Genomic DNA, 86,149 nt, shown 5'->3' on the forward strand with positions numbered 1-86,149 from the left:
GCAGCAGCGCGAGCAGCATCCCGCCGACGCCCGCGCCGACGCCGGTCAGGATCGTGACGGCAGCCATCCGCGCGAACGGACTGGCGGACGGCGAGGAAGACACGGGAGCAGACGGGAGATCGAGGCGCATGAGGTCGGCGGACGATGATCGACAAGACGGCGCGCACCATGCACGCCGCCGTCAGGACCGCATCGTAGGCGTCGATCTCTCATGAGACAAACGTATTTTTCTGATCAACTCATGCATTCAGCGCATACAAGAAAGACGGCAGTTCCCGACGGGGCGTGCCGCCGTGCGCCGCCGTCGCCGCAGCCGCGTCACTCCGGATACGTGACGCGCTCCGGCTCGCGCCGCATGATCACCTTCCCGTGGCGCACCGACAGCGTGGCCTTCACCTGCCGGCGCACGGCTTCATAGTCGCTGTCGGCATCGAGCACGACCAGGTTCGCCGGCCGCCCGACCGCGATCCCGTAGCCGTCGCCGAGATGCATCGTCGTCGCGCTGTGATCGGTCACGAAGTCGAGGCAGCGCTGCAGGTCCTGGTAGCCCATCATGTGGCAGATGTGCAGGCCGGCGTCGAGCACGCGCAGGATGTTGCCGTTGCCGAGCGGATACCAGGGATCCTTGATCGAATCCTGTCCGAAGCACACGTTCAGGCCCGCGCGATCGAGTTCCGCTACGCGCGTGAGCCCGCGCCGCTTCGGAAACGTGTCGAAGCGCCCCTGCAGATGAATGCTCTCGGTCGGGCATGACACGAAGTTCAGGCCCGCGCGCTTCAGCAGCCGGAACAGCTTCGAGCAATACGCGTTGTCGTACGAGCCCATCGCGGTCGTGTGGCTCGCGGTCACGCGCGCGCCCATGCCGCGCACGCGCGCCTCTTCCGCGAGGACTTCCAGAAAGCGCGAATGCGGATCGTCGGTCTCGTCGCAGTGCACGTCGACGAGGCAGCCAGTGCGCTCGGCCAGCTCCATCAGGAAGCGGATCGAGCTGACGCCCTGCTCGCGCGTGTTCTCGAAATGCGGGATCCCGCCGACGACGTCCGCGCCGAGTTCGATCGCCTGCGCCATCAGCGCGCGGCCGCCGTCGAACGACTCGATGCCTTCCTGCGGAAACGCGACGATCTGCAGGTCGATCAGCCCGCGCGCCTCGTCCTTCACTTCGAGCATCGCCTTCAGCGCGGCCAGCGTCGGATCGGTGACGTCGACGTGGGTGCGCACGTGCTGGATGCCGTGATCGCGCAGCATGCCGATCGCCGCATGCGCGCGCGCCTTCGTGTCCTCGTGCGTGATCGTCGCCTTGCGCTCGGACCAGCGCTCGATGCCCTCGAACAGCGTGCCGCTCATGTTCCAGGCCGGCTCGCCGGCCGTGAGCACCGCATCGAGATGGATATGCGGTTCGACGAGCGGCGGAATTGCGAGACGGCCGCCCGCATCGACATCGCCGGCGCCAACCGATGTGACCGGCGCGGCCTGCGCGTCGATCCGCGCGATCCGGTCGCCGTCGATGCCGATCGTGAACAGCCCGTCGCGGCCGCGCAGGCGTGCATTGAAGAGGTTCATGGTGGGTCCAGGCGTCATGCGGCGTCAGCGCGCCGCGTGGTGGGGAAAAACCGGCTCCTGCGATGCGTGCCGCGCTTATTTGAAAGCCTCGATCGCCAGGCCGGTCGCCGCGCTCATCTCGTCGTTCGTCACGTCGCGCACGTGCTTGCCGAACGTCCACACGTGCCGGCCGGGATCGCGCGCGCGATACATGCGATCGCCGTAGAACTGGTCGGCCGGCGCCTGCAGGATCTCCGCGCCGGCCGCACGTGCGCGTTCGCAGTGCGCGTCGATGTCGGCGTCGTCGGGAAGATGCACGTGGACGTGCTGCGTGTTCCGGTCGCCCGTGTCCTGCGGCGACGCGATGAAGTCGGCCCACGCGCCGCCGATCATGACGAGACCGTCGCCGAATCTCATTTCGGCGTGCGCGATGTCGCCTTCCGGCGTGGTGACGACCAGCGCGCGCTCGAAGCCGAATGCGCGTTCGAGCCATGCGAGCGCGGCATTCGGGTCGCGGTAGCACAGCGCGGCACTCAAGGAAGGACGGCGCGGCGTGGTCATCGGGGGCTCCGGATCTCGGCAATGGTCTGCCCATTCTCCACGCGCGCGGCGCGGCGATCAACTCCCGCGCCGGCGACGCGCGTGTTGTCAATGCGCGACACGGCATGCGCGGCCGCCCGACCGCTCGCGTCGCGCCATCGGCGAAAACGCACGCCGTCCGGCCTCCGGACCGATTTGTGAACGCCGTGTGACGCACTCTTGCGCAGCTCGCAACGGTGTACTCGCGCGCCTGCGGCCGGAATCGCGCGACCCCGCCACTACACTTGCGCCGAACTTTGGTCACCCGTCCCACACAGCAGGAGCTGTTACATGCACAAAACGAACAAAACCCTGATTGCCGCCGCATCGGCCGCCGCACTCTTCGCCCCGCTCGCGCACGCCCAGAGCTCGGTCACGCTGTACGGCCTGATCGACGCCGGCATCGCGTACACCAACAACGCCGGCGGCGCATCGCTGTGGCGCATGACCTCCGGCACGGTCAACGGCAGCCGCTTCGGCCTGCGCGGCACGGAAGATCTCGGCGGCGGCCTGAAGGCGCTGTTCGTCCTGGAGAACGGCTTCAACGTGAACAACGGCGCGCTCGGGCAGGACGGCAAGCTGTTCGGCCGCCACGCGTATGTCGGCCTGACCAGCAGCGGCTACGGCACGCTGACGCTCGGCCGCCAGTACGACACGATGGTCGACTTCGTCGCGCCGCTGTCCGCGACGGCCGGCGACTTCGGCGATACCGGCTTCGCGCATCCGTTCGACAACGACAACCTGAACCACTCGGTGCGCATCAACAACGCGGTGAAGTACACGAGCGACACGATCGCGGGCTTCAAGGTCGGCGCGCTGTACGGCTTCTCGAACTCCACGAACTTCGCCGGCAACCGCGCGTACAGCGTCGCGGCGAGCTACACGAACGGCCCGCTGAAGCTGGCCGGCGCGTACCTGCAGATGAACGGCACGAAGGGCTCGACGAGCGCGAGCCCGGGCGCGACCGACGTGGCCGAAGCGAAGAGCGTGAGCCAGGGCGGCTGGTCGGTGGGCGCGGACCGCATGCGCTCGTACGGCGGCGGTGTCAGCTACGTGTTCGGTCCGGCGACGGTCGGCTTCGTCTATACGCGCTCCCAGTACGACAACTCGGGCTCGTTCGGTTCCACCGGCCAGGTCGCGTTCAACAACTACGACGTGAACGTGCGCTATGCGGTGACGCCGGCCGTCAGCCTCGGCGCGGCCTACGTGTACACGGACGCCAGCGTGTCGAACCCGGACAGCAAGCACGGCACCGATCCGAAGTGGCACCAGGTCGACCTGCAGGCCGTGTACAAGCTGTCGCGCCGCACCGACCTGTACGCGGAAGCGATGTACCAGCACGCGTCAGGCCGCGGCTACCACGCCTTCATCAACACGTCGGGCGGCGCCTCGAGCACCGCGAACCAGATCGTCGGCACGATCGGCATGCGCACGCGGTTCTGAGTTCCGCGCCGCGTGAGCGCCCGTCGCCCGTCCGCCGGGACCCTGTCCTGGCGGACGGGCGACGGGCGCTGTGGGCGACCTGCACCAATGTTGTTCCATCTGGAAAGCTGCCTGCCCGGAATCGGGGTTTTTGTGCGCGCGTGTGCTGCATAGACTGGCATCGACGGTTCGGATCGCGCGTCGATCACCGGACCGGCCGCACACCCCGTCTACTGGAGAACATCGTGAAATCGCTCGTCGTTACCGCCGCCGCCGCCGTCCTGCTTGCCGCACCGGCCCTGTCGTTCGCTCAGTCCGCCAAGGCGCCCGTCACGCGCGCCCAGGTGCTGCAGGAGCTCTACGACCTCGAATCGGTCGGCTACAACCCGTCGCTCGGCGACGCCGGCAACTATCCGGACGACATCATGGCCGCGCAGGAACGCCTGGCAGCAAAACGGCTCGCCGAGCACAAGGCCGCGCAACGCGCATATGGCCCGGCCGGTGCGGGCGCAACGGAATCGGGCGTGGCGGCAAAGCCCGCGCTGTGAAGACACGCAGCAACGCCGCACCCGCGTGACATGTGTCCTGCGGGCGCGGCGGAAATCGCGCGAACCGGTCCGTCACGATGGATGCGGCCGGACAGCGTGCCGTCCGGCACGCGGCCATCTCGTCTTGGATTCGCGCTCGGGCTGCCTGATCAGGCAGCCTGCGGCTCGCGGTCGATCGCGTTCAGCATCTCGACGTCGCGGGCAATCATCCCCGGCACCTGCGCACGCAGCATCTCGACCCAGGTGCGCACCTTCGCGTCGATGAAGCGGCGCGACGGATACAGCGCATACACGTTCATCTTCTGCAGGATGTGCCCGGGCAGCACCCGCACGAGCGTACCGTCCTGCAGCGCGTCGATCGCCGCATACAGCGGCAGCATGCCGATCCCGATACCGTCGCGGATCGCGAGCGCGAGCGACTCGGCCGTATTGGTCTGCACCGGCCCGGTGACATGGATCTGCTCGATGCCGTCGGCGCCTTCGAGCACCCATTCGTGGGTCGGGAACGCCGGCGTGCAAAGTGTCAGGCACGCGTGCGCGCCGAGATCCTGCGGGCGGACCGGCGCGCCGTGGCGCTTCACGTACTCGGGCGACGCGCACAGGATGCTGAAGGTCGAGCCGAGCAGGTGCGACACGAGCTCCGAGTCGGGCAGCGACGATGCGGTCACGACCGCCATGTCGCTCGTGCCGTCGAACAGGTCGGGCATGCGCTGCGACAGCGACAACTCGATCGACACGTCCGGATATTGCGTGTGGTAGCGCGTGAGCGCGGGCATCACATAGTGATGGCCGACGCTCGCGAAGCTGTGCATGCGCAGCACGCCGGACGGCCGTTCGTGCGCGCAACTCGCCTCCTCCTCGGCGCGATCGACGTCGGCAAGAATCTGGCGGCAGCGCCGCAGATAGCTTTCGCCGGCCGACGTCAGCGCGAGGCGGCGCGTCGAGCGATTCATCAGACGGGTGCGCAGGCGCGCCTCGAGTTCCGACACCGCGCGCGACATCGCGCCGGTCGTCGAATTCAGCGATTGCGCGGCCGCGGTGAAACTGCCCGTCTCGACGACGCGCGTAAACACCCGCATGTTTTGTAGGGTATCCATTCCTGTGAGCCACCTGTAGCGGAGCCGCTATTTTCCTCCAGCGGGTGCGACAGATTGTTACGCGGCCTGCAACTATCGTTTCCCCGTAGCTGCGTTAATGCCCGCGCGCCGCACTCCTACAATCGGCGCCTCACCAGTCGAACGGACCCGTCCGGACGCGCCGCGGCACCGCACGCGCCCCGCTTTTTTTCATGAAGCCACAACCTGCGATCGAGCGACCTGCCATCGAACCGGCACGATGGAGAACCTGGCTCGATCCGCTCGGCGGCACCGCGCGCGACTGGGCCGCGACCGACGGGCTGATCTGGCTGCACCTCGCCAAGACCGTGCTCGCCGCGCTGCTCGCGATGGGGATCGCGATGCGCCTCGAGATGTCGCAGCCGCGCACGGCGATGACGACCGTGTTCGTGCTGATGCAGCCGCTGTCGGGGATGGTGTTCGCGAAGAGCTTCTACCGCATGCTCGGCACGGCGGCCGGCCTCGTCGCCGCGCTCGCGCTCGGCGGGCTGTTCGCGCAGCAGCCGGAGCTGTACATGGCCGGCATCACGCTGTGGGTCGGCGGCTGCATCGCGCTCGCGGTGCGCAACCGCCATTTCCGCTGGTACGGGTTCGTGCTCGCCGGCTACACCGCCGCACTGATCGGCCTGCCCGCGGTGATGACGCCGCAGACGCTGTTCCAGTCCGCGCTCACGCGCGCCGCGGAAGTCGCGCTCGGCATCGCATGCTCCGGCGCGGTCAGCGCGCTGATCCTGCCGCTCAGTTCCGCGAAAGCGCTGATGCGCTCGCTGAGCGCGCGTCATGTGAAGTTCGCGGCATTCGCGGCCGGCGCGCTGTCGGGCGACCTCGCGCGCGGCGACTTCGAGCGGCGCTTCGCCGATTTCGTCGACGAGATCGTCGGGTTCGAGGCCAACCGCGCGTTCGCGTCTTTCGAGGATCCGCACATTCGCGCGCGCAGCCGCCGGCTCGCGCGGCTCAACAGCGAGTTCATGAATGCGTGCACGCGCCTGCATGCGCTGCACCAGCTCGTCAAACGCCTGCGCGCAAACCGGTCGGACGCGGTGCTCGACGCACTCGCGCCGCACATCGATGCGCTCGCGCAGCGGATCACCGCATTGCGCGACGAGCGGCAGCGCGGCATCGCGTCGACCACCGGCGCATTGCTCGAACTGCGCCGCTTTCACGCCGCGTTGCCGAAGGCCGCGCGCGCATCGCGTCGCGCGGTCGAGGATCACGCGGCCGGCGGCCTGCTCGACTTCGATACCGCGATCGAGCTGATGTATCGCTTCATCGGCGAGTATCTCGGCTACGCCGACACCAACGCGTCGCTCGATCGCGACGATCACGCGTTCGAACGCTCGGTCACGCACTACGCGGTGAAGACCAATTCGTTCTTCGTCGGCTTCGCGTTCCTGCGCACGCTCGTCGCCGTCGGCGCGATGAGCGCGTTCTGGCTCACGTCCGAATGGCCGAGCGGCTCACTCGCCGTGATTGCCACCGCGATCGCGTGCGCGCTGAGCTCGACGTCGCCGCGCGCACCGAAGTTCGTCGCGCAGATGGGCGTCGGCGCGGCGTTCGCGACGGCCGTCGGCTACGTGTTCCTCTGTTACGTCTATCCGAACATCGACGGTTTTCCGCTGCTGTGCGCTGCACTCGCGCCGGTGCTCGGCCTCGGCGCGTTTCTCGCGATGCGCCCGGGCCTGTCGGGCTACGGGATCGGCTTCGCGGTGTTCTTCTGCCTGCTCGCGGGCCCCGACAACGCGATCGCGTATACGCCCGAGGTGCTGATCAACAACGGCTTCGCCGTCGTCGTCGCGATGCTCGCGTGCTCGATCGTGTTCGCCGTGGTGTTTCCGACCCACATGCCGTGGCTCACGTCGCGGATCGCGCACGACCTGCGCCGCCAGGTCACGTTCGCGTGCGAAGGCGCGCGCGACGGGCTCGCCGCGCGCTTCCAGTCGAGCACGCACGACCTGATGGCGCAGCTGCGCACGCTGCTCGTCAAGCGCACGCGGCAGCATCGCGACGCGCTGCGCTGGATGCTGTCGACGCTCGAAGTCGGCCATGCGGTGATCGACCTGCGCGACGAGCTGCACGGGTTCTGCGAATCGAAACCGCCGCAGACGCTGCGCTGGACCGCCTCGGTTGACGCGGTGCTGCACGAGCTGCCGCGCTTCTTCGACGATCCGACGCCCGGCCATCATGCGCGCACGCTCAAGTCGGTGAACCTGTCGATTCGCGCCGCACAGCACACGCTGCACGCATGGTACGCGGTGCCCGACGAACGCCACCGCATGCAGCGCATCGTCGGCTGCCTGCACTTCATCCGCAGCGCGCTGCTGGACAAGGATGCGCCGTTCAACCGCCATCGTCATTGAGCGCCGACGAGGGTCGGCGGGAGATCGATGCGTACGCAACGTCACCCTTGTTCCGATTGGAAATAAGCTCTGCACCCGCGGTGATTAATTTCCAGGCAGTGCGAGCCTATAGTTTCCTCACTGCCAGCGAGACTGGCACTGACCCAGGAGAAACCGAAATGAAGCCGCTGCACCTCGCCCTCGTTGCCCTGTCGCTCACCGCCGCCGTCGCGCACGCCCAGAGCGCGCCGGCCGACGTCGCGCAACAACCGGCGAACCGCGCCGAAGCCGTCCAGGCCTCGGGCCGCGTCGATCGTGCGCAATCGAAGCAGGAAGATCCGAACGCATGCGTGGGCCCCGTCAGCTTCTGCAACGTCTACTTCGGCAGCTGAGCATGACGCCGCGTCGTCACGGCCGGGCCCGCCGCGCCCGCATCGCACGTATCGCCTGCGCGCGTGCACGACGAGCCGGCCGATCGCCGCAACGACCCTGCCCGCCACGCCGCTTCGATTGAAGCGGCGCATGCCGTTTCAGGCGCCGCGCCCCGGCCGCCACCCCACTTCGCGCAACGCATCCAGCAAGCGCGCCTGCCCCAGCCCTTCGACCCGCGCGCCGCGCGACTCGACGTCGCTCCCGGCGACCAGCGCATTCACGATCGCTTCCTCCACAGCTTCCGCCGCGGCGACGAACAGTGCGGAGATGTGGTCGTTGTTCACCATCTTCACGGCCGTCGTCGGCGCGCCCTTGCTGCCGTAGTTCGCGGCGGGCAAACCGTCGTTCCCCGTTGCGAACGCAAGGAAAATGTCGCCGCTCGAATCCTCGGTGCCGCCGCCGACGCGTGCCAGCCCGACGCTCGCACGCTGCGCGAGGCGCGTGCATTGATGCGGCAGCAGCGGCGCGTCGGTCGCGATCGTGACGACGATCGAACCCATCCCGGCCTCGCCCTGCCCGTCGGGCGCGCGAAACGGCGAAGGCACGTGCCGCAGCACGTCGCCGACCGGATAACCAGCCACGCGCAGCATCTCGCGCACGCCGTAGTTCGCCTGCACGAGCGCGCCGACGGTCCAGCCGCCCGCGTCGGCCGTCACCACCCGCGACGCGGTGCCGATGCCGCCCTTGAACTCGTGGCAGATCATGCCGGTGCCGCCGCCCACGCCGCCTTCGGCGACCGGCCCCGACTGCGCGGCGGCCAGCGCGCGCAGCACGTGCTCGGCACGCACGTGCTGCCCCCAGATGTCGTTGAGCAGGCCGTCGTAGGTTTCCATCACGACCGGCATGCACCAGTAGACGCGCCCGGCCGCCGCCTCGCGTTCGTTCGCGACCAGCGCATCGCGCACCGCGCCGACGCTGTGCGTGTTCGTATAGGCGATCGGCGTCGTCAGCAGGCCGGCTTCGCGGATCCATTCGAGCCCGGTCGCGTCGCCGTTGCCGTTCAGCACATGGACGCCCGCGAAGCACGGCGAATCGTGCGCGGCACCCGCGCGCGGTTCGATGACAGTCACGCCGGTGCGGATCGATGCATCGCCGTTCTCGACGTTCAGCGTGCAATGTCCGACCCGCACGCCCGGTACGTCAGTGATCGCGTTGAAGCGGCCCGGCGTGCCGAGTCCGATGCAGATGCCGAGATCCCTCGTGCGCATGATGCAATTCCTCCAGTCTTTCAATGGTTCGGTGTGCGAGTGGTTCAGAGCGAGCGGAACGCATCGCTGTGGCGCGCCCAGACCGCATACATCGCGAGCGCGGCCACCAGCAGAGCGCCGATGATGATCAGGTCGGTCGGCTTCGTCGCAGTCGCGAGCGTCGTATAGAGCGTGTATGCGGCACCCGCAACCGCGACGAGCGGCGTCACCGGCCACAGCGGCATCCGGTAATGATGCTCGACGTCGCGGCGCACGAGCCGGCTCGCGAGCGCGGCCAGCCCGACGACCAGGTAGATCAGCAGCAGCAGGTCGACCGTGAACGCGGTCAGCTCGTCGAGGCTCGACACGAACACCAGCCCCGACGACGGCACGGCGAGCGCGAGCGTCGCGAGCCACGGCGATTCGAAGCGCGGATGGATCGTCGAGAACGCGCGGTTGCAGGTGCGCGACCAGAGCGCATGGCGGCCGCTGCTGTACAGCAGGCGCCCCATCGTGATCACGATCGCGATGATCGCGTTGAATACCGACAGGAAGATCCCGCCGCTGACCGCGCGCGACACCGCCGGGTTGCTCAGCGAGCGCACGACATAGCCGATCGGGTCGGCGCTCTTCGTCAGTTCCGTCAGCGACGGCGCGCCGAGCACGATCGCGGTGAGCGGAATCAGTTCGACGACGAGGATCACCAGCAGCGAGTAGATCACCGCCTTCGCGACGTTGCGGTTGCCGCCGCGCAGGTCTTCCGCGAGATAGGCGGCGGAGCCGAAGCCGTTGTAGCAGAAGATCGCCGTGCCGATCGCGGGCACGATCGCCGCGAGCGTGGCCGGCACCAGCGCATTGCCGCTCGCGACGACCGGCGCGACCAGTGCGTCCGCGCCGCGATGCGGCGAGCCGAAGCCGAGCCCCGCAATCAGCATCAGCACGCCGATCTCGACGACGAGAAACGCGCCGGTGATCCATGCGTTCGTCTTGATGTTCAGCATGCCGAGCACGTAGCTGAGCAACACGATCGTCAACGCGACCGACTGGTTGCTGAAGTGCGTGCCGAGCGCGTTGTTCAGGTAGGGCGCGGCACCGCTCGCGAGCACCGCGGGAATGAACACGCTGACGGACAGCACCGTGATGAAGGTCAGATAGCCGGGCAGCGTGCCGAACACGCGTTTGGCCATCACGTATTCGCCGCCCGCGCTGCGGTGCGCGGCGCTGAGCTCCGCGTAGCAGAGCGCGAACGCGAGCGCGAGCACGCCGCCGAGCAGGAACGACAGCACCGCGCCGCTGCCGGCCTGCTGGATCGCGAACGGCGCGATCACGAAGATCGAGCTGGCGGGCGTCACACCCGACACGGTGATCATCACCGCGTCGCGCACGCTGAGCGTCTGCGACAACGCGCGCGGCGCGCCTTCCGTGGCAGGCGTCGCTTGCAGCGTGCCCGTCGATTCCGACATCATCGCCATTTCGTTCTCCTGTTGCTTCTGTCCTGCGCTTTTTTGAACACCCATACTCGGGCCCGATTGATTGCGTGGCAGTCTAGGAAGCCAATTTCAGGACCGCTATTCCCCCTTCGTGTTACACCCTTCGGTGGTGATATGGATCGACTCTTCTCCGAAATCGCGATGCACCAGGCGCTCGGCCGCGCGATCGATCATCTCGGCCAGCCGCGCTTCTGGCGTTTCCTGGTGCTGCTGCTCAACGAAATGGTGCCGTTCGACAACGCGCTCGCGACCGCGATTGGCCGCGACGGCGTGCCGCTCGTGCTCGACGAATACGACACGGGCGGCACCGACAGCGCATCGCCCGTGCCGCTTTACCTCAACGGGTTATATCTGCTCGATCCGTTCCTGCAGGCCGCGCACGACGGGCTCGCCGACGGCTGCTACCGGCTCGAGGAGGTCGCGCCCGACCTGTTCCGGCAGAGCGAGTATTTCCTGAACTACTTCCGCCACGCGGTCGGCGACGATGAAATCCAGATCCTGCTGCGGCCGAACCCCGACCTGCTGCTGTCGTTGTCGCTCGGCGCGGCCGCGCGCTTCGACGTCGAACCGCTCGGCAAGCTGACGGCCGCGATGCCGTGGGTGCTCGCGACGATCCGGCAGCACTGGCGGCTGGTGGGCGATGCCGCGCGCGTGACACCCGACGACGATCTCGGCGCGCGCGTCGAGCAGGCGCTCGCGCGCTTCGGCGCGGGCGTGCTGACCGATCGCGAGATGTCGATCGCGCGAATGGTGCTGCGCGGCAATTCGTCGAAGGCGATCGCCGAGCGGCTGGCGATTTCACCGGAAACGGTGAAGGTGCATCGGCGGCATCTTTACGCGAAGCTCGGGATCTCGTCGCAGCCGGAGCTGTTTTCGCGGTTCATTCAGGCGCTTGGAGAGGATGCGGCGGGGTAAGCGCGACACGCCGCCGCGTTACGACAATGCGACGTCCGCCGCCAGCCCGGTCGGCGCGATCGCCACGTGCAGGGCGCGCTCGGGCCGCAACGTCACGTTCAGCGCCGCGCGCGGCGCCGCCATGCCGGGCGGCACGGACAATTCATGGCGCTGCAGGATCATCGCCGCCACCACCGTCATCTCCGTCATCGCCAGATGCTGCCCGAGGCACACGCGCGGCCCCGTGCCGAACGGCATGTAAGCGCCGCGCGGAATCGCCGGTGCGTCGTCGGCGAAGCGCTCGGGCCGGAAGGCCCGCGGTTCCGGAAACCATCGTGCATCGTGATGCATCAGCTGAATCGGCAGCATGAACAGCGTCCGCGCGGGAAACCGCCATGCGCCCAGCGCGACCGGCCGCAATGCGCGACGGCTGATCAGGATCGGTGCCGCCGGATACAGGCGCATCGTTTCCTCGAGCGTCTGCGTCAGGTAGCGCAATGCGGGGCGCGTGTCGGCGGTCGGCGCACGGCCGCCCAGCACGCGCACGACCTCGTCGCGTGCGGCGGCCTGCGCGGCCGGATTCGCGGCCATGTTCCACACCCACCAGGTCAGCGTGGCCGCGGCCGTCTCGTGGCCGGCCAGGAATGCCGTCATGCACTCGTCGTGCACGGCCCGCAGCGGCCATGCGTGCCCGTCGGCGCGGTGCAGCCGCAACAGGCGCGACAGCAGGTCGTCCGGCCAGCCGTGCTCCGGCATGTCGAGACGCGCACGCAGTTGCCGGTCGATCAGTCCGTTCAGCACCGCCAGCGCCCGCGCCTTGCCGCGCTTCCACGGCATCCAGTCCGGCGCGCTGGCCGGCTGGTAGAACTCCGCGTTCGCCGCCGCGCCGACCGTGCGCACGGCCTCTTCGGCAACGCGCGCGTCCGCGCCGATCGCATCCGAGAACATCGTGCGCATGATCACGTCCATCGCCAGCGACGTCAGCGCGCTCTCGACCGGCCAGTGTGCGTCGCACGCGGGCCACTGCGCGAGCGCACGACCGGCTGTCGCGGCGATCGACGGCACGAACGCCTGCACCGGCTTCGGCGCGAAGTTCGCCTGCAGCGCGTGCCGCTTGTCGCGCCATGCGTCGCCCTCGGCGACCAGCACGCTGTGCCCGTGAACCCGCGAGAACACGCGGATGCCGCGTTCCCAGCGCACGAACGCATCGTGATGCGTGACCAGCAGCTCGCGCACGAGCGCGGGATCGGTCACGATCACCGCATGTTCGGGCCACATGCGCAGGTGCACGACGTCGCCATGCGCACGCTGCCAGCCTGCGAGCGCGCCGGTCAGGTCGCGCGACATCGCGCGCAGCAGCGGCCACCCCGTCAGGCCGGCTCGCGGCCCCGGCGGCCATACGCCGGGCGGGTGAAGCACGGGCGACGCATCAGCGGCGTCCGCATGAAACGGGCATCGGGAAGAGGATCGTGGGTTCATGCTCCGGATTGTCCGGATCGACACGCTGCCGGTCTTGAACGCAAACGACATCGACACGTGCGGCGCCGGTCCCTATACTCCGGCGTCATGCCCTCCGGTCCGTCTCCGAATCCGTCGCCGTGTCCCGATCCGTACGCGCGTGCGCCGCGCGTGCGGTGCGACGGCCGATCGCCGCCCACGCGGCTGTATCCGCCGCCGGCCGCGCTGCGAGGCGCGGTCGTCGCGATCGTCTGCCGCGACACGCGCGGCTTCACGTTGAGCGACGCGCAGCGGCTCACGCATTTCCCCGCGTCGCCGATCGTCTGCCTGTCGTGGTATCGCGGCTTCGACGTCGGGCTCGTCCGGCCCACGGGCGACGGCCCCGTATGGCGGCCGTTCGGCGCATCGGCGACGCTGTCGGGCAGCCAGTCGATGCCGGTCGCGAGCTGGGCGCCGACGGGCGGACAAGGCGGCATCGTCTGCCTGCATGCCGATGCTGCGCGCGCGCTGTTCGGCGTCGCGCTGCCGACGATCCACGACACCTTCGTCGACGCACATGCATGCCTCGACGACAGCTGGCGGCCGCTGCTCGATGCGCTCGCCGGTGCCGAGCACGACGACGACGCACTGGCCGCGCTCGACCGACACCTCGCGCCGCGCTGGCATGCGCTGCGCGGCAGCGTGTCGCCGCTGTGGTCGCTGCGCGATGCCGGGCGCAGCTGGGTCGGGCGTCTCGCGTCGATCGCGCGCGAATGGCGGCACACCCACAGCCCGCGCCAGGTGGAACGGCGCATCAAGGCGTACAGCGGGCGCTCGTTGCGCGACTGGCAAATGCTGGTGCGCACCGAAGGCGTGTTCTTCGCCGCGCGCGACCGGCAGGACGCCGGACAACCGGTCGACTGGGCCGCGCTCGCGCTGGACGAAGGGTTCGCCGACCAGGCGCACCTGAGCCGCGCGACGCGGCGCATCACGGGCTTCTCGCCAACCGAGTTCGTACGGCGCTTCGCCGAGGACGAATCGTTCTGGATGTACCGGCTCTGGGTGTGACCTGCCGCTGCACGTCGCGCGTCAACCGCCCGATTCGATGAACCCGCCATCGGGCGCCTGATGCGGCACGTACCAGCCGAAATACACCTCGGCCTCGACGATCCGGCCGTCGCGGACCCGCAACCGCTCCGCATTCCGGAACCGCCGGCCGGCGGTCGTCGCGGCTTCGTACACGACGAACACGTATTCGCCGTGCACGGCGACGTCGACGAACTCGAAACCGGCGAGCATCGCGCTGTTCGGCCAGCAGCGCGCGAGATACGCGTCGCGATCGAGCCGGTTGTCGAGCGGGCTCGTGAAATGGAAGTCCGGCGCGATCAGCGCTTCGATCGCATCGCGGTCCTTGTCGACATACGCGCGATAGCTGGCGCGCGCAACCTCACCGGGGTCCTCTGGCATCGTCGTTACCTCCGCAAAGAGTCGGGGCGACGCGACGGCACGCGTCGCCCCGAGGTATCGATGAAACGCGGGCGGGCGGCACGCGCGAGCGCGGCCCATCCTGCGTTCACAGATGAGCGCGCCGGCCCGGCGCGATGCCATTCGCGAAAACCCGCACCGGCCGGTCCGCACGCGACGCACCGCGCGTTCTGCCGCAGGCAGCCGCATTCAGCCGCATTCAGCCGTAGGCAGCCGATGCCGCGGTTGCCCGTTTCCGCACGCGCGGGCATGATGTCCGGCAGCGTGCCGGCCGCACCCGTCCGCTTCGGCGGCCGTCGGCGGCGTCGGCGGCGCAATCGGCACGTCGCCCCTGCACCGCCTCCGGCATCATCGAGCAATCCGCGTGCCGGTCCCGGCCGCCCCTCTCACCGAGCCCATGTCACTACGCGCATTCAGAACCCTGGTCGCGATCGCCCGATACCGCACCTTCGCGCGCGCCGGCGAAGCGATCGGGCTCACGCAGTCCGCCGTGAGCCTGCAGGTCAAGACGCTCGAAAGCGAATACGACGTCCGGCTGTTCGACCGCTCGCGCCGCCAGCCGGTACTCACCGAAGCCGGCAAGATCCTCGTCGCGCAGGCCGAGCAGGTGCTCGCGATGGTCGACCGGATTCCCGATGCGCTCAGCGACGAGAAGAAGCTCGTCGGCCGCCTGCGGATCGGCGCGATCCATACCGCGCTGTCCGGCCCGCTGCCCGATGCGCTGCTCGCGCTGCGCGATGCACACCCGTCGTTGCGCGTGCACGTATCGGCCGGCATGTCGGCCGAACTGGCGAACCGCGTCGCGGCCGGCGAACTCGACGCGGCGATCACGACGCGCCCGGTGCGCCCGCATCCGGCGGAACTGACGTGGACCACGCTGTACGAAGACCGCTTCTGGCTGCTCGCGCCGCCACACTACGCGGAGCGCGACGCGGGCACGCTGCTCGAGGCGCTGCCGTTCATCCGCTTCGACGCGCAGGCGTGGGCCGGCCGGATGATCGCCGCCGAGCTGCGCCGCATCGGCGTGCGCGTGCGCGAGGAGATGGTGCTCGACAGCGCGGAGACGATCGCGCGGATGGTGGCGCGCGGGCTCGGCGCGGCGATCGTCGCGCTCCCCGACGCGACGCTCGCGCGGCTGCCGCCCGTCACGCGCTTGCCGTTCGGCCAGCCGCAGATGGGCCGCGCGGTCGTGCTGCTCGAACACCAGTCGCGTCCGGCCGAGCGTTTCGCACGTGCGCTGGCCGCCGAAGTCAGCGCATCATCGATGAGAATTTCTCATTGAACACCCGATAATTCACCATTATTCCTGCTGCTTGCGCGTGTTAACTTGGCGGCATCGTCACTCTTTCGATTGCGTGCCGCCATGTTGCCCGCCGGATGGATTCCCGCTTCGTTCCGATGCGCCGCCCGCCGGCCGTCCCGCCCGCGTCGCCTGAAGGCGCGTCGATGATCGGCCCGATCGTGCTCGCGCTCGCGCCGGTCGCGCTGCTGGTCGCGCTCGGCCACGGCCTGCGGCGCACGGGCTTCATCGCCGATGCGTTCTGGCCGCACGCCGAGCGGCTTTGCTATTACGTGCTGCTGCCCGCGCTGTTCGCGCACGGTCTCGCGACTGCGCGGCTGCAAGCGCTGCCCGTCTTGCCGCTCGCGGCGGCGCTGGTCGGCTCGACCGTGCTCGTCGCGGCGCTGCTTCTGCTGATCCGCCGGTTCGTGCAGGTCGACGGCGCCGGGTTCACGTCGGTGTTCCAGGGCGCGGTGCGCTTCAACAACTATGTCGGCACCGCCCTCGCCGCCGGACTGTTCGGCGCGCACGGCATCGCGCTCGCGGCCGTGTGCGTCGCGGCGATCGTGCCGACCGTGAACCTGATGTGCGTGCTGGTGTTCGCGCGCTACGGCGACACGCGGCTCGGCGCGTGGGCGCTCGTGCGCCAGATCCTGTCGAATCCGCTCGTCGTCGGGTGCGCGCTGGGGATCGCGATGCAGGCCGCCGGCCTCGCGTTCCCGGCCGCCGTCGAACCGGCCGTGCGCGCGCTCGGCGCCGCATCGATGCCGCTCGGCCTGCTGTGCGTGGGCGCGGCACTGAAGTTCGACGCGGCGCGCGGATGGATGCAGCCGATGTGCATCGCGTCGGCGTTCAAGTTCATGGCGATGCCGCTCGCCACGCTCGCGGCCGGCCGCCTGTTCGGGCTCGGCGATGCCGCGCTGACCATCGCGCTGCTGTTCCAGGCGCTGCCGACTTCGTCCTCGTCGTACATCATGGCGCGCCAGCTCGGCGGCGACGCGCCGCTGATGGCCGGCATCACCGCGTTCCAGACGATCGCCGCCGCGCTCGCGATGCCGGCCGTGCTGACGGCGCTCGCGTCGGCGCCGGTGTTTCGCTGACGGCGTGGCACCGTTGCCGAATGCAACGAGATCGGCAATCGCGATTCAACAGCCACCGGACCGACCTGAATCCGCCCGTCGCGGAGTCGATATCGTACGCCGCGATCGCACAGGCATCGCCGTCGCGCTGCCCGGCGAGCCGTTGTCCGAGTCGATGCTCGCCGACGGCGCGCGTGATCGCGGGGCGTCGCACCGCCCCATCGCGCGCGGCGTTGATGCACGGCAGCACCTGCGGCACCACTTCGCGCCGCTGCGGGGACGGATGTCGAATACCGCTGCGCGCGCAACCCCCGCGACGTTGCGCGACGCCTACGCGCCGCCGATGCGCCCCCGGTTCTTCTCGCAGCCCCGCGAAAAACCGCCTATGGTGAATGAAGCGGGTCCGTTCCGCCGTCATTCGACTTCGCGTCGCTCGCACCGGCGGCCACGGCGCCGCGTTCCGGCACCATTCCCCGCGCTCGCGCGCACGCCCGGCCGTGCGCGCGAGCGCGCCGCCCACCGGACTACAAGGAGGTAATCATGAAAGCCGTGCTGCTCGTCAGCTCCGCCCTGCTCGCCATGGCGTCCGTTTCGGCCTCGGCGCAAGGCTCGATCACCAAGGTCGAAAACGGCGCGCTCGTCGCCGCGAACGGAATGACCGTCTACACCTTCGACCAGGACAAGCCCAACGCCGGCACCAGCGCATGCAAGGGCCAATGCGAGTCCTTCTGGCCGCCGTACAAGGCCAGCGCGACCGACGTCCCGGTCGGCCCCTACACGATCGTCAAGCGCGACGACGGCAGCCCGCAATGGGCCTACAAGGGCAAGCCGCTGTACTTCTTCGCGAAGGACATGAAACAGGGCGACCGCAACGGCGACAACTTCAAGAACATGTGGCACGTGGTCGCGCCGTAAGCGTTCTTTCCCCGTCTTCAGCGTCGGCACGACCGCCGCACATGTAAAAAGGCCCGCCCCGATCGTCGACCGGGGCGGGCTCGTGCGCTCTTGCGCGGGCCGCGTGGCGACACACGCCGAGCGGCGCGCGTCGCGTTGCGGCCCGATCGCGCGTCAGCGCGTCAGCGGTTCGACGGGAAGCTGAACACCGTCCCTTCGCGCACGCCGGCTGACGGCCAGCGCTGCGTGATCGTCTTGCGCTTCGTATAGAACCGCACCGCATCCGGGCCGTACGCGTGGAGATCACCGAACAGCGAGCGCTTCCAGCCGCCGAACGAGTGGTACGCGACCGGCACCGGCAGCGGCACGTTGATGCCCACCATGCCGATCTGGATGTTGTCGCTGAAGTAGCGCGCCGCTTCGCCGTCACGCGTGAACAGGCACGTGCCGTTGCCGTATTCGTGCGCGTCGATCAGCGCCATCGCCTCGTCGAGCGACTTCAGGCGGATCACGCCGAGCACCGGCCCGAAGATCTCGTGCTGATAGATCGGCATGCCGGGCTTCACGTTGTCGAACAGGCACGGGCCGAGGTAGTAGCCGCCGTCGTGGCCGTCGACCTTCACGCCGCGGCCGTCGACGACGAGCGTCGCGCCGGCCGCCACGCCCGCCTCGACGAAACCCGTCACCTTCTCGAAATGCTGCTGCGTGACGAGCGGCCCCATGTCGACGCCGGCCCCGTTGCCCGGGCCGACCTTCATCTTCGCGATCTCGGCCTGCAGGCCTTCGACCACCTTGTCGCCGGTTTCCTCGCCGATCGCGACGACCAGCGGAATCGCCATGCAGCGCTCGCCGCACGAGCCGTACGCGGCGCCCATCAGCGCGTTCACCGCGTTGCCGATGTCGGCGTCGGGCATCACGACCGCGAAGTTCTTCGCGCCGCCGAGCGCCTGCACGCGCTTGCCGTGCGCACAGCCGGTCGAGTAGATGTATTCGGCGATCGGCGTCGAGCCGACGAAGCTCACCGCCTTCACGCGCGGGTCGGTCAGGAGCGTGTCGACGGCTTCCTTGTCGCCGTTCACGACGTTCAGCACGCCCGGCGGCAGGCCGGCCTCGAGCGCGAGCTCGGCCATGCGCAGCGTCGACGACGGCGTGCGCTCGGACGGCTTCAGCACGAACGCGTTGCCGCACGCGACGGCCATCGGCCACATCCACAGCGGCACCATCACCGGGAAGTTGAACGGCGTGATGCCGGCGGCCACGCCGAGCGCCTGGAATTCGCTCCACGAATCGATCGCGGGGCCGACGTTCTTGCTGTGCTCGCCCTTCAGCAGCTCGGGCACGTAGGACGCGTATTCGACGTTCTCGATCCCGCGCTGCAGTTCGCCCATTGCGTCGGCGAGCACCTTGCCGTGCTCGGCGGTAATCAGCGCGCACAGTTCGTCCGCATGCTCCTCGAGCAGCGTCTTGAAGCGGCTCATCACGCGCGCGCGCTTCAGCGGCGGCGTATTGCGCCACGCCGGGAACGCGGCCTGCGCGGACGCGATCGCGGCTTCGACGGTCAGCTTGTCGGCGAGCGCAACGCTCTTGTGCGATTCGCCGGTAGCCGGGTCGAACACCGGCTGGACGCGGCTGCCGCCGTCGACGCGCTTGCCGTCGATCAGGTGGCCGAGGGTGGAGGTCACATTGCTGTCGTGTTTCATCGTTCAGGCTCTTTCGTGAATTCGGTTGTCGCGGGAAAAGGGCCGCGGCTCAGTCCACTTCGTTCAGCGCGTCGGACAGCGCGTTCACGAGGTTGTCGATCTCGCGCTTCTCGGCGATGAACGGCGGCGCGAGCTGGATCGTGTCGCCGCCGTAGCGCACGTAGAAGCCCTTCGCCCAGCAGCGCATCGCGATCTCGTACGGGCGCCGTGCCGGCTCGCCCGGCAGCGCCGCGATCGTCAGGCCGGCCGCCAGCCCGTAGTTGCGGATGTCGGTGATATGGCGCTGGCCCTTCAGCCCGTGCACGGCCGCCTCGAAATGCGGCGCGAGATCGCGCACGCGGGCCACCGCGTCTTCCTTCACGAGCAGGTCGAGCGCCGCGACGCCGGCCGCGCACGCGACCGGGTGCGCCGAATACGTGTAGCCGTGCGGGAACTCGAGCATGTACTCGGGGCCGCCCGCGGCCATGAACGTGTCGTAGATTTCCTTCGTCGCGATCACGCCGCCGAGCGGCTGCACGCCGTTCGTCACCTGTTTCGCGAAGTTCATGATGTCCGGCACCACGCCGAACGCGTCGGCGCCCGTCATCGCGCCGGCACGGCCGAAGCCCGTGATGACTTCATCGAAGATCAGCAGGATGTCGTGCGCGGTACAGATGTCGCGCAGGCGCTTCAGATAGCCCTTCGGCGGGATCACCACGCCAGCCGAGCCGGAGAACGGCTCGACGATCACGGCCGCGATGTTCGACGCGTCGTGCAGCGTGATCAGGTCGAGCAGGCGGTCGGCCAGGTCGGCGCCGTTTTCCGGCATCCCGCGCGAGAACCGGTTTTCCGCGAGCTGCGTGTGCGGCAGGAAATCGGCGTCGATGCCCTGGCCGAACAGCTTGCGGTTCGCGCCGATCCCGCCGACCGAGATGCCGCCGAAGTTCACGCCGTGATAACCCTTCTCGCGGCCAATCAGGCGCGTTTTCGTGCCCTTGCCCTTGGCGCGCCAGTACGCGCGGGCCATTTTCAGCGACGTGTCGGCCGCTTCCGAGCCCGAGCCGGTGAAGAACACGTAGTCGAGGCCGGCCGGCGTCAGGTCCTTGATCTTGTTCGCGAGCTCGAACGACTTCGGATGACCGAACTGGAACGCCGGCGCGTAGTCGAGCTGCGCGACCTGGCGGCTCACGGCTTCCGTGATTTCCGTGCGGCCGTGACCGAGGCCCGTGCACCACAGGCCCGACAGGCCGTCGAAGATCTTGCGGCCTTCGCCATCCGTGTAATACGCGTCCTTCGCCGACACGATCATGCGCGGATCGGACTTGAACTGGCGGTTCGCCGTGAACGGCATCCAGTGGGCGTCGAGCCATGCGGCGTCGGTGCGGAGGTTCGTCTCTTCCTGCTGCTTGGCGATGGTCGTATCGGTCATGTCGGTCGGCGCGGCGCGCCCCTCCTTCTTGTGTTGATGTTGCGCATTGTCGGGACGACAATTAGTCTCTTCAATATCGCAATATCAATGTTCACTTGCTCATCTATGCAAGCAAAGAAACCGAAGAGCCGCGCGCTGCTCGGGCAGCTCAGCGACATGGATCTGCGGCTGCTGCGGGTCTTCAAGGGCGTCGTGCAGTGCGGCGGGATGGCGGCGGCCGAACTCGAGCTGAATATCGGCATCTCGACGATCAGCCGGCACGTGAAGGATCTGGAAACGCGCCTCGGCCTCGTGCTGTGCCGGCGCGGCCGCGCCGGCTTCACGCTGACCGCCGAGGGGCAGACGGTGTACGAGGAAACCCTGCGCCTACTCGCGTCGATGGAGGCATTTCGCAGCAGGATCGACGGTATTCACGACAAGATGGGCGGAGAACTGCACGTCGCCGTGTTCGACAAGACCGCCACCAACCCGCAGGCGCGGCTCGGCGACGCGATCCGCCAGTTCGCGGACGAGGCGCCCGACGTCGCGCTGAACCTGCATGTCGCGTCGATCAACGAGGTCGAGCGCGGGATCATCGACGGCAGCTATCAGGTCGGGATCATCCCCGCGCACCGCAGCTCGGGCAGCCTCGTGTATTCGGAACTGTTCGACGAGCGGATGCTGCTGTACTGCGGCCGCCAGCACCCGCTGTTCGACGCGCCGCACGGCAAGCTCACGTGGACGACGATCCGCAACCATGCGTTCGCCGGGCTCGGCTTCCATTCGCCGAACATGGAACTGAGCCATCGCGCGAAGCTCACGCGCAGCGCGACGGCGTCGGACCAGGAATCGATCGCGACGCTGATCCTGTCCGGCCGCTATCTCGGCTTCCTGCCCGACCATTACGCGGAGAGCTTCGAAAACAAGGGGCTGATGCAGCCGATCGCGCCGCACCGCTTCAACTACCGGTGCCGATTCGTGAGCCTGCTGCGGCGCTCGCCGCGGCCGTCGCGGGCGGCGCTGCTGTTCCAGTCTTGCCTGGAAGCCGCGCATGCGGCGCCGCGACCGGGCGACGACAGCGCCGCCGCGTAGCCCGGTTCAGGCTTCGCCCGCGCTGGCGTCAGGCCGCGACCGTGGCAGCCGCCCGCTCGCGCTCTGCGATAATGCGCACTTCCCCGTTTCCGCTCTCCCTCCGCCATGACGCAGCCGTCCGCCCCGCTCTCCACCGACCTGCCGCCGATTTCGTGCCTGCCCGGCGACGCGCTGCCGTGGCTGCCGATGAGCGCCGACCTGCCGGGGCTCGCGATCAAGTATCTGCATATCAATGCGGCGGAAGACACGCTGACCGCGCTGCTGAAGATGCCGGCCGGCGGCACGCTGCCGCGCCATCGCCACGACGGCGAGGTGTTCGTCCATACGCTGCAGGGTGCGTGGCGCTACCGCGAGTACGAATGGGTCGCGCAGGCCGGCTCGACGGTGCTCGAACCGGCGGGGTCGGTGCACACGCCGGAAACGCTCGGCGCGCCCGGCGACGACGTGATCACGCTCAACGTGATGCGCGGCGACCTGGTGCTGCTCGACGACGACGGCCGCGAGACCGCACGCGAGAATTGCCGCGTCGCGCTGCTGCGCCAGCGCAAGCATGCGCGTACTGCGCCGCACGATGCGGCGCCGTTTGTTACGCGGTAAGTCATGCGATAAGACAGGCGATAAGACAGGCGGAATCGTCGCGTCACGATCCGCACGGTGCCGGCACGCGCCAGCGCGCGGATGGCCGCCGGCGCACTTCGCCAGCGACGCCGCCTCCCGGTGCCTTACCGAAAACGCCGGAAAAATCGGCGAATATCGCTGGCCAGCAGGTCCGGTTCTTCCATCGCGGCAAAATGCCCGCCGCTCGGCATGTCGGCCCACTGCACGACGTCGAACACCCGTTCGAGCCAGCTGCGCGGCGGGCGGCTGATTTCCTTCGGAAAGCGCGCGAACGCGACGGGCACCGCCACGCGTTCCCCGGCCGCGAAGCGCATCGGCTGCAGCCGGTTTTCCCAATACATCTGCATTGCCGAGCCGATGCTGCCGGTAAACCAGTAGAGCGAGATGCCGGTCAGCAGCGTGTCGTGCGAAAACCGCCGCGCGACGTCGCCGTCGCAATCGCTCCACGCGCGGAATTTCTCGGCGATCCACGCGGCCAGCCCGGCCGGCGAGTCGTTGAGCGCGACAGCCAGCGTCTGCGGCTTCGTCATGTGCACATGCGCGTATGCGCCCTCCAGCGCGGCCCACTCTCCGCGCTGCGTCACGAAGGCCCGTTCGTCCTCGGTGAGCGGCGAAGCCGCGTCGGCCGGAGGCTCGTAGCTGCCGGGCAGGTAGTTCAGATGAATGCCGTCCACCACGCCGGGATGTCGCGCGCCGAGCGCAATCGACACGCCTGCGCCGAGATCGCCGCCTTGCGCGCCGAAGCGGCGATATCCGAGCCCGGACATCAACGCCGCCCAACTGTCGGCGACCTGAAATGCCGACATGCCGGGCGCCGCGGGCGCGGGCGAGAACGCGAAGCCCGGAAGCGACGGCGCGACGACGTCGAACGCGTCGTGCGGATCGCCGCCGAATGCGGCCGGATCGCACAGGCGATCGATCAGCGCGTCGAACTCGAATACGGAGCCCGGCCAGCCGTGCGTGATGACGAGCGGATACGGCTTCGGCCCCGCCCCGCGCCGATGGATGAAATGCACGCGTTGCCCGCCCGCGTCCGCGACGAACTGCGGCAGCCTGTTCAGCGCGCGCTCCGCCGCACGCCAGTCGAAGCGCTCGGCCCAGTACGCGACCAGTTCGCGCAGCCACGCGCCATCCACACCCTGCTGCCACGGGTCGGCGGGCGTCAGCAGCGGTGCGCGCATGTCGCGCAGGCGCCGACGCAGGTCGTCGAGCGCGCGATCGGGAATCGCAATGTTGAACGGGGCGGCGTGCATGGTGTCTCCTCGCGAGGAATGCGGGAGATTCTGCGCGATTTCCCGGACGCGCGCTGGCGGCTCGCACCCGCGAACGTCAGGTCGATTCGCGCTCGTCCACCCGCGCGTCGCGTCGCACCGCCTGCGGCGGCACGCCGAAACCGCGCACGAACGCGTCGCGCAGGTGACGCCGGTCGCGAAAACCGTTCTCCTTCGCGATCACGTCGAGCGAGTGCCGGCTCTGCTCGATCATCAGTCGCGCGGCCTCGAGCCGCAGCCGCTCGATCGCCTTCGCCGGCGACTGCCCGGTTTCCAGCGTGAACACGCGGCTGAACTGGCGCGGACTCAGGTGGACGGCGTCGGCCAGTTCCTCGACGGTCAGCGCGCGGCCGAGGTTCTGCCGCGCATAGTTGAGCGCGTTCTGGATCCGGTCCGATTTCGGCGCGAGCTCCAGCATTTCCGAATGCTGCGACTGCCCGCCCGAGCGGCGCTGGTGCATCACGAGCTTGCGCGCGACCGAGCGCGCGGCGTCCGCGCCGAGATCCTTCTCCACCATCGCGAGCGTCAGGTCGAGGCCGGCCGTCATCCCGGCCGACGTCCAGATCGGGCCGTCGACGATGTAGATCCGGTCCTCCTCGACACGAATGTCCGGAAAGTGCTTCTGCATCTCGCGGCCGTACGCCCAGTGCGTCGTCGCGCGGCGCTGCGCGAGCAGCCCGGCCTCGGCGAGCACGAACGCGCCCGTGCAGATGCCGGCGACCCGCCGCGCGCGCGCGTTCGCGCGCCGCAGGAACGCGACGACGCCGGCCGGCGCCGGCGACGCGAGCGGATCGTTGACGCCCGCGACGATCCACGTATCGACGTCGACCCGGCCGCTGAGCGCGCGCGTCGCGACCGACAACCCGAGCGACGAGCGCACGTCGCCACCCTCGACGGAATAGTTGTCCATCACGTAGAACGGTTCGCCCGCGGCCAGGTTCGCGTACTCGAACACCGATTGCGTGGCGAGCGCCATGATCTGGAAGCCGTCGCTGATCAGAAAGCCGATGCGGTGCATGCGTGTCTCCGGTGGCGGGCGGCACGATCGGCACCCGATGTCCTGAATCATACCCATCTACGTCATTTGTGTCGCCGCGATTCGAGGCCAGAATGCCTTCACGCACTCACCCTTTCCTCGACACGGAGCGACATCATGACTGAAGCACATCGCGGTACCGCCGTCATCACCGGCGCATCGTCCGGCATCGGCGCGATCTATGCGGACCGCCTCGCGCGCCGCGGCTACGACCTGATCCTGGTCGCGCGCAACCGCGACCGGCTGGCCGCGCTCGCCGAGCGCATCACGAACGACACGCAGCGCAGCGTCGAGATCGTCGGCGCCGACCTCAACGACCGCGCGGCGCTCGCCGCCGTCGAAGCGAAGCTGAAGCAGGACGCGAGCATCACGCTGCTCGTCAACAACGCGGGCGTCGGCACGCACACGCCGCTGCTCGACAGCGACGTCGACGCGATGACGCGGCTGCTCGACCTGAACGTGACCGCGCTCACGCGCCTGACCTATGCAGCCGTGCCCGGCTTCGTCGCGCGCGGCCGCGGTGCCGTGATCAACATCTCGTCGATCGTCGCGCTGTCGCCGGAAACGCTCAATGGCGTCTACGGCGGCAGCAAGGCATTCGTGCTCGCGTTCAGCCAGTCGCTGCATCACGAACTCGCGGACCACGGCGTGCAGGTGCAGGCCGTGCTGCCCGGCGCGACGGCCACCGACTTCTGGCAGACCGGCGGCCTGCCGCTCGAACATCTGCCGAAGGAGATCGTGATGCCGGCGTCCGACCTGGTCGACGCGGCGCTGGTCGGCTTCGACCGCCGCGAGCTCGTGACGATTCCGTCGCTGCACGCGGCCGACGAATGGGATGCGTTCGAGGCCGCGCGCCGCACGATGGCGCCGCATCTGTCGACCGATTCGCCGGCGCCGCGCTATGCGGCCGCCCGCTGAGGTGCATCGTCATGAAACTCGACGGCAATACCATCCTCATCACCGGCGGCACGTCCGGGATCGGCCGTGCGCTGGCGATCGCGCTCGACGACCTGGGCAACAAGGTCGTCGTCGCCGGCCGGCGCACGAAGCTGCTCGACGAGATCGCGCGGCAGTATCCGAACATCGACACGATCGAGCTCGACGTCGGCGATGCCGCGCAGATCCGCGCGGTCGCGGCGCGGTTGATCGACCGCTACCCGGCGCTGAACGTCGTGATCAACAACGCGGGCATCATGCCGTTCGACGATGCGGCCGGGCCGCTCGACGACGAACAGGCCGTGCGCCTCGTCGAGACGAACCTGCTCGGCCCGGTGCGCGTCAGCGCGGCGTTCGTCGAACACCTGAAGCGGCAGCCGGACGCGACGATCATCAACAACAGCTCGGTGCTCGCGTACGTGCCGCTCGCGTCGGCCGCGCTGTATTCGGCGACGAAGGCTGCGATCCATTCGTACACGCTGTCGCAGCGTTTCATGCTGCGCGACACGAGCGTGCGCGTGCTGGAAATCGCGCCGCCGTGGGTCGACACCGACCTCGTGCACAAGAGCGGCGATCCGCGCGCGATGCCGGTCGATGCGTTCGTCGCCGAGACGCTGGCGCTGCTCGAGACCGCCACCACCGAAGTCGTCGTCGAAGCGGCGAAGCCGTTGCGCGACAATGCGGGGCCGAACGAGCACGCGTTCGTCGACGAGTTCAACCGCTTCGTTGTCGACAACCCGATTCCCGTCGCGTGATCTCGCGCGGCGCAATCCCGCGCACGCATTGATCTGCCGAAAGGCGCCGGCTTCCGCACGATCGGACTGCGAAGCCGGCGCTTGCCGGTTTGCCCGCGCATTCATTCAGGACCTGAAGCGGCCCTTCTCTGCGCTGCTTCTCTGCGCTGCTTCTCTGCGCAGCTTCTCTGCAACGCTTCTCCACGCTGCTTCTCCGCGCAGCTCTCTACGCTGTTTCTCTGCGACCCTTCTCCACGCCCCAAACTCGCCGCCCACCCACCCGGTTTCGCCCTTGCTTGCCACGCATTCCTCGCGACGATAAGCTCTACGATCTCAGCCTCCGAAGCAGCGCCCTCCGGCATTCGTCCGATCATCGGCGCAATCGACCGTCGCGGATTTCGACCATGCGGTTCCGTATGTTCACCACCGGGACCGGCGACACGCCCGGCTCCTGTCGCGCTCCCGCCGACGCTCGACCGGCGCTTGCGCCGTTGCCCGAACTCGACACCGTGTGCCGTCTCGCCCGCGCGCATTTCGGCACGGCCGGTGCGTTCATCGCGTCCGCCGAAGCCGGCGCGCAGCGCGTCGCGGCGTCCGACGGCACGCTGCCCGCCACGCTTCCTGCCATGCGTTTCCCGTCGCGTGCCGCGCCCGCTGCGGCGGCCGGCCGACGCTTCATCGCGCCCGCCGCGGGCGACCTCCCGAATGACGCGCCGCACGTCGTCGCGGCCTGCGAGCTGCTCGCGCCCGACGGCAGCGCGCTGGGTGCGCTATGCGTCGCCGGCAGCACCGGCCTGACGCTCGACGCCGCGCAGCGCGCTTTCCTGCACGACCTGGCGACACTGGCGGAACGCGCGATCGGCCGCGCGAACGCGCAAGCCGCGCTGCTCGAACGGCTCGGCGTCGTCGAGGAACACAGCGCGCTGACCACGCTGGCGCTGAACGAAAGCGGCACCGGCGTGTGGGATCGCAACGTCGAAACCGGCGAGATCCATTACTCGGCAGCCTGGACGGCGCTGCTCGGATATGCGCCCGATGAACTGACGAGCCGGATCGAGGATGCATACGAACGGCTGCACCCGGACGACGTCGCCGGCGTGAAAGCCGCGATGCTCGCGCACTTCGAAAGCCGGACCGACAGCTATGCGGTCGAACACCGCATCCGCTGCAAGAACGGCACGTACAAATGGATCTGCAGCCGCGGCAAGGTCATCGCCCGCGACCGCCACGGGCGCGCGCTGCGCATGGTCGGCACGACCACGGACATCACCGCGCTGCGCGAACTCGCCGGCCGCTTGAGCGACTCCGTCACGCTCGTGACGAGCCTGACCGACCAGGTGCCGGGCCTCGTGTTCCAGCTGCGGCAGACCGCCGACGGCCGCCGGTTCTTTTCGTACGCGAGCGCGGGCGCACGCGACATCTACGAACTGACGCCCGAGCAGATCGCCCGCGACGCGGATGCGGTCGAAACCCGGATTCATCCTGCCGACCTGGTTGCCTACCGTCAGTCGCTGCGGGTGTCGGCGGAGCGCCTGGCGCCGTGGCGGCTCGAATACCGCGTGCTGCTGCCGGACCAGGGAATGCGCTGGCGCGAAGGCGACGCGCGCCCGCAACGCACGCCGGACGGCGGCACGGTCTGGCACGGCTTCATCACGGATGCGACCGAGCGCAAGCACATCGAGACCGAACTGCACCGAATGGCGACGACCGATCACCTGACCCAGCTGTCCAACCGCCACGCGTTCATGCGGCAGAGCGAAGCCGCGTTGCGCGGCGTGCGCGCGACCGGTCAGGACGCCGCGGTGCTGATGCTCGACCTCGATCACTTCAAGGCGCTGAACGACCGCTGGGGCCATCCGCTCGGCGATCGCGCGCTCCGGCATTTCGCGCGGCTGCTGCTCGCGGAGATCGGGACGGACGGCATCGTCGGGCGCATCGGCGGCGAGGAATTCGCGATCGTGCTGCCGCACACGGGGATCGACGCGGCGTGCGCGCTCGCGCTGCGCGTGCAGCAGCGCGTGGCCGATTCGCGGCTCGTGCACGAGGATCAGCCGCTCGTGCTGACCGTCAGCATCGGCATCGACGCGATGCGGACGTCCGACTTCGGCGCGTACCAGGCGCTGTCGCGGGCCGACAAGGCGCTGTATGTCGCGAAGGAGCGCGGCCGCAACCGGATCGAGGTGTATCGGGCCTAGCGCGCGTTCCCGCCGACGACGGGCTCGCGCCCGTCCTGGCCGCCCACCCCGTCGTACGCGCGCCGCGCCGACGCATCACGCGATCAACGCGCCACGGGCGCCGCGTCGCGCGAGGTCGCCCGCACACCGAGCAGCATCGCGACCGCGCACGCGGCCAGCAATCCCGCGATCATCAGCATCGCCGCATCCATGCTGCCGGTACGGGTGCGGATCACCCCGACGATCCACGGCGTGATCATCCCGCTCGATACGCCGATGCTGCTGATCAGCGCGATCCCGCCCGCCGCGCCGGCGCCCGAGAAATACGCGGACGGCACGGCCCAGAACACCGGATGCGCGGCGAAGATCAGCATCGCCGCGATCGACAGCAGCGCCATCATCGCGACGATGCTCGGCAAGTGCAGCGTCAGCAACGCGAGCGCCACCGCACCGCCGAATGCGCACGCGGCGAAGTGCCGGCGACGCTCGCGCTTGCGGTCGGAGCGCCGCGCGATCGCGATCAGGCCGGCCGCGCCGATCGCGTTCGGCACGATCGACAGCAGGCTGATGTGCACGACGTCGTGAATGCCGAATTCGCGAATCATCAGCGGCATCCAGAACAGCAGCATCAACAGCGCCGTCGTCAGCGAAAAATAGATGAATGCGAACAGCCAGGTGCGCGGCGTGGCGAGCACCTGCCGCAGCGACGACGCCGCATGCGCGGGCGCCTCCGCCCAGTCGGCGGCCAGGTCGGCCGCGAGCTGCTGGCGGTCGTCGTCGGACAGCCAGCGCGCCTGTTCGGGGCGGTCGCACAGCCAGAACCACGCGATCACGCCGAGCAGGATCGCGGGCGCGCCCTCGATCGCGAACATCCACTGCCAGCCGTGCAGCCCGAGCACACCCGACATCGACCGCATCAGCCAGCCCGACAGCAGCCCGCCGACCATCCCGGCCACCGCGACGCCCGCATAGAAGATCGACAGCACCGACGCGCGCCGGCGCGCCGGATACCAGTAGGTCAGGTAGAACACGACGCCCGGGAAGAAGCCGGCCTCGAACAGCCCGAGCAGGAAGCGCAGCACGTAGAAGTGCTTCGCGCTGTCGACGGTGATCATCGCGACCGACACCGCGCCCCACAGGACCATGATCCGCGCGAACGTGCGGCGCGCGCCGAAGCGGCGCAGCAGCGCGTTGCTCGGCACCTCGAACAGCACGTAGCCGACGAAGAACAGCACCGCGCCGAGGCTGTACATCGCATCGGTCAGGCCGAGATCCTGCCGCATCTGCAACTGCGCGAAGCCGATGTTGCTGCGGTCGAGGATCGACACGATGTAGCAGATGAACAGGAACGGCACGATCCGCGCGCCAATACGGCGGTACAGCGCGTCGTTGTCCGACGCCGGCGCACGGGAACCGGACGCAACCGCCTGCGCGGCGTCCGCTTGAAGATGGGCTGACATCGATCGTCTCCTCGATGGATGCGGATACGGTGCGGACAGGAAATTCGGCGCCGGTCGCCGCCGCCCGCCGGCAGCGCCCGGCCGCGATTCAGGCGCGGCGTGCGGGTTCGCCCTTCACGCCGAGCATCAGCGCGGCGCCGCTCAGCGCGAGCAGCGCGGCCAGCAGGTACACGGCGAGATCCATGCTGCCGGTGCGCGTGCGGATCAGCCCGATCACCCACGGGCTGACGATGCCGCTCGTGATCCCGATGCTGCTGATCAGCGCGATCCCGGCCGCGGCCGCGTTGCCCGACAGATAGCGGGTCGGCACGGCCCAGAAGATCGGCAACGCGGCGAAGATCAGCGTCGCCGCGATCGACAGGCACGCGAGCATCGCCGCGAAGCTGTGCAGGTGCAGCGTCAGCGCCGCGAGTGCCAGCCCGCCGCCGATCGTGCAGCACGCGAAGTGCTTGCGGCGCTCGCCGGTGCGGTCGGAATGGCGGGCGATCAGGATCAGCCCGACCGCGCCGACCGCGTTCGGCACGACCGTGTAGAGGCTCACCGACACGACGTCGGTCACGCCGAAATCGCGGATCATCAGCGGCATCCAGAAGTTGAGCGTCAGCGATGCGCAGGTCAGCGAGAAATAGATGAACGCGAACAGGTAGACGCGCGGGTTCGCGAGCGCGGCGACCAGGCTGCGTTTGTCGTGCGCGCCATGCGCACGGCCGTCGCTGCACAGCGCGGCGACGCGCGCCTTTTCGTCGGACGTGAGCCACGCGGCGTCCTGCGGCCGGTCGACCAGGTACGTGAACGCGAAGCATGCGAGCACGATCGCCGGCGCGCCTTCGATCGCGAACATCCATTGCCAGCCGTGCAGCCCGAGCACGCCGCTCATGTCGCGCATGATCCAGCCCGACATCAGGCCGCCGAGCACGCCCGCCACCGCGACACCCGCGAAGAACACCGAGATCGCCGCCGCGCGGCGGTTCGCCGGGAACCAGTAGGTCAGGTACAGCACGATCCCGGGAAAGAAGCCGGCCTCGAACACGCCGAGCAGGAAACGCAACACGTAGAAATGCGACGGCTGCGACACGAACATCATCGCGGTCGACACGATGCCCCACAGCAGCATGATCCGCGTGAACGTGCGGCGCGCGCCGAAGCGCGCGAGCAGCAGGTTGCTCGGCACCTCGCAGAACACGTAGCCGACGTAGAACACCGCGGCGCCGAGGCCGTACATCGCATCGCTGAAGCCGAGGTCGTGCTTCATCTGCAACTGCGCGAAGCCGATGTTGATGCGGTCGAGGAACGACACGACGTAGCAGAGGAACAGGAACGGCACGATCCGCCACGCGATCTTGCGGAACAGCAGCGCGTCGCCGGCAGCCGGTGCCGACACGGATTCGTGGACGGAAGACGACGCGGCACTCGCGTGCGCGATCGTCGCTTCGGCGGGAAGCGATTGGGGCATGTCTCTCTCCAAACGGGCCGCGCGATTCGCGCGCGCAGCAGTCTCCGCGGGCGTGCATGCGCCCGGCTTTCTTGTGAGATCGGAAGTCGGCTCCCTGAACCGCCGCGCGATGCGGCCGCCGCTCAGGCGCCGTCAGGAAAACGGCGCGGCGCCCGCCCGGACGCCCCGCCGCCGTCACCCATTCAGTCCTGCAGCGCGTCCCACATTTCCTTGTCGCGCTGCGCGGTCCAGATGCGCGGATGCGTGATGCCGCTCGCCTCGTCGTATGCGCGCGACACGTCGAACGGCAGACAGTGCTCGTAGATGAACACGTGGCCGAACTTCGGATCCATCGCTTCGCGCGTGAGCGCCATCGACGCCTTCAGGTCGAGCTTGCGCTCGACGGCCTTGCGGCCCTGCGCGAGCAGCGTCGTCACGAAGTCCTTCGTGTAGTCGAGGCCCTTGTTCACTTCGGCCGGATTCAGCAGCGCGGGGCCGCGGCCCGGCACGAGCTTTTCCGCGCCGAGCGCGCGCAGCGCCTCGAGCGTGGCCGGCCACTGTTCGAGCTGCGCGTCGCCGCAATAGCAGGCCGCGTCGTACTCGACCAGGTCGCCCGAGAACAGCACCTTCTGCGACGGCAGCCAGACGATCGTGTCGCCCTTCGTGTGGCCCGAGCCGACGTGCATGATCTTCACCTCGAGCTTGCCGAGGAACAGCGTGATCTCGCGCTCGAACACGAGCGTCGGCCAGGTCAGGCCCGGCACCGTCTCGACGCCCGCGAACAGCCGCGGGAACCGCTCGATCTCCGACTTCATGTCGGCCTCGCCGCGCTCGACGATCATTTCGTAGGTGCCGCGGCTCGCGATCACGTGCTGCGCGCCTTCGTCGAAATACGCGGACGCGCCGAGCACGCGCACCGCGTGGTAATGCGACAGCACGACGTGCTTGATCGGCTTGTCGGTCACGCTGCGGATCTTCGCGATCAGGTCCTGCGCCATCGCGGGCGTCGCGGTCGTGTCGACGATCAGCACGCTGTCGTCGCCGATGATCACGCCCGAGTTCGGGTCGCCTTCGGCGGTGTATGCGTACGCGTTCTCGGACAGCTGCGTCCAGGTGACTTTCTTCTCTTCCAGATCGGCTTGGGAGGCGAATGCTTTGGCCATGTTGCGTTCCGTGGCTGCGAGCCATGTGTTGAGGGGGAATGAGCGGATCATCTTCCCGCGCCGATTATTTGTCAATGACAAAGTCACTTGCTATTGTCTAATACGGGTAAACCTGCGGGCTGGCGCGTCAAATGGCGTCGGATACCATGCGGGGTTTCGTCAACGGAAGAATCATCGCGTGCAGAACCACGAAGTCAGCGCAGACGACGCGCCGCCCAAGGCGCAGCGCGGGATCCAGAGCGTCGAGGTCGGCGGCCGGCTGCTCGACGCGCTCGCGCGCCGGCGCAAGCCGCTCGGGCTGTCGGAGCTGGCGGCCGCGGCCGACCTGTCGACCGCGCAGGCGCACACCTATCTCGTCAGCCTGACGCGGCTCGCGCTCGTGAAGCGCGACGCGCTCACCGGCAACTACGAGCCGGGGCCGCTGTCGCTGCGGCTCGGGCTGATGTCGATCGAGCGCCAGCCGGCCTATCGCGCGGCGCTGCCGCACGCGGCGCGACTCGCGGAAGCGGTCGGCCTGAGCGTCGCGCTGTCGGTGCCGGGCGCGCTCGGGCCCACGATCGTGCGCATCGAGCACGGCGGCTATCCGCTGCACGTGAACCTGCACGTCGGATCCGTCATGTCGCTCGACACGACGGCGACCGGCCGGGTGTTCCGCGCGTTCGGCGACCCCGCCCAGCTCGACGCGATGGCGGCCAGCCAGGCCGGCGCCGGCGCCACGCTCGCCGGCGCGGAAGGCGACCAGCCGCCGTCCGACGCCCGCGCGTGGCAGGCCGAACTCGACGCGATCCGCGCGCGCGGGATCGAGCGCGGCGTGGATCGGCCGAGCCCCGGCGTCAGCGCGATGTGCGTGCCGGTGCTGGACGCGGACGGCCGCCTGCAACTCGCGTTGACTGTGATCGGTTCGAGCGGCTCGATCGACGTCGGCTGGGACGGCCCGATCGCGACGGCGCTGCGCGATGCGGCACGGCAAGCCACCGCGGCGCTCGACGCGGGACGCGACGCACCGCCGGTCGCGCCGGGCATGCCGCCGGCCACGCAGCGCATGCCGCCCACGCTCGCCGACGACACGAAGGCGCAGCGCGGCATCAACGCGCTCGACAGCACGGGCGAGCTGCTGCTCGCGCTCGTCTCGGCGGGCCGTGCGCTGCCGTTGCGCGATCTCGCGGCAGCCGCCGGCATGCCGGCCGCGAAGGCGTTTCCGCACCTGGTGAGCCTGCAGAAGATCGGCCTGCTGAGCCGCGACGACGCGGGCTGCTTCGGCGGCGGGTCGCTCGCCCAGGCGCTCGGACTGATCGCGATGCAGCGCGTGTCGCCGACGCGCGATGCGGAAGCCGAAATCGTCGCGCTGGCGGCCGCGACCGACCTGAGCGTGGCCGCGGCGACGCTCGGGCCGCTCGGGCCGACCGTGATCCGTCTCGAGGAATCGGCGCGGCCGCAGCACGTGAGCCTTCAGGTCGGCACGGTGATGTCGCTCGTGAATACGGCGATCGGGCGGATGTTCGCGGCCGGCATGTCCGACGACGTGCTGGCCGGCCTGCTGGCCGACGAGCCGGTGCGCCTCGCAGGCCGCGCGACGCAGGTCGACGACGCGTTTCGCGCGCGGCTCGCGACGATCCGCGCGGACGAACTCGATTTCGCCTTCGATGCGCCGGTGCCGGGCATCGGGACGATCGCCGCGCCCGTGTTCGATCACACCGGCAGCATCCGGCTCGTGATTGCGATCATCGGCTCGTCGCGCGGCTTCCCGCGCGGGCCGCACAGCGAACTCGCGCATACGCTGCTCGCCGCGGCGCGCCGCCTGTCGTGGCGCTTCGGGTGGATCGGCGGGTAATCGCCGCCGCGCTGCCGCGCCCGTTCTCGTCGCCCTGCTTTCCGTTTTCGCCCGTCAATGCGAGGCCGCGCTCGCCGCGGTCTCGGCACGCCTGCCCGCCACGCAGAAGCGTGGTGTAGCTCATGTTGCGCGGCAGCAACATAAATTGTCAGTAATTCTCATATAACGAAATCGCATTTCACAAGACGGTGACGTTTCTTTATGATTAGGGTTATCCCTAACTCGCCACCTACATGGGGCTTCGTCATGCAAACGTCTAATGTCTCCGATCGTTCCACCCAATCCGCTGGCTGGCTCGCACGTGTCGGCGAGCTGCTTGCAGAAGCATGGGCACTGCACCTCGAGAACTGCGCAGTCATCGCTGAAGCGCACGCACGCCTGCCGCGCTAAGCGCGGCGACCGGCCGCCAGCCGGCCGCACGCCATCTCCATCCGTCTGATGCGCCTCGCCGGGACGCGCGCCGAAAGGCCGCCGCGTCCGGCATGGGGCGCCTGACGGAAGGCGCAAAAAGGGCGAATGCCCTCGATGGCATGGTGCTCACGCGCTGTGAGCACGGTCGTAGCGATGTCGATACGCGGATGCCGGTGCCGACGAACTTGTCGGCACGGTGTCGATCGCAGCTTCCCGGAATGTCCGGCCGCTGCGTAGCCGATGCATGCCCGCTGCGCACCATGCGCCGGGCCCGGCCGTCACGGAAGATTCATCCGTTTTCCCGCCGCGCGGGCACGGCCTGCCGGTATCCGGCTCCGGGCCACGCGCAACGGGCGCGACAGCCCGATTCCCGCCCTTCTCCAGCGCCGCCGCGAACCGCGTCGTCACGACGCCGCGCGACGCGTCGCCCCCGTCTTCACACCTGAATCGACGGCACGTCTTTCATGCACCGCAGCGCGAACATCGAGCGGCTGTGGCGAATGCTCGAAATCCTGTACAGCTTCTCGCGCAGGAAGCGTTCGTAGCCGGCCGTGCCGTCCACCGCGACCTTGATCCAGTAGTCGTATTCGCCCGATACGAGGTAGGCCTCGAGCACTTCGGGCAGTGCCGCGAGTTCGGCGCCGAAACGCGCGAGCGCATCGTCCTCGTGGCGATCGAGCGTGACTTCGAGGATCACGATGTCCGCGTAGCCGAGCATGCGCTGGTTGACCAGCGCGACGTAGCCGTCGATGTAACCGTCGAGTTCGAGCTGCCGCGTGCGGTTCCAGCAGGCGGTGGTCGACATGCCGATCTGTTCGGCCAGTTCGGCGTTCGACAGGCGCGCATTTTTTTGCAGTGCACCGAGGATCTTGCGGTCCTGGTTGTCGAGGGTTTTCGGCGTGCGTTCGCGGGTAGCCATGACAGGAAGAATCTTCTACTGAAAATCCGCATTCTATCTGAACAGGCTTCCGGTTTCGGGTGCGTTTTGCTGGAAAACAGGAAGCCTTTTAACCGGCCCGCTTGATACATTTTCTCCATGCCTGGTGTCCGGCACGCTCCCCGCGACAACCCCTTCGCACCGGGACGCCTGGCCGCAATCACGAGTTGCGGCGCAGGACACGCAGGCATGCAACGTCCCGCCCCCCGCGCGCCTACCCGGTCGCACGGGCCGGCGCCTGATCCTCCGTTTCCGCACTCCCGTCATGTCGTTCAGGCTTTATCTGTCGTTCCTCGCTGCGTCCGCCGTCCTCATCTACGCCCCCGGCCCCGTCAACCTCCTCACGATGAACCAGGCATTGCGCGCCGGCTGGCGCCGCGCGCTGCCGTGCGTCTGGGGCGGCACGCTCGCCGTGCTGCTGCAGCTCGCGCTGACCGCGCTGTGCCTGAATTCGCTGGTTCACCTCGACGAGCACGCGCTGACCGTGCTGCGCTGGGCCGGCGCCGCGTACCTCGTATGGCTCGGCTGCAAGCAATGGCTCGGCCGGGCGCCGGTCACCGCGCCCGCCGCGTCGACGGACGCCGGCAACACGGCATCCGACGACACCGCCACCGGACGCGCGCTGTTCTGGCGCGGCGTCGCCACCTCCGGCCTGAACCCGAAGACGCTGCTGTTCTTTCCGTCGTTCTTTCCGCAGTTCATCGTCCCGGATCCCGACTGGAGCCTGAACGCGCAATTCCTGCTGCTCGCGGCGAGCTTCGCGCTGCTGTTCGCCGGCGGCGTCGCGTCGATGGCGCTGTTCTCGCACCGGCTGAGCCGCGCGCTGCAGCGGCCGGCGCGGATGCGCGCGATGAATCGCGTGACGGGCGGGCTGCTGGTCGGGATGGGCGCGATCATGGTCGGATGGAATTGAGCGGCCGCCTGCGCGCGTGGGGTGGCGCGCTGCGGCGCGCGCCACCCCACGCCGGCCGACGCGCGGCCGGTACGACCAGTACAATCGCGCGATGCCCGAACTGCTCACTTACGGCGGCCTGTTCGCCGTGTCGATGGTCGCAGCGACCCTGTTGCCGCTCCAGTCCGAAGCCGTGCTTGCCGGCCTGCTGATCGCCGGACGCGAACCCGTGTGGGCGCTGGTGCTGGTGGCGAGCGTCGGCAACGTCGCGGGTGCGGCGATCAACTGGGCGCTCGGCCGCGGCATCGAGCACTTCCGCGACCGCCGCTGGTTTCCGGTGAAACCGGCCGCGCTCGCGCGCGCCGAGGGCTGGTATCGGCGCTATGGCCGCTGGTCGCTGCTGCTGAGCTGGGCGCCGGTGATCGGCGACCCGCTGACGATGATCGCCGGCGTGCTGCGCGAGCCGCTGCCGACCTTCGTCGCGATCGTGACGATCGCGAAGGTCGGGCGGTATCTGGCGATCGCGTGGCTCGTCGTGCCTTGACGCCTTGACGCCTTGGCGCGTTCACGCATCAAGGCGTCCGCCCGCACGATGCCCCGTCGCCGTTACTTCTTGTCTCCCGCCAGATCGATCGCCTTGTCCGATCCGACCGCGTTGCGCAGCTGGAATTTCTGGATCTTGCCGGTCGACGTCTTCGGCAGCTCGCCGAAGCGCACGACCTTCGGCACCTTGAACCCCGCGAGCAACTGCCGGCAGTGCGCGACGATCTCCGCCTCGGTCGCGCTCGCGCCTTCGCGCAACTCGACGAACGCGCACGGCACCTCGCCCCACTTCGGGTCGGGCATCGCGACCACCGCCGCGACCGCGACGGCCGGATGCCGGTACAGCGCATCCTCGACCTCGATGCTCGAGATGTTCTCGCCGCCCGAAATGATGATGTCCTTGCGGCGATCCTTGATGCGGATGTAGCCGTCCGGCGTCAGCACGCCGAGATCGCCCGTATGGAACCAGCCGCCGTGGAACGCTTCCTCCGTCGCGTGCGGGTTCTTCAGGTAGCCCTTCATGCAGATGTTGCCGCGGAACATGATCTCGCCGAGCGTCTCGCCGTCGGCCGGCACCGGCGTCATTGTGTCCGGATCGAGCACCGTCGCGCCCGCTTCCAGGTGATAGCGCACGCCCTGCCGCGCATTGAGCCGCGCGCGCTCGTCGTCGGGCAGCTCGTCCCAGTGCGCCTGCTTCGCGCAGACGGTCGCCGGGCCATAGACCTCGGTCAATCCGTACACGTGCAGCAGGTCGAAGCCGATCTCCTTCATCTTCGCGATCACGGCCGGCGCGGGCGCGGCACCGGCGACCATCGCGTGCACCGTGTGATCGATGCCGGCGCGCAACTCGGCCGGCGCATTCGCGATCGCGCTCTGTACGATCGGCGCGCCGCAGTAATGCGTGATGCGTTCGCTGCGGATCAGGTCGAACACCGTCTTCGCGTCGAATTTGCGCAGGCACACATTCACGCCCGCGCGCGCCGCGACGGCCCACGGGAAGCACCAGCCGTTGCAGTGGAACATCGGCAGCGTCCACAGATACACCGCGTGCTTCGGCATGTCCCATTCGAGGAGGTTGCTGATCGCCGCGAGATACGCGCCGCGATGGTGATACACGACGCCCTTCGGGTCGCCCGTCGTGCCGGACGTGTAGTTCAGCGCGATCGCCTCCCACTCGTCGGCGGGCGGCGTCCATGCGTAGTCGGGATCGCCGCCCGCGACGAACGCCTCGTAGTCGGTCGCGCCCGCGAAGCGCGCGGGGTCGGCCGGCATCGCATCGGCAACGCTGACGATCTTCAGGCCCGGCACTTCGAGCGCCGCGCGATGCGCGAGCTCCGCGTATTCGGTGTCGACGATCAGCACCTTCGCCTCGCCGTGACGCAGCATGAACAGCACCGATGAAATGTCGAGCCGCGTGTTGATGGTGTTGAGCACGGCGCCGGCCATCGGCACGCCGAAGTGCGCCTCGACCATCGCCGGGATGTTCGGCAGCAGCGCGGCCACCGTCTCGCCGCGCGCGACGCCGGCCCGCGCGAGCGCGCTCGCGAGCTGCTTCGCCCGCGTGTAGGTCTCGCCCCACGTGCGCCGCACGTCGCCGTGCACGATCGCGAGGCGCGCGCCGTAGACTTCGGCCGCACGGACCAGAAAGTCGATCGGCGTGAGCGGCACGTAGTTGGCATCGCGGCGGCCGAGTCCGGCCTCGAACATCTGCGTCATGATCCTGTCTCCCGTTTTCTGTCGACCGGCGCGTGCGTCGGCCTCGTATCCGGCAAGTGTGCATGCACCCCGACCGGTCTTGATGTGGTTCAATTGCCGCTAGCCTAACGGGCGCTATTGTGAGCCGTCTGTCATCGAAACGACAGAGTGCCTCACGAGCGCTGCGCGTTATCCCTATCCTCGCAAACCCGCAACCATGCACGACCACCTCGTTGCGCCGCCCGACGCGGCCGCCGCTGTCAGCCCGCCGGCCAGCCCGCCGGCCGACACGCCGCTCGAACCGGGCCCGTTGCCCGCCCTGTCCGTGCTGTTCGGCCAGTGCGCGTGGTTCCGCGCGCTCGCGCCGGAACACCAGGCGCTCGTGCTCGCGCAGTCGCGCGCCGAGCAGCACGAGGCCGGCGACGTGATCGCGCAGCGGCTCGCGCCGTCCGAATACTGGATCGGCGTGCATCGCGGGTTGCTGAAGCTCGCGATCTTCAACGCGTCGGGGCGCGGCTGCACGTTTTCCGGCGTGCCGTCGGGCGGCTGGTTCGGCGAAGGCAGCGTGATCAAGCGCGAGCTGCGCAAGTACGAAGTCGTCGCCGTCCAGCGCTCGATCGTGCTGTTCGTCCCGGTCGACACGTTCCATGCGCTGCTCGACACGAGCCTGCCGTTCACGCGCTTCGTGATCCACCAGTTGAACAACCGGATGGGCGAGTTCATTGCGTCGATCCAGAACAGCCGGCTGCTCGATGTCGACGCGCGCGTCGCACAGGCGCTCGCGCAGCTGTTCAACCCCGCGCTGTATCCGGACACCGGCCCGTCGCTCGCGATCTCGCAGGAGGAACTGGGAATGCTCGTCGGCGTGTCGCGGCAGCGGATCAACCAGGCGTTGCAGCAACTCGAGAAACTCGGCGTGCTGCGGCTCGCGTACAACCAGATCGAAGTCGTCGACCTGGCCGCGCTCGCGCGGGTCGGGATGGAACAGATCTGAGCGACGCCTGATGAACGGAAGCGTCGCTGCTGCGGCATGCGCGTGCGGTGCGGCGGCCTTTTTCGGGCATCGGCGTCCGTGCGCGTTTTCATCCGATCAATCGACCTGAAGTCGCCTCGGTCGCCGCGCGCCGAACCTGACAAATCCGCCAGTTTCGTGTCAGTGACTCGTTCAGCCCCGACGCCTATCATTCGGGTTCCCCTCACCGCCGCCTGAGCACCGCCTGTCCCGCCGCCTCCATGTGGATCGTCAATCTCGCGCTCAGGCGCCCCTACACGTTTATCGTGATGGCCATCATGATCGTGCTGGCCACCCCGCTCGCGCTGATGCGCACGCCTGTCGACGTCCTGCCGGCGGTCAACATTCCCGTCATCAGCGTGATCTGGAATTACACCGGCTTCTCCGCGAAGGAGATGACCAACCGCATCACGGCCGTCCATGAACGGATCCTGACGACGACCGTCAACAACATCCAGCACATCGAGTCGACGTCGCTGCCGGGCATCGCGGTCGTGAAGGTGTTCCTGCAGCCCGGCGCGAACGTGCAGACCGCGATCGCGCAGACGGTCTCGTCCGCGCAGGCGATCGTGCGGCAGATGCCGCAGGGCGCGACGCCGCCGCTCGTGATCACCTATTCGGCGTCGAGCATCCCGGTGATCCAGCTCGGGCTGTCGAGCAAGACGCTCAGCGAACAGTCGCTCGCCGACATCGCGCTCAACTTCCTGCGGCCGCAACTGATCACGATCCCGGGCGCGCAGATCCCGTTTCCGTACGGCGGCCGCACGCGCGTGGTCGCGATCGACCTCGATCCGCAGGCGCTGCTCGCGAAGGGCCTCACGCCCGCCGACATCGTCAACGCGGTCAACACGCAGAACCTCGTGCTGCCGACCGGCACCGCGAAGATGGGTCAGACCGAATACCGGATCGACACGAACGCGTCGGCCGACACGGTCGCGGACATCAACGGCCTGCCGGTCCAGACCGTCAACGGCGCGACGACCTACCTGCGCGAGGTCGCGTCGGTGCGCGACGGCTTCGCGCCGCAAACCAACGTCGTGCGCCAGAACGGCCAGCGCGGCGTGCTGATGTCGATCCTGAAGACCGGCGACGCGTCGACGCTGAAGGTCGTGTCGGACCTGAAGGCACTGCTGCCGAAGGTGATCCCGACGCTGCCCGAAGGACTCACGATCACGCCGCTGTTCGACCAGTCGGTGTTCGTCAACGCCGCCGTGCAGGGCGTGATCCACGAGGCACTGATAGCCGCCGTGCTGACCGCGATGATGATCCTGCTGTTCCTCGGCAACTGGCGCAGCACGCTGATCATCGCGATCTCGATTCCGCTGTCGATCTTCACGTCGCTGATCGCACTCTCCGCGCTCGGCGAGACGATCAACATCATGACGCTCGGCGGGCTCGCGCTCGCGGTCGGGATCCTGGTCGACGACGCGACCGTCACGATCGAGAACATCGAGCGGCACCTGCATCTCGGCACGAACCTGCACGACGCGATCCTCGAAGGCGCGGGCGAGATCGCGGTGCCCGCGTTCGTGTCGACGCTGTGCATCTGCATCGTGTTCGTGCCGATGTTCTTCCTGACGGGCGTCGCGCGCTTCCTGTTCGTGCCGCTCGCCGAAGCCGTGGTGTTCGCGATGCTCGCGTCCTACGTGCTGTCGCGCACGCTCGTGCCGACGCTGGCGATGCTGCTGTTCCGCCCGCAGCAGGCCACCAGCGGCCCCGATCATGCGACGTCGCGGTTCGCGCGCCTCCATCACGCGTTCAACGCCGCGTTCGAGCGGCTGCGCGCGTGGTACATCGTGCTGCTCAGCATGCTGCTGGTGCGCCGCCGCTTCTACGCGACGTGCTTCCTCGGCTTCTGCGTGCTGTCGACCGGCCTCGTGTTCGTGCTCGGCCGCGACTTCTTCCCGAACGCCGATTCCGGCAACCTGCGGCTGCACATGCGCGCGCCGACCGGCTACCGGATCGAGGAGACCGCGCGCCTTGCCGACCAGGTCGAGCGCGTGATCCGCGAAACCGTGCCGGCGGACGAGCTCGGCGCGATCGTCGACAACCTCGGGCTGCCGGTGAGCGGCATCAACCTGTCGTACAGCAACAGCGGCACGATCGGCACGCTCGACGGCGAACTGATGATCGCGTTGAAGCCGGGGCACCGCGCGACCGCGCACTACGTGCAGACGCTGCGCACGCTGCTGCCGCAGCGCTTCCCGGGCGTCGAATTCTTCTTCCAGCCGTCGGACATCATCACGCAGATCCTCAACTTCGGTCAGCCGGCCGCGATCGACGTACAGGTGCTCGGCAACGATCTCGCGAGTAACATGGCTATCGCGAGCAGCCTGATGAAGAAGATCAGGCAAATCCCCGGCACCGTCGACGTGCACGTGCTGCAGCGCAACGACGAACCGACCCTGGTGGCCGACATGGACCGTACGCGCATGCAGCAGCTCAGCCTCTCCGCGCAGAACGTCGCGCAGAACATGCTGATCTCGCTGTCCGGCAGTTCCCAGACGACCCCGTCGTTCTGGATCAATCCGCGCTCGGGCGTCCAATACCCGCTGCAGATCCAGACCCCGCAATACAACATCGCGTCGATCGACGACCTGCTCGGCACGCCGATTTCCGCGAGCGGGCGCACCGGCATGCCGCTGCAATTGCTCGGCAACCTCGTGCAGATCCATCCCGTCGCGAACCCGGCGGTGATCACGCACTACAACATCCGCCCGGCGATCGACCTGTACGTGAGCGTCGAGGGCCGCGACCTCGGCTCGGTCGCGGGCGCGATCGACCGCATCGTGTCCGACGCGCGCGCGACGCTGCCGCGCGGCACCGACCTGTCGGTGCGCGGCCAGGTCGAGACGATGCGCACGTCGTACCTCGGCCTCGGCGCGGGCGTCGCGATGGCGATCGTGCTCGTCTACCTGCTGATCGTCGTGAATTTCCAGTCGTGGCTCGATCCGCTGATCATCATCAGCGCGATGCCGGCCGCGCTCGCCGGCATCGCGTGGATGCTGTTCATCACCGGCACGCACCTGAGCGTGCCCGCGCTGACGGGCGCGATCATGACGGTGGGCGTCGCGACCGCCAACAGCATCCTGGTCGTGTCGTTCGCGCGCCAGCGCCTCGCGGCCGGCGCGCCGCCGCTCACGGCCGCGCTGGAGGCCGGCGCGACGCGAATCCGCCCGGTGCTGATGACGGCGCTCGCGATGATCATCGGGATGGTGCCGATGGCGCTCGGTCTCGGCGAAGGCGCCGAGCAGAACGCGCCGCTCGGCCGCGCGGTGATCGGCGGCCTGCTGTTCGCCACCGTTTCGACGCTGCTGTTCGTGCCGCTCGTGTTCGGCGGCGTGCATGCGCGGCTGGCCCGCCGGCGCGCGCGCCCGGCCGGACACTGACTTTCTAGCCTATCGACCCGGTCAATTCATGGAAGAGAAACATCACAGCTCCGTCGGCATCCAGGTGGACGAACACGGCATGCACCTGCCGACGCGCACGTCGGTGTCGCGGCGCGGGCGGGTCGTCCTGATCGTGATCGGCGTGCTGCTCGCCGCAGGCGCCGCGCGCACGATCGTCGTCAACGTGCTGAACCGGAATCACCTCGACGCGGTGGCCGAGCAGAACACGCGCCAGTACGTGAACGTCGTGCATCCGGTCGATGCGGCCACCGGCGGCAAGCTGGCGCTGCCCGGCACGCTGCGCGGCTTCGTCGAAGCGCCGATCTACGCGCGTGCGAGCGGCTACGTGCTGCGCTGGCAGGCCGACATCGGCGCGCACGTGAAGCAGGGGCAACTGCTCGCCGAACTCGACACGCCCGAGCTGAACCAGGAACTCGCGCAGGCCACCGCGCAGCGCCAGCAGGCGCAGGCCGCGCTCGCGCTCGCGAAGACGTCGTTCGACCGCGCGCAGCAGCTGCGCCAGCGCGATGCGGTGTCGCAGCAGGAACTCGACGACCGGCAAGGCGCGTTCAACCAGGGCACCGCGAACCTCGCGGCGGCCGATGCGAACATGCGCCGGCTCACCGAGCTGAAAGGCTTCCAGCGCATCGTCGCGCCGATCGACGGGATCGTCACGCAGCGCAACGTCGACGTCGGCGACCTCGTCAATTCCGGCAATGCGGGCCGCGCGCTGTTCACGGTCGTGCAGGCCGACCGGCTGCGCCTGTACGTGCAGGTGCCGCAGGCTTATGCGCAGCAGGTGAAGGTCGGCCAGCGCGTGAGCGTCGCGCAGGCAGAACTGCCCGGCCAGACCTTCGACGGCACCATCACGCGCACGTCCCAGGCGATCGACGTCGCGACGCGCTCGCTGCAGATCGAGATCACGCTGCCGAACCCGGACGGGCGGCTGCTGCCCGGCGCATACGTGCAGGCGACCCTGCCGATGACGCCGGTCGGCCGCCTGCAGATTCCGGCCAACACGCTGCTGTTCCGCGCCGAAGGGCCGACGGTCGCGACCGTCGACGCGAACAGCCAGGTGCGCCTGAAGGCGGTGACGGTCGCGCGCACGATCGGGCAGACGCTCGAAGTCGACGGCCCGCTGACGCCGAACGACCGCCTCGTCGCGAACCCGAGCGATGCCCTCGCGAACGGCGACACCGTGATCGTGCAGGCGCCGCCGGTCGTGAAGCCGGCCTCCGCGGCCGCGGGAGCGCAGTCGTGAGCGCGCTGCGCGCCTGCCTGCCCCCCGCAGCGGTCCTGGCCGTCGTCGCGGTCGCGACGCTCGCCGGCTGTACGGTCGGCCCCGACTACCGGCGCCCCGCCGTCGAGACGCCCTCCGCGTGGCGGCTCGACCCGGCGGATGCATACTGGCACCCGGCCGCGCCGGCCCGTGCGCCGCTCGACCCGGCGTGGTGGACCGCGTTCGGCGACGCGCAGCTCGACGCGCTCGAAACCGACGCGCTGCGCAACAACCAGAACCTGAAGGCCGTCGCCGCGCGCTACGACCAGGCGAAGGCGACGCTCGCGTCGGTCGCGTCCGCGCAGTATCCGGCCGTCGGCCTGAACGCGAGCGGCCAGCGCTTCAAGATCTCCGCCGACCGGCCGCAGACCAACTACGCGACGAAGAGCACGTCGACCGTGCAGAACGACATCCAGGTCGCCGCGAGCGTCAGCTACGAACTCGACCTGTTCGGCCGCGTGCGGCGCAGCGTCGAATCCGCGCAGGCCAGCTCCGAGCAGGCGCGCGACGATTTCGCGAACGCGCGCCTGGTGCTGAGCGCCGATCTCGCATCGAGCTACTTCGCGCTGCGCGAGCTCGACACCGAGATCGACGTCGTCAGGCGTTCGATCGACCTGCAGCAAAAGGCGCTCGACTACGTGAGCGCGCGCCACGACCTCGGCGCGGTGTCCGGCCTCGACCTGCTGCAGCAACGCGCGCAGCTCGACGCGACGCGCACGCAGGCGCAGTTGCTGATCCAGCAGCGCGCTCAGGTCGAGACGGCGATCGCGACGCTGGTCGGCACGCCGGCCCCCGCGTTTTCGCTGCCGCCGCGCGTGGCGCCGATCAACGCGCCCGCGCTGCCGACCGGGATGCCGAGCGACCTGCTGCAGCGCCGGCCCGACGTCGCATCGGCCGAGCGCGCGATGGCCGCGGCGAACGCGCAGATCGGCGTCGCGCGCGCCGCGTATTTCCCGCGCATCGCGCTGTCGCCGGACCTCGGCTGGGACGCGACGCGCTTCTCCGGCCTGTTCACCGTGCCGGCGCTGCTGTGGTCGATCGGCGCGTCGGTCAGCCAGCCGCTGTTCGAAGGCGGCAAGCTGAAGGCCGGCGTCGATTTCGCGCAGGCCGGCTACGTCGCCGCGCAGGCCAATTACCGGCAGACCGTGCTCACCGCGTTCCAGGAGGTGCAGAATGCGGTGACGGGCCTGTCGGTGCTGGCCGAAGCCGCGCAGCAGGCGTCGGCGGCCGTCGACGACGCGCGCAAGCTCGTGTCGCTCGCGCAGGACCGCTATGCGGGCGGCCTGACGCCGTTCATCGACGTGCTGACGGCCCAGCAGCAGTTGCTGACGAGCGAGCGCCAGGCCGTGCAGATCCAGGGCCAGCGCGCGGCGCTCGTGGTGTTTCTTGCGAAGGCGCTCGGCGGCGGCTGGGACGGCGGCACACCCGGCGGCGCCACGCCGACCGACGTCGCGGCGGCCGGCCCGCGCCTCGCCACGAGCGCCACCCCCTAACCCGGTTACGCGGACCCGCCCATGAAAGTCCTGATCGTCGAAGACGAACCGAAAGTCGTCGAATACCTGAAGAGCGGCCTGAGCGAGGAAGGCTGGGTCGTCGACACCGCGCTCGACGGCGAGGACGGCGCGTGGAAGGCCGTCGAATTCGACTACGACGTGGTCGTGCTCGACGTGATGCTGCCGAAGCTCGACGGCTTCGGCGTGCTGCGCGCGTTGCGCGCGCAGAAGCAGACGCCCGTGATCATGCTGACCGCGCGCGACCGCGTCGACGATCGCGTGCGGGGCTTGCGCGGCGGCGCCGACGACTACCTGACCAAGCCCTTCTCGTTCCTCGAGCTGATCGAGCGGCTGCGCGCGCTGACGCGCCGCGCGCGCGTGCAGGAATCGACGCTGATCTCGATCGGCGACCTGCGCGTCGACCTGATCGGCCGGCGCGCGACCCGCGACGGCACGCGCCTCGACCTGACCGCGCAGGAATTCCAGCTGCTCGGCGTGCTCGCGCGGCGCAGCGGCGAGGTGCTGTCGAAAACGACGATCGCCGAACTCGTGTGGGACGTGAACTTCGACAGCAACGCGAACGTCGTCGAGACGGCGATCAAGCGCCTGCGCGCGAAACTCGACGGCCCGTTCGCGGAGAAGCTGCTGCATACGATCCGCGGCATGGGCTACGTGCTCGAGGCGCGCGAGGACGGCGACGCGGAGCGGCACGCATGAAACGCTCGATCACCCTGCGCCTGTCGGCGATGTTCGGCATCGTGTCGCTGCTCGTGTTCACGCTGGTCGGCTGCGGGCTGTTCGTGATGATGGAGCGCCAGCTGCTCGCCGAACTGCGTGCGACGATCGACACGCGCGCGAAGGTCGCGCAGATGATCGTGTCGCACGCGACCACGGCCGCGCGCGGCCGCCTGATGCAGGAAAAGCTCGCCGACCTCGAACCGCCCGACGGTTCGACGCGCTACCAGGTCGACAGCCCCGACGCCGACTTCCGCTTCGGCCGTCCGGTCGACGGCGTGCCCGTCGGCGAACCGTTCGGCGCGTTCCAGCAGTACGCGCTGAACCACAGCAGCTACGACGTGATGACGAAGACCGTCCCGATCGCAGGCAGCGGCGAGCGCCCCGACCTGAAGCTGGTCGTCGCGTCGTCGTGCGAGCGCACGCAGCGCATGCTGCGTCGTTTCGCGTGGACGCTCGCCGCGCTGATCGCGATCGCCACCGTCATCACGCTGCTGCTGAGCCGCGCGGTCGCGCGCTTCGGGCTCGCGCCGCTCGAACGGATGTCGCAGGACGCCGCGGCCATCGGCGCCACCGACCGCCGCCAGCGGCTGCACACCGACGCGCTGCCCACCGAGCTGCGCGATCTCGCCGCGTCGTTCAACGGCGCGCTCGAACGAATCCAGCAGACCTACGCGCGGCTCGAGGCGTTCAATGCGGACGTCGCGCACGAGCTGCGCACGCCGATCAGCATCCTGATCGGACAGACCCAGGTCGCGCTGACGAGCCGCGACCGCTCGGTCGACCGGATGCGCCAGACGCTGCAGTCGAACCTCGAGGAATTCGAACGGTTGCGCGTGATCATCAACGACATGCTGTTCCTGTCGCGCAGCGATCGCGGCGAACGCGCGACCGACCTGAAGCACGTGTCGCTCGCCGACGAAGTGCGCCGCATGCTCGACTTCCTCGAGATTCCGCTCGACGAAGCGCAGTTGCGCGCCGAACTGCACGGCGATGCGCGCGCGGCCGTCGACCCGTCGCTGTTCCGCCGCGCGATGACCAACCTGCTGATCAACGCGATCCAGCATTCGGCGCCCGGCGCGACGCTGAACGTGACGATCACGCCGCGCGATACGCTCGTCGACGTGTCGGTCGCCAACCCCGGCGAGCCGATCGACCCGGCGCAGCGCGCGCACGTGTTCGAGCGCTTCTACCGGCTCGAGGAAGCGCGCGCGAACAGCAAGGAGAATCACGGACTCGGGCTGTCGATCGTCAAGGCCGTCGCGGAGATGCACGGCGGCAGCGTGTTCGTCGCATGCGCGGGCGGCGTCAACACGTTCGGCTTCTCGGTGTCGACGCAACCGGGAAGCGGCGGCCCGCTGCGCGCGGCCGACGCCGGCGACCCGCACGCGCTGCGGCCGGCGCACGCGCCGCGCGCAATGCATTGACGGCGGCCGCGCCGTCGAAGTCCAGCCGCTTCCGATCGCCGCGTGCCCGCCACGGACGCGCCCCGGGACGCGTCACGCGCGTGGCTTGCTGCCCTGCTCGCGCCATGCCCGCGGCGACATCGCGAACCGCTCGCGAAACACGCGACTGAAATGCGACATGTCGTTGAATCCCCAGCGCAGCGCGATGTCGGACACGCGCAGCACCGCGCATTGCGGATTCACGAGATCCTGCGCGCACCGTTCGAGCCGCAGGTTCCATACGTAACGCATCAGCGACGTGTTCTCGGCCTCGAACAGCTTGTTGATGTACCGCGACGAAATCCCGATCGACCGCTCGATCATCAGCGGGTTCAGCTCCGGGTCGTGCAGGTGCTCGAGCAGATGCCGCTTCACACGCGTCAGCGTCAACGCCTTCATCCTCGACTGCGCGAGGTCGTTGCGCTGCATGCCCCCGAGCGTCATCGCGATCAGCGAGATCGCGGTATCCGACAACTGCCGCATCTCGTCCTCGGTCACGCTACCGATCTGCGACGACATCTGCTCGAGAAATGCGCGCATGACGCTGCCGACGCCCTCGCCGGTTTGCGTCGGGCTGGCCGTGCGGTGTTCCATCCCGACGACGAGCTGGTTCAGCGTCGTGCGGGGAATGCTGACGACGATCTCGCGCCACGACTGGCCGAACTGCAGGTGGTGCGGCCGTGTCGCGTCGTAGATCGCAAAATCCCCGGGGTGCAGCGTGACGATCTTGCCGTCCTGCTCGACCGATTGGCTGCCCTCGAGCATCAACACGCCGAAATACTTGTCCTCATACTCGCTGCGCGCCTGCCGATACCGCCGGATCACGGCCTGCTCGCTCGCGTGGATTTCCGAGATTCGCATCTTTTCGCATTTGCGCTGCCGCACCTGGCCGAAGAAATCGTCTTTCTGCACGGCCGCGATCTGCACGTCCGCGAACAGGCGCAGAATCGTCTCGCGCCAGAATTCGATACGCTGGCTGAGCGAGCCTTCGGTCGCCACCTCGATGGCCGAATTCGTCCGCTCATCCGGCGGGCTGTCGGACGCCGGGCCGGGCGCGTCGCCGCTTGCGGCGCGCGCGATAGGACGCATCGTCATGGTCGTGCCCCACATGGGTTAGCAAACACGCAGCCGGTAGCGTGCCCGTTCAAAAGCGCATTGTCCAATCGATCGCCGTGTACGCCGCGTTGCCGGTCGGACCGGCACGCGGCGCGGCGGCGATGCGCTACCGCTCAGGACTTGTCATGCGAATGTCGTCTGCCGCCAGTCGGAAGACTGTTCATACGCATAGGCGCAGCGGTAAAGCGTCGCCTCGTCGAAGCGGCGCCCGACCAGTTGCAGCCCGATCGGCAGTTCGTCGGCCACCCCGCACGGCAGCGACATGGCCGGATGCCCGGACACGTCGAACGGCGCGGTATTCGCGAGCATCTCGAACGCCCGCGTCAGCGACTCGGACATCGCACAATCGGGCTCCGGCAGTTTCGACGCACGCATCGGTACGGTCGGCATCACCAATACGTCGTACGACTGCAGCGCCGCGTCGTAAGCCGATCGCAAGCGCCGCGCGAGGTTCTGGCACTTCGCGTAGTAGCGCCCGCGATACCGGCTCGTGAAATATTCGCCGAGCAGCATCGTCACCTTCACGGTATCCGGCAACTCGTCGGCGCGCTCGCGCCAGCCCGCGTGATGATCGATCATGCCGGTCACGTACAGGCCGCCCCAGTTGAAACCGTGGCTGTTGCCCTTCATCATCTGCTGCGTCGCCCCCTCGGCCGCGATCGGCAGCCAGATCGCGGTGCCGGCCGCATGCAACGGCACCGACACTTCTTCGACGCTCGCGCCCAGCTTGCGCAACCGGTGCGCGGCGACCAGCACGGCCTCGTCGACCACTTTCTCCGAATTCGCGAGCCCGAACGCCTCGCGCAGAATGCCGATCCGCAGGCCTGCGATGCCGTCGCGGATCCCGCCGAGATAGTCGGTGCGCGGCGGCAACGCCCGCTGGCGCGGATCGAGCCCGTCGTCACCCGCGATGACATCGAGCAGCAGCGCGTTGTCGAGCACGGTGCTCGTCATCGGCCCCAGATGATCGACGGTCGCCTCGATCGGCATCGCGCCGGTGTAGGGCACGAGCCCGTGCGTCGGCTTCATCCCGTAGACGCCGCAATAGGCGGACGGGATCCTGACCGAGCCGCCCTGGTCGCCGCCGAGCGCCATGTCGACCTCGCCGCTCGCGACCAGCGCGCCGCTGCCGGACGACGAGCCGCCGGACGAATGCCCGGCCTTGCGCGGATTGTGCACCGGCCCCGACGCGCTCGTGTGCGAGCCGCCGGAAAAACAGTAGTACTCGCAGGTCGCCTTGCCGGCGATCGTGCCGCCGGCGTCGAGTACGCGCGTGACGACGGTCGCATCGATATCGGGCACGTAGCCCTCGAACGTGCTCGCGCCATTGCGCATCGGCACGCCGGCGACGCAGATGTTGTCTTTCACGGCCACCGTCTTGCCGCGCAGCTTGCCGTCGGCGGCGCCGTGGATCGTGCTCTTGCGCGCCCACGCGCCGTAACGGTTCTCGTCGCCTTCCGGGCGGTAGCCGGGCGTGCGCGGATACGCGACGACGGGCAGATAGTCGGGCAGCGCGTCGATCGCGTCGTACGCGTCGAAGTTCGCCTGCAGCGCCTCGTCGTATTCGGCGAGTTGGCGGGAATCGACATGAAAGCCGAAACCGGCTGCAATGTCGGACAGTTGTTCGCGGGTCGGGCGTTTGATAGCCATCGACGTTCTCCAGTTCGGTAAGCGGCACCGCCGGCCCGGCGGTGCCGGCGGGATTCAGCGGGCGATGGCGACGGCGTCGCGCATCAGCCCGGTGCGCGGATGGCAGTTCACGTATTCGTAGACCTGATGCCTGGCGTCGAAGACGGAAACCTCGTGATACAGCCGCAGTTTCGACAGCCCGGTGACGACGCGGAAGAACGTGACGAAGATCCGCAGGTGCGTCGGATGGGATTCGGCCCAGCGCTCGAGGCGGTCGAGCGAGCGCCAGTGGCCGATGTTGTAGCTCTCGTCGAGCACGTTGCCGTCGAGATCGATCGAGCGCACGTAGCGATTGCTGTAGCAGCCGACGTCCGTGCCGTTGTCGCGCAGGAATTCCATTCCGCTGCGCAGCGTCGGCTCGATCTCCTCGAGATACAGTCGGCGCTCGTCGTGCTCGGCCGCACGCCAGTCCTGACCGGAGCGAATCAGCGCGATGTTGTCGTGGGCCAGTACGACCACGCGGCCGCCTCGGGCCGGATCGCCCTCGACGATGCGCAGCTCGCCGTCCGCGCGCATCCAGTCCGTCTGCGAGATCGGGAACCGGTCGCGCATCGATCCCCAGTAGCCGTGCTCCTCGATCTCGCCGCTGACGCCGTCCATGATCGCGCCGACGCCGGGGAAATCGCTCGTGAATGCGTACAGCGTCTCGAACTGCTCGGCGCGCGGCGCGACGATTTCCCGGAAGTAGCCGATCCCGTCCGCGAGGCGCGCGTCGGAGGCCCACCATTCGACGAGTGCCGGCGACGCGATCCAGCGCGCATACGCGGCCGGATCGCGCCAGTAGCCGACGGCAATCAGGTTCTCGTAGCCCTGGTCGTCGGTGTGTTGCGTCAGATCGAAGTTGTTCGGCCCGTCCTGCGCACCGAAATCGGCGACGATCCGGCGCAACGCGGCCAGCGCCGTGGCGCGCTTGTCGGCGCCGTGATACTGCACGCCGAAATAGCCCATCACGACCTGGCTCAGGTCTTCGGAGGCTCGGGCGACGTACATCGGGAACGGCGGCTGGTAATCGTCGGCGACGCGGCGCGACAGCGTCCGCGGGCAGATCAGGTGTTTGTCGATGGCGGATTCCATGCGTGACCTCTCTGGAAAGGGAATCGGATGTCGAGGTATCGACGTGGGGGACAAGGAGCGGCCTGCGCCGGGCGTATCCCGGCGCAGGCGGGTCGTCAGAAGATGTGCGCGTAACGCAGGCCGGCGAGCAGGCTGTTCTTCGGGCCGTTGCGCACGCTCAGGTCGGTGCCGAGCTGGATTTGCACCTGATCGGCCTTCGTCACGAATTTCGCCGCGGTGATCCGCATGCGCGTCGTGCGAAGCGCGTCGTTGTTGTCCGCGCCGCCGACGCTCGTTTCACCGCCCCAGAGCTGGGTGACGCCGATCCCGAGCGACGTGCCCGGATCGGGCATGTAACGCACCATCGCCTGTGCGCTGTAGCTCATCCGCTGATGGAGCGTCGTGCCGCTCGCGCCGTACGACGTGTTGTTGCCGTACCAGATCGCGTCGCCGACGAGATCGAGCGCCCACTGCGGCGAAAAGTGCTTGATGTAGGCCGCCTGGAAATCGAGCGACCAGCGATTGGCGCCGAGATTGAGACCGCGGTTCTGGTCGTAGCTCCCCGTCGGCGCGTAAACGTAGACCGTCGCGGCGACGACGTCCTTCGCGTCGTTCAGGCGGAATTTCAACGGCGCGGTCAGGATCACGTCGCCGACACCGTTCGTACTGCCAAGCGTGCCGGCGTTGCCGAAGCTGCTGACGTGACCGAACGGCAGCAACACCTGCGGATCGATCGTGAGCCTGTCGGTGAGCTGGAACACATGCAGCAGACGGGCGATGCCGACATTGGACTGCAGATCGAAATCCGACGTCCGGTGGCCGTTCGCATAGTACGCGTTCGTCGCCGAATAGTTGTAGTACAGCACGCCGATCGTCGCGCCGACCGGATACTGCTCGTAGTCGCCGGGATCGACCTCGACCGCGCCCGCGTAATGCGATGCGACGACCATCAGCGACAAGCCGATCCAGCGCGCGATTCGCTTCAGTTTCATTCTGTTGACGTTGTCCATCATGCTCCTCACCTGGATGCGCAGACACCGTCACGCTCGACGTACGACGAACGGAAACCGTTGCCGGACGATCAACTCGCGGAGTGCTGGCTGACTGTTGTTCCGCCGGTACTCGGGTGAGTGCCGGCGATTCGCGACATCGAACGGCCGTCGCTTGAGGGTGAGAATAGAAAGGCAAAATCCGCATTTCTGTTTTCCGGCGGAACAAGAAATTGGCTGTGGCGGACCTGTGCTGCCAGTGCCATACGGCGGTCGCAAAACGTGCGCAGGCGGCCGGTATCGCGTGCCGGGCGCCCCGTCGATGCCGCGAATCGCCGTGCATCCGATGCGCGCCGGCCCCTGCCGCGCGGCGGGGCCGTCTCAGCATAGTTTCCGATCCGTGCCGGCAAAGAACCGCGCTTTTTCTCTTCTTACCCTGCTCGTCGAGCGTGGCCGACACCACGCCTTTGCACCCCGCCACGGCAGCCGCAACGCCACGGCGGCGGTCAACCCGAACCACCATAAGGAGCCCCACGATGAGCGCGACCCCTTCCGCGGAAACAGCCTCGACGCCCGGCGAACGTGCCTGGGCGCTGTTTCGCGTGATGAAAGAAAAGAACCTGATCCCCGACGGCTATATCGAAGGCCTGACCGAGCTGATGTCCACGACGTGGGATCCGGCCAACGGCGCGCGCATCGTCGCGCGTGCGTGGGTCGACCCGGCATTTCGCGAACTGCTGCTGAAGGACGGCACGGCCGCGTGTGCGCAGTTCGGCTACACCGGCCCGCAGGGCGAATACATCGTCGCGCTCGAGGACACGCCGACGCTGAAGAACGTGATCGTCTGCAGCCTGTGCTCATGCACGAACTGGCCGGTGCTCGGGCTTCCGCCCGAGTGGTACAAGGGCTTCGAATATCGTGCGCGGCTCGTCCGCGAAGGGCGCACGGTGCTGCGGGAGCTCGGCACCGACCTGCCCGACGATGTCGTCGTGAAGGTCTGGGATACGACCGCCGAAAGCCGCTATCTCGTGCTGCCCGTGCGGCCGGCAGGCAGCGAACACATGACCGAGGAACAACTGCGCACGCTCGTCACGAAGGACGTGCTGATCGGCGTTGCGCTGCCGCGCGCGCACTGACGCGCCCCCCGTTTCGCTCTCGACCTTCATCTCGGAGATCACCTCATATGGACGGCTTTCACGACCTCGGCGGATTCCAGGGTTTCGGCCCGGTGCCGCACACGATCAACAGTCTCGGCTACAAGCCGGTCTTCAAGGAAGACTGGGAGCATCTCGCGTACAGCCTGATGTTCGTCGGCGTGGACCCACTGAAAAAATTCAGCGTCGACGAGGTACGTCACGCAGTCGAACGCATCGACGTACGCCAGCACGTCGGCACGCGCTACTACGAGCGCTACGTGATCGCGACCGCAACCTTGCTCGTCGAAACCGGCGTGCTCACGCAGGACGAACTCGACCGCGCGCTCGGTTCGCATTTCCGGCTCGCGAACCCGCCGCGATCCGGCGGCCGGGCGGCGCCACCCGACTCGACGCGGTTCGAGGTCGGCGATCGCGTCGTCGTGCGCGACGAATACGTCAGCGGACACATCCGCGCGCCGGGCTACGTGCGCGGCAAGGAAGGCATCGTGCTGCACCGGACGACCGAATCGTGGCCATTCCCGGACGCGATCGGCCACGGCGACACCGGCGCCGCGCATCAGCCGACCTATCATGTCGAGTTCCGCGTGAAGGATCTGTGGGGCGACGCCGCCGACGACGGCTACGTCGTGGTCGACCTGTTCGAAGGCTACCTGGATCGCGCGTCCGGGCAGAACGCATGACGACGCCGGAAAACCAGCGAGCGCCGGCCGCCGCGCCGCCGAGGATTCCGGTCACCGTGCTGTCCGGCTTCCTCGGCGCCGGGAAAACGACGTTGCTGAACCACATCCTGCGCAACCGCGCCGGCCTGAAGGTCGCCGTGATCGTCAACGACATGAGCGAAGTAAACGTCGACGCCGACGATGTGCGGCGCAACGTCGAGCTGCATCGCGGCGAGGACGAACTGGTCGAAATGAGCAACGGCTGCATCTGCTGCACGCTGCGTGCCGATCTGCTCGAGCAGATCAGCACGCTGGCGCGGCAGCATCGCTTCGACTATCTGCTGATCGAGTCGACCGGCATCTCGGAGCCGATGCCGGTCGCGGAGACGTTCGCGTTTCTCGACCGGGACGGTTTCAGCCTCAGCGAGCTCGCGCGGCTGGACACGCTCGTCACGGTGGTCGACGGCGAGACGTTCGAGGACATGATCGCGTCGGCCGAACCGGTCACGCGCGATGCCTCGCTCGCGGACGGCAGCGATTCCGGTCCGCCGCGCAAGCTGTCGGACCTGCTGATCGAACAAGTCGAATACGCGAACGTGATTCTCGTGAGCCGACTCGACCGGATCGGTCATGCGGGTTTCGACCGGCTGCGCGCCATTCTGGCGTCGCTGAATCCCTCTGCGCGAATCCTCCCGATGCAGCACGGCAAGGTCGATCCGTCAGACGTCCTGGATACGCGGCGCTTCGATCTCCCGGCGCTCGTCGAATCGCCGGGATGGATGCAACGCATGCAGGTCGACGAGCGCCCCTCGGAATCGGATGCGTACGGGATCGCGTCGTGGATCTATCGCGAACGTGCGCCGTTTCATCCGGCGCGCCTGCTCGCGTGGCTGCGTCGCCCCTGGACCAACGGCCGACTGCTTCGCTGCAAGGGATATGTCTGGGCTGCGCACCGATATGCGGACATCGCCATGCTCGTGCAGACGGGCGGAGCGTTCCAGTGGGGTTACGTCGGGCGATGGTGGCGATTCGTTTCTCGGTCGGACTGGCCGCACGACGACTATCGGCGCGATGGCGTGCTGCAAAAATGGCAAGAGCCGACCGGTGATTGCCGGCAGGAAATCGTGTTCATCGGGCAGTCGATCGATCACGTCCGGTTGCGTCGCGAACTCGATGCCTGTCTGCTGACGGTCGAAGAAATCGACGCAGGCCCCGAGTCGTGGCTCCAGCTTCCGGAAGCCGACGCGTTCGACGCGCTCGCGACCGCCGCCCGTCGGTGACGCGAGACTCGATGACTTTGGCTGCGCCGCCTGCGTCCAGTGGCTTTCGGTCGCCGGTGAGCGCTGCGCCCGGTTCAGCGTGACGTGAATCCCGACAGCGCCGCCGAGGGCAGTTTTCTTCAATACGGACCCGCACGGCTTCTTTAGTCTCGATGCGACTTTGACATTCGCATGGAGGCAATCAATGAGCATGCTGGTTTCGATGGCCGCGTTCGCGCTGGCGTCGTCGATCACGCCCGGTCCCGTCAACATCGTCGCGCTCAGCGCGGGCGCACGCCATGGCCTTGGCGCGAGCCTGCGCTATGCGGCCGGCGCGACGCTCGGCTTCGTCGCGCTGTTCCTGCTGATCGGCCTCGGGCTGCACGCGGCGCTCGCGCGCTGGCCGATGCTGACCACCGCCACTCAATGGTCGGGAATCGCGTTCCTGCTTTACCTCGCGCTGCGGCTCGCGCTCGACGACGGCCGGCTGTCGGCCGATCCGGACGATCCGGCTGCGCCGAACGTCGCCGGCCCGTCGGCGGCGGCCGGCGCGGCGATGCAATGGCTGAATCCGAAGGCGTGGCTCGCGTGCGTGGCTGCGATGGGCGCGTATGCGGCCGACGGCGAGCCCGCGCAGGTGTGGCAATTCGCGGCGTTGTATCTGGTGATCTGCTTTGCGTCGATCGCGTGCTGGGCGTATGCGGGTGCGTCGCTGCGGCACCGGCTCGCGAATGCGCGGCGGATGCGGCTGTTCAACCGCGCGATGGCGCTGCTGCTCGCGGGCAGCGCGCTTTATCTGCTCGACGTTTAGCGCCGTTGTTTCGGTGTGTGGTCGCGGCGCCGGCACCGCCCCACGGTTCGCCGGTCAGCTCGCGGCGCTTCGATACTGCCCCGGCGTGGCGGCCGCGATGCGCCGGAATGCGCGCTGGAAATGCGCCTGGTCCGCGAAGCCCGCATCGAGCGCGACGTCGGCGATCGGCCGGCCGCGGCGCAACTCAGCCCGCCCGTACTGCACGCGGCGGTCGATCAGGAACGCATGCGGCGTCATCCCGTAGCGGGCGTTGAACGCGCGGATCAGGTAGGACGGCGACAAGTCGGCGGCCGCGCAGATCGCATCGAGCGAGACGGCCTGACGGCAATGCGCGGCGATGTAGTCGGCCGCGCGCGCGAGCTTCGCGTTGTCGGCCCCGCGCCGGGCGGCGTCGGGCAGCTCGCGATCGAGCGCGCCGTGCAGCCGTGTGAAGAACTCGACCGCCGCGCTCTCCTTGCCGAGCGGATCGACACCGGGCGCCACGAGCGTGCGGTAAAAGCCGCCGAACCGTGCGAACAGGTCGCGCCGTTCCGTCAACTTCGGCGAAAAGCCGTGAAAATCGCGGTTCGGGTCGCGCCCGAGCGAATGCTGCAGGCGGGTGAGCCACGGAACGTCCACGTAGACCATCCGGTACGCCCATGCGTCGGGGCCGTACGGATTGCACGCATGCACCTGCTCCGGATCGATGATCACGAGCACGCCGCGCCCGACGTGCTCCTTCGTCGCGCCGTTCAGGTAGGTGCTCGTGCCGCCGACGATCGCGCCGAGCGAAAACGTGTCGTGCGTGTGCTTCGCGTAGCAGATCGTCCGACCGTCGTCGACGGTGCGCGCCTCGATGAACGGCAGCGCGGCGTCGCGCCAGAACGGCGACGGCATGGCGCAGGGGTTGGCGGAACGGCTCACGCGACGGGCTCCCGGATCGGATGGCGAACGCACACCGTACAAGACTGCGCGGCGCGATGCAACCGCGACCCGACGCTTCGCGGCCGGATCGCCTAAGCTTTGATTTCCGGCCGCCGCGGCACGCCCGGCGGGTTCCGTTCCCTCTTCCAACCGATACACTCATGCACATCGATCTGACAGGCAAGACCGCGGTCGTCACCGCTTCCACCGCCGGCATCGGGCTGGCGATCGCCGAAGGGCTCGCGCAGGCGGGCGCACGCGTCGTCGTCAACGGACGCAGCGACAAGTCGGTCGACGCCGCGCTCGCGCAGCTGCGCAGCGCCGTACCCGGCGCGGACCTCGACGGCGTCGCGGCCGACCTGTCCGACGCCGCCGGCGTCGCGCGCATCACGCAGCACACGCCGGAGGCCGACATCCTCGTCAACAACGCGGGCATCTACGGGCTGAAGGCGTTCTTCGACATCGACGACGACGAATGGGCCCACTACTTCCAGATGAACGTGATGTCGGGCGTGCGTCTCGCGCGACACTACCTGAAGGGGATGCTCGCGCGGAACACGGGCCGCATCGTGTTCATTTCGTCGGAGTCCGGGCTGAACATCCCGGTCGACATGATTCACTACGGGTTCACGAAAACCGCGCAGCTCGCGATCGCGCGCGGCCTCGCGAAACTCGCGGCCGGGACCCGCGTGACGGTCAATTCGGTGCTGCCGGGGCCGACGATGTCGGAAGGCGTGCGGGCGCTGCTGAAGGAAACGGCCGACGCCACGGGCCGCAGCATCGACGACGTCGCGGTGGATTTCGTGCGCAGCGAGCGCGCGAGCTCGATCATCCAGCGGCCGGCGACGACGGAGGAAGTCGCGAACCTGGTCGTGTACGTGTGTTCGCCGCAGGCCTCGGCGACGACGGGCGCGGCGTTGCGCGTCGATGGCGGCGTGGTCGACACGATCGCGTGACGACGGCGTGACACGCTCGCGCGGCGCATGGCGGCCGCGCTAGCGCGAGGCGGCCTTGTCCGACTGAAGCGTGCCCTTGCGATCGGCGTCCATGCAGGTATCGAAGCCGTGTTGCGTGACGGCGCCGGCCTTGTCGAACACGACGAAGAAAGCCCGGTGATCGTTGTCGTGCTCGATGAAGTAGTTGTAGCAGACGCCGCTGCCGTTGCGGACCATCCACACGCTGCGCGGGTTGCCGCCGGCGCGGACGACGTCGGCGCGCGTCGCGCCGTGCCGCGACGCGGCCCTCGCCAGCGGCGTGCGCGAATACGAGAACGGCAGCCACGAGTCGAACCACGCGCAACCGTGCAGCATCAGGCAGCTGGCGGCCAGGGACAGCGTCGCTGCGGGGCGGGACATCGGAATCAATCGCATGCTTGGTGAAATCTGCTGCGCCATGCCGGCGTGATCGAAAGCCCCATGCTACTCGACCTTTGGGTCCGGATCGAAAAGAAATGTAGAGACTTGTGTCCGATGCGCCGCCCGACGCAGTCCGGCACCGGCCCGATCGTCACGAATCGTGGCCGTGGCCGACGCGTTCGCGCGCCCACCCGCCTTCTGACGTCGATGCGTCGGAGCGGCGCGACGGGCGGCATCGTCAAGCAACCCATTCCGCCCACAGCATCGTCAGCACCGTCATCAGCGCGGGGCCGACGAACAGCCCGATCAGCCCGAACGTCTCGGCCCCGCCGAGGATGCCGAACAACACGAGCAGGAACGGCAGGCGGGTCGAGCTGCCGATCAGCACCGGCCGCACGAAATGCTCGGCGACGAACACGACCACGAAGCCGAGCACCAGCACCACGACGGCCCACGCGGTCGCGCCCTGCACGAACAGCCAGAGCGCCGCGCCGCAGAACACGATCGGCGCGCAGAACGGCAGCATCGCGGCGACGGCCGTGACGAGGCCGAGCAGCGCGGCGTGCGGAACCCCGGCGAGCGCATACGCGACGCCGAGAATGGCGCCCTCGCCCAGCCCGACGACGACCAGCCCGGTCACCGTGCCGTACACGGCCGAGACCATCCGTTCGATCAGGTCCGCGCCGCCGCGGCCGAACGCGCGCCGCGCGCCCTGCAGCAACGCGCCCGACAGCTTGTGGCCGGCCCGCATGATCACGAATAGCGTGACCAGCATGAAGCCGAACTCGAACAGCGCATGCGCGAGCTTCGTGCCGAACTGCCGGCCGAACGCGATGAACTTCTCGCCGCTCGCGCCATGCATCGCGCTGCCCGCGTGCAGCGGATGACCGAGATTGGCCTGCCACCACTCGGTGACCTGCGCGGCACCGTACGGCAACCGGCCGACGACGTCCGGAAGCGGAATGCCGTTGTCCTGGATCGAATGCAGCCAGAGGCGCAGGTCGTGCGCCTGCGAGATCGCCTGTGCGAGCGCGATCGCGACCGGCAGCACGACCAGCAGCGACACGCCCGCGGTAATCGCGGTCGCGATCAGGGTCGGCCGGTCGCGAAACCAGCGGTCGGATTCGAAGCGTTTCAGCAGCGGCCACAACGCGATCGCGATCACGCAGGCCCACGCGATGGCGGGCAGGAAATCTCGGATCACCCACAGCGCGAGCACCAGCAGCGCCGCATACAGCACGGCGCGGGCGATCTGCTGGGCACGCGGCCGCGTGGCGGAATCCTGGGAAGGCGAGACATGTGCGCGCATGGCACCTCGGTCGAAATGAAAAATGGCGGTCGTGCAGGCCGCGAGCCTGTACGAACCGCCATTCTATCCATCGACGCCGCAACGGCATGCGCACGCACTGCCAAGCATCGTCAAATGCGTGCCGCGAACGCCGCGCCGCCGCGCGGTGCAACGCGTGCTCAGGCCGCCTTGTCGGCGACGCGGTAGCGTTCGAGCCAGTGCGCGTACGGCGCGGGCAGCGTCCACGACGGCCGCTCGACCCCGAGCTGCTTGGCCGCGTAGTACGGCCAGTGCGGATCGGCAAGATGCGCGCGGCCGACCATCACGAGATCGAGCTGCTGCTCGGCGACGACGCGCTCGGCCAGTTGCGGCGTATCGATCCCCCAGGCGGACGACACCGGCAAGCCGGCCTCGCGGCGCACGCGTTCCGCGATCGGCGCGAGGAACGCCGGGCCCCACGGAATGCGCGCGTCGGGCGTCGAGAAACCGACCGACACGCTCAGCATGTCGAGGCCTTCCTGCTTCATCCGCTGCGTGAGCGCGATCGATTCGGCGAGCGTTGCTTCATCGCGCCCGTCGTATTCGATCACGCCGAGACGCGCGGTCAGCGGCAGGTGCTCCGGCCAGACCTGGCGGACGGCCTTCAGCGTGTCGACGAGGAACCGGCCGCGGTTTTCCGCCGAACCGCCGTACTCGTCGTCGCGCTGGTTCGCATGCACGGAGAAGAAGCTCTGGCCGAGGTAGCCGTGCGCGAAGTGCAGTTCGAGCCATTCGAAGCCGAGGTCGCGGGCGCGCTTCGCCGACGCGACGAAGTCGGCCTGCACGCGGGCGATGTCGTCGTGCGTCATCGCGCGCGGCGTCTTCGGCAGGTGCGCGCCGAACGGCACCGCCGACGGTGCGATGGTCTGCCAGCCGCGCGGATCGCCGTCGGCGATGTGGTCGTCGCCTTCCCACGGACGGTTCGCGCTCGCCTTGCGGCCCGCATGCGCGATCTGGATGCCGGGCACCGCGCCGGCCGCCTTGATCGCCGCGACCGACGGCGCGAACGCCGCGGCCTGCGCATCGGTCCACAGCCCGGCACAGCCCGGCGTGATGCGGCCTTCCGGCGACACGGCCGTCGCCTCCGCGATCACGAGGCCCGCGCCGCCGCGCGCGATACCGGCCAGATGCACGTGATGCCAGTCGTTGACGACGCCGTCTTCGGCGACGTACTGGCACATCGGCGGCACCGCGATGCGGTTGCGCAGCGTGACATCCTTGAGTTTGAACGGTTCGAACAGGGCAGACATCCACCACTCCTTTGCTTGGTTCTGCGAAACGACTGGATGAGCCGCCGCGCGGGGCGCACGGCGGAACGATGCGAGCCGTCGCCGGGACGGTCGCGCCCGACGACGGAAACCATCCGGCGCCGGTCATGCCGGCGCCAGGCTCGGCTTACTGACGGCCGAGCTTCGCGAGCAGCGCCTCGGCTGCCGGCTCCGACGACGCGGGGTTCTGCCCCGTGATCAGCAGCCCGTCGGTGACGACATGCGGCGCCCAGTCGGCGCTGCGCTCGAACTGCGCACCGTTGGTCTTCAGCATGTCCTCGACGAGGAACGGCACCACTTCCGTCAGCTCGACGGCCGCTTCCTCACTGTTGGTGAAGCCCGTCACACGCTTGCCGCGCACGACCGACTCGCCGGTCTTCGGGTCCTTCACGTGGCGCAGCACGCCCGGCGCGTGGCACACGGCCGCGACCGGCTTGCCGGCCGCCAGCGCGCGCTCGATCAGGCCGATCGAATGCAGGTCCTCGGCGAGATCCCACAGCGGGCCATGCCCGCCCGGATAGAACACCGCGTCGTAATCGTCGACCGACACCTCGGCCAGCTTGCGCGTGGCGGCGAGTTCGGCCTTGGCCGCCGGATCCGCGTCGAAGCGGCGCGTCGCGTCGGTCTGCGCGGACGGATCGCTGCTTTTCGGATCGAGCGGCGGCTGGCCGCCCTGCGGCGACGCGAGCGTCAACTCGACGCCCGCATCCTTGAACGTGTAATACGGCGCGGCCAGTTCCTCGAGCCAGAAGCCGGTTTTCTTGCCGGTGTCGCCGAGCGTGTCGTGCGAGGTCAGGACAACCAGAATCTTCATGATCGGACACTCCTTAGAAATGGGGGAACGGGGCCGCGTCGCGGCGGCGGCGACGGCGCGCCTGCGGGTTAGGCCGCTGGCGCGCGTCAACGTGCCGGCTCCGTACCAAAAATATTGCCAGGCCTAATAGACCAGTCGTCTAGAAATGGCTCGAAAAAAAGCGACGGCAGCACCTGCGCGCCCAGCATCGCAGCGCGATATGGCATTTTTGCGACGTCGCATTCATGAGGCTGGATGATAGCGTCGAATTAGACCGGTCGTCTAGAAACCCGGCATTCAGCCCTGCCGCCGTCATGGCTTTTGCGACGGAGCGCGTGCCGCAACGTCCGTTGCGGAGCGCGCCCCGCTCCCCGGTTCGCTCCGCGTCGGCTACCCGTGCAGCGGCCCGTCCGTATCGCCGGCGTCGATCACCGGCATCTCGAGCCGATGGCCGCGAACGCCGTCCGTGAGCAACGCCAGCATCAGGTCCGCGAGCGCACGCCCGGTCGCATGTCCGGTCGGCTGCACCACCGCCGTCACGCGATGCGGATGCGCGACGTCCGGCGGCACGCCGTCGTAGACGATCAGCGACATGTCCCGCCCAAGCTGCAAGCCGCCGTCGATCAGCGCCCGGAACGCGCCGCCGCCCACGATGTTGTTGTCGACCAGCAGCGCGGTCGGCCGTTCGGCCCGGGCGAGCAGCGCCTGCACGCCCTGCTGCCCGCCGTCGCGCGTAAACGGACACTCGACGAGCAGTGCCGGATCGGGCGCGATGCCGGCCTCGCGCAGCGCCGCAAGATACCCGGCGCGACGCTGCATCGCGAAATTGAGCGACAGCGGCGCACTGATCATCGCGATACGGCGATGACCGAAGCCGATCAGGCGCCGCACCGCATCGCGCGCGCCCGCCTCGTTGTCGAAATCGAACCACGCGTAGGGCTCGGCGGCTTGCGTGCGACCGTACGCGACATACGGAAACGCATGCGAACGCAGGTACGCGAGGCGCGGATCGTCGACCAGCGTGCGCGCGACGATCAGCCCGTCGACGAGTTTCCCGTCGACGAGCCGGCGATACGTGTCCAGTTCGGCGTTCGGCCGCGCGGCCGCGATGATGAAGTCGAGATTGCGCTCGGCGAGCCGTTCGGTGATGCCCGCGACGACCTCGCCGAAGCGCGGGTCGCCGAGATCTCCCGCGCCGAACGGGTACACGATGCCGATCGCATCGGCACGCCCCGTCGCCAGCCGCCGCGCGGTCGGATCCGCGACATAACCGAGTTCGCGCGCGGCCTTCATCACGCGCTCGCGGGTCGCCTCGCTCACGTCGTCATAGCCGTTCAGCGCCCGACTGACCGTCGTGCGCGACAGCCCGAGCGCATCCGACAGTGCCTTCAGATTCACCTTCACGTCGCTCCTCGCGTTGTGCATGCCAGTCGGCCGCGCCGCTCGCGCAGCAATTATTGCCGAATGGTAGTTATTACCGTCAAAAATTAATCTTTTGACGTCCAAACCGGTTTGAATTAGCATCCAAACCGGTTTGGATATCGATATCCCGTCAGCAGTTCCTTCTCACCGTCAACGGAAACTACGCCTACATGACTTACTTTCCTTTTTGCCGCGCGACCGCGGCCAAACGTTTGCTGTTCGCTGGCGCGGCACTGGCCGCCTTCGCGTCCGCGTCGAGCGTCGCCCATGCACAGAGCACCGGCGCCCCCGCGCCCACGCCGCATACGCAGCAGGCCTACGACCCCGAAGGCAACTTCACGATGCGCTGGACCCGCGCGGACATCCGCCAGATCGTCGCGCAGTCGCACACGGCCGGCGCCGACAAGAACTCGCTGCCGCAGGCGCTGACGATGCCGGACATCCCCCAGGATTTCCCGCTGATCAATTCGAACGTGTGGGTCTGGGATACCTGGCCGCTCGCCGACCTGCGCGCGAACCAGCTCAGCTACAAGGGCTGGGAGGTGATCTTCTCGCTCACGGCCGACCCGCATGCCGGCTACACGTTCGACGATCGTCACGTCCACGCGCGCATCGGCTTCTTCTACCGCCGCGCCGGCATTCCCGCGTCGCAGCGGCCCGCGAACGGCGGCTGGACCTGGGGCGGCCACCTGTTCCCGGACGGTGCGAGCGTCAAGGTGTTCGGCACGTCGCCGATGACCAACAACGCCGAATGGTCGGGCTCCGCGCGCCTCACGCAGGGCGACAACGTCAGCCTGTACTACACCGCGACGTCGTTCAACCGCTCGGCGCCCGGCGGCGCCGACATCACGCCGCCGCAGGCGATCATCACGCGCGCCGACGGTCATATCCATGCCGACGACAAGCACGTGTGGTTCAGCGGCTTCGACGATCACAAGGCGCTGCTGCAGCCGGACGGCAACTACTACCAGACCGGCCAGCAGAACACCTACTTCTCGTTCCGCGATCCGTTCGTGTTCACCGACCCCGCGCATCCGGGCAAGACCTACATGGTGTTCGAAGGCAACACGGGCGGCCAGCGCGGCGCCCGGACCTGCACCGAGGCCGACCTCGGCTACGCGCCGAACGATCCGTACCGCGAAGACCTCAACGCCGTGATGAACTCGGGCGCAGTGTATCAAAAGGCCAACGTCGGCCTGGCGGTCGCGACGAACCCGCAACTGACCGAATGGAAGTTCCTGCCGCCTATCCTGTCGGCGAACTGCGTCGACGACCAGACCGAGCGTCCGCAGATCTATCTGAAGGACGGCAAGTACTACCTGTTCACGATCAGCCACCGCACGACGATGGCCGCGGGCGTCGACGGGCCGGACGGCGTCTACGGCTTCGTCGGCAACGGCATCCGCAGCGACTTCCTGCCGCTGAACGGCGGCAGCGGCCTCGTGCTCGGCAACCCGACCGACTTCTCCGCACCGGCCGGCGCGCCGTATTCGCAGGACCCGAACCAGAACCCGCGCGAATTCCAGTCGTATTCGCACTTCGTGATGCCGGGCGGGCTCGTCGAGTCGTTCATCGATGCGATCGGCCCGCGTCGCGGCGGCACGCTCGCGCCGACGGTGAAGGTCAACATCAACGGCACGTCGACGGCGGTCGACCGCACGTACGGACGCGGCGGCCTCGGCGGTTACGGCGACATCCCGACGAACCTGCCGGCGACGGGCGCCGGTCACTGACGGCGACGCGGGCACCCGCCCGTGACGAGTCCGTAAAGGGCTCGCTACGGACGCGGCGGGCACCGCCCGCGTCGACGCGGCGCACGTCATGCGTGTCGCGTGCGCGCCGCCTCCCTCCTTCGCAGAAATCGCGCATGCCGCCGTCGCAAGCGGCATGCGCGTTCCTTTCCCGCTTCGCGCGCCGAAGCACGGAACCCCGCATGAAATCGACGTTTTTTCGCTTTTCCCGCCGAATCGCCCGGCTGCTGTTCGCGTGTGCGGCAAGCGCGGCCTGCACGCACGCCATCGCCGCGCCCTGCGGCACGCCGCCCGAAAACGGCACGCCGCAATGGCGACCGGCCGTGCATTACACGCCGCAACGCAACTGGATGAACGATCCGAACGGCCTCGTGTACGAGAACGGCCGCTATCACCTGTTCTACCAATACAACCCGCTCGGCCACGACTGGGGCAACATGTCGTGGGGCCATGCGACCAGCACCGACCTCGTCCACTGGCGCGAGCAGCCGGTCGCGATGCGCGCGAACGCGACGGAGGAAATCTTCTCCGGCTCGATCGTCGCCGACACGCACAATACGTCCGGCCTCGGCGCGGCGGGCGAGACGCCGCTGGTTGCGCTTTACACGAGCGTCTACAAGGACGGCTCGGGTCACGCACCCGGCACGCAGGCGCAGTCGCTCGCGTACAGCCTCGACCACGGCGCGACCTGGCGGCCCTACGCGCGCAATCCGGTGCTCACGCTCGATCCGGAATCGAAGCAGTTCCGCGACCCGAAGGTGTCGTGGTACGCGCCGGGACGCTACTGGCTGATGACGACCGTCGTCGCCGATGCGCAGGTCGTGAAGCTCTATCGTTCCGACGACCTGATTCACTGGTCGTTCCTGAGCGATTTCACGCTGCCGGACGTGCCGCATGCGGGCGCGTTGTGGGAAATGCCCGACCTCGTGCCGCTGCCCGTCGACGACGATCCGCGGCACATCAAGTGGGTCATGATCGTCAACGTCAACCCGTGGTCGATCGCCGGCGGTTCCGGCGCGATGTATTTCGTCGGCGACTTCGACGGCCGCACGTTCGTCCCCGACCGGGTCGCACCGGCCGGTTCCGATCCCGCACGATTCCGCTGGGTCGATCACGGCGCCGACTTCTATGCGGCCGGCACGTTCTCCGGCGCGCCGGGCGCGCGCCCTGTCGCGATTGCATGGATGAGCAACTGGGACTACGCGGCGAAAGCGCCGACGGCGCCCTGGCGCGGCGCGACGACGGTGCCGCGCGAACTCGCGTTGAAGACGATCGGCGGTGAACCGACGCTCATCGTGACGCCGGCAGCCGCGTTCGATGCGTGGGCCGACGGGCGGCCCGCCGTGCATGAAGGCAACCTGAGCGTCGAGTCCGCCACGCGCACGCTGTCGGACGCCACGCGCGGCACCGTCCAGCGCATCACGGTGACGATCGCGCCGCGGCGCGCGGCCCGCGCGGGTTTGATCGTGCGGGGCTCCGCGGATGGCTCGATCGGCACCCGGATCGTGTACGACACGGCGAAGCGCACGCTGACGCTCGACCGCTCGCGCTCGGGCGACACGGATTTCGCGGGCACGTTCAGCCGCGAGCACATCGTCGATCTGCCGCTCGAGCACGGGCAACTGCGGCTCGAAATCGTCGTCGATCGCGGTTCGGTCGAGGTGTTCGCGAACGGCGGCCGCGTCGCGCTGACGGACCTGATCTTCCCGCCGCCCGATGCGGACCGCGTCGCCGTGTTCGCCGAGCACGGGAGCGCGACGTTCTCGGGGTTGACGGTCACGCAGCTCCACGGACGCGATCAGGCCGGCGACGTCCGTGACGCCTGTGCATCGCGCTAGCGATGCGATTGCACGGCGGGGCTGCGGCGCCTGACCTCGCGTCAGGCCGTGCAGCCCCGCCGGTTCTACGCTCAAAGCAAGCCCATCCCGCCCGACGCAATGATTTCCGCGCCGACGATGAACGCCGACTCGGGCGCGCTCAGGTGCAGCACCGTCGACGCGATTTCGTCCGGCGTGCCGAACCGCCCGATCGGGACGAGCCCCCTGATCTTGTCGGCCGTCTCGTCGAGCGTCGCCGCATCGAGGCCGAGCTTGCCGTACAGCGGCGTCTGGACCGGCCCGGGGCTCACCACGTTCACCCGCACGCCGTGCGGCAGCAGTTCCGTCGACAGCGTCTTCGCGAACGAATTGACGGCCGCCTTGCTCGCCGCATACACGGACGAACCCGGCATCCCGATGTGCGCGTTGATCGAGCCGTTGATCACGATCGACGCGCCGCGGTTCAGCAGCGGGACGAGCGCCTGGATCTGGAAATACGCGCCCTTCACGTTCGTGTCGAACACGAGATCCCACAACGCCTCGTCGATATCCGCGAACGGTGCGAGTTTCGCGACGCCCGCGTTGATGAACACGGCGTCGAGGCGCGCACCGGCGGCCGCGATCGCGTCCGCCAGCGCCCGCGCCGACGCGACGCTGCCGGCCTCGTTGCGGATCGCGAGCGCGCCGTCGCCGAGCGACTCGCGCGCGGCGGCAAGCGTCTGCTCGTCGCGGCCGGTGATGATGACCCGCGCGCCTTCGGCCGCGAATGCCCGTGCGGCCGCCAGGCCGATGCCGCTGTTGCCGCCCGTGACGAGGACCGTTTTTCCTTCGAAGCGTTGCATGATGTTCTCCTTGAACCGGTGAGTTGACCGTGAACACAGGATGCGCGCGGCGCCCGGCCTTGCCGTACGACCGGCGCGGCAGACATGTGCGAAATCTTCGAACGTGTTTCCCCGACCGCCGGGCGCGTGCCGGCCCGGCGCGCTCAGCCCGACACGTCGATCCCGTCGAGCAGGCGCTGCGCGAGCCGCGGTTCGCGCAGTTGCTCCAGCCACCATTGCAGCGCGCGGCCGTCGCGGTCGCCGCGCCACGCGACGTACAGCACGTTCGGCTCGCGCGGATCGGCCGTTTCCTTCTCGACCAGCTCGCCGCGCGCCAGCAACGACGCGACCCGCCGGCGCGGCACCCAGCCGACGCCGAGCCCGTCGCGCTGCGCGAGGATCTTCGCGCGCATCGACGGCACCGCGAGCACCGCCTGCCCGCCGAGCAGCCCGTACGCGCGGCCGACGGCCTGCCGCGACGAGTCGGCGACGACGACCGCGCGATGCGCGCCGATCGCGTCCCGGGTCAGCCGCGCGCCCGCCGACGCCAGCGGATGGCGCGGCGCGACGGCGAACACCCACTCCATCGCGCCGAGTTCGAACCATTTGAAGCCCGGAAGCGCCGGCGGCTCGTTGGTCGCGCCGACGACCAGATCCGCGCGACCGTCGCGCAACGCTTCCCAGGTGCCGCCGAGCACTTCGTGCGTGAAACGCAGCGACACGCCCGAATCGAGCGCATCGAATGCGCGGACGACCGGCAGCAGCGTATCGAATTCCAGCACCTCGTCGCTGACGATCCATAGCCGGTCCTCCCAGCCGCTCGCGACCTGCCGCACGCGCTGCGTGAGCCGCGCGACGTCCAGCGCGAGGCGCGATGCCTCGTCGGTCAGCAGCTGGCCGGCCGGCGTGAGCTGCAGCCGGTAGCCGCGGCGGTCGAACAGCAGCGCGTCGAAGCGGGTTTCGAGCTGCCGCGCGGCGTGCGACACGGTCGACGGCGCCTTGCCGAGCCGTGCAGCCGCCCGCGACAGGCTGCCGGTGGCGCGGATCGCATCGAGCAGCGCGAGTTCGTCTTCGGACAGCATGAGCGCACTCCGGTCGGGGGTCAGGTGGATCGTAAGGCAGCGGCGGGCGCCGACGCAATCGAATGGCACTGCCGGCAGCGGGCGGATGCCGTGCCGGCCGGGGCGCCGCAGCGCGCCGTGCCATTTGCCGCATCCGGCGGACGTTGCGTGCCATGCGCCGCCATTCCCTGCCCCCTCGACGCCACGCGCGTGGCCTGGCCGAACGATGCCGCCCGCGCATGCGCGAACGCCGATCCGGCCATGAACTTCCGGTATGCTGATCGACGTCATATTTCCTCATTTGAGGTAACCACTGCGATGGACATCGCGATCCGCATCGAAGGCCGTCACGACCTGACCGGACAAATCTTCCGGCAGTTGCGCACCGCGATCGTCGACGGACGGCTCGAAGGCGGCGCCCGGCTGCCGTCGACGCGCGATCTCGCGAGGCAGCTCGGCGTGTCGCGCAAGACGACGCTCGACGCGTTCGAACGTCTCGTCGCCGAGGGTTACCTGAACACGCGCGCGGGCGACGGCACGTTCGTCGCCGGCGGCCTCGCGCGGGTGCCGCACGCGGCGGCGGCCGCAACGCCGTCGCTCGTCGAGGACGCGCCGCCCGTCCATGCCGTCGACGCACGCACGCTATGGGACGAGTTGCCCGACGCGCTCGCGATGCCCACCCCGCAGGACACGCCCGCGTTCGACTTCCGCGGCGGCGTGACCGACAAGGCACTGTTTCCGTTCGACGCATGGCGCCGCTGCCTGCATCACGCGCTGCGCCAGCAGGCGCGCGGCCCCGGCCAGTACCACGCGCCGGCCGGCGATCCGCAGCTGCGCGGCGCGATCGCGCGCTACGTCGCGTTCAGCCGCGCGGTCGCGTGCGGCTGGGACGACGTGCTCGTCACGCAAGGCGCGCAACAGGCGCTCGACCTGATCGCACGCGTGGTCGTGCGGCCCGGCGACGTCGTCGCGGTCGAGAATCCCGGTTATCCGCCGGCGCGCGCGGCGTTCGCGTCGCTCGGCGCGACGGTGATCGGCGTGCCGGTCGATGCGCACGGCCTCGTCACCGGGCGGCTGCCCGACGACGCGCGCCTCGTCTACGTGACACCGTCGCACCAGTTCCCGCTCGGGATGCCGATGACGCTGGAGCGGCGCGTCGCGCTGCTCGAATGGGCGCAGCGCCGCCGCGCGGTGATCATCGAGGACGACTACGACGGCGAGTTCCGCTTCGAAGGCCGGCCGGTGGAATCGCTGAAGAGCCTCGACCGCACGGGTCTGGTCGCGTACGTCGGCACTTTCTCGAAGACGATCTTTCCCGAACTGCGGATCGGCTACACGATTCCGCCGCGCGCGCTGCGCGGCGCGCTCGCCAAGGCAAAGCAGATCGTCGACTGGCACACCTGCACGCTGACGCAGGCGGCGCTCGCGCGCTTCATGCTCGAAGGCGATTTCGCGCGGCACCTGCGGCGCGTGCAGAAACACTACGACGCGCGCCGCAAGATGCTGCTCGCGCATCTGCGCGGCGGCCTCGCGCCGTGGTTCGACACGATCGTGCCGACCGCCGGCATCCACCTCGCCGCGCACCTCAAACCGGGGCTCGACGAAGCCGCGCTGGTCCGCGCGGCGCGTGAGCACGACCTCGGCCTGTACGGGATCACCGCGTTCCACGTCGGCTCGGCGGCCCGCGCGGGGCTGCTGTTCGGCTATGGCGGGATCGACGCGCTGCGCATCGACACCGCGCTCGCGAAGCTCGCCGCGCTGCTGGATTCAGGCCGTGTCGGCGGCCCGCCACTGGTTACCTGAATTTTCCTTGAATTGGCCATTCAAGCAGTCCAGTGGCACGCTTAAAGTGGGTCCTGTCGCGCCACCGGGCGCATCCAACCGAACAGGACCTGCCATGCAACCGCGTCTGAACTTCTATACCGCCAGCCCGAACGCCATCAAGGTGATGCGCAACGCCGAGGAATTCCTCGCGAAAAGCTCGATCGAGAAGCCGCTCGCCGAACTCGTCCGGCTGCGCGCGTCGCAGATCAACGGCTGTGCGTTCTGCGTCGACATGCACACCACCGACGCACGCAACGGCGGCGAAACCGATCGCCGCCTGGCGACGGTCGTCGTCTGGCGCGAAACGCCGTTCTTCACCGAGCGCGAACGTGCGGCGCTCGAATGGACCGAGGCGCTGACGCTCGTCGCCGACAACCACGTGCCCGATGCCGTGTGGGAAGCCGTGAAGCCCCATTTCAGCGACACGGAGTTGTTCGAGCTGTCGATGCTGATCGCGACGATCAACACGTGGAACCGCTTCGCGATCGCGTTCCGCAAGATGCCCGAGTAAGGGGAGACGGTGATGATGCGCTCCAGCTCCAGCTCCAGCTCCACGCTCCGCCGCGCAATGCTGTGCGCATCGCTCGCGCTCGGCACCGCGCTGCCGGCCGCCGCTCACGCGCACGATGCCGGCGACAACGTGCACGCGATCATGCAACAGGCCGTGCCCGAAGCGCCCGGCAAGCTCGCCGTCGTCGCGACCGTCGACTATGCGCCCGGTCAGGCATCCGAAGCGCACAAGCACCTCGGCTCGGTGTTCGCGGTCGTGTCGAAAGGCGAAGTGCTGTCGCAGGTGAACGACGGCCCGGTGCGCCGCTATCGCGCCGGCGAAGGCTGGTACGAGCCGCCCGGTTCGCGCCACCGGGTGTCGCGCAATGCGAGCGCGACCGAACCCGCGCAACTCGTCGTGTTCGGGCTGACGGGCGAGCATGTGCCGCTGAAGTCGCCGATCGATCAGTGATTTAGGAGGCCGTGCCGCGTCGGGCGCGCCGCCGTGCTGCACGGCCGGCGTCCCGCCCCGTGCCGCGCGACTTCCTCGCCGGCGTCGGGCGGCGTTTTCGCCCGCTGTTTCGCCGCTGTTTCGCCGCTGTTTCGCCGCTGTTTCGCCGCTGTTTCGCCCGCCGTTTCGCCCGCCGTTTCGCCGCCGTTTCGCCGGCCGTTTCACCCACGTTTCGATCAACGTTTCACCCGCCATTTCCCCCGTCGATCACCCGCCAGTTCCCCGCGGGTTCCCGCGTCTTCCGCATTAGCCGCTCCCTACACTCCACCGCCGGCGCACGCCCCTTCGCCACGCCGCCGCCCCGCCCGTCCGCCCCGCCATTCGCTACTCGCCTGATCGCGATCAACGCGGGCGAAAACCCTTGCTTGAAATTAACTAACTCATCAATTAGCGTCGATTTCATGAACGCGAAATCCACCGTCGCCAGGCCGCGCGGGCGCCGCCCGTCGGTGGACGACTTCGACTTGCGCGACCACATGCTCGACGTCGCGATGCAGCTGTTCGCCGAGCGCGGCATCGCCGCGACGACGGTCGCGCAGATCGCCGCGGCCGCCGGCGTCACGTCGGCGATGGTTCACTACTACTTCACGAATCGCGAGCAGCTGCTCGACGCGATCGTCGAGGAGCGGCTCGCGCAGGTCATCGCGTTCGTGTGGCGGCCGACCGCGCCGCAGATCGAAAACGATCCGTTCGCGCTCGTCGCCGAGCTCGTCGACCGCTTCTTCGACGTCACGCATCGCATGCCCTGGCTGCCGTCGATCTGGCTGCGCGAGATCGTCCACGAGGGCGGGCTGCTGCGCGAGCGGATGATCCGGCGCATTCCGCTCGAGCATGTCGGGCGGTTTGCCGAGCGCATCCGCGCCGCGCAGCAGGCCGGCACGCTGAACCCCGCGCTCGAACCCGCGTTCCTGTTCCATTCGATCATCGCGCTGGTGATGCTGCCGCTCGCCACCGCGAAGCTGTGGCAGAGCGCGCGCGGCCTGCCGCCGATCGATCGCGACGTGCTGCAGCGCCACGTCCGCGCGCTGCTCGGTTCCGGCATGCAGCCGCCCGCCGCCGCGCCGGATCCCGACGCGCATTCGCGACAGAGGCCGTCGTGAACGCGCCCCGCCCGCTGCCGCTCGCGCTGGCCGCCGCCGTCGCGCTGCTCGCCGGTTGCGGACGGCCGGCGAACGACGTCGCGACCTTCCAGGGCTATGTCGAAGGCGAGTTCGTATACCTGTCGTCGTCGCAGGCGGGCACGTTGACGCAGCTGTCGGTCGAACGCGGCCAGGCCGTCGCGGCCGGCGCGCCGGTGTTCTCGCTCGAAGCCGTCAACGAAACGGCCGCGCTGCGGCAGGCGCAACACCAGCTCGAGGCCGCGCGCGCGCAGCTTGCCGACCTGCAGACCGGCAAGCGCCCGCCGGAAGTCGCGGTCACGCGGGCCCAGCTCGCGCAGGCCGCGGCACAGGCCGCGCGGGCCGCCGCGCAATTCGCGCGCGACGAACGCCAGTACGCGGCCGGCGGCCTGTCGCGGCAGCAGCTCGACGATTCGCGCACGTCCGCGCAAACCACCGCCGCGCAGGTGCGCGAGTTGCAGAACCAGGTCGACGTTGCGCGCCTGCCGGGCCGCGCGCAGCAGGTGGCGGCCCAGGCCGCGCAGGTCGATGCCGCGCAGGCGGCCGTCACCGAAGCGCAATGGAAACTCGACCAGAAGCGCGTCGCCGCGCCCGCCGCCGGGCGCGTGTACGACACGCTGTACCGCGTCGGCGAATGGGTGCAGGCCGGCAATCCGGTCGTGCAGATGCTGCCGCCGCAGAACCTGAAAGTGCGGTTCTTCGTGCCGGAGGCCGCCGTCGCGTCGATCGCGCCGGGGCGCACGGTCGCGATCCACTGCGACGGCTGCCCGGCCGACGTCCCCGCGCGCGTCACCTACGTGTCGCGCGCGGCCGAGTACACGCCGCCCGTGATCTACAGCAACGAGAGCCGGACCAAACTCGTGTTCATGGTCGAGGCGCGCCCCGCCGTCGCCGACGCGCCGAAGCTGCACCCGGGCCAGCCCGTCGCCGTGAGGATGCGATGAACGCGCCGCCCGCCCCGTATGCGATCGACGTCGACCGCCTGAACAAGCGCTTCGGCGACAAGCACGTCGTGAAGGACGTCTCGCTGCGCGTCGCGCGCGGGGAGATCTTCGGCTTTCTCGGGCCGAACGGCAGCGGCAAGACGACGTCGATCCGCATGATGTGCGGCCTGCTCACGCCCGACTCGGGCAGCGGCACCTGCCTCGGCTACGACATCGTGCGCGACAGCGCGCAGATCAAGCGCCGCGTCGGCTACATGACGCAGCGCTTCTCGTACTGGGAAGACCTGTCGATCCGCGAGAACCTCGATTTCGTCGCACGCGTGTACGGGATGCCCGATCGTCAGGCAGCCGTCGCGCGCGCGCTCGACGGGCTCGGTCTCGCGAGCCGCGCGGACCAGCTCACGGGCGCGTTGTCGGGCGGCTGGAAGCAGCGTCTCGCGCTCGCCGCGTGCATGCTGCACGAACCGGAGCTGCTGCTGCTCGACGAACCGACCGCCGGCGTCGATCCGGCCGCGCGCCGCGACTTCTGGGAAGAACTGCACCGGCTGGCCGCGCAAGGCATCTCGGTACTCGTCAGCACGCACTACATGGACGAGGCCGAGCGCTGTCACAAGCTCGCGTACATCGCGTCCGGCGAACTGCTCGCGCAGGGCACGGCCGCGGAAATCGTCGCGTCGCAACACCTGTCGACGCGCACGGTCACTGGCGGGCACCTGGCGGAACTGTCCGCGCGCCTGCGCACGATGCCGGGCGTCGACCAGACGGTCGTGTTCGGCTCGACGCTGCACGTGAGCGGCCGCGATCGAGCGCTGCTCGACGCGACGCTCGCGCAGGTCGCGGCGCAGCCCGGCGCGCAGGAGAACGGTCACGCGCCGCTGCAGGTCGCGCCGATCGACACCGGGCTCGAAGACGTCTTCATCTATATGATGGGCCGCGCATCCGGGCCGCCCGGCGGAGCGGCGACATGAGCACGTGGACGGGCCTGCGCGACGCGTTCTCGGTCGCGCGCTGGTGGAGCATCGTGCTGAAGGAATTCCTGCAGCTGCGCCGCGACCGCGTGACGTTCGCAATGATCGTCGGCGTGCCGATCATCCAGCTCGCGCTGTTCGGCTTCGCGATCAACACCGATCCGAAGCACCTGCCGACCGCGGTGATCGTCGCCGACTCGAGCCCGTTCGCGCGCAGCTTCATCGCCGCGATGCGCAATTCCGCGTATTTCGACATCGTCGCGACGCTGCCCGACGAAGCGGCCGGCCGGCATGCGCTCGCACGCGGCGACGTGCAGTTCGTGCTGAGCGTGCCGGCCGACTTCTCGAAGCGGCTGCTGCGCGGCGAACGCCCGTCGCTGCTCGTCGAGGCGGACGCGACCGATCCCGTCGCGACCGCGTCGGCGCTCGGCGCGCTGCCGGGCCTCGTGCAGCCCGTCGCCGACAAGGACCTGACGGGCCCGCTCGCGCACCTGAACGGCCGCCCGGCCGCGTTCGACATCGTGCTGCACCGCCTGTACAACCCGGAAGGCATCACGCAGTACAACGTCGTGCCGGGCCTGATGGGCGTGATCCTGACGATGACGATGGTGATGATGACGGGCCTCGCGATCACGCGCGAACGCGAGCGCGGCACGATGGAGAACCTGCTGGCGACGCCCGTGCGGCCGCTGGAGGTGATGACGGGCAAGATCGTCCCGTACGTGTTCATCGGGCTGATCCAGGTGTCGATCATCCTCGTGGCAGCGCGCTTCGTGTTCCACGTGCCGTTCGTCGGCGGCATGGTCGCGATCTACCTGTCCGCGCTGCTCTTCATCGCCGCGAACCTGACGGTCGGCATCACACTGTCGTCGCTCGCGCAGAACCAGTTGCAGGCGATGCAGCTCGCGGTGTTCTACTTCCTGCCGAACATCCTGCTGTCGGGCTTCATGTTTCCGTTCGCCGGGATGCCGAAGTGGGCGCAGTTCATCGGCAACCTGCTGCCGCTCACCTACTTCAACCGCCTGGTGCGCGGCATCCTGCTGAAAGGCAACGGCTGGGCCGACCTGTGGCCGTCCGTGTGGCCCGTCGCGCTGTTCACGCTCGTCGTGATGGGCGTCGCGCTGCGCTTCTACCGGCGCACGCTCGACTAGGGGCCGCACGATGAAACCGGCTTCGCGTCGCGCCCGCCCCGCCGCCCGCCGCAGCGCATGGGCAGCCGTTGCGCTGCTCGTCGCCGGTTGCACGGTCGGGCCGGATTTCCGCACGCCCGACGCGCCGGCCACACGGCAATACACGCGCGATGACCCGCCGGTCACGACGGCCGCCGCCGGCGGCCCGGCCGGCGACGCGCAGACGTTCGCATCGGCCGCGCACACGCCGCAACAGTGGTGGACCGCGTTCGGCTCGGCACCGCTGAACCGGCTCGTCGATACCGCGTGGCACAACAGCCCGACGCTCGCCGAGGCCCGCGCGCGGCTCGACGAAGCGCGCCAGAACCACGCGGCCGAAGCCGGCGCGACGATGCTGCCGCGCGTCGATGCGAACCTGTCCGCCACGCGCGAGAAGGTCGACATCGCTGCCTTCGGGCTGCCCGCCAACGTGCCGAATCCCGGGCCGTTCACGCTGTACGACGCGTCGGTGAGCGTGTCGTACGCGCTCGACGTGTTCGGCGGCAACCGGCGCGCGCTCGAGGCGCTGCGCGCCCAGGTCGACTATCAGGCGTACCTGCTCGACGCCGCACGCCTGACGCTCGCGGGCAACGTCGTCGCGACTGCAATCCTGCGCGCGTCGCTCGCGCAGCAGATCGCGCTCACGCGGCAGCTCGTCGACGCGCAAGCCCGGCAGTTGCGGATCGTCGACGCACGCTTCGCGGTGGGCGGCGTATCGCAGGCCGACGTGCATGCGCAGCGCACGCTGCTCGCGCAGACGCAGGCCTCGCTGCCGCCGCTCGCAGCCCGCTACGCGCAGGCCGGTCACCGGCTCGCGATCCTGCTGGGCGCGCCGCCGTCCGGTGCCGAGCTGCCCGACCTCCCGCTCGACGCGCTCACGCTGCCGCGCACGCTGCCGGTCGCGCTGCCGTCGACGCTCGCGCGCGAACGCCCCGATATCCGCGCGGCGGAGGCCGTGTTGCACCAGGCGAGCGCGAACGTCGGCGTGGCGACCGCGAACCTGTATCCGCGTTTTTCGATTTCGGCGGGGATCGGTTCGGAACGCACGCGCATCGCGGATATCGTGAGCGGGCTGAATGTGTGGAATGTCGGCCTCGGTCTGACGCAGCCGCTCTTTCATGGCGGCGAGCTGCGCGCGAGGAAGCGCGCGGCCGAAGCCGCGTACGACGCCGCGTTCGCGAGCTATCGGGAAACCGTGCTGCTGGCGCTCCAGCAGGTCGCCGACGCGATGCGCGCGGTCGAACACGATGCGACGGCGCTGCAAGCGCGGGACACGGCCGCACGGGAAGCGGCGGCAGGCAACGCGATCGCCGGCGACCGTTACGCGGCGGGCGGGATCAGCGCGTTCGCGCTGCTCGACGCCCAGCGGCAGGCATTGCAGACCGCGCTCGACCGCACGCGCGCGCAGGCCGACCGGCTGGCCGACACGGCGGCGCTGTTCCAGGCGCTGGCGGGCAACTGGATGGATGATGCGGCGCGGTGATCGACACGACGGCGTCGGCGCCGACCGGGCATTGCCGGCCTGCACGTCATGCACCGCATGAGCGGCACACTTGTCGGGCTCGACAGCCGTCGCCGCGCGCTTCCATTCGACGACCATCCATGACCGAACCCGCAATACGCACAACGCGTGCCGCAAATGGAAAAACCGGCCCGAAGGCCGGTTTTCGTACCGCAAGCCGTGAGCGGCGCTCGCGCGCCGCGCGGCATCAGAAGCGGTGGATCAGGCCGACGCCGGCCGCGATCTGGTTCTGCTTCGAACCTGCGCCCACGCCGTCGCCGATCGACGTCGTTGCATTGACGATGCCGCCGGTCAGGCCGCTGATCGTGTTGCCGGTAGCGTGCTGATACGCTTCAACCGCGTACAGGCCCGTGCGCTTCGACAGGCTGTAGTACTGCGACAGCGTGACCTGGTGGTACTTGGCCGAGCTCGAGATGCCGTTCGACTGGGTCGCACGCGTGTACGAGTAGCCTGCCGCGAAGTCCCACTGCGGCGCTGCCTTCCAGTGCAGCACTGCGCCCGCCGTGTTGAAGATCGCCGTATTGTGGAATGCCGACAGGTTGCCCGGGATGTACTGGACGTTCGAGTACGACACCGAGATGTCCCACGCCGGCGTGAACTGGTAACCGGCCGTCACGGCGACACGTTGCTGCGACTGTGCCGTCTTGTAGCCGCCGTTGATCGACGACACGGCCTGCTCCGCACCGTTGCCGCTCGAATCCAGACCGTTTTGCGCGGTCGAATTCGCGCCCCACACGCCGCCGCCGAGCGTCGCGTTGTTGATGCGCTGATAGCCAACCGCGATGCCTGCCGGGCCGTTCAGGTACTGGACCGCCGCGCTCCAGGTCGAGCCGCGGTTGAAGCTGCCTGCCACGCCGCCGAGCGAGTACGAACCGCCGACCGTGAAGCCGTAGAACTTCGGCGACATGTAGACGAGCGAGTTGTTCGCGCGGTAGCTGGTGTCGAGCGAGTCGATATCGCCCGGGTGCGCGCCGTAGTAACCGGTCAGCCAGGTGGTCGGGCTATACGGCGACAGCAGCGTGTAGTACGCGGTGTACTGGCGGCCGGCCGTCAGCGTACCGTACGTCGCGTTGGTCAGACCAACCCACGCCTGACGCGTGAAGATGCCGTTCGTCCATTGCGACGAGCCGTTGTTCGCGTTGAAGCCGGCTTCCAACTGGAAAATCGCCTTCGTGCCGCCGCCGAGGTCTTCGCTGCCCTTCAGGCCGAAGCGGCTGCCTGCCCAAATGCCGGTGGCCATCTGTACCTTCGAGTGACCGCCCGAAACCGCGCTGGTGGCCGACGAGTTGTTCTGCCAGGCGATAGCGTTATCGACGATACCGTACAGGGTCACGCTGCTCTGGGCGTGGGCTGCGGTAGCGGCTGCGAGACCCGCTGCCGTCATGGCGAAAGCGACGCGCTTTTTCATTGATTCTCCGTCCTCAAAGAATGATTTCTTTTCTGGTGTGGTTTTATGACTGACACATGTGCGAGTACATGCCGGTGCGATTCTGACGGATTACCAATCGTTTCCCAACATGTGCGGTCGGTCATCGTATGATCGACGCAACGCGGGGGTTCACCAAACGGTTACATAACACCTGAAAACGCTTACGCGGCGGGCCTTGCCGGCATTTCCCGGTGAAAACCCTAGCTTTACATTTTTACTGGTGCATCGCGACCGCCGGATGTCGTCAGACGCCCTCGGCAACAACCTTCCTACGAATGCGTGAGCGCGGCTGACGCCGCGATTCACGCCGCCGCGCAGGATCGCTGACATTCATGACACCCACGTTTCGGGAAGCGAAATCGTGAAAACGTTTCAGTCCGCGTGCGGACAATCGGACGGGAGACGGGAGCGGCCCGGCGAACGCGGGCCGAGGGGCGATGCCGATGCAGGTCGCGTCACGCGCCGGCATCGTTCAGCGCGATTCAGCGCGCGGACGGCTGCGCGATCCGCGCGTTCACCGCGTCGACGAGCGCGGTGATCCGCGCACGGATCGCGGCGTTCGAACCGACGAGCGCGAGCGACGACGCCATGATCCGGTAGATCCGCTTGCGCGGCACCTTCGCCGGCGTCGCCGGATCGAGCCACGCATCGTGGCCGGCCAGCAGTTCGAGCGTTTCGAGGCCGATCATGATCGGCCACAGGCATGCGAGCCGCAGCCGCACGAAGCGGCGCGGAATCGCGAGCGTGTAGCGGCACGCGTCGCGATACTGGTCGAGCGTCACGCGCAGCAGGTCGACCAGCACGCCGCGCGCGCGCGCCGACGCATCGGGTGTCATCAGGTCGGCGACGCCGACGCCGTATGCGGCCAGCACGTCCTCCGGCAGATAGCAGCGGCCGATCCGCAGATCCTTCGCGCAGTCGCGCAGGATGTTGGTCATCTGCAGCGCCTTGCCGAAACGGATGCCCTTCTCGCGCATGTCCGGCACGTCCCAGCCGCGCGCGGCGCGCGTGTGCGCGCCGGTCATGTCGGTCCAGAATTCGCCGACGCAGCCGGCGACCAGGTACGTGTAGCGATCGAGCTCGGCACGGTTCGGCAGCGACGCGACGCGGCCCGACTGTTCGTCGGGGAACGTGCGCAGGTCGAATTCCATCCCCGACGTCAGCGTCGCGACGACCTTGCGGATCGATGCGCAGTCCGCATCCGGCTGCGCGCGCAGCAGCGCGAGCATCGGCTCCATCGAGCCGAGCAGCACGTGTTCGTGCGAATCCGTCTGCATCCGCGTCACGTCCTCGAGCGAGCGCGACAGCGCCGCGCCGTCGCCGAGCCGCTCGACTTCGTTCCGCAGGTCGGTCAGCAGCGCCGCGCGGCGATCGGGCGCGACCAGCGCCGTGTCGGCGATCGTGTCGGCCGCGCGCGCGAGCAGGTAGGCCAGGCCAACCGGGTCGCGCATGCCGTCGGGCAGCACGCGCAGCGTCAGGTAGAAGGAGCGGGAAACGTTCTTCAGCAGGTCGCCGAGCAGGTAGGCGGGATCGGTATGCGTCGTCATGGGTCGGTAAAAATCGGCCGGCGCGGGCCCCGGACGCACGCGGGCGCCGGGCGCCCGCGCCGGCCCGCGAGTCGCCGCATCGCCGTGCGCGGGCGGGTGTCGGCCCGGCGCGGCGATGCAAAAGTCCCGCAAGTTTAGTGCATCCGGCGACCACGCTCGCGATCCGTCCGACGAAGTGGGCGCGCAACCGCCGAACCGCGTCGGCGCGACGATCGCGGCGCCGGCTGGCGGCGACGGGCGGATCGCACCGTCTCGACCGCTACGTGTTCCCGCAATTCTCGCGCCTGACGCGACAACAAAACAGAAAGGTGCAAGTAATACATATGTAATTAATCGGTGCGACGATCGCGTCCCGTTCGCTCACGCGGCCCCGCATCGCCGGACCGCTTGCCCTTTCACCGACTTCCGTTCCGAAGGTTCATCGACATGCTCTTCCCGCGCCCGACCGCCCTGCGCTGCATCCCGTTCGCCTGTGCCGCCGCCGTCCTGCTTGCCGCCTGCGGCGGCGACGACGTCTCGGCGTCCGATTCCGCCCGGCCGATCTCCGCGAAGGTCCAGGTGGTCGGCCATCGCGGCGCGAGCGCGCTGCGCCCCGAGCACACGCTCGCGTCGTACCGCAAGGCGATCGAGGACGGCGCGGACGTGATCGAGCCCGACCTCGTCGCGACGCGCGACGGCGTGCTCGTCGCGCGCCACGAGAACGAGATCTCCGGCACGACGAACGTGTCGACGCTGCCGCAGTTCGCGAGCCGCAAGGCGACCAGGACGATCGACGGCACGCAGCTGACCGGCTGGTTCACCGAGGACTTCACGCTCGCCGAGCTCAAGACGCTGCGTGCCCGCGAGCGCATTCCGCAGGTGCGCCCGGCGAACACCGCGTACAACGACCAGTTCGAGATTCCGACCTTCGACGAGATCGTCGCGCTCGCGAAACAGATGTCCGCGCAGACCGGCCGCACGATCCACCTGTATCCGGAAACCAAGCACCCGACCTACTTCCAGTCGATCGGCCTGCCGCTCGAGGACCGTCTCGTCGACGCGCTGCTGAAGGATCCGTACACGGCGCGCACGGCGACCGTCTACATCCAGTCGTTCGAGGTCGCGAACCTGAAGGCGATCCGCAACCGGATCAAGTCGAGCCAGCCGAACTGGAAGCTCGTGCAGTTGATGGACGAAGCCGGCCAGCGTCCGTACGACTTCGTGAAGGCGAACGACAAGCGCACCTACGGCGACCTGTCGACGCGCGACGGGATGCGCGAGATTGCGTCCTATGCGAACGGCGTCGGACCGTACAAGACGTCGATCATCGCGGTGGCCGCGGACGGCACGCTGCAGCAGCCGACGTCGTACGTGCGTGACGCGCACGCAGCCGGCCTCGTCGTGCATCCGTATACGTTCCGCCCGGAGAACAACTTCCTGCCCGCGTCGCTGAAGGACGGCGGCACGCCGGCCACGCGCAACACCGCGGGCTCGGTGCGCGAGATCCAGGCCTACCTGCGCGCGGGCATCGACGGCTTCTTCACCGACGATCCGGCCGTCGGCCGCACGGCCGTCGATACGTTCAAGCGCTGAGCGCGCTGAACGTGCCGCATACGATGAGCCGCTGAACATGCGGCAACCGGGCGCCGCGCATCGCGTGCCGCACGCCGGTTGCCGCGCGGTGGTCAGATCACGCGGAAGTGATGCGTGCCGTCCCGCTTCAGCTGGTCGACCAGCCCGTATTCCCAGTCGAGATACGCCTGCATCGCGGCAGCCGCGTTGTCCGTGCCTTCGTACGGGCGCCGGTAGCGATCGGCGCGCGGCGACGCGAGGCGTGTCTCGCCGTGCTCGAGCGGCAACCCCGCGTCGATCCATGCGGCCGTGCCGCCGGTCAGCACCGAGATCGCCGCGGAAGCCGGCAGCAAGGCGCGCGCGTCGTCCGCCGCGAACCGCGCGAGCAGGCTCGATCCGCACGTGAACACATAGCGCCGCGCCGGCGGAATCGCGGCGAGCGCGTCGCGCAACTGCGCGCGCACGACGAACCACGCGCCGGGGATATGGCGCTTCACGTAGTTCGCGCTGGCCGTCACGTCGACGATCGCGAGCTCGCCCGCGGCCGCCTCCTTCAGCCAGCCCGCGAGCGTCGCGGGCGACACCTCGCTCACCTGCGGCGTCGCGGGCACGTCGCGCGGCGGCTGGCCGCGCTCGGTGAACGCCGCCGTGCCGGCCGGCTCGAGCACCCGCACGTCCCAGCCCATCTGCGCGAGCCACGACGCGGTCATGTCCGCGCGCACGCCGTCGTCGTCGGCGAGCACGATCCGCGCGCCGCGCACGGCCGCGTGATGGTCGGTCTCCTGCACGAGCTGGCCGCCCGGCGTGCCCAGGAAGCCCGGCAGATGGCCGGCCTCGTATTCCTCCGGCGTGCGCACGTCGAAGCGGTACAGCGTGCGGCCCGGTTCGTCGAGCGCGGCGAGCTCCGCGAGCGCGACGCGCGGCACGCCCGCGCGCTCGGCCACCGCACGCGCGGCGCGGCGTGCTTCCTCACGCTGCGCGGGTGCGATCTCGTCCGGAAAGCGTCGCGCGGCGCCGTGCTCGAGCGTCTGGCCGGCGAGCGTCCAGCCGATCGTGCCGTTGCGCAGTGCCGCGACCGGGTTCGGCAACCCCGCGTTGACGAGCGACTGCGTGCCGATGATGCTACGCGTGCGGCCCGCGCAGTTCACCACCACCTGCGTTGCCGGATTCGGCGCGAGCGCGCGCACGCGCAGCACGAGTTCCGCGCCCGGCACGCTCGTCGACGTCGGGATGTTCATCGTCTGGTATTCGTCGAAGCGGCGCGCGTCGACGATCACGACGTCGGCCTTTTCATCGATCAGCGCCTGCACCTCCTGCGCGGACAGCGACGGCGTATGGCGCTCGGCCTCGACCCATTCGCCGAACGACTTGCTCGGCACGTTCACGTCGATGAACAGTTCGCCGCCCGCGGCGAGCCAGCCCGCAAGGCCGCCGTCGAGCAGCCGCACGTCGGTATAGCCGAGCTGCGCGAGTTTCTCGGCCGCGCGCGGCGCGAGATCGTCGCCGCCGGCTTCGCCGAACACGACGATCGGCGTGTCGCGGCGCGGAATGCGCGTCCATGCGTCGAGTTCGAGCTTCGACAGCGGAAAGTTGGCGGCCCACAGCGGATGGCCCTGCGCGTAGGGATCTTCCTCGCGCACGTCGATCAGCGCGATTTCGTCGCGGGCCAGCAGGCGCGTGCGTACGTCATGGTACGACGCGACGGGGAAACGGGAAGTGGAATCAACGGATTGCGTCACGATGTCTCTGTCGGATTCTGTTGGAGTCGGTGAAGAAACCACACGGAAAACGGCTGCAGCTCGATGCCCGCGGGCACGCCGTCGCAACGGGGCGCCCGCGACTTGCGGCGTCATGCGTCCGGTCACGCGTTCGAATAGCCGGACACGAACGGCTTCACGGTGCCGTCGTCCAGGAACACCGCACGTTCGACCTGGCCGATGTTCGCGCCGTACACGTGGATGCTGATCGACACCTGGTCGTCGAACGCGTTGGTCACGCGATGGACGTCGCCGATGCGCGGCGACACGGCCTCGACGTCGCCCGGCTGCAGCCGTACCGCGTCGCCCGCCGGCACCGGCCTGCCGGCCGCGTCGAACCGGTACGGTTGCGAAAACTCGCCGCCGCGCAGCATCCCGATCAGCCCCCACACCGTGTGGTTGTGGATCGGCGTCGTCTGGCCGGGCCCCCACACGAAGCTGACGACGGAAAACCGCGCGTCGGGATCGAGATGCAGCAGGTACTGGCGGTAACGCTCGGGATCGGGCTGCGCGAACGCGTCGGGCAGCCAGTCGTCGTGCGCGACGAGCGCGGCCAGCAGCGCGCCGCCCTCGTCGAGGATGCGCGCCTCGTTCGCGCCGGACGCGAGCAACGCGCCCAGCCCGTCGACGAACGGACGCAGCGGCGTCTGCTGCAACGAAAGCGTACTCATCGGCTGCCTCCTCGAATATGATGCCGAATATGATGGATCGTCATGATGCACCTGAAATACCATGCAGAACAAACATGAAAATTAGCGATATCGACGCTTTTGCAGCGGTCGTTCGCGGCCAGACGCTGAGCCAGGCCGCGGCCGAGCTCAGCATGACGCAGCCCGCGATCACGCGGCGCGTGCAGAACCTCGAGGAGGCGCTCGGCGTCACGCTGCTCGACCGCAACACGAAGCCGCCGCGCCCGACCGACATCGGCCTGCAGGTGTTCGAGCAGTGCCGCGCGATCCTGCGCGAAGTCGACGCGCTGCGCGAACTGACGGCCGGCCAGCGGCCGCCCGCCGGCGAATTCCGCGTGGGCCTCACGCAAGGGCTCGGCGAGCTGATGCTGCCCGGCCTGATCGCGCAGCTCGCCGCGCAATGGCCGGCGCTCGCCACGCAGGTCACGACCGCGTGGGGCGGCATGCTCGTCGAACGCGTCGCACACCGCGAACTCGACGCCGCGCTGGTGTTTCTGGCCCGCGAGATGGTGCTGCCGCCGCAGGTCGACGGCGAGCGGCTGCTGGCCACGCGGCTCGTCGCGGTCGGCCGCAAGGGCGACTGGCCGCGCCGCAGCTACCGGCTCGCCGACTGCCAGGCGCGCGGCTGGGTGCTCAATCCCGACGGCTGCGGCTTTCGTGCGGGGCTGCGCCGCGCGCTCGACGCGCAGGGGCTGCCGATGCCGGTCACGCTCGACGCCTACGGCCGCGACCTGCAATTGCAGAGCGTCGCGAACGGCTTCGGGATCGGGCTGATGCCGCTGCCGCTCGTCGAAGGCAGCCCGCTGCGCGACGCGGTCGACATCGTCCCGCTCGCCGATTTCAAGCCGCAGATCGATCTGTGGCTGCTGCACCGGCAGGACGCCGCGCGCTTCAAGGCACCGCTCACGGCCGTGGCCGCGCATGCGCGCACCGCGTTCGCGCTGCCGGCGGATGCGGCCGGGCACGACGAAGCCGCTTGACCACGCGCGACGGCGCCTG

The 86,149-nt window shown here is 68.8% G+C and carries 73 protein-coding genes (1 of these 73 only partly in view); 40 read left to right on the top strand and 33 right to left on the bottom strand.

Annotated features, from left to right (window positions below):
* From U4Z31_RS16640 to U4Z31_RS16650, 3 genes are all read right to left on the bottom strand, one after another.
* Positions 1–130: the beginning of a chloride channel protein gene (locus U4Z31_RS16640; RefSeq protein WP_321810869.1), read on the bottom strand. 1,205 nt of this gene lie to the left of the window's left edge; the window shows 130 of its 1,335 coding nt (coding positions 1–130); it begins with the start codon at positions 128–130; its stop codon lies off the left edge, out of view.
* Positions 131–318: 188 nt separating this feature from the next.
* A complete protein-coding gene (codA, locus tag U4Z31_RS16645) occupies positions 319–1,560 on the bottom strand; it encodes a cytosine deaminase (RefSeq protein WP_321810870.1) in 1,242 nt (413 codons plus the stop codon).
* A 75-nt stretch (positions 1,561–1,635) separates the two neighbouring features.
* On the bottom strand, positions 1,636–2,100 hold the full coding sequence (locus U4Z31_RS16650; protein ID WP_321810871.1) for a VOC family protein: 465 nt from the start codon (positions 2,098–2,100) through the stop codon (positions 1,636–1,638).
* Between the two features lie 309 nt (positions 2,101–2,409).
* Here U4Z31_RS16650 and U4Z31_RS16655 point away from each other — a divergent pair, with 309 nt between their 5' ends.
* Positions 2,410–3,561, top strand: coding sequence for a porin (locus tag U4Z31_RS16655; RefSeq protein WP_321810872.1), 1,152 nt, complete (start codon positions 2,410–2,412; stop codon positions 3,559–3,561).
* Positions 3,562–3,785: 224 nt separating this feature from the next.
* Entirely contained in the window at positions 3,786–4,088 is a 303-nt protein-coding gene (locus tag U4Z31_RS16660; RefSeq protein WP_124484885.1) for a DUF4148 domain-containing protein, read from the top strand.
* A gap of 149 nt (positions 4,089–4,237) precedes the next feature.
* Here the strand turns inward: U4Z31_RS16660 and U4Z31_RS16665 are convergent, their stop codons facing one another.
* A complete protein-coding gene (locus U4Z31_RS16665; protein ID WP_321810873.1) occupies positions 4,238–5,185 on the bottom strand; it encodes a LysR family transcriptional regulator in 948 nt (315 codons plus the stop codon).
* A 191-nt stretch (positions 5,186–5,376) separates the two neighbouring features.
* Between U4Z31_RS16665 and U4Z31_RS16670 the strand changes: the two genes are divergently transcribed.
* Positions 5,377–7,560, top strand: coding sequence for an FUSC family protein (locus U4Z31_RS16670; RefSeq protein ID WP_321810874.1), 2,184 nt, complete (start codon positions 5,377–5,379; stop codon positions 7,558–7,560).
* 158 nt (positions 7,561–7,718) lie between these two features.
* Entirely contained in the window at positions 7,719–7,931 is a 213-nt protein-coding gene (locus U4Z31_RS16675; RefSeq protein ID WP_044843047.1) for a hypothetical protein, read from the top strand.
* 138 nt (positions 7,932–8,069) lie between these two features.
* Here the strand turns inward: U4Z31_RS16675 and U4Z31_RS16680 are convergent, their stop codons facing one another.
* Positions 8,070–9,179, bottom strand: coding sequence for a P1 family peptidase (locus U4Z31_RS16680; protein WP_321810875.1), 1,110 nt, complete (start codon positions 9,177–9,179; stop codon positions 8,070–8,072).
* Positions 9,180–9,223: 44 nt separating this feature from the next.
* Positions 9,224–10,630 carry an APC family permease gene (locus U4Z31_RS16685; protein ID WP_044843045.1) on the bottom strand — a complete coding sequence of 469 codons (1,407 nt, stop codon included), beginning with the start codon at positions 10,628–10,630 and terminating at the stop codon, positions 9,224–9,226.
* 132 nt (positions 10,631–10,762) lie between these two features.
* On the opposite strand from U4Z31_RS16685, the gene U4Z31_RS16690 reads away from it, so the two are divergent.
* Entirely contained in the window at positions 10,763–11,563 is an 801-nt protein-coding gene (locus U4Z31_RS16690; protein WP_044843044.1) for a helix-turn-helix transcriptional regulator, read from the top strand.
* Positions 11,564–11,581: 18 nt separating this feature from the next.
* Here U4Z31_RS16690 and U4Z31_RS16695 read toward each other — a convergent pair whose 3' ends face one another.
* Positions 11,582–12,889, bottom strand: coding sequence for a cytochrome P450 (locus tag U4Z31_RS16695; RefSeq protein WP_415750288.1), 1,308 nt, complete (start codon positions 12,887–12,889; stop codon positions 11,582–11,584).
* A 219-nt stretch (positions 12,890–13,108) separates the two neighbouring features.
* Here U4Z31_RS16695 and U4Z31_RS16700 point away from each other — a divergent pair, with 219 nt between their 5' ends.
* Positions 13,109–14,047, top strand: coding sequence for a helix-turn-helix domain-containing protein (locus tag U4Z31_RS16700; protein WP_321810877.1), 939 nt, complete (start codon positions 13,109–13,111; stop codon positions 14,045–14,047).
* A gap of 21 nt (positions 14,048–14,068) precedes the next feature.
* Here the strand turns inward: U4Z31_RS16700 and U4Z31_RS16705 are convergent, their stop codons facing one another.
* Complete coding sequence (locus U4Z31_RS16705; protein ID WP_044843042.1) at positions 14,069–14,446, bottom strand: nuclear transport factor 2 family protein; 378 nt, start codon at positions 14,444–14,446, stop codon at positions 14,069–14,071.
* A gap of 415 nt (positions 14,447–14,861) precedes the next feature.
* Here U4Z31_RS16705 and U4Z31_RS16710 point away from each other — a divergent pair, with 415 nt between their 5' ends.
* The 3 genes from U4Z31_RS16710 (at position 14,862) to U4Z31_RS16720 (ending at position 17,737) form a co-directional block, all read left to right on the top strand.
* Positions 14,862–15,746, top strand: a complete 885-nt coding sequence (locus U4Z31_RS16710) for a LysR substrate-binding domain-containing protein (protein ID WP_124484892.1) — start codon at positions 14,862–14,864, stop codon at positions 15,744–15,746.
* A 164-nt stretch (positions 15,747–15,910) separates the two neighbouring features.
* On the top strand, positions 15,911–16,843 hold the full coding sequence (locus U4Z31_RS16715) for an AEC family transporter (protein ID WP_124519507.1): 933 nt from the start codon (positions 15,911–15,913) through the stop codon (positions 16,841–16,843).
* Between the two features lie 519 nt (positions 16,844–17,362).
* Positions 17,363–17,737 (top strand): hypothetical protein, encoded by a 375-nt coding sequence (locus tag U4Z31_RS16720; protein WP_044843040.1) that lies wholly within the window; start codon positions 17,363–17,365, stop codon positions 17,735–17,737.
* A 161-nt stretch (positions 17,738–17,898) separates the two neighbouring features.
* On the opposite strand, the gene U4Z31_RS16725 is transcribed toward U4Z31_RS16720, so the two are convergent.
* Positions 17,899–19,416: a CoA-acylating methylmalonate-semialdehyde dehydrogenase gene (locus U4Z31_RS16725; RefSeq protein ID WP_321810878.1), complete on the bottom strand. Its 1,518-nt coding sequence runs from the start codon at positions 19,414–19,416 to the stop codon at positions 17,899–17,901.
* A gap of 49 nt (positions 19,417–19,465) precedes the next feature.
* A complete protein-coding gene (locus tag U4Z31_RS16730) occupies positions 19,466–20,824 on the bottom strand; it encodes an aspartate aminotransferase family protein (RefSeq protein WP_044843038.1) in 1,359 nt (452 codons plus the stop codon).
* 105 nt (positions 20,825–20,929) lie between these two features.
* On the opposite strand from U4Z31_RS16730, the gene U4Z31_RS16735 reads away from it, so the two are divergent.
* Complete coding sequence (locus U4Z31_RS16735; protein ID WP_257772540.1) at positions 20,930–21,895, top strand: LysR family transcriptional regulator; 966 nt, start codon at positions 20,930–20,932, stop codon at positions 21,893–21,895.
* A 105-nt stretch (positions 21,896–22,000) separates the two neighbouring features.
* Positions 22,001–22,492 carry a 2,4'-dihydroxyacetophenone dioxygenase family protein gene (locus U4Z31_RS16740; protein WP_044843036.1) on the top strand — a complete coding sequence of 164 codons (492 nt, stop codon included), beginning with the start codon at positions 22,001–22,003 and terminating at the stop codon, positions 22,490–22,492.
* A gap of 125 nt (positions 22,493–22,617) precedes the next feature.
* Here the strand turns inward: U4Z31_RS16740 and U4Z31_RS16745 are convergent, their stop codons facing one another.
* A complete protein-coding gene (locus tag U4Z31_RS16745) occupies positions 22,618–23,766 on the bottom strand; it encodes an epoxide hydrolase (protein ID WP_321810879.1) in 1,149 nt (382 codons plus the stop codon).
* Between the two features lie 76 nt (positions 23,767–23,842).
* A complete protein-coding gene (locus U4Z31_RS16750; RefSeq protein WP_321810880.1) occupies positions 23,843–24,802 on the bottom strand; it encodes a GlxA family transcriptional regulator in 960 nt (319 codons plus the stop codon).
* 135 nt (positions 24,803–24,937) lie between these two features.
* On the opposite strand from U4Z31_RS16750, the gene U4Z31_RS16755 reads away from it, so the two are divergent.
* From U4Z31_RS16755 to U4Z31_RS16765, 3 genes are all read left to right on the top strand, one after another.
* Positions 24,938–25,738 carry an SDR family NAD(P)-dependent oxidoreductase gene (locus U4Z31_RS16755; protein ID WP_044843034.1) on the top strand — a complete coding sequence of 267 codons (801 nt, stop codon included), beginning with the start codon at positions 24,938–24,940 and terminating at the stop codon, positions 25,736–25,738.
* Positions 25,739–25,749: 11 nt separating this feature from the next.
* Complete coding sequence (locus U4Z31_RS16760; protein WP_321795407.1) at positions 25,750–26,511, top strand: SDR family oxidoreductase; 762 nt, start codon at positions 25,750–25,752, stop codon at positions 26,509–26,511.
* 383 nt (positions 26,512–26,894) lie between these two features.
* Positions 26,895–28,685: a diguanylate cyclase gene (locus tag U4Z31_RS16765; RefSeq protein WP_321810881.1), complete on the top strand. Its 1,791-nt coding sequence runs from the start codon at positions 26,895–26,897 to the stop codon at positions 28,683–28,685.
* 83 nt (positions 28,686–28,768) lie between these two features.
* On the opposite strand, the gene U4Z31_RS16770 is transcribed toward U4Z31_RS16765, so the two are convergent.
* From U4Z31_RS16770 to U4Z31_RS16780, 3 genes are all read right to left on the bottom strand, one after another.
* Positions 28,769–30,124 carry an MFS transporter gene (locus U4Z31_RS16770; protein WP_321810882.1) on the bottom strand — a complete coding sequence of 452 codons (1,356 nt, stop codon included), beginning with the start codon at positions 30,122–30,124 and terminating at the stop codon, positions 28,769–28,771.
* A gap of 88 nt (positions 30,125–30,212) precedes the next feature.
* Positions 30,213–31,577 carry an MFS transporter gene (locus U4Z31_RS16775; protein WP_321810883.1) on the bottom strand — a complete coding sequence of 455 codons (1,365 nt, stop codon included), beginning with the start codon at positions 31,575–31,577 and terminating at the stop codon, positions 30,213–30,215.
* A 182-nt stretch (positions 31,578–31,759) separates the two neighbouring features.
* Entirely contained in the window at positions 31,760–32,719 is a 960-nt protein-coding gene (locus U4Z31_RS16780) for an MBL fold metallo-hydrolase (protein ID WP_044843030.1), read from the bottom strand.
* A 178-nt stretch (positions 32,720–32,897) separates the two neighbouring features.
* Here U4Z31_RS16780 and U4Z31_RS16785 point away from each other — a divergent pair, with 178 nt between their 5' ends.
* Entirely contained in the window at positions 32,898–34,550 is a 1,653-nt protein-coding gene (locus U4Z31_RS16785; protein WP_321810884.1) for an IclR family transcriptional regulator, read from the top strand.
* Positions 34,551–35,397: 847 nt separating this feature from the next.
* Here the strand turns inward: U4Z31_RS16785 and U4Z31_RS16790 are convergent.
* Positions 35,398–35,880, bottom strand: a complete 483-nt coding sequence (locus tag U4Z31_RS16790) for an Lrp/AsnC family transcriptional regulator (RefSeq protein WP_006755380.1) — start codon at positions 35,878–35,880, stop codon at positions 35,398–35,400.
* 283 nt (positions 35,881–36,163) lie between these two features.
* Between U4Z31_RS16790 and U4Z31_RS16795 the strand changes: the two genes are divergently transcribed.
* Positions 36,164–36,811 (top strand): LysE family translocator, encoded by a 648-nt coding sequence (locus tag U4Z31_RS16795; RefSeq protein WP_124519517.1) that lies wholly within the window; start codon positions 36,164–36,166, stop codon positions 36,809–36,811.
* 91 nt (positions 36,812–36,902) lie between these two features.
* Positions 36,903–37,334: a YqaA family protein gene (locus tag U4Z31_RS16800; RefSeq protein ID WP_044843149.1), complete on the top strand. Its 432-nt coding sequence runs from the start codon at positions 36,903–36,905 to the stop codon at positions 37,332–37,334.
* Positions 37,335–37,396: 62 nt separating this feature from the next.
* On the opposite strand, the gene U4Z31_RS16805 is transcribed toward U4Z31_RS16800, so the two are convergent.
* A complete protein-coding gene (locus U4Z31_RS16805; RefSeq protein ID WP_321810885.1) occupies positions 37,397–39,049 on the bottom strand; it encodes an acyl-CoA synthetase in 1,653 nt (550 codons plus the stop codon).
* Between the two features lie 196 nt (positions 39,050–39,245).
* On the opposite strand from U4Z31_RS16805, the gene U4Z31_RS16810 reads away from it, so the two are divergent.
* The 6 genes from U4Z31_RS16810 to U4Z31_RS16835 all read left to right on the top strand — a co-directional run bounded on the left by U4Z31_RS16810 (position 39,246) and on the right by U4Z31_RS16835 (position 48,363).
* Positions 39,246–40,022 (top strand): Crp/Fnr family transcriptional regulator, encoded by a 777-nt coding sequence (locus tag U4Z31_RS16810; RefSeq protein ID WP_124519520.1) that lies wholly within the window; start codon positions 39,246–39,248, stop codon positions 40,020–40,022.
* Between the two features lie 239 nt (positions 40,023–40,261).
* Entirely contained in the window at positions 40,262–43,429 is a 3,168-nt protein-coding gene (locus U4Z31_RS16815; protein ID WP_321810886.1) for an efflux RND transporter permease subunit, read from the top strand.
* 28 nt (positions 43,430–43,457) lie between these two features.
* Entirely contained in the window at positions 43,458–44,690 is a 1,233-nt protein-coding gene (locus tag U4Z31_RS16820) for an efflux RND transporter periplasmic adaptor subunit (RefSeq protein ID WP_321810887.1), read from the top strand.
* Positions 44,691–44,695: 5 nt separating this feature from the next.
* Positions 44,696–46,201, top strand: a complete 1,506-nt coding sequence (locus tag U4Z31_RS16825) for an efflux transporter outer membrane subunit (RefSeq protein WP_321810905.1) — start codon at positions 44,696–44,698, stop codon at positions 46,199–46,201.
* A gap of 21 nt (positions 46,202–46,222) precedes the next feature.
* Positions 46,223–46,918, top strand: a complete 696-nt coding sequence (locus tag U4Z31_RS16830; protein ID WP_044843022.1) for a heavy metal response regulator transcription factor — start codon at positions 46,223–46,225, stop codon at positions 46,916–46,918.
* Positions 46,915–48,363: a heavy metal sensor histidine kinase gene (locus U4Z31_RS16835; protein ID WP_321810888.1), complete on the top strand. Its 1,449-nt coding sequence runs from the start codon at positions 46,915–46,917 to the stop codon at positions 48,361–48,363. The genes U4Z31_RS16830 and U4Z31_RS16835 overlap by 4 nt, the downstream gene beginning before the upstream one ends.
* 72 nt (positions 48,364–48,435) lie before the next feature.
* Here the strand turns inward: U4Z31_RS16835 and U4Z31_RS16840 are convergent, their stop codons facing one another.
* The 4 genes from U4Z31_RS16840 to U4Z31_RS16855 all read right to left on the bottom strand — a co-directional run bounded on the left by U4Z31_RS16840 (position 48,436) and on the right by U4Z31_RS16855 (position 53,252).
* Positions 48,436–49,476, bottom strand: a complete 1,041-nt coding sequence (locus tag U4Z31_RS16840; RefSeq protein ID WP_044843148.1) for a helix-turn-helix domain-containing protein — start codon at positions 49,474–49,476, stop codon at positions 48,436–48,438.
* 144 nt (positions 49,477–49,620) lie between these two features.
* Complete coding sequence (locus tag U4Z31_RS16845; RefSeq protein ID WP_321810889.1) at positions 49,621–51,147, bottom strand: amidase; 1,527 nt, start codon at positions 51,145–51,147, stop codon at positions 49,621–49,623.
* A gap of 54 nt (positions 51,148–51,201) precedes the next feature.
* On the bottom strand, positions 51,202–52,260 hold the full coding sequence (locus tag U4Z31_RS16850) for a phenylacetaldoxime dehydratase family protein (protein ID WP_321810890.1): 1,059 nt from the start codon (positions 52,258–52,260) through the stop codon (positions 51,202–51,204).
* 95 nt (positions 52,261–52,355) lie between these two features.
* Complete coding sequence (locus U4Z31_RS16855; protein WP_044843018.1) at positions 52,356–53,252, bottom strand: transporter; 897 nt, start codon at positions 53,250–53,252, stop codon at positions 52,356–52,358.
* 512 nt (positions 53,253–53,764) lie between these two features.
* Here U4Z31_RS16855 and nthA point away from each other — a divergent pair.
* The 4 genes from nthA (at position 53,765) to U4Z31_RS16875 (ending at position 57,114) form a co-directional block, all read left to right on the top strand.
* Positions 53,765–54,364 (top strand): nitrile hydratase subunit alpha, encoded by a 600-nt coding sequence (gene nthA / locus U4Z31_RS16860; protein WP_124891633.1) that lies wholly within the window; start codon positions 53,765–53,767, stop codon positions 54,362–54,364.
* A gap of 47 nt (positions 54,365–54,411) precedes the next feature.
* Positions 54,412–55,065, top strand: a complete 654-nt coding sequence (gene nthB / locus U4Z31_RS16865; protein WP_321795371.1) for a nitrile hydratase subunit beta — start codon at positions 54,412–54,414, stop codon at positions 55,063–55,065.
* On the top strand, positions 55,062–56,324 hold the full coding sequence (locus U4Z31_RS16870; protein ID WP_321810891.1) for a GTP-binding protein: 1,263 nt from the start codon (positions 55,062–55,064) through the stop codon (positions 56,322–56,324). Before nthB ends, U4Z31_RS16870 begins: the two co-directional genes overlap by 4 nt.
* Positions 56,325–56,508: 184 nt before the next feature.
* Positions 56,509–57,114 carry a LysE family translocator gene (locus U4Z31_RS16875; protein WP_321795367.1) on the top strand — a complete coding sequence of 202 codons (606 nt, stop codon included), beginning with the start codon at positions 56,509–56,511 and terminating at the stop codon, positions 57,112–57,114.
* A gap of 54 nt (positions 57,115–57,168) precedes the next feature.
* On the opposite strand, the gene U4Z31_RS16880 is transcribed toward U4Z31_RS16875, so the two are convergent.
* A complete protein-coding gene (locus U4Z31_RS16880) occupies positions 57,169–58,017 on the bottom strand; it encodes an AraC family transcriptional regulator (protein ID WP_124665851.1) in 849 nt (282 codons plus the stop codon).
* 161 nt (positions 58,018–58,178) lie between these two features.
* Between U4Z31_RS16880 and U4Z31_RS16885 the strand changes: the two genes are divergently transcribed.
* Positions 58,179–58,973 carry an SDR family NAD(P)-dependent oxidoreductase gene (locus U4Z31_RS16885; protein WP_124484914.1) on the top strand — a complete coding sequence of 265 codons (795 nt, stop codon included), beginning with the start codon at positions 58,179–58,181 and terminating at the stop codon, positions 58,971–58,973.
* A 39-nt stretch (positions 58,974–59,012) separates the two neighbouring features.
* Here U4Z31_RS16885 and U4Z31_RS16890 read toward each other — a convergent pair whose 3' ends face one another.
* The 5 genes from U4Z31_RS16890 to U4Z31_RS16910 form a co-directional block, all read right to left on the bottom strand.
* The gene (locus tag U4Z31_RS16890) at positions 59,013–59,387 is read right to left on the bottom strand and encodes a hypothetical protein (RefSeq protein ID WP_044843011.1); all 375 of its coding nucleotides are present in this window, start codon (positions 59,385–59,387) and stop codon (positions 59,013–59,015) included.
* Positions 59,388–59,610: 223 nt separating this feature from the next.
* Entirely contained in the window at positions 59,611–60,681 is a 1,071-nt protein-coding gene (locus tag U4Z31_RS16895; RefSeq protein WP_321795360.1) for an AI-2E family transporter, read from the bottom strand.
* Between the two features lie 158 nt (positions 60,682–60,839).
* Positions 60,840–61,949 carry an NADH:flavin oxidoreductase/NADH oxidase gene (locus U4Z31_RS16900; RefSeq protein WP_321810892.1) on the bottom strand — a complete coding sequence of 370 codons (1,110 nt, stop codon included), beginning with the start codon at positions 61,947–61,949 and terminating at the stop codon, positions 60,840–60,842.
* A 145-nt stretch (positions 61,950–62,094) separates the two neighbouring features.
* Positions 62,095–62,781, bottom strand: a complete 687-nt coding sequence (locus U4Z31_RS16905; protein WP_044843008.1) for a type 1 glutamine amidotransferase domain-containing protein — start codon at positions 62,779–62,781, stop codon at positions 62,095–62,097.
* Positions 62,782–63,150: 369 nt separating this feature from the next.
* A complete protein-coding gene (locus U4Z31_RS16910) occupies positions 63,151–64,185 on the bottom strand; it encodes a substrate-binding domain-containing protein (protein ID WP_044843007.1) in 1,035 nt (344 codons plus the stop codon).
* Positions 64,186–64,352: 167 nt separating this feature from the next.
* Between U4Z31_RS16910 and U4Z31_RS16915 the strand changes: the two genes are divergently transcribed.
* Together U4Z31_RS16915 and U4Z31_RS16920 are read left to right on the top strand one after the other, a co-directional pair.
* Positions 64,353–65,915, top strand: a complete 1,563-nt coding sequence (locus U4Z31_RS16915; protein ID WP_321810893.1) for a glycoside hydrolase family 68 protein — start codon at positions 64,353–64,355, stop codon at positions 65,913–65,915.
* Between the two features lie 200 nt (positions 65,916–66,115).
* Complete coding sequence (locus U4Z31_RS16920; RefSeq protein ID WP_321810894.1) at positions 66,116–67,771, top strand: glycoside hydrolase family 32 protein; 1,656 nt, start codon at positions 66,116–66,118, stop codon at positions 67,769–67,771.
* Between the two features lie 71 nt (positions 67,772–67,842).
* On the opposite strand, the gene U4Z31_RS16925 is transcribed toward U4Z31_RS16920, so the two are convergent.
* Positions 67,843–68,592: an SDR family oxidoreductase gene (locus tag U4Z31_RS16925; protein WP_124484919.1), complete on the bottom strand. Its 750-nt coding sequence runs from the start codon at positions 68,590–68,592 to the stop codon at positions 67,843–67,845.
* A 143-nt stretch (positions 68,593–68,735) separates the two neighbouring features.
* Entirely contained in the window at positions 68,736–69,653 is a 918-nt protein-coding gene (locus U4Z31_RS16930; protein WP_321810895.1) for a LysR family transcriptional regulator, read from the bottom strand.
* Positions 69,654–69,950: 297 nt separating this feature from the next.
* Between U4Z31_RS16930 and U4Z31_RS16935 the strand changes: the two genes are divergently transcribed.
* The 8 genes from U4Z31_RS16935 (at position 69,951) to U4Z31_RS16970 (ending at position 78,138) form a co-directional block, all read left to right on the top strand.
* Positions 69,951–71,435: a PLP-dependent aminotransferase family protein gene (locus U4Z31_RS16935; protein WP_321810896.1), complete on the top strand. Its 1,485-nt coding sequence runs from the start codon at positions 69,951–69,953 to the stop codon at positions 71,433–71,435.
* Positions 71,436–71,529: 94 nt separating this feature from the next.
* Positions 71,530–71,967 (top strand): carboxymuconolactone decarboxylase family protein, encoded by a 438-nt coding sequence (locus tag U4Z31_RS16940; protein ID WP_044843002.1) that lies wholly within the window; start codon positions 71,530–71,532, stop codon positions 71,965–71,967.
* Between the two features lie 15 nt (positions 71,968–71,982).
* On the top strand, positions 71,983–72,417 hold the full coding sequence (locus U4Z31_RS16945) for a cupin domain-containing protein (protein WP_321810906.1): 435 nt from the start codon (positions 71,983–71,985) through the stop codon (positions 72,415–72,417).
* A gap of 440 nt (positions 72,418–72,857) precedes the next feature.
* Positions 72,858–73,556, top strand: coding sequence for a TetR/AcrR family transcriptional regulator (locus U4Z31_RS16950; protein WP_321810907.1), 699 nt, complete (start codon positions 72,858–72,860; stop codon positions 73,554–73,556).
* A complete protein-coding gene (locus tag U4Z31_RS16955) occupies positions 73,553–74,518 on the top strand; it encodes an HlyD family secretion protein (RefSeq protein WP_321810897.1) in 966 nt (321 codons plus the stop codon). The genes U4Z31_RS16950 and U4Z31_RS16955 overlap by 4 nt, the downstream gene beginning before the upstream one ends.
* Complete coding sequence (locus U4Z31_RS16960; RefSeq protein ID WP_321810898.1) at positions 74,515–75,486, top strand: ABC transporter ATP-binding protein; 972 nt, start codon at positions 74,515–74,517, stop codon at positions 75,484–75,486. The genes U4Z31_RS16955 and U4Z31_RS16960 overlap by 4 nt, the downstream gene beginning before the upstream one ends.
* The gene (locus U4Z31_RS16965; RefSeq protein ID WP_044842997.1) at positions 75,483–76,637 is read left to right on the top strand and encodes an ABC transporter permease; all 1,155 of its coding nucleotides are present in this window, start codon (positions 75,483–75,485) and stop codon (positions 76,635–76,637) included. Before U4Z31_RS16960 ends, U4Z31_RS16965 begins: the two co-directional genes overlap by 4 nt.
* Before the next feature lie 10 nt (positions 76,638–76,647).
* Entirely contained in the window at positions 76,648–78,138 is a 1,491-nt protein-coding gene (locus U4Z31_RS16970) for an efflux transporter outer membrane subunit (RefSeq protein ID WP_321810899.1), read from the top strand.
* A gap of 226 nt (positions 78,139–78,364) precedes the next feature.
* On the opposite strand, the gene U4Z31_RS16975 is transcribed toward U4Z31_RS16970, so the two are convergent.
* Both U4Z31_RS16975 and U4Z31_RS16980 read right to left on the bottom strand, forming a co-directional pair.
* On the bottom strand, positions 78,365–79,585 hold the full coding sequence (locus U4Z31_RS16975; protein ID WP_044842995.1) for a porin: 1,221 nt from the start codon (positions 79,583–79,585) through the stop codon (positions 78,365–78,367).
* A gap of 503 nt (positions 79,586–80,088) precedes the next feature.
* The gene (locus U4Z31_RS16980; protein ID WP_321810900.1) at positions 80,089–81,153 is read right to left on the bottom strand and encodes a phytoene/squalene synthase family protein; all 1,065 of its coding nucleotides are present in this window, start codon (positions 81,151–81,153) and stop codon (positions 80,089–80,091) included.
* 426 nt (positions 81,154–81,579) lie between these two features.
* Here U4Z31_RS16980 and U4Z31_RS16985 point away from each other — a divergent pair, with 426 nt between their 5' ends.
* Positions 81,580–82,725, top strand: coding sequence for a glycerophosphodiester phosphodiesterase (locus tag U4Z31_RS16985; RefSeq protein WP_124891613.1), 1,146 nt, complete (start codon positions 81,580–81,582; stop codon positions 82,723–82,725).
* Positions 82,726–82,817: 92 nt separating this feature from the next.
* Here the strand turns inward: U4Z31_RS16985 and U4Z31_RS16990 are convergent, their stop codons facing one another.
* Together U4Z31_RS16990 and U4Z31_RS16995 are read right to left on the bottom strand one after the other, a co-directional pair.
* Complete coding sequence (locus tag U4Z31_RS16990) at positions 82,818–84,443, bottom strand: rhodanese-related sulfurtransferase (RefSeq protein ID WP_321810901.1); 1,626 nt, start codon at positions 84,441–84,443, stop codon at positions 82,818–82,820.
* Between the two features lie 122 nt (positions 84,444–84,565).
* Positions 84,566–85,132 carry a cysteine dioxygenase gene (locus U4Z31_RS16995; protein WP_044842991.1) on the bottom strand — a complete coding sequence of 189 codons (567 nt, stop codon included), beginning with the start codon at positions 85,130–85,132 and terminating at the stop codon, positions 84,566–84,568.
* A gap of 74 nt (positions 85,133–85,206) precedes the next feature.
* Here U4Z31_RS16995 and U4Z31_RS17000 point away from each other — a divergent pair, with 74 nt between their 5' ends.
* Positions 85,207–86,130, top strand: coding sequence for a LysR family transcriptional regulator (locus U4Z31_RS17000; protein WP_321810902.1), 924 nt, complete (start codon positions 85,207–85,209; stop codon positions 86,128–86,130).
* Positions 86,131–86,149 lie beyond the last annotated feature (19 nt).

This window comes from Burkholderia sp. BCC1985, assembly GCF_905339915.1.
Lineage (GTDB): Bacteria > Pseudomonadota > Gammaproteobacteria > Burkholderiales > Burkholderiaceae > Burkholderia.

Bases quoted from the DNA above. Each gene is read 5' to 3' on its own strand.
- U4Z31_RS16995 (WP_044842991.1), bottom strand. From the start codon at position 85,132: ATGAGTACGCTTTCGTTGCAGCAGACGCCGCTGCGTCCGTTCGTCGAC.
- U4Z31_RS16885 (WP_124484914.1), top strand. From the start codon at position 58,179: ATGCACATCGATCTGACAGGCAAGACCGCGGTCGTCACCGCTTCCACC.
- U4Z31_RS17000 (WP_321810902.1), top strand. From the start codon at position 85,207: ATGAAAATTAGCGATATCGACGCTTTTGCAGCGGTCGTTCGCGGCCAG.
- U4Z31_RS16740 (WP_044843036.1), top strand. From the start codon at position 22,001: ATGACGCAGCCGTCCGCCCCGCTCTCCACCGACCTGCCGCCGATTTCG.
- U4Z31_RS16945 (WP_321810906.1), top strand. From the start codon at position 71,983: ATGCGCTCCAGCTCCAGCTCCAGCTCCACGCTCCGCCGCGCAATGCTG.
- nthB (WP_321795371.1), top strand. From the start codon at position 54,412: ATGGACGGCTTTCACGACCTCGGCGGATTCCAGGGTTTCGGCCCGGTG.
- U4Z31_RS16775 (WP_321810883.1), bottom strand. From the start codon at position 31,577: ATGCCCCAATCGCTTCCCGCCGAAGCGACGATCGCGCACGCGAGTGCC.
- U4Z31_RS16680 (WP_321810875.1), bottom strand. From the start codon at position 9,179: ATGCGCACGAGGGATCTCGGCATCTGCATCGGACTCGGCACGCCGGGC.
- U4Z31_RS16695 (WP_415750288.1), bottom strand. From the start codon at position 12,889: ATGTCGCGCGACCTGACCGGCGCGCTCGCAGGCTGGCAGCGTGCGCAT.
- U4Z31_RS16915 (WP_321810893.1), top strand. From the start codon at position 64,353: ATGACTTACTTTCCTTTTTGCCGCGCGACCGCGGCCAAACGTTTGCTG.
- U4Z31_RS16910 (WP_044843007.1), bottom strand. From the start codon at position 64,185: ATGCACAACGCGAGGAGCGACGTGAAGGTGAATCTGAAGGCACTGTCG.
- U4Z31_RS16920 (WP_321810894.1), top strand. From the start codon at position 66,116: ATGAAATCGACGTTTTTTCGCTTTTCCCGCCGAATCGCCCGGCTGCTG.
- U4Z31_RS16835 (WP_321810888.1), top strand. From the start codon at position 46,915: ATGAAACGCTCGATCACCCTGCGCCTGTCGGCGATGTTCGGCATCGTG.
- U4Z31_RS16840 (WP_044843148.1), bottom strand. From the start codon at position 49,476: ATGACGATGCGTCCTATCGCGCGCGCCGCAAGCGGCGACGCGCCCGGC.
- U4Z31_RS16850 (WP_321810890.1), bottom strand. From the start codon at position 52,260: ATGGAATCCGCCATCGACAAACACCTGATCTGCCCGCGGACGCTGTCG.
- U4Z31_RS16975 (WP_044842995.1), bottom strand. From the start codon at position 79,585: ATGAAAAAGCGCGTCGCTTTCGCCATGACGGCAGCGGGTCTCGCAGCC.
- U4Z31_RS16925 (WP_124484919.1), bottom strand. From the start codon at position 68,592: ATGCAACGCTTCGAAGGAAAAACGGTCCTCGTCACGGGCGGCAACAGC.
- U4Z31_RS16815 (WP_321810886.1), top strand. From the start codon at position 40,262: ATGTGGATCGTCAATCTCGCGCTCAGGCGCCCCTACACGTTTATCGTG.
- U4Z31_RS16855 (WP_044843018.1), bottom strand. From the start codon at position 53,252: ATGATGGACAACGTCAACAGAATGAAACTGAAGCGAATCGCGCGCTGG.
- U4Z31_RS16755 (WP_044843034.1), top strand. From the start codon at position 24,938: ATGACTGAAGCACATCGCGGTACCGCCGTCATCACCGGCGCATCGTCC.
- U4Z31_RS16705 (WP_044843042.1), bottom strand. From the start codon at position 14,446: ATGCCAGAGGACCCCGGTGAGGTTGCGCGCGCCAGCTATCGCGCGTAT.
- U4Z31_RS16770 (WP_321810882.1), bottom strand. From the start codon at position 30,124: ATGTCAGCCCATCTTCAAGCGGACGCCGCGCAGGCGGTTGCGTCCGGT.
- U4Z31_RS16725 (WP_321810878.1), bottom strand. From the start codon at position 19,416: ATGAAACACGACAGCAATGTGACCTCCACCCTCGGCCACCTGATCGAC.
- U4Z31_RS16685 (WP_044843045.1), bottom strand. From the start codon at position 10,630: ATGGCGATGATGTCGGAATCGACGGGCACGCTGCAAGCGACGCCTGCC.
- U4Z31_RS16890 (WP_044843011.1), bottom strand. From the start codon at position 59,387: ATGCGATTGATTCCGATGTCCCGCCCCGCAGCGACGCTGTCCCTGGCC.
- U4Z31_RS16730 (WP_044843038.1), bottom strand. From the start codon at position 20,824: ATGACCGATACGACCATCGCCAAGCAGCAGGAAGAGACGAACCTCCGC.
- U4Z31_RS16820 (WP_321810887.1), top strand. From the start codon at position 43,458: ATGGAAGAGAAACATCACAGCTCCGTCGGCATCCAGGTGGACGAACAC.
- U4Z31_RS16940 (WP_044843002.1), top strand. From the start codon at position 71,530: ATGCAACCGCGTCTGAACTTCTATACCGCCAGCCCGAACGCCATCAAG.
- U4Z31_RS16690 (WP_044843044.1), top strand. From the start codon at position 10,763: ATGGATCGACTCTTCTCCGAAATCGCGATGCACCAGGCGCTCGGCCGC.
- U4Z31_RS16805 (WP_321810885.1), bottom strand. From the start codon at position 39,049: ATGACGCAGATGTTCGAGGCCGGACTCGGCCGCCGCGATGCCAACTAC.
- U4Z31_RS16750 (WP_321810880.1), bottom strand. From the start codon at position 24,802: ATGCACCGCATCGGCTTTCTGATCAGCGACGGCTTCCAGATCATGGCG.
- U4Z31_RS16715 (WP_124519507.1), top strand. From the start codon at position 15,911: ATGATCGGCCCGATCGTGCTCGCGCTCGCGCCGGTCGCGCTGCTGGTC.
- U4Z31_RS16810 (WP_124519520.1), top strand. From the start codon at position 39,246: ATGCACGACCACCTCGTTGCGCCGCCCGACGCGGCCGCCGCTGTCAGC.
- U4Z31_RS16830 (WP_044843022.1), top strand. From the start codon at position 46,223: ATGAAAGTCCTGATCGTCGAAGACGAACCGAAAGTCGTCGAATACCTG.
- U4Z31_RS16655 (WP_321810872.1), top strand. From the start codon at position 2,410: ATGCACAAAACGAACAAAACCCTGATTGCCGCCGCATCGGCCGCCGCA.
- codA (WP_321810870.1), bottom strand. From the start codon at position 1,560: ATGAACCTCTTCAATGCACGCCTGCGCGGCCGCGACGGGCTGTTCACG.
- U4Z31_RS16980 (WP_321810900.1), bottom strand. From the start codon at position 81,153: ATGACGACGCATACCGATCCCGCCTACCTGCTCGGCGACCTGCTGAAG.
- U4Z31_RS16790 (WP_006755380.1), bottom strand. From the start codon at position 35,880: ATGGCTACCCGCGAACGCACGCCGAAAACCCTCGACAACCAGGACCGC.
- U4Z31_RS16935 (WP_321810896.1), top strand. From the start codon at position 69,951: ATGGACATCGCGATCCGCATCGAAGGCCGTCACGACCTGACCGGACAA.
- U4Z31_RS16675 (WP_044843047.1), top strand. From the start codon at position 7,719: ATGAAGCCGCTGCACCTCGCCCTCGTTGCCCTGTCGCTCACCGCCGCC.
- nthA (WP_124891633.1), top strand. From the start codon at position 53,765: ATGAGCGCGACCCCTTCCGCGGAAACAGCCTCGACGCCCGGCGAACGT.
- U4Z31_RS16760 (WP_321795407.1), top strand. From the start codon at position 25,750: ATGAAACTCGACGGCAATACCATCCTCATCACCGGCGGCACGTCCGGG.
- U4Z31_RS16780 (WP_044843030.1), bottom strand. From the start codon at position 32,719: ATGGCCAAAGCATTCGCCTCCCAAGCCGATCTGGAAGAGAAGAAAGTC.
- U4Z31_RS16745 (WP_321810879.1), bottom strand. From the start codon at position 23,766: ATGCACGCCGCCCCGTTCAACATTGCGATTCCCGATCGCGCGCTCGAC.
- U4Z31_RS16800 (WP_044843149.1), top strand. From the start codon at position 36,903: ATGCCCGAACTGCTCACTTACGGCGGCCTGTTCGCCGTGTCGATGGTC.
- U4Z31_RS16965 (WP_044842997.1), top strand. From the start codon at position 75,483: ATGAGCACGTGGACGGGCCTGCGCGACGCGTTCTCGGTCGCGCGCTGG.
- U4Z31_RS16735 (WP_257772540.1), top strand. From the start codon at position 20,930: ATGCAAGCAAAGAAACCGAAGAGCCGCGCGCTGCTCGGGCAGCTCAGC.
- U4Z31_RS16650 (WP_321810871.1), bottom strand. From the start codon at position 2,100: ATGACCACGCCGCGCCGTCCTTCCTTGAGTGCCGCGCTGTGCTACCGC.
- U4Z31_RS16670 (WP_321810874.1), top strand. From the start codon at position 5,377: ATGAAGCCACAACCTGCGATCGAGCGACCTGCCATCGAACCGGCACGA.
- U4Z31_RS16720 (WP_044843040.1), top strand. From the start codon at position 17,363: ATGAAAGCCGTGCTGCTCGTCAGCTCCGCCCTGCTCGCCATGGCGTCC.
- U4Z31_RS16985 (WP_124891613.1), top strand. From the start codon at position 81,580: ATGCTCTTCCCGCGCCCGACCGCCCTGCGCTGCATCCCGTTCGCCTGT.
- U4Z31_RS16710 (WP_124484892.1), top strand. From the start codon at position 14,862: ATGTCACTACGCGCATTCAGAACCCTGGTCGCGATCGCCCGATACCGC.
- U4Z31_RS16870 (WP_321810891.1), top strand. From the start codon at position 55,062: ATGACGACGCCGGAAAACCAGCGAGCGCCGGCCGCCGCGCCGCCGAGG.
- U4Z31_RS16970 (WP_321810899.1), top strand. From the start codon at position 76,648: ATGAAACCGGCTTCGCGTCGCGCCCGCCCCGCCGCCCGCCGCAGCGCA.
- U4Z31_RS16700 (WP_321810877.1), top strand. From the start codon at position 13,109: ATGCCCTCCGGTCCGTCTCCGAATCCGTCGCCGTGTCCCGATCCGTAC.
- U4Z31_RS16795 (WP_124519517.1), top strand. From the start codon at position 36,164: ATGTCGTTCAGGCTTTATCTGTCGTTCCTCGCTGCGTCCGCCGTCCTC.
- U4Z31_RS16905 (WP_044843008.1), bottom strand. From the start codon at position 62,781: ATGAAGATTCTGGTTGTCCTGACCTCGCACGACACGCTCGGCGACACC.
- U4Z31_RS16845 (WP_321810889.1), bottom strand. From the start codon at position 51,147: ATGGCTATCAAACGCCCGACCCGCGAACAACTGTCCGACATTGCAGCC.
- U4Z31_RS16950 (WP_321810907.1), top strand. From the start codon at position 72,858: ATGAACGCGAAATCCACCGTCGCCAGGCCGCGCGGGCGCCGCCCGTCG.
- U4Z31_RS16765 (WP_321810881.1), top strand. From the start codon at position 26,895: ATGCGGTTCCGTATGTTCACCACCGGGACCGGCGACACGCCCGGCTCC.
- U4Z31_RS16875 (WP_321795367.1), top strand. From the start codon at position 56,509: ATGAGCATGCTGGTTTCGATGGCCGCGTTCGCGCTGGCGTCGTCGATC.
- U4Z31_RS16900 (WP_321810892.1), bottom strand. From the start codon at position 61,949: ATGTCTGCCCTGTTCGAACCGTTCAAACTCAAGGATGTCACGCTGCGC.
- U4Z31_RS16960 (WP_321810898.1), top strand. From the start codon at position 74,515: ATGAACGCGCCGCCCGCCCCGTATGCGATCGACGTCGACCGCCTGAAC.
- U4Z31_RS16930 (WP_321810895.1), bottom strand. From the start codon at position 69,653: ATGCTGTCCGAAGACGAACTCGCGCTGCTCGATGCGATCCGCGCCACC.
- U4Z31_RS16665 (WP_321810873.1), bottom strand. From the start codon at position 5,185: ATGGATACCCTACAAAACATGCGGGTGTTTACGCGCGTCGTCGAGACG.
- U4Z31_RS16895 (WP_321795360.1), bottom strand. From the start codon at position 60,681: ATGCGCGCACATGTCTCGCCTTCCCAGGATTCCGCCACGCGGCCGCGT.